This is a genomic window from Mycobacterium sp. ACS4331, from assembly GCF_001667265.1.
In the GTDB taxonomy this organism is placed as follows: Bacteria; Actinomycetota; Actinomycetes; order Mycobacteriales; family Mycobacteriaceae; genus Mycobacterium.
Genome location: NZ_LZHW01000073.1, coordinates 1 through 112315, shown reverse-complemented (window position 1 = coordinate 112315; position 112315 = coordinate 1). Strand labels below are relative to the sequence as shown.

Below are 112315 nucleotides of genomic sequence, written 5' to 3'. Positions count from 1 at the left end.
GGGACAGCATCTGAAACCGATTTGGGGAACATCAGGGTCGGCACGGCCAACGAGGGACGCGCACGTCGCATCGAGCGCAGCTCCATCAGATAGGGGGCCACCGATTCGGACGGCTCGATCAGCCTCGCTGGAATCGTCAGCGGTTTCCGCCCCTCGGACCGGCGCTGGTAACGACAGGACAGGATCCAGCTTCCATCTCGCGGCGCCGCGCTGAGCTGCTTCTCAAGCTTGTCCTCATACCAGCGGTCGTCATCATCGAGCAGCGCGATGAGATCGCCTCTCGCCGAATCGATACCGAGCTGCCTGGCCCGCCCCGGTCCCACCCGGCCCGGGGTCCGCACCACTCTGACCCTGTCGTCATCCGGGAAGTCCGGGTCGCACTCAGCGTCGACGACGACGATGACCTCCATCGGCGGCACCGTCTGTTTCAGGGCTGAGTCGACCGCCGCCCGCAGGCTCGCCCGGCCCACCGTCGGAATGACGACACTGATGGCTGGCTCGCATTCCATCACGGACTCCTTTCAACCAGCGTTGAGCGCCCCGGCAGGTGCCGCGCCGCGAACATGACACCGAGCACCGCAAACGCTGTGAGACAGCCGTACGACCACGGGGAGAACAACAGGTCCCACACCGCCTGAATCGAGACGACAGTCACCAGAGCGGCCCAGCGGCCGTATCGCGGCGCGTTCCAGACCATCGTCAGAGCCGCGACCAGAAGGCCGAGCGGGAGCAGGGCCCCGAAGACGCCTCCCTCAGCCCAGGCGGCGAACAGAATCGAGTGCAGAGACACATCGCCGTTGGCGTAGTACCAACCGCTCTCCAGCGGAGTGGTCGGATCGAAGCCGATCGCGATCGCCAACCTGCGCGCATGGTCGAAAACCTCCGCGCTGATGTTGTTCGCGCTCGCCCAACCGAACCAAGGGCGCTCCATGATCGCCGAGATGGACAGGGGTGATTCAGTGCGCCCGGCGAGAATCAGGGGCACTCCCTCCGACAGCTGGCTCTCCGTCTTCCGCTGGATCGCCCCGCCGAAGATCCCACTGGCGGCCAGTCGCGGTAGGAACATGTAGACCATGGCACCCGCCGCCAGGACGGACGTGACCTGGAGCCACCGCGGAATCCGGCCGGCCGCGGCCCATCCCACGAGGACGATGCTCCCGGCCAGAAAACAGTTCGTCGCCAGCGAGCGATAGTCCTGGCCGAGGCTGAACACAGCGATCGCCATGAGCACAACGGCCTGCAGCGGCAGCGGGGTCTTCACGATGACGGCGACGAAGAGCACGACCGCCACAACCCACTGCCCAAGACCGTATTTCCACATCTCGGCCGTGGATTGGTAGGCCGTCGCGGGGGCACCCCCCGACAACACTCCATAGATCATCGCCCCGACGGCGACACCGCAGTAGATCGCACAGCAGCGGAGAAGATCTCTGCCGGCCAGAATGAGGACGCCGATGTAGTACAACGCGAATGCCGCCCACTGCTGCACCCGTTGATCGACCATGCTCAGATCGTTCATCTGCGCAGACACGCAGAACGCGGCGAACCCGACCAGAGCGAGGGCCACCGGGAGCCACTCGCCCAACGTCGGGCGGGTCAGCAGCCAGGCGGGCGCCACGAGAAGGCAGACGACGGCGAACAGTGTCAGGGTGAAACCCTGGAGCTGCACCGCTGACAGCAGGCCCAGCGCGATCAGCACGGCGACGGTCAATGCCTGCCGCACCGTCGACCGCCTGCTCTCGAAGGTCGACGGGGTGGCCAGCAGATCAGCCTGCGAAGCTGGTTCGAGGACTCGCCGACCGGGTCCCGGCGCCACGTTGAGAGCAGTCCACACCGTCATCTGCACCCCACCCTGTCCGCCCTGGCCGCAACGACCGGATCGTCTCCTCCCGCCGCACGGCAACACGTCCGGGATCGGACACCGGCGGCGCTAGAATGGCCACCACGCCGCAGGATGAGGGTTCCCCGGGGATGTTCTCGCCGGAGACCGGTCCCCGCGTCGCCGATCTGCAGGGGAGGCGGATCTTGACACACCTGACACGGCTGGAACCGCCGGTTGGAACACACCGAAGAGTCGCAGCGATCGTCACGGTGGTGCTGTTGCTTGTGCTGACCGGCTGCCACAATGGCGCACCGGCCCGCTCCCCCGCTCCGGGAGGCGACACGACCACTCCACCGCCGGCGCCGCCATATGCGCTGCAGCCCGACACAATTGGGCTCAACGCGGTGACGCTGATCCTCCCCGCCACGCGGATCCAGCAGTACGACGCCATCAAGGCGGAGGGATTTCCCGCGGTCCGCCTGTACATCGAATGGGATCTGATCGAGCACCATCCCGGTCAATTCGATTGGGAAAACACTGATTCCATGATCAACGAAGCGAATCGCCGGGGGCTGAAGATTCTGGGCCTGCTGACCTACGCGCCGTCGTGGTCGGTTCCCCCGCAGAATCGAACGCTGGTCCATCCGGCGCCCTCCGACGTCGAGGCGTGGGCCCGCTTCGTCGCGCAGGTGGCGCAGCGGTACCGGGGGGTGATTCGGCACTGGGAGGTCTGGAACGAACCGAACATCGATGACAGCTTCGCGCCGGGACCCGATCCGGCGCTGTACACGGCGATGCTCAAGGAGGCGTACACGGCGATCAAGTCGGCCGATCCCGATTCGACCGTGATCACGGGTGGTACGTCCCCGGCCGTCGACAATCCGACCGAGATGTCGCCGGTCACGTTCCTCAGAGCCCTGTACGACCACGGCGCCGGCGACTACTTCGACGCCGTCGCAATGCACCCGTACAGTTCGCCCGAGCTGCTGAGCATCCTGGGCCCAGCCGAGACGTCGAACTCGAACCGCGCGATCAGGGACGTCACAGCCCTGATGAGGAGCCGCGGTCAACGCGACAAGCTGATCTGGTTCACGGAGTTCGGAGCATCCACAGCGACCCCGGGGGCCACGGCTCCGGACCTGTCCGGCCAACAGGTCGGCGTCAGCCCAGCACACCAGGCCGAGATACTGACCGACGGCATCAACTACGTTCGGTCCCTGCCCAATGGCGGCCCGATCTTCCTGTTCGACCATCGCGACATCGAAACAGGCAGCCGCAACGTGGAATTCAACTATGGTCTGCTCCGATCAGATTTCACAGCCAAGCCTTCGCTGGCTGCGGTCCAGTCGCTCCTGCGCGCCCGGTGACCCTGCACGGGTGGCGGAATCCCGACCGCCATCACTCAAGGCACCGTCCCGAGGAAGGTCGATCCTCAATGCGGTTGTCGCGCTCTGCCGCCTCTCGAACCAGGTGTCGCCGTCGGTGAGGTTGGACCTGATGAACTGCGCGGGCGACCCGCCGTAGACACCCGGGGCGGGGTCGAGTTTCAGGCTCCTGGCCAGCATCGAATGCGCGATCAGCAGGGACCGCGGCGGCAGGATCGCACCCTTGAGCACCACGCTGTTGGTCAGGACCACGCTGCGCTCACCGACCGCAACCCGCCCGGCGGATTGGACATTGCGCATGATGTCGATCTCGTGGGTCAGGATTGTCGTGCGCTGACCGGCGACTGCGGCCATATCGCCGATCTCGACCACCCCCGAGCAGTCGATGTTGTGCCGACTGGTGACGATCGCGCCCTCGCCCATGACCATGCTCCCGACGGCCGGATGCAACGCCTGATACGCCGGATGCGCGGAGATCATGTTCAGCGACCCAATGGTGGCGCCCTGGCCCATCTTCAGGAGTCGCAGAGACCGAAATGTGTTCAGAGCGGCGATGGTTGCATCGGGACCGATGTCCGCATGACCGATGTTCAGTGCCAGGACGGGACCGATGCGGGCAGAGGCCGACACTCGGTGACCGAACAGTCCGAGCAGCCGGTTCTTCAGCCGTCCAGCGGGGAACAGCCAGACCAGCGTCTCCATCCTTGACATGTCGGACTCCTCACTCAACCGGCGTCGTCTGGTTTTCGACGTACCACGCGTACATCTTCTTGAGCCCGGCTTCGATCGTGAGGGTGGGACGCCAGCCGAGGTTCCTGAGCCTGCTGTTGTCCATGATCTTGCGGGGTGTACCGTCGGGCCGGCTCGGATCGAACCTCACCGCGCCGTCGAAGCCCACCACGGCCTTCATCGTCCACGCGAGGTCCCGGATCGACACCTCCTGTCCGGAACCGGCATTGATGATTCCTCCCCCGTCGTGGCTGCGCAGCAGGAAGACGCAGGCGTCGGCGAGGTCATCGACGTCGATGAGCTCCCGCAGGGGCGAACCGGTTCCCCAGACCACCACCTCCGAGGCATTCGTGAGCCTGGCTTCGTGGAACCTGCGCATCAGTCCCGCCACCACATGAGAATGTTCGGGGTGGAAGTTGTCACCGATCCCGAAAACGTTGCACGGCATAACGGCAAAGGCGTTGAAGCCGTACTGCTGCGCATAGGCATTGCACATCGTGATGCCGGCGATCTTGGCGACCGCGTACGGCAGATTGGTCTCCTCCAGGGGACCGGACAGCAGCGCCTCCTCCACGATCGGCTGTTCGGCGAACTTGGGGTAGATGCAGCTGGACCCCAGGAACATGAACTTCTTCGTGCCATGGCGGTGGGCTGCGTCGATGACATTCGTCTGAATCTTCAGGTTGTCGCGGATGAACTCTGCCCCGCGCGTCGAATTCGCGATGATGCCACCGACTCTGGCGGCAGCGAGTACGACGTACTCAGGACGTTCGGACGCGAAGAAGTCCTCCACCGCATCGTCCTCGTCCAGTGGCAGTTCCCTGTGAGTGCGCGTCAAGACGTTGTGGAAACCGGCCTCGGAAAGCCTGCGTGTGATGGCGGAGCCCACCATACCCGTATGTCCTGCAACGTAAATGAGTGAATCGGTGTGCATCACTGCCTCCTGGAGATCCGAATGTCCGCCGGTGCCGGCAGCACCGTGGCCGCTGCCGGAACGTCGCGTGCCACAATCGCCGTTGCCCCCACGGTCGCACCGTCTCCGATGGTGACCCCGCGAAGCACTGTTGCGCGAGCGGCGATCCACACCGCGTCGCCCACCTCAATGGGAGCGTTGTCGAACTCGAATGTGGCACTGCGCCTGTCATGACTTCCGGTGCACAGCAGCACACCCTGCGAGATGCAGGTGTTGGAGCCGATCGTCACCTGTTCGAGATTGAGAACCCACGCATCCTCACCGATCCATGAATCTCTTCCCACCGCCAGCTTCCAGGGCCAGTGGATCCTCACCTGGTGCCGGATGACGACACCCGCCCCGATCCTGGCCCCGAACATCTGCAACACCGCGACGCGGACTGAGTTCGGACACCACCATCTCATCAACACACCCCTCGACATCAGCCACAGGACCTGTATCGGAAGGGCGCGGCCTCGCTGGTAGCCGGTGCCCGTGAACCCCGCAAGGGAGAAGCGGTTTCCCGGCGTGAGCTGACATTCGCGCGCCCCGCGGGCTTCCTGATCGTTCATCACACTCATCCGGTGTCCCACCTCCATCACCTGCTCAACACCACCGCGAGGAGATGGGATCGCGCGGCCCTCAACTCACCGATGGCCCTGTCCACCTGCCCTCGACGCGTCCGCTTCCCGTCCACCACCAGCAACTCCGCATCGACCACCGCGCTGAGCACCGTGGCCGCGCTGCTGTCGATCACCGGTGGAGTGATGATGACGACGCGATCGCACTCCTTTCGGAGGTCGTCGAGGAACGCGCTCATCGCACCGGAGGAGAGCAGCGCCTCGAGGTCGGTGGTTCTGCCGGGCGGCACCACAAGCAGGTTCTCGGCGGCAGCGCCGTGGCCAATCTGCTCGAACATCGCCTTTCCCTGCAGCAGTTCGGCCAGCCCCCACTGCTGTTTTCCCCCCGCCCGGGACAGCGGATGGGTGTGATCGACCGAGACGATGGCGGTCGCGCCACCCGTCTCGGCGAACGCCAAAGCCAACCCGACACCCACCGAGGCCGCCGCATCGCCCGCCGACGCGGGTGCGACCATGAGGACCTGCGGTGGAGGATCATGCGCCTCCACCTGAACTCGAAGTCGGCGCAACTGCTCAGCCTCTTCGGGAACCCAGTCGACAAGCCGGTGTCTGCCCACGTCGGTGCCGTGTTCGGGGGTCGTGATCGGCCCCAATGCGGGTCCACCGCTGATCCGGCCCAGTTCGTCGGCGGACGTGATCCGGCCCGACAACGTCCGCATCGCCACCAGCGCCAGCAGGCCCACCGCCAGTCCGCCGATCAGACCGTACGCGACATCCTTGACGACATTCGGCGAACTCGGCAGCAGCGGAGCCTCCGCTGGGCTGACCACCGCGATCATCGAGCGGGGTGTGCTCTGTCCGGTGGGGGTCTCCAGTGGCTGGACATACCCGATGAAGGCGCGCGCAAGGGAGTTGGCGATGTCGGCCGCGCGATCAGCGGACGAGTCTTTCGCGGACACATCGATCAACACCGTGCGCGGAACAATCGCCGCATTCAGCCGCTGCGACAGGGCCTCCGCGGACATCGGCAGTCCGAGGTCGTCGACGACCCGTTGGGCCATCTGCTCGCTCGTGATGATCTGGGCGTAGGACTGCGCGCGCTGTTCCGCGAACTGGCCACCCGAGAACGCCTCCGATGAACTGTTTCCACCGGTGGCGGATATGAAGAGCCGCGTTGTCGCGGTGTACTGGCGGGCCGTGTGGCTGCTCGCGACGACCCCGACGATGACTCCGGCCAGTGCCGCCACCGTCAGGATCCACCATCCCTGGCGAAGCACTGCAACGTATCTACGAAAGTCCACCGCGGTCTCCCCACTGCGTCGATGTGCGCGTTGCCGAACTGATCGGATGGCCAACAGGCTCAGGTTGAGGGCTCGGTGACCGAGGACCGTTGTCGCTGCGTGCTTCCCGATGGCGGACAAGCTTGTCCACGAAGACCACGCCCGCGAGCTGTCCGCCGGCCAGCCTCAGCTGCTCGGACACCGCGCGCAGATCGTCGAACAGCGTGCGACCCGCCCTGACCACCAACACGACCGCGTCCGCATGGCGCGCCAGTCGCGCCGCGTCGCTGAATTCGCTCGCGGCCGGGGTGTCGATGATCACCCAGTCATACGTGCTTCGCAGCGCCTTCAGCAGCGGCCCGACACCCGGATGATCAACCGTTGTCCCGTCATCCTGGCCTCTGCGACCGAACGGAATCACCTTGACACCGCACCAATTGGGTCGGCGGGAGAACGTCATCGGTGACCGGCTGGGACGCTCGTTCGGAGGGCCACCGACGATGCCGGCGACCGTGTCGCCGTCCTCGAGGGCGAGAGTCGCCGCGAGGGCCGAACAGCGGGAGTCGAAGTCCACGAGCGCGACGTCCGATCCGCGGTCCGCGAGCACGCGAGCGGTGCTGAGCGCGACCCCGGTCCGGCCGGCACCCCGTTCCGCCGAAGCCAGCATGATGATCCTCGATCCGACGATGCCGAGCCGGTCCAACGCGGTTCGAAGCTGCCGCCCGGCTTCGCTGTCGGGTGGGCGTCCCAGGACCGCCACCGACTCTCGCGGGGAGTCGAACCGCGCCAAGACCGGTGCGTCCACTGCCTCCGCGGCGTGCTCGGGTCGACGAATCCTCCCGTCCAACAACGCCACAACGACGACTGCCAGGGCACCGGCCACCAGGCCGAGCACACCCGTGGCACCGAGCACCATCCACGTCGGGAACATTCCGGCGTGGTCACGCACCGTCGGTGCCTGAACCGGGACCAGTTCAATCCGCGACACCAGACCACCCGAAACCGATTCAAGCGCCGCGACACTGCGCCGAAGCTCCTCGATGTAGGCGTCACCGACTTCCACCGCCTGCTGTGGCGTGCTCCCGGCCGTGGTGAGCTTGAGCAGCACCGTGCCCAGCACCGACGAGAGCTGTACGCGGCCGACCATCGCCTGCGGATCAGACCCCAGCCCGAGATCATTGTTGACCCGTTCGGCAATCGCGGGGCTTCTGCTGAGCACCAGAATGGTGTCCAGCCGCTTCCTGGAGTAGTCGTCCCCGACGTAGTAGCTCTGTTCGTCATCTCGCGGAGTCGCCACGAAGAGCAGGGACTCGGCACTGAACTCAGCCGGCTTCAGCGCGAAGTGGAGTGCTGTGACCGACACGGCCAGCAACGGGAAGACCAGCAGGACTCGCCACCAGCGTCGGAGCACCAGAAGGTAGTCGTTGAGCGCCTGGGTCATGATGGACTCGCCACCCCCTCCCTGACCAACGCCGCGGTGAGCAGTCCCGCGATCTTCTTCACCCCTGCGGGGTTGGGATGGATGCCGTCGTCGGCGAGGTACGGCTTCGGATCCCCGGCGGCGAACCAACCGAGGGCGGCAGGATCGATCAGCGAAACGCGTCCGAATTCGGGCGACGACCCAATGACGGACCCGAACTCCTCGCCGACGGTGCGACCGCCCAGGGCCTGCGGGCGCAACACCGGCTCGTTGACGAACCACGGCGCGATCACCACGATGCGGCTGTCGGGCCAGGACGCGAGGACCTGCGTCAACGTGTAGGCGAAGGTCTGCATGACCTCGGCCATGTCGAACTCCATGTCATTGCGGCCACCGTCGAGGACGACGACATTCGCCGGGTAGGCGTCGCGCAGCCCGGACAGCCGCTCCACCAGCGCTGTCGAAGGCTCGTCGTATCCCGCGATGTGCAGGCGATGTCCGGGGCCGCCGTTGATGTATCCCGTACCGGGCTGCGCGGAAACATCACAACGCCACCCGAGGGCCGACGCCGACATGCAGCCATAGCTGGAACCCGGGGTCGTCGGGCCGGCAGTGTAGGAGTCCCCGATGAACAGCACTTCGGTGGAGGCCGCGCCGGAACTGCCTGCCGGACTTCCGTCTGCTGGAATCTCCGAGAAGTGCAGCGCGGCAACGGTAACCATCAGCAGCGCAACTGTAGAGACGACGCGCCACCGATGGCAGACCGCGATCATCGGATCCCTCAGCGCCGGTTTCATGACGGGTCCGCCACTCCGCCACTGATCAGCGCCGCGGTCAGCAGGTCCGCAATTCTTTTGGCTCCCTCGAAGTTCGGATGGATGCCGTCATCGGTCAGCCGCGTCACATCGGCGCCGACGAACCAGCCGAGGGCGCCGGGGTCGATCAGGTCGACCTTGGCGAACGTGGGCGAGGAGGCGAGCGCAGCGGCGAACTCCTCCCCGGCGGTCCGGCCGGCGAAGGCCCCCGGCCGCAGCACCGGATCCGCGAGGAACCACGGCACGATCACCACGATTCGGCTGTTGGGCCAGGCGTCGATGACCTGGGTCACTGTGTAGGAGAAGGCCAGCATCACCGCGTTCATGTCGAACTGAAGGTCGTTGCGACCGCCGTCGAGCACCACGAAGTCCGCCCGGTACAACTCGTGCAGGCGCGGTAACCGCTCCACAAACGAGGTCGACGCTCTGCCGTATTCGGCGGCCGGCAGCCGGTTCCCGGGCCCGCCGCTGACGTACCCCGTCGCCGACTGCGCGGCGATGTTGCACTCCCAACCCAGCCTGGTCGCCGCCATACATCCGTAACTGAGGTCGGGTGTGCTCACACCCTGCGTGTACGAGTCGCCGATGAACAGCACCGCCGGGTGAGCCCTGCTCGGTAGACTGGGCGGAACCCCGTCCTGGACCACGGCCTGTGTCGGCTGGTCGACCGCGGGGGTTTGGACCGCCACCGCCGAGACGACCGCAGCGACCAGCCCCCACAGTGCCAGCACGATCGTGGACGGCCGTACCACCGTGAATCCCCTCCAGCGACCTGGTCTCATGGCAGCACCGACCTGCTCGGATTCCTGATCTGCTGCAGCAGAATCGGATTCAAGTACCGGGCCAGAGCGAACTGTCCGCTGTCGGTCGGCGCGGCATCGCCCTGCATCAATCCGTCCTTGGCGAGCCAGTCCATGCCGATCAGTGAGATGTAGGTGACCTGCGTGGTGCGGGCCGCCTCGCCGATCCTGGCGTCGAGCGTGACGAACACGTCCGGCACGGGTTGGGCATGCCATATCGGGCCGAGTACGACCACCTTGCTTCTCGGTGCCCTTCGCACCAACTCGGCGAACAGGTCAGTGGCCGACTGAGTGATCTGCTCATCGGGCAGACCGGCGTCGCCGAGTCCCCCGAACACGACAATCACCGATGGTTTGGACGCGAGGGCCTTGTCAACCTGGTCCTCGAAGCGTCCACTTCGCCCGGCCGTGCCGGCGTAACTCGCATCGCGCGCGGCCACCACGGAGATGCTCAACGGCGAGCCGGCCGCGATCAGAGACGGCCAGACCACCTCGTTGTCCACACCCGCGCTGTAGGAATCCCCGATCACCGCAACGCGCACCAGGCTGTCGGGCGGCGGTGGAGCCTGGCGGGCCCGGCTGGAGACGGCCAATGTCGTCGTAGCGGTCGCCGCGATCAGCAGCAGCGCGAGGATGATCGTGCCAAGTCTCGGAATCCGCGACGCGAGCCACTCCTTCATGCGACCAGCCTCGGTTCGTTTACTGCCGCACGGTAACTGGCCTCCAACCGGCGGCCGACACAATCCATCCCGAGGTCGGCCCTGACCGCTGCCCGGCCTCGCTGACCCATCATTCGTGCGGTGTCCGGTGCGGCGAGCAACGAGTGGACGGCGTCGGCGATGTTGCGGCAGCCGGGCGCGACCACAATGCCGCAGCCGTACTTCCGGACCAGCCCTGCCAGTCCGCACTGATCAGTGACCACCACCGGGAGACCCACCGACATCGCCTCGAGCACCGCCATGGGGAAGGGTTCGGGCCCCAGGGACGGCAGTACGTAGACCGAGGCCCGCGCCATGCGGGTGGGCCCCTGGCCGGCCGCCACCGGCCCCTCCCAGTTGACGTTTCCCGCGGGGGCAGCTGCCGCGCGGACTCGGCTTCCCTCACCCTCGTCCGGGCCGACGAGTGTGTAGTCGGCCGTGACACCACGCCGGTTCAACTCGAGTGCCGCCCCGACGAAATCCAGCGGTCGTTTACGTGATTGGAGGCGGGCCAGATAGAGGACTTCCGGCACCCGCCGGGTGTTGGATGCCTCCTCATACAGCGGCACTCCGTTGGGAAGATGCGTGAGATGGGCCCTGCCCCCTGAGATCGCCTCCAGTCCGTCACGTTCGGCAGCGGTCAGATAGAAGACCTCACGTGCCCGGCACAGCAGCTTCGTCACCACGGCGCGGTCGAGTGTGGGGGCCAGGCGATTGGAGCCCGGAAGAACCATTCCGTGCGGTTGAAGAACGAACGGGATCTGCAGTGCCGCCGCCGTGACCGCGAGCGGAAGCATGACCAGGTCGCGCGCGAAATGCAGGTGCGCGACGTCGAACTGGTCTCGGGCGCGGATCAGCCATCCGACCAGATTCGGCGCACATATGCCCGCGAATCCGGTCCGGGGAACCAGCCGACGTGCTCTGCGCAGGACCAGTGGAGTGCCATCGGCAGATGTCGGCGGGGCCGCAAAGCCCCACTCGGCCGCAGCGAGGGTGACGTTGTGGCCCAGGTTCCGTAGCACCTCCGCCTGGTTCAGTGAGACCCGGACGGGACCTCCGAACGAGCCGTCGGGACTCACCAGGGTCGCCGCGTGCAGGATCCTCATCGTCGGCGACGACGAATGACTTGTCATGGTGCGGGCTCGCTCTGCGACTCCCAGCCCGCCAAGGCGGGCGTGTCCACCCATGGCGTTCCCGCGCACCGCAGGGCCGCGATATCGGCATCCACCATGATCGCCGCGAGGTCGGGGGCGAGCACCTCCGCCTTCCAGTCCAGCAGTCGAGCAGCCTTGGAGGAGTCTCCGATGAGCGCATCGACCTCCGTCGGCCGGACATAGTCGGCGTCGAACTTCACGTAGTCCTGCCAGTCCAACCCGACCCGTTCGAAGGCGACCCGCACGAAGTCCCGCACGGTCTGGCCCTGGCCTGTCGCCAGCACGTAATCGTCGGGCTGCTCGGCCTGCAGCATTCGCCACATGCCTTCGACGAATTCGGGCGCGTACCCCCAGTCACGGACGGCATCGAGATTGCCCAGGAACAGTTCATGCTGCAGCCCGGCCTTGATCCGGGCAACGGCGCGAGTGATCTTGCGTGTCACGAAGGTTTCGCCACGTCGAGGCGATTCGTGATTGAACAGGATCCCGTTCACCGCGAACATTCCATACGCTTCGCGGTAGTTCTTGGTGATCCAGTAGGAGTACACCTTTGCCGCACCGTACGGCGAGCGGGGGTAGAACGGGGTGCACTCGTTCTGCGGCGGTGGGGACGCACCGAACATCTCCGAACTCGATGCCTGGTAGTACCGGCAGGACAGACCGGACTGTCGGACCGCCTCCAGGAGGCGAACCGAACCCACACCGGTGACACTTCCGGTGTGCTCCGGCTCGTCGAAGGAAACCCGCACATGGGACTGCGCCGCAAGGTTGTAGACCTCGTCGGGACGGATCCCGCTGAGCAGCATCGAGAGTCTGGCACCGTCGGACATGTCCCCGTAATGAAGGAACAACTTGGCGTCCGGGAGGTGCGGGTCCTGATAGATGTGCTCGACGCGGACTGTGTTGAAGGTCGAGGCCCGCCGGATCAAGCCGTGGACCTCATAGCCCTTGTTCAGAAGCAGCTCAGCCAGATACGAACCGTCCTGGCCGGTGATTCCGGTTATAAGTGCCACCCTGCTCATCGGTGCTCCCCTCATCGAGCGGCCTGACTGGACATCTGTTGGGCCTCGCCGGTGTCACGCCGCCGCCGCGTTCTCTGAGTCGCCACCAGACTCCTCAACCAGTAGTCGAATCTGTCCAACGAGGTCTTCTCATCGAGCTCATCAGCGGCGTAGTGAATTCCATTGCTGCCCATTTCTTCCCGGAGCTCGACGTCGCCGGCCAGCGACACCGCGGCCGCAACCAGGCACGCGGGGTCGCCGGCGTCGACCACAATCCCGGCCCCTGACCTCCTGATCTCCCGCGCCGTGTTCCCGCGCGCACTGGTGGCCGCCAAAACCGGGGTGCCACTTTGGAAATAAGAGGTCAGCTTGCTGGGAATCGACATCTCGGCGACACCAGGCCGCTCATTCACCAGGAGTACGTCAGCGGCCTCCAGCGCGTCGACGAAGTCCCTCTCGGACAGCGCATCGCGAATCTCCAGGCGAGCTGTCTGACGGCCGAACTCCTCGAGCACGCGCCTCTGGTTGCCGTCACCGATGAGAACGAAACGCAGGTTCAGTTCGTCGCGGTCCGCGATCTGCGCTGCGCGCACGACATTCTCGAGACCCTGTTTGACGCCCATGTTCCCCGCGTGCAGGATCACCGCTTCCTCATCGGCCCACCCCATGCGTGCACGAGTCGTGGAGCGGCGGCCGGCACCACCGGAATGAACATGCGTCCAGTTCTTGATGGTCGTGATCTTGCCTGGATCGACCTGCAGACCCTCAACGAGTTGATCCCGAAATCTGCTGTGCGCGACTACGATGCCGTCCGCCTCACGCATGATCCACTTCTCCAGGCGCCGTACGATCTTCACGGATGCCGATCCCGGGTTCTGTGTCTCAGACAAGCCCACCCCATACAGATCTTGGACCCAGACGCAGAACACCGGCCGGCGCCGAAACATCGCGCGGCGACGCAGGAACTGCACGGCTGTCGAGATCAGCGCAGGTGTCGTGCAGATCACGAGGTCGGGTCGCCGCCAACGCGAGAAGGCGGCACGCGCGCCGAAGGTGGCCTCCATCAGCAGTCTGCGCAGATTCGAGGGTGTGGCCGGCACTGAGTGCCGCACTCGCTTCAGGAGAACGCCGTCCATCGTCTCGATCGACGTCCATCGCCCGCGATAGTCCGGATGCACCCGCCACTCCGGGTAATGGGGCATGCCTGTGACGACGTTCACCCGATGGCCCCTGCTCGCCAGGCCCCGGCAGAGTCCGGTCGTATACGGAGCGATACCAAAGGGTTCCGGCCAGTAGTTGATCCCCAGGACGGTGACGGACAGCTGTTCCACCATGACAGACCTCAGTACGCTCCGGTGCGTCGCAACACGGCGCGCAGTGTCTTGATGATGATCAGTACGTCCTCGATCATCGACCAGTTGTCCACGTAGGACAGATCGAGTCGGACAGCCTTCTCCCACGACAGATCCGACCTCCCGCTCACCTGCCACAGCCCCGTGACACCCGGCTTCACCAGAAGCCGGCGCAGCACGTCGCAGTCGTAGGCCTCCACTTCACGGCGCAGCGGGGGCCGGGGCCCGACGACACTCATCTCGCCTCGAACAACGTTGAGGAACTGCGGCAGTTCGTCGATGCTGAAGCGACGCAGCATCCGGCCGACGCGGGTGATCCGAGGATCCTCACGCACTTTGAACAGCAGCCCGTCGCCTTCGTTGGCGTCGATCAGGCTCGCCAACTGCTTGTCGGCGTCCTTCACCATGGTGCGGAACTTGATCATCGAGAACGGATTTCCGTTCATGCCGATGCGCTCGGAACAGTAGAAGACGGGTCCGCGACTGCTGGCCTTGACCGCGACAGCGGTGGCGATCAGTATCGGCAGCGTCGCGATGAGCGCCGCTGAGGCGAAACAGACATCAAATGCCCTCTTCTGGAACCGTTTTGCGCCGAGATACTGGGGCTTCTCGATGTGCAGGAGTGGCAGTCCGGCGATTGGTCGCATGACCAGTCGAGCCAGCGCCACATCCATCACACCGGTCGAGACGACCAGATCCACACCCAGGGGCTCGAGATCCCAGATCAGCCTTCGGATGCCCCTGACGCCGAAATGCTCAGTGCCGGCGATGGCCACGGTGTCGGCTCCACAGCTCCGGATCGCCGCCAGCATATGGTGTTCCCCGCCGATGATCGGGACCGAGCGTCCGTTGAGGATCATCTGTTCGCCTCGCGGGGGACCGTATCCCGGCACCCCCACCCCGACGACGCGATACCCGTCGATCGGGTTCTGAGTCAGTTCGGTGGCCAGTGTCTGCACCGCGTCGAGTTCTCCGAACGCCAGGACTGCAGTCTGACAATCGCCGCCCACTCGTTTGCGCGCCACCCTTCCACGCCACAGGAGGCGGCTCAGCACAAGACCCAGAATTCCGGCGGGCAGTGCGACCGCGAGGTATCCGCGTACGACATCGATCTTGACGAGAAGGGTGACGATCGCGATCGCTCCGAAGGTCCAGAACGATGCGGCCACTACCCGCCGGTACTCCTCGATGCCCGAACCGATGATCCTCGGCGAGCGTGTGTGGAATCCGGACAGTGCAGACAGCCACACGATGATGAAGACCAGCGAGAATCCCAGGACGAAGTACTTCTGTTCCTTGTCCGCGGCCGCGGCGGTCCCGAATCGGATGTACTGCGCCAAGCCCACTGCCGCACAGATGACCAGGGTGTCGGTGAGCCGGAGTTTGGCCGCGTAGCGCCGTTGCCACGTCGTGCGGGCGAAGACCTGGCTGGGTATGGCGACCGCGGAGCTGCGGTTGGCCCCCTCAGACTCCACCGTGAGCGCGTAGTCGACGGCCGGCCCCCCGCCTGTCGTCTTCGTGTGTTCCTCGGCGGGACGTGACGGTGATTGTGTCTGCTGCATAGTCATGACAACATCCGGATTTCGCCTGCCACAGTGCCGCGCGAACGGCCCACTGGATTGACTTCACGCGTTCTCACCGGACTGAAACCGCTGCGCCACATGGTCGATCACACACCTTTCGCCACCAGGCCTGGCCAGACGGCGACAGGCTGTCGATTGGGTCGTAGTACTGGTGGACCCGGTTCAACGCGTCGACGTCGGTTTCGTCGAGTCCGGTGAAGTAGTTCTTGCTCCAGTGCGAGATGCCCCGGATCCGGTCGTAGTAGGCCACCTGATGAACCCATCTCTTCCCGACGAAGGGCACATCGCAGACGAGCCGGGGGGTCGCGAAACCGGGGAGGTAGCCCATGATCTCCGACTGCAGTTGCTGGGCCTCCCAGAGCGGTATCCGCCAATGTTCGGCGTTGGGGATCATGTCGCACATGTAGAAGTAGTACGGAAGGATGTTCGCTTCGCCCTGCAGTGCGAAGCACAGGTCCAGCAGGTCAGCTGAGGTGGTGTTGACCCCGCGCAACAGCACGCCCTGATTGCGCACGTCCCGAAGTCCCGCGTCCAGGAGCGCCCGAGCCGCCTGCGCGACCAGCGGGGTCACCGACTGTACGTGGTTGATGTGAGTGTGCAGCGCCAGGTTGACACCTCGACTGGATGCGGTGCTCGCCAGACGATGAACACCGTCGACGACCTTGTCCTGCAGCCAATGCTGGGGCAGTGCGGCCAGCGCCTTGGAAGCCAAGCGGATGTCTCGAATGGAGTCGATGTCGAGCAGCTGGCTGACGAAGGACTCCAACCTCGGCCAGGGCACGTTGCCGACATCTCCACCGGAGACCACGACGTCCCGGACCGCCGGAGTGGCTCGCAGGTACTCCAGCATGCGGTCCTGACGATCCGTGGGATGCAGGGTGAGCTTGGCCTTGCTGACCGCCGGTGTCGAGTTCCCGACGAGGTCCATCCTGGTGCAGTGCCCACAGTACTGCGGACAGGTCGAAAGCAGTTCGGCGAGCACCTTTGTGGGATATCGGTGGGTCAACCCCTCGACCACCCACATATCACTTTCGTGCAGTGAGTCCCGCTCGGCGAAGGGGTGCGATCCCCACTGCGGGTCCCGATCGCTGTCCACCGGCAGCATGTAACGCCGGATCGGGTCCGCGTAGAAGGCCTCGGTGAACCCGTGCCGCCTAGGCTCCCACGCCGGAACCATGGTGTTGAGCATCTGGGGCGGCAGCAGCATGGACATCGTCGCCCGCCGGTCCTGGTCGACGGCGAGGTCGGCGTAGAACCGCTCGTCCAGAAGCGGCCCCATCACCGCGCGCAGTTCTGCGATGTTCTTGACGGAGTGGGCACGCTGCCACTGCGGGTCCTGCCATTCGGCCTCTGTGATAGTGGCCCAGCCCGGGTATCGTCGCCAGTCCGGCTCGGACAGTGTCGTGCGCACATAGCTGTACGGCTGATCGGCGGCGGCCGTGAAGCCGGTCTGCGAGCGTTCCATGAATATCGTCATTGCGCCATGGCCTTTCGTGAATCGGACGCGGCTCGGGCGCCACTGATCAGTTCCGCGGCGACACGTCGTCCCGACCTGATCGCCCCCTCCATCAGGCCGAAGAACTCCAGGCTCGTCTCCGTGCCCGCCCAATGAATACGACCGTGGGGCTCGGTCAGGGTCGGCCCCAACGTGAGCCAGTCCCGCGGGCCGAAGAGCGCGGCATAGCATCCCCGGCTGTATCGCGCGGCCAGCCAGTCGGTCACCGTGCACTGTTCCGGTGGCGGCAGCTGCGGAAACAGCTGTGCGACGTGGTTCAACGCAGCCTTCCGCTGTGCGGCCGCCGACATGGCCGAGAAGGTCTTCGCAGCCTCGCCGGTGACGAATCCCGTCAGCACGCCGGCAGATTCGTCCTCGGGCGAGTCATCCACCGTGGACAGCAGCGGTCCGCTGTTGCTCACCGACCACCCGGACAGACCGTGTTCACGCCAGACCGGCGTGGAATAGCCCAGGTGAACCTTGACCGCACAGCCGGGTGCCGTGGCGGACGTCGAGCGATGCGCCCGCAGCCCCGGCCGGAACTCGATCCGCTGGGCCAGCAGCGGGGGGAGGGCGACCACGACGCGATCGGCCCGGTACTCCGACCTGGTGCGGTCGGCGTCCGAGACACACCGCACCACTGCGGTTTCAGTGTCCTGCTCAATCGCGAAGACGGACTGACGGAGCCGTACCCGACTGCCGAGACGATGGGCGAGTGCGGAGGTCAGCAGGTGCGCACCCCCCGCGATCCGCCATTGCTGGGCCCCACCCTCGAAGGCGTTGAGGTAGCGGATGCCGCCGCCGGACCGCAGGTAGAAGGCCATATGCAGCAGCGAGATCGCCGAGGGGTCCGCCGCCATCATCTCGCCGATGAAGAGCGGGAAGAAGGTCTGCACGTCTGGATGCTTGACCACGTCGGCGGCCCATTGCGCCGCGGACACCGTGTCCAGGTGTTCCGCCCCAGCCGACAGCCACGGCGCATCGACCCGTACGGCCTCCACGACATCCTCGAGTCGGTCGAAGAGCGAACCGAGGGCGACAGCGTCCAGTGGCGGCACCCGGCTTGCCGTTGTCGTGTGCCGACCCGACAGCAGGAACGTGCTGTTGCCGGTCATCGTCGTGGCGGCCAGGGCGAGCCCGTGCTCCTTCAGAAGCGCCAGCAGTTCGGTGTGCCGCACGCCCAGGTAGGCAGCACCCCCGTCGGCGACAACTCCTGCGTTGAGCGGGATCCCGTGCATCCGGCCGCCCACGCGATCACGCGCCTCCAGCACCGTCACATCGGCACCCGCGGCAACGAGGTCGATTGCCGCGGTCAATCCGGCCAGGCCGGCACCGACCACGACGACATGCATCGAGTCCCCCGTCATGAGGCTGCGGCCACCTTCGCGAACAGGCCCTCAGCCGAGGGCTTTTCGATGAAGTCCTCCCACGACAGCTCCGGGCCGAAGTCACGTGCGATCGCGCTGAGAACTCGGGTCGCCAGTAGGGAGTCGCCGCCCAGCTCGAAGAAGTCTGAGCCGGCATGAACCTCCGGCGTGCCAAGGACGCGACGAAAGATGTCGATGATGTGATCAGTGCCCATCGGTGCTCCCCTTACCGCAGAACTCTGCCGCGGCACGCCATGTGGCCTGCCTGTCGATCTTTCCGGTGTCCGTATAGGACAGCGCTGCGACCACTTTGACCCTGGCCGGAACGAACTGGCTGGGAAGGCGTTCGCGCAGAAACTGTTTCAGTTCGGCGGCGCTGGTGGTCGCGGTCAATGCGACGCACGCTGTCAACGACATCCGCCCCAACGTGTGCTCACCGACGACGACGGATCCCGCGACAGCGGGATGTGTGTTGAGGTGCGCCTCGACCTCGGCGGGATGCACCCGGACGCCGAGCACCTTGAGCTCCTCGTCAGCACGTCCGAGCGAGTGGAGCAGACCGTGGCTCCCGCGGACGACGAGGTCTCCGGTGTGAAACCAGCGCCTCGGTCCATCCCCGTGATCGGCGATCTCGAAGGCCGCCGCGGTGGCCTCCGGCATGCCCAGATATCCGGTGGCCAACGACGGCCCCGACACCAGCAGCTCACCGCGCTCTGTGACGTGGTCCACGACGTGCGGCAATGAGCTTCCGAGGGGCGGTTGCGCTCCCGCGGCGGCGATGTGGGGATCCGTGCCCGGACCACTCAACTGCGCCGCGTGGGTGATCATCGTCGTCTCGGTGCAGCCGTAGGTGTTCAGCAGACGGACCCGACGGAGGTCACGTTCCCGCCACTGGCGAAGCCGGGTGGGATCGACCCGCTCGCCGCCGATCACCACCACTCTCACCGTGTGGGGCAGTGATGTCTGCGTCTCATCCAGGTAGAGCACCAGTTCGTGCCAGAACGCCGTCGGAATGTCGAGGACGGTGATCTCCCGTTCCGCCAGCATGCGCACAAACCGGGGCATCGACCTGGCATGGGCCTCCTCGTCGAAAACCAGGGCGGCGCCGCTGCTCAGCGTGGGCAGGATCTCCTCCAGGCAGGTGTCCCAGCCGAGGGAGGCGAACTGCAGGACCCGGTCGTGTGGGGTCAGACCGAAGAGACGGCGCAGCGCGCGCACGGTGATCGAGAGGGCCTGCCGGGACACCACCACCGGTTTCGGTGTCCCCGTGGATCCCGATGTGCACAACACATACGCCGAGTCGCTCGGCAGGCTCGCTGCGGGCCGGTGCTGGGCGTCCGCGGATTCGGCCGTGCCCGAATGAATTCCGATGGCGGCGTCTGTCACCGCGTCTGCGGCATACAGCTGCTTGAGTCCGAGCGCTGCGGCCAATGCCCTCTTCCGGGCATCCGGCAGTGTGGCTTCGATGGGGCAGTAGGTGTCTCCCGCATGGAGCACGCTCAGCAATTGCACGACAGCGGACGGGGTGTGCGACACCACCACGCCGATCGGCCTCGACTCCCCGTCCGTGCCTGATCTCCCCAACCGGTGGCATGCCGCAGCATCCGCAACGAGCTGCGCCAGTTCGCGGTAGGTCAGAACGAGCTCGCCGTGCTGAACGGCGACCCGAGCGGGCCAGTCCTGCGCCGCGGCAAGGAAGTCCGCGATCACGTCGTCTGCACTCACGCGGGGCATCTCTATCTGCCCGCTTGAAGATCCGCTGTGCATGCCGGGTTCCTAGGTGCTCGCCACGGTTCGCGGCACGTCACAGCTGTCCCCGGTCAACACCGCGGGCCGCACGGGTTCGGCCGCGACAACCCGGACGCAGTCTGGGTCGGTGATCCGGTACGTCACCCACCGGGCCTCCGGCGAGCCGTGATCGTCAGCGGAGACGCCGATGAGATGAGCGATGACTTCGTCGTCCACGGTGATGCGGTTGGCCGCAATAGTCGCCCGGCGACCGACCTTTCGCAGGGCCTGGCATGCGTGGCCGATCGCCGGGATCCCGGCCACCAGGCTGGCGACCTCTTCGACGGTGACCGTCGCGGCCTGCCCAGCTGTCTCAGGCATGGTCGACTTCATGTTGTTCGCCCCCCATCGCTGGCCCCCGGCGCTCGCCGTGGCGACCGAGTCCACTGGTCCGGTACGCCTGTGTTCCGTAGTGCTGGTCGTATTCCTTGGCCAGGGATTCCCCAGCAACGTAATGGAATTGGTTTCCGGCTGTGTCCTGAAGAAGTGGCGTGGATTGCGCGACTGTCAGCGTCGTGTCCCCGCACAGATGCCGATTCTTAGCTGTCCCCCGAAGCATGTGCCAACTATCGTGCACATTGCGCCGAGCCGTACATAGGCCATGGGAGCGAAATTCGCCCCAGACCGGGACTAGTTCTCCGGGCGGCCCTCGCTGAAACGCACGCTCCGGAATCGCGCCGCCGCTTCGGCCCGCGTGCTCACGCCCAACTTGGTCAGCACGCTGTGGACGTGGTTCTTTACGGTGTGCACAGCGATGCACAGTTCACTGGCGATGTCTCTGTTCGACATACCCAGTTCGAGCATGCGGAGGATCTGGGCCTCCCGGCTCGTGAGAACTAGTTCCTTTGGTGCCATGGGCCTTTGGCTGGCGAGGGTTGACAGACGCCGAAGCAGGATTGCCGACACCTGGGGTGAGCAGAACGTCTCACCGTCTGCCACCCTGCGGATCAGAACCAGGAGCTCGTCCAATGACTCGGACCGCAGGTGATACCCAGCAACGCCGGCCTCCGCACACGCGACGATGCCGGCCTCGTCATCTTCGGACACACCCAGCACGATGACCCTGATGTCAGGACGCACTTCGAGCGCCGCGTGCAACAACATCGCGCTGTCGCGAGTGTCCAGATTGATCAGGACCAGATTCGGTTTTCCGCCCGCGAGCGCCGCGAACAGCGACGGCAGGTCCCACGCCTTGCTCGGCGGCGGTGCGCCATCGACGGCGATGACAGCGGCGAGTGTCTCCCGATACAGCGTGCAGTCATCGACGATCAGCAGCCTCGGGCCATGCAGCGGATGCGCGTCACCGCGGGGTGCGACAGCCGCCACGTTGCGCCGTTCAAGCGGCAACACGTCATACCCCATCGGGGTGACACCGTCTCGTGGGACCGCGGCGGCACCGCCGGGGCGCCCGCGGTCGGCCCGGCGGTAGACACACTCGGTCGGACCGACCTCCGGCTCGTAACCGATCCGACGACCGACCGGAATCGGTCGCCAATGAAGATTGGCATCGTAACTGGACATATTTGCTGGAGCGTCAGATCCCGTAGGTATTCCACTGCTCATCACCACCCCCCATGTTTCCCGCGCACCAGGTGGCCGATGCACATGGACATTGGAGCACCCGAACGGGGAGGTCGCGAGGCCTTGGCCAAATATTACGTCAGCCGTAAGTTTGCCAAAATCGCGAGTCCTTGCGTCGTAAAGCACCTTCTTCACGAAGGACCAGCGCAAAGGGCTGGTCGCAGGACATCACCGGACAGATTGCTGTAACTCGACTTCTTGGGGCGCTCTCAGGTTCTCCGCAGTGCCGGTGCCGAGTCCGGCTAGCCCAGGATCAGGCCCGACGTCGGGACGCCCGTCCCGGCGGTGACGAGAACGTGCTCGACATTCTCGACCTGGTTCACCGAGGTGCCGCGCAGTTGCCGCACGCCTTCGGCGATGCCGTTCATGCCGTGGATGTAGGCCTCGCCAAGCTGGCCGCCGTGGGTGTTGATCGGGAGCCGGCCGCCGATCTCGATGGCCCCGCCCGCGATGAAGTCCTTGGCCTCACCCTTGCCGCAGAAACCCAACTCCTCCAACTGGATCAGCGTGTACGGCGTGAAATGGTCGTAGAGGACCGCGGTTTGGATGTCGGCCGGAGACAGCCCACTCTGCTCCCACAGCTGCCGGCCGACCAGCCCCATCTCGGGCAGGCCCAGCTCGTCGCGGTAGTAGGAGTACATGGTGAACTGGTCGGCGCCCGCCCCCTGGGCGGCGGCCTCGATGATCGCCGGCCGGTGCTTGAGGTCCTTGGCCCGTTCGGGCGTGGTGACGACGATTGCCACACCGCCGTCGGTCTCCTGGCAGCAGTCCAGCAGGCGAAGCGGTTCGGCGATCCACCGCGAATTCTGGTGGTCCTCAATGGTGATCGGCTTGCCGTAGAAGTGCGCCTTCGGATTGTTGGCGGCATGCCTTCGATCCGCCACCGACACAACTCCGAAATCCGCACTCGTGGCGCCGTATTCGTGCATGTACCGCCGGGCGATCATGGCGACAGAGGCGGCCGGCGTGCTGAGCCCGTGCGGGTATGACCAGCTGTACTCCACTCCGCGCGAGTCGGCGTTGACTGTCAGACCGGTCATCACCTGGCCGAAGCGAAACTCCGAACGCTCGTTGAAGGCGCGGTAGGCCACGACCACCTCTGCCACGCCCGTCGCGACCGCGAGTGCCGCCTGCTGCACCGTCGCCGCGGCAGCCCCTCCGCCATAACCGATCTGGCTGAAGAACTTCAGCTCGCCGATGCCGGTGGACCGCGCGACGGCCGTCTCCAGGTTGGAGTCCATTGTGAACGTCACCAGGCCGTCGACGTCCGATGGGGACAGGCCCGCATCATCGAGTGCGTCGAGCACCGATTCGGCGGCCAGCCGCAACTCGCTGCGACCGGAGTTCTTCGAGAAGTCGGTGGCCCCGATACCGGCGATGGCGGCCTTGCCGGAGAGCATCAGTTGTCCCCCAAAGTCAGTGCGGCGGTGGCGATGACATGGTCACCGAGACTGTTCGACCCAGTCACCTTCACCGTCACCAGATCGGCGTCGACGGCGGTGACCTCGCCGCGGAACGTCACGGTGTCGTAGGCGTACCACGGCACTCCGAGCCGCAGGCCTATCGACTTGATGCGCGCCGCCGGGCCCGCCCAGTCGGTCAGGTAGCGCTGCACCAGGCCGGTGTCGGTGAGAATGTTGACGAAGATGTCCTTGGATCCCTTGGCCTGCGCCTTGTCCCGGTCGTGATGCACGTCCTGGTAGTCGCGGGTGGCGATCGCGGTGGAGACGATGAACGTCGGGTCACCGTAGATGGCGAGTTCGGGCAGTGCGGTGCCGACTTCGATCGCGGTCATGCGTTGGGCTCCCATGCGTACAGCGTCCAGGCCGGGCTCACATCACTGTCCGGGAAGTCGATGTAGGTGACGCGCACGGGCATTCCGATCGAGACCTGATCAGCTTCGACATTGCGCAGTTCACCGAGCATCCGTACGCCCTCCTCGAGTTCGACGAGCGCGATGATGAACGGCAGACTGCGGCCCGGCACCTTGGGCGCGTGGTGCACGACGTAGCTGAACACCGTGCCGTTCCCGGAGGCGACAACATAGTCGGACGGCTGCACCGCGTCTTTGTGGTCGCGCCAGACCGCCGGAACCGGGGGGTGCTGCAGCGTGCCGTCAGGGCGGCGCTGGATCCGCAGTTCGTGGGCGTTCACACCGTCCCAGAAGAACTGGGAGTCCCTCGACGAGGCAGGCCGCATGAGCTTGTCGGGGTCGAGATCCTCCGGGACCACCGGGACCTCCGGGACCTCGGGCTCATCGGCCGCGCGAGGCCTGAATTTCATGATGCGCCAGTTCATCTCGGCGACGGTCTCGTCATCAGCCGTCGTCCAGGTGATGAGCTGGTTGATGAAGTAGCTCTCCCCCAGCGCAGTCTGCTTGGGGCCCACGATGTCGGTGATCTCGGCGTGGATCGTGAGCTCTTCGCCGGGCTGCAGATAGCGATGGTAGGTCTGCTCGCAGTTGGTGGCGACCACACCGACATAACCGGCGTCGTCGAAGACCTTCATCGCCTGTGACAGCGGGTCGTCGTCTGAGCGGCCCTGACCGAGCCCGCCCATAGTCCACACCTGGATCATCGCCGGCGGAGCGACGATGCCCGGATGTCCGGCGGCCTTCGCGGCCTCCTGGTCGACGTAGATCGGGTTCTTGTCCCCGATGGCGTCAACCCAGTGGTGAATCATCGGCTGATTCACGGGATCTCGGCCAGCTCGCGGCTCGCTTCTGTTGGCGGCCTTGACCCGTTCGATCCCCGCCTGCAGATCCTCGCTCACCGCGGCACCCTCGGAACCTTGAGGCCGGAAGCGGCGATCATCTCGCGCATGACCTCGTTGACCCCGCCACCGAAGGTGATGACGAGATTGCGTTTGGTCATCTTGTCGAGCCATTCGAGCAGTTCGGCGGTGTGCGGATCCGCCGGGTTGCCGTACCTGCCGACGATCTCCTCGGCGAGTCGCCCGACTTCCTGAATGCGTTCGGTGGAGAAGACTTTCGTCGCCGCGGCATCCGCGACGGCGATGGTCTCCCCCGACGCGGCGACCTGCCAATTGAGCAGCTCGTTGATCCGCCAGATGGACTTGATCTGACCGAGCAGGCGCTGAACGTCCGGTTGGTCCAGCGGTGTGGCACCGTCGGAACCGGGCGTGGCCGCCCACTCGTGCACCTGGTCGTAGATCCCGGCCATCCGGCCGGCCGGGCCCAGACCGACGCGCTCGTGGTTGAGCTGCGTGGTGATGAGCCGCCAGCCGCCGTTCTCCTCACCGACCAGCATGTCGGCGGGCACCCGGACGTCGTTGTAATACGACGCGTTCGTGTGGTGGGCGCCGTCGGAGAGGATGATCGGGGTCCACGAGTAGCCGGGATCCTTGGTGTCCACGATCAGGATCGAGATGCCCTTGTGCTTGGCGGCACTCGGGTCGGTGCGGCAGGCCAGCCAGATGTAGTCCGCGTCGTGCGCGCCGGTGGTCCACATCTTCTGTCCGTTGACCACGTACTCGTCACCGTGCCGGACCGCGGTGGTGCGCAGTGACGCGAGGTCGGTGCCGGCCTCGGGTTCGGAGTATCCGATCGCGAAATGCACGTCTCCGGAGAGGATTCCGGGCAGGAACTTCTTCTTCTGCTCCTCCGTGCCGTGCACCTGCAGCGTGGGACCCACGGTCTGCAGGGTGACCATCGGAAGCGGGATGTCGGCGCGGTTGGCCTCGTTGATGAAGATCTGCTGCTCGATCGGGCCGAAGCCCAGCCCGCCGTACTCCTTGGGCCACCCGACACCGAGCTTGCCGTCGGAACCCATTCTCTTGATGACGGCGCGGTATGCCTCGTTGTGCCGATCCGTCTCCATGGCCTTGGCCTCTTCAGGCGTGATGAGCGTGGAGAAGTATTCCCGCAGTTCGGCTTGCAGCGCGCGCTGCTCCGCAGTGAGGTCGATGAACATCAGGCTCCCACCAGATCGAGACGATGGGCGGGACCGCCCAACAGTCGGGTCAGGTCCTTGATCGAGGAGAAATAGCGGTCCATCGGGTAGGTGATGTCCATACCCATACCGCCGTGCAGGTGGTGGCACAACCGCATCGCGGGCGCGGCCTGCGACGTGAGCCAGTACCCCAGGATGGCCAGATCCTCACTGGCATCGAGTCCTTCGGACAGCCGCCACACCGTCGAGGTCGACAGCAGCGAGATCGTGCGGGAGGCGATGTAGACCTCGGACAGCTGCGCTGCCACGGTCTGGAAGGTCGACAGCGGCCGACCGAACTGCTCACGGGTGGCGACGTAGTCCGCCGTCAGGCGCAACGCGCCGGCCACCAGGCCCGCCGCGAAGGCGCCGACAGCAGCCAGGACCAACTGGTTGACGCGTGTGCAGGAGGCCCCGGTCAGCACGTCCGCATCCGGCACCGCGACATCGCGGAAGGTGAGCACGAACTCGTCGGAGCCGTTGGATGTCGGTGTCTTGGTGATCGACAATCCGTCGGCGTCACCGGCCACGACCACCACGCCGGAGTCGGCGGTGACCAGAATCCAGCGGGCTCTGTCCGCATACGGCACACCGATCTTGGTGCCGTTGAGCTTTCCACCGCTCAGGGTGGTGGCGGGCGCTTCCGGCAGCGGGGCTGCGGGTTCGTTGAGGGCCGCGGTCAGCACCGCACCTTTGGCGACGTCCGCCAGGAGACGGTCCTGCTGCTCGTCGGTGGCCAGGTCCAGCAGCGGAATCAACCCGAGGCCGAGCGTGGCCAGGGCTGGGCTGACGGTTCCGTGCCTGCCGATCTCGGTCAGCGCCGTGGCCAGACCCGGCAGTCCGACGTCATCACCGCCGAGTCGTTCGGGTACCCCGAGGGCGGTCACGCCGCCGTCGACGAGGGCCTCCCACGTGTTGTCGCGTCCCAATACGGACGTGACGACGTCGGCGACTGCCTGCTGCGCCGGGTCTGGAGTGAAATCCACCCGAATCCTCCTTGATTCGCTCGCCGGTGCAGAGACTACTGCGCTGCCGCCGTCTTGCCCGTGTAGTCCATCTGCCAGTGCTTGATTCCGTTGAGCCAGCCGGACTTCAGCCGCTCGGGATCCCCGATGGGCGTGAGATCGGGCATCACGTCGGCGATCGCGTTGAAGATCAGGTTGATGGTCATGCGGGCGAGGTTGGCACCGATGCAGTAGTGCGCGCCGGTGCCGCCGAAACCGACGTGCGGGTTCGGATCGCGCAGGATGTTGAAGGTGTGCGGGTCTTCGAAGACCTCTTCGTCGAAGTTGGCCGACCGGTAGGACAGCACCACACGCTGGCCCTTCTTGATCTGCACGCCGCCGAGTTCGGTGTCCTCGAGGGCGGTGCGCTGGAACGCCGACACCGGGGTGGCCCAGCGGACGATCTCATCGGCGGCGGTGGCAGGCCGCTCCTTCTTGTAGAGCTCCCACTGGTCGGGGTTCTCCATGAAGGCGATCATGCCGTGAGTGGTCGAGTTGCGGGTGGTCTCGTTACCGGCGACCGCCAGCATGATGACGAAGAACCCGAACTCGTCGTCGGAGAGCTTCTCCCCGTCGATGTCGGCCTCGATGAGCTTGGTGACGATGTCCTCGGTCGGGTTCTTGGCCCGCTCTTCGGCCATCTTCATGGCGTAGGTGATGAGCTCGAACGACGACATGGCCGGGTCGATGTCGGCGTACTCCGGGTCCTCGCCGGCGGTCATCTCGTTGGACCAGCGGAACAGCTTGTCGCGGTCCTCCTGCGGCACCCCGAGCAGATCGGCGATGGCCTGCAGCGGCAGTTCACTGGCGACCTGCTCGACGAAGTCACCGGAACCCGCCGCCAGCGCCGTCTCGGCGATCTTGCGGGCGCGGGCCCGCAGTTCGTCCTCGATGCGACCGACGGCGCGCGGAGTGAAGCCGCGCGAGATGATCTTGCGCAGTCGGGTGTGCTGCGGGGCGTCCATGTTCAGCAGCACGGCCTTCTGCAGGTCGATGGCCTCACGCGTCATCTCCTGCGGCCAGACCGGGATGGCGCCGTCGGGTGAACTGCCGAAGACGTCGCTGTTCTTGGACACCTCTTTGACGTCGGCGTGCTTGGTGACGATCCAGTAGCCGTTGTCGCCGAAGCCGCCGGTGCCGCCTGGCACGTCCACCCAGTGGATAGGCTCGGCCCTGCGCAGTTCGGCGAGCTCCTCGACGGGCAGGCGCTCGAGGTTCAGGCTGGCGTCGAGAAAATCGAAGTCGCTGGGGATGTTCGGGCTGGCCATGGGTGCACTCCTCGTGTCCGCGGGTGGCGTGGATGGGCCGTCTCTACGGCAGATGCCACTTGATACGACGTGGTCTAGTTCCGATTGAGACCATTGAAACACGGCTCGACCGCAGATCAAAGGCAGTGCCGCATCATCGCTTGTCAGAGTAATGAAACGTGTTCTAGCCTGGGCTCATGGGTAATCCTGTCATCGTCGAAGCCACCCGCAGCCCGATCGGCAAGCGCAACGGCTGGTTGTCCGGCCTGCACGCCACCGAACTGTTGGGCGCGGTGCAGAGGGCGCTGGTCGAGAAGGCGGGCATCGACCCCGGCGCCGTCGAACAGGTCATCGGCGGGTGCGTCACCCAGTACGGCGAACAGGCCAACAACGTCACCCGGCAGTCCTGGCTGGTGGCCGGGCTGCCCGAGCACGTCGGGGCCACGAGCATCGACTGCCAGTGCGGCAGCGCGCAGCAGGCCAACCATCTGATCGCCGGGCTGATCGCCACCGGCGCCATCGACATCGGCATCGCCTGCGGGATCGAGGCGATGAGCCGGGTCGGTCTCGGAGCCAACGGCGGCGGAGCCCGGGCGGCGTCCTGGGACATCGACATGCCCAACCAGTTCGAGGCCGCCGAGCGGATCGCCCAGCGCCGCGGCATCACCCGCGCGGATGTGGACGCGCTCGGCTTGGCCTCGCAGGCGAAGGCCAAGCAGGCCTGGGCCGAGGGCCGCTTCGACCGTGAGATCTCCCCGATCTCGGCCCCGGTGCTCGACGAGAACAAACAACCGACCGCCGAATTCGCGCCGGTCACTCGCGATCAGGGTCTGCGCGACACCACCGCCGAGGGGCTGGCCGCCCTCAAGCCGGTGATCGACGGCGGGATTCACACCGCCGGCACGTCGTCGCAGATCTCCGACGGCGCCGCCGCCGTGCTGTGGATGGACGAGGAGAAGGCGAAGGCGTTGGGCTTGCGGCCGCGCGCCAGGATCGTCGCGCAGGCCAACGTCGGCGCCGAGACCTACTACCACCTCGACGGCCCAGTGCAGTCGACGGCGAAGGTGCTGGAGAAAGCCGGCATGAAGATGGGCGACATCGACATCGTCGAGATCAACGAGGCCTTCGCGTCGGTGGTGCTGTCGTGGGCCCGCGTGCACGAGGCCGATATGGATCGGGTGAACGTCAACGGCGGTGCCATCGCGCTGGGCCACCCGGTCGGTTCGACGGGCGCACGCCTGATCACCACGGCCCTGCACGAGTTGGAGCGCAGTGACAAGAACACCGCGTTGATCACGATGTGCGCCGGTGGCGCGCTGAGCACGGGCACCATCATCGAACGGATCTGAGGTGCCGGTTTCGGACGCCGACCGCATCGCCGCGGCACGCGCGTACATCGAGGCGTTGGCCAGCCATGAAGCCGACGCGGTCCCGTTCGCGCCGGGCTGCCAGCGGATCGAGTTCGGCGTCAAGACGGGATTCTCGGGCAATCACCTGCGCCGCAGCCTCAACGGGGGTCCGCAGTACCGGGTCATCGAATCGGTGAGCGCGCCGGATTTCACAGTCGCCGGCGACGAGGTGCGCGCGAAGTTCGAATTGAAGACCAAACCATCGCTCGCCGGACGTAAGGTGGGCGCGCGCGTCGACGAAGTGTTTCTGATCCCCGCCTCAGGCGAGACGGCTCAGATCCACCACATCCGCGCGAAAGTCCGCCCGTTCATCACACGTTAGGTTCCGTCATGGCCGATACACCCCGCCCGCTCAGCCCCAAACAGGTCGAGCGCTTGAACGCGAAGTCGACGGGAACGGCCATCAAATGGATGTCACGCATCCAGACCTTCCTGTTCAAGAAGACCGATGGCAGGTTCGGCAACAAGTTCCTGCGCGGCGCCGAGGTCGGAATCCTGACCACCATCGGGCGCAAGTCCGGCGAACCCCGGGACAGTCCCCTGCTGTTCCTGCAGGAGGGCGAGCGCATCGTTCTGGTCGCCTCCCAGGGCGGGCGGGCCACCAACCCGATGTGGTACCTCAACATCCAGGCCAACCCCAACATCACGTTCCAGACCAAGACCGAGAAGCTCACCCTCGTCGCGCGGGACGCCACCGACGAAGAGCGCGACGAGTACTGGCCCAAACTGGATGCGATGTACCCGGACTTCGCCAATTACCGGTCCTACACCGACCGCAGGATCCCGATTCTGATCTGCGAGCCCGCCTGACCCGGCGACTGCGCACTGTAGGCCAGGTCACATCTGCGGGCAGTATGCTGACCTGGTGAAGTATTCACTTACCATGCGGCCTTTCGATGCCTCCTAGGTCAGGACGCGCTCCCCGCGCCGCCTATTCGAACCCGCAGCCGCGCCTGTCGGCGGACGAGCGTCGGGAACAGATCATCGACGCCGCGCGGCGAGTCTTCGAACAGACCGGGTTCGACGGTGCACGCACCCGTGACCTGGCTGCCGCCGCCGGTGTGAATGAGGCACTGCTGTACCGCCATTTCGGTTCGAAGGAGGATCTCTTCGAGGCCGCGGTCGCCTCGCCCCTTGAGGAGGCCGTGAACAAGTTGGTCGAAATGTCCGGTGCCCCACCGGAGGAGTTCGACGCCACCGGCACGGTGATGTACGACCGCACCCATCGGTTCATCTCCGACCTGCTCGGTGTCATGGACGAGATCGGACCACTGATGGGCGTGATGATCTTCGGCCAGGCCGACCGGGCCGGACAGTACTACCGAGACCGCATCGACCCGTCTCTGCAGGAGATCGAACGGGTCGTCGAGGCGAATCTGTCGGCCTGGCAGCACAAGGATTTCGACATCGGACTGATGGTGCAGCTGGCGGTGGGGATGACCTGGTTCCTGTGCACCGCTGACCGACTGTGCGAGCGCACCCGTGATCGCGCGGAAACCGCGGCGGCGATCACCTCGATGCTGATCCACGGCGTCGGAAACAATTCGGCATGACGCTGGGACGTGCGGTGGTGCTGCCGGTGATCGCGGTGTCCGCCCTGGGTTGGCTGACACCGGTTGCGCCGGCGCACGCCGACGACGACAGCTACCTGACGAAACTGCGGCGCAGTGGCGTCGTGATACCGCTTCCGGAGGGCAGCCTGTTGCACAGCGGGCAGATGGTCTGCTCGGTCCTGCACCGCGGCCTCCGCCCCGAACACCAGCAGTCGCGCTACTTTCCGGCGGTGGGCATGCCGGAGATCATCGCGGCCGCCCAGACCGAACTGTGCCCAGACACCCTCGCCTGATCGCCGCCCCTCACCACTCCGGGACGCAGGACCCGTAGGCGTTGCAGACCTGGGACCGACGGTCATTCCACGCCTTGAACCAGGTGCCGGCGGCGGTGATGTGGAACTTGTTGGCCCCGTGCCCACAGAAGGTGTCGCCCTCGGGCGTGACCGCGCAGGTCGTCGACTCATAGGTGACGTAGCTGCGAGGTCCCAGCGTGTGCACGGCCCGTCCGGCGGGGAATTGGATGGCGGCCGTCCAACCGTGATGCACCGCGCGATTCCCGTTGAACCAGGCGATGTGGTGTTCTCCCGGCGGCAGACCCGGGATGGCACCGGTACAGCCGAAACTGCCCCACACCCAGATCCCGCAGGTGAGTCCGGTCGGGGTCAGAAACCAGACCTCGGGACGATCGGGCAGCAGGAACTCGGCGGCGTCGCGCTCGTCGTACCACGCCGTGACGTCGTCGAGATCGGGGAACGGCGTCGGTGCCGGTTCCGCCTGCACGGGGGGCGCGGTGGCGAGGATCAGACCGATCGCGGCGATGATCGCCGCTGACCAGCGTCGGCCCGTCGCCGTAGTCATGACGTGAATCCTGTACTGCCGTAACAGGATGCGTTGCCGATGTCGAGTGTGTTCTGGCAGCGCAGCCTGTCGCCGATGTAGATCCGAACCGTGACCCAGGTGCCCGGCCGCCAGACCGGCCCGGCGATGCTGCTGCGCCAGTCGGCGCGCACCTCCGCACCATCGGTGCCCAGGCTGCGCGGGTTGGCCAGCGGCACCGTCATCCGCCACGGCAGCGGGACATTGGTCAACAGCCGGCGTGCGGTGCCGTCGAAGTACTCGACTCCGCCTGCCACGCTGAGCGAATCCGACACCACTTCGTAGGTCACGATCTCCTCCGCATGCGCCACAGGCACCGAGAAGAACGCGGCGACGATGCCCGCGCAGGCCGCGGTGATCGCTGAGCGACCAGTCATGTGCCTCCCAGGGTCATTGTGGGCCGGGTGTCGGGATCCGCGGTCATGGAGTGGCCAGCACCACGGCCGCCAAGTGGTATCCCGAGTTGGCGTTGAATCGAAGGTCCACACCGAAATCGGTGTACGTGCAGTCGGAGATCTTGTTCAGGGCGTGGCCTTGAAGCAGCAGGGCCTTGATCGCACGCGCCTGATCCGGCTGCGCACCCTGTACGAGGTACGCCTTCGTCCCCCCATAACCGAGGGTCCTCAGCCCGGGTAACGGGTCGGGGATGGATCCGGGGGTGGTGTCCTTGTTCTGCACCCGGGTCGCGTCGTGATTGAGGTAGTCGTCGGTCATCTGGTTGAAGACCCGAGCCGCCTGTTCGACGATCGGGTCGTACCGCAGCGGTTCGCATGACGTGCCGGCGCGCGCGGCGGCGAAGGCCTCCCGCAGTTCGGACGGCGGGTCGGCCGCGACCGGCGGGGCCAGCACCAGGGCCGCGAGCAGGGCTGCGACCAGCGGCACACCGCAGGTCCGTGTGGCGATCGATTCGGTGGCTGTACGGTCTGGGCTAGTCGCACACATGTGACCTGCCGATGCTGCTGCCCCAGCGTTTGACCCGCTGGACCGACGGGCCGGTGAACCAGGCGGGCTGGTGGGCCCTGATTCCGGCTCCCACGTTGGCCAGGTGCTGCCAGAGCAGGTAGAAGCTCTCTCCCTCGTACAACGGAAAGTGAATGTCTCCCACATGGTTTCGGCTCTGGGTCAGCGCCTGCACCCGGGGGGCGAGGAAGGCCACAGACTGGTCGATGTTGGCGGTGACGATATCCACCTGTTGCTGGATGTCGCCGATGCTGTAGTCCCAGTCGCTGCCGGAACCCGAGATCACACCGGGTCCGTTCGGGGTGATCCGATTGAACTGCACCCGGTCTATCTGGTTTCGCAGAGTCTCATACTGCGCCGTGTACCACTGGCACATCTCCCGCTGTGCGTTGATGTCCGCCTCGGTGACCTCGGCGCGCGTCTGGTCGTACGGAAACGGGAACTTCGGCTGCCAATCCGAGGCCGTCGGAACCACCACGGGCAGTGGCCGAATGAGTTCATCGTCGGGGGGCGGGTCGGCGGACGACACCGGCGCGGTCCCGATCATCGCCACGGTCAGCACCGCGACCGACAGGACCGGCGTGAGCCCGGTCATTTCGGTGCCACCACGGACCCGATCCCGCCGACATCGCTGATCTGCCAGTCGTGCCCACTGTCGATGGTCACGCTGTAGGTCGCGGTGGACTGCAATGGGTCGGGGCCCTGCACGGTCTTGGTGAGCACGCTGACGAAGCAGTCGACGACGTAGATCCCGCCATCGTCGGAGCGCACCTTCGCCGCCAGCGGAGTGGCCGTCGAATTCCACTGCAGCGGAACCAGAATCTGTTCCATCTCTTGGCCGGCCATGGTGAGCTTGTCGGTGAGTTCCGGGCTGGTTCCGGCCACCAGCCTGGTCTTCCAGGAGTTCAGGTCGCCTGAGTTGATCTGCGCCGCGTTCACCGCATAGTCCAACGCGATGTTCTCGGCACGAGCGTAGTCCTGGTGGCGGCGGTCCTGGGCGTCCAGAGTGCGCTGCGCATCAAAGTACAGCCAGCCCAGCACAACCAGGCCACAGACCAGCGCGGCGATCACCAGGGAAGTGACCAGACTGCGTACCGAGATCGACACCTGCCGTGGGCTTTTCACCTTATCCGGCGCATCCTCGGCGGCGGGCTCGGGTGTGGCGGCGGGGCCGTCCAGATCCTGGTCGTCGACCTCGGTGTTCTCGGTTGTCGTCATCGCATCTCTCCTGATCTCTAGTTACCCGGCACCTGGACGTGCAGGTTGACCGCGCCGTCGGCCGGGACGCTGGCCAAGACGTTGGCCAGCATCTGGCCGGTGTCGAAGTTCAGCAGCGAACCTGCGATGCCCTTGATGTGTGGAAGAAAGTTGTCACCGATCACCCCGAAGTCGGCACCGTGATCGTCCAGCAGCTTCTGGATCCGGGCCAGGAACGCGTTGAACTTCACCAGCGGTTCTGGGGCACCGACGGCGATGAGCGGCGGAAACGTACTGAACAGTTCCCGCAGGTGCGGGCTGTAGCTGTTGACCTGGAAGCTCAGGCTGGCCATCACCGGACCCAACCAGTCGGCGTTGGCCAGCAGCGTCTGGAAGTTCTCCAGCAGCACGCTGCCGCGGCCGTTCATATCGGCGGCGGTGTTTCGCAGCAGCCTGCTGGTGCGGGACAGATTCGGCAGCACCGAATCGGCCTCCGGCAGCGCCGTGTCGACCTCGGCGACAATGCGTTCCAAGGCACCGGCATCCAGCTGATCCAGGACCCGCACGACGCTGGTCGCCAGTTCCGATATGGACGGCGGCTGTGTCACCTCCTCGGCCCGGATGTGGTGCCCGTCGGTCAGGGCCGGGCCACCGACTGATCGCGGCACCAGGCTGATGTAGGACTCACCGAGCGCCGACAGATTCTCCAGGCGGACATCGCTGTCGACCGGGATCTGGAGGTCATCGTCGATGTAGAACTCGACGGAGGCGCCGTCGAGCGTCGAGGCGATATGGCTGACCCGGCCGACCGGGACGCCGCGCAGCAGCACCTTGGAGTTCACGGCGAGACCGTTGACGTCGGCCACCGTCATCGAAAGGTCTGTGCGCTCCGCGGGAGGCCCGACGCGCACACCGAGCCCACCGATGTAGCTGAGGCCGAACGCGACCATCACCCCGAAGGCGAGGAATGACAGCAGATCTCGTACTCTCATGGGGCGGCCCCGATGATCCGCAGCACGTCCTGGACATTGCCGGACAGTTCACGTCCGTCCGGTCCGACGATCGAGGTGATGTTCATCGCCGGGTACTTGTCCTGCGGCAGGAAATCTTCGTAGAACAGCCTGCGCCACGCCGGCAGCTCCGCTTCGAAGGCCTGCTTGTCCCGTTGCATCGCACCGGTGGCGTCGGCCACCGATTCCAGCAGCGGCAGCAGCCAGTACCCGTTGGCGTAGATGCTGCCCACCGACGGCAACAGTTTGCCGACATAGCCGGCGTTCACCGTGAGCCGGTCGAATCCGGTCATCCCCTTCTCCGAGAACCAGTCCTGGAATGTCGGAATGCGCTGGTGCAGGACGCCGACGGTGCCGGAAACCCCGTTGAGCCACTGGTCCACCGTCTCGATGCCGTTGGACAGGTCCGTGAGGTCGGCCGACACCCGGGTCGCGATCGCGCGGGCCTGTTCACCGGCCGGTGTCACCCGGTTGATCCCGATGATCGTGTTCTGCACCCGCTGGATCGATCCGCTGGTGACGAAGGTGGCCAGGCTGGCGATGGTGTCCTCGACCTGTGGAGGTGAATCCGTCTGCACCAGTGGGATCCTGCCCCCGACGGTGAGCGCCGGTGCGGGCGGGCGGCCGGGTTCAGGCCGGGTGAGGGCGACGTAGATGTCACCGAGGACCGTCGCCTGTTGCAGAGAGGCATGGATGTCGCCCGGCACCTGCACGGTGGGATCGATGCGGGCGGTCACGTCGACCCGGTCACCGCGCAGCGCCACGTCGGTGATGACGCCCACCGTCGTACCGTCCATGACCACCTTGGCCCGGTCCGGCAGATTCAGCACGCTGGCGAATTCGAGGACGACATCGTTGCCGCCGCGGTAGGCCTCTCCCGGCTGCGGCAACCTGTCGACACTGATTGCGGCGCAGCCGGTTACGGTGACTGCGCAAACCACGAACACGGCCGCAAGCCGGAGACGGTTCCTCATCCGCGCGCCGCCTCGGTGAGCACGTACTGCAGCAGCGCCACGTCGACCGCGTACGGTTGACCCTGCACGTTGGCACAGCTGCCGGGCATCGACGCGTTCATGATGTTGCACGTCAGGACGCCGTCGGGCGTACGTACCCGGTACAGCGGCGGGCGGTAGCGCAGACTGGTGATGGGCCGATTGTTGAGATGGTTGGCCAGCGTGTTGATCCACCACGGCACGGGATTCAGCAGATTCGCGGTTCTGGGGGCGTGCTCGCTGAGCTTGCGCACCGCGACCCCGGTCGCATCGAGGGTGAACTGGATCTCCTCCCCAAGATTGACCTCCAGATCCTCCACCAGCGGCGCCACCCAAGTCACCCCTTCGACGATCCGCCGACCACCTTCGGAGGCCTCATCGACATAGGGCATGGTCTGCACCGCGTCGTACATGACCTCCTTCAGCGGTCCACGGATGTCTTTGAGCACCGTGGTCAGCTGCGCGAGGTTGGTGATGATCGATCCGATGTCGTCGATCGCCTGATCCGGATTGTCCAGCACCGCCGACGTGGTGGTCAGCAGCGCGTTCGCCCCGGCTCCGTTGGCGTGTATCGCTGCGTCGATGCCGCGCACCACATCACCGACGTTCGTCGACTCCTTCGGGTTGAGCGTGTTGACGAATGTGGTCGCCGAGCCGATGACTTCGGACAGGCTCTTGGGCGTAGCCGTCCGGCTGCGCGGCACGCACTCGTCCGAACGCAGCTGCGCCCCGGCAGCGTAGTTGCCGACCAGTTCCAGCGATCGGTCAGCCAGAATCGACGTCGACCGGATGATCGCCCTGACGTCCGCAGGCAGTTGCCGTCGCTCGGTGACAGTGAAATCGACTCGGACATCCAGCATCCCGGGAGTGATGGCCTTGACCGTACCGATCGGATAACCCATCTGGGTGACCGGATTGCCGACATAGAGACCGACGCTGTCGGGCAGGATGGCGCAGTACTCGGCGCGTGACCGGCTCCCGTCATCCGGCTGGTTCGCGCATGACCCGCCCAGTGCCGCCACCGACGTGGCCACGATCGCGACGGCCACCGCCCGTCGGGCCCGGTGCAGCATCGTGTCACTCATCAGCACGAACCTCCGGGGATCGGCATGCACACATCGGTGGCCAGAAACTCCGGTGGCGCGGTCTCGGCATCGAGGACCCGTTCGATCTTCCTTCGGATCAGCCGCAGCCCCCGCACGACGGCGCCGTTGCGTTCCACCCAGTAGCGGGCCGTCTCCTGGTAGTGGCGCACCTTCTCCAGGAAGTCGTCGCGGTTGTTCTGATACATCAGGCCGACCGGGGCCAGCGCGTCGAAGACATCGGCGATTCCCTTGAGCGAGCTGGCGAACCGCTCGCCGTAGAGCACCAGGGTCTGCTCGACGATCGCCGCCTTGCGGACCAGTTCCCGCAGCCCGTCGCCGAAGTTGCTCAGCGCCAGGATGTACTCGTCGGACAGGGCCAGGATGGCCGACACCTGACCGCGCTGCTTGTCGACGGTGGCCATGATGCTGTTGCCGGCGTCGATCATGGCCGAGAGCGCGTCGATGTTGTCCCCCTGCAGCGCGTTCTGCAGCTGATCCAGTGACTGGTTGACCGGGTGGGCGTCGACGTTCTCGGTGATCTTGCGCGAGTCGGCCAGTGTCTGCATCAGGTTGTAGGGCATGGTGACCCGCTCCAGGGGTATCGGCCTGTCACCCAGGGGGACGTCGCCGAGGGAGATGAGGTCGACGTAGTAACCCCCGACGACGGTGAGCATGCGGACCTGGATCTGCGACCGATCTCCGACGAACGCGCCGTCGTCGACCCGCGCGCGCACCCGCACCTGATCCTGCTCCAGCGCCAGATCCTTGATTCTGCCGACGGTGATGCCGGCGATGCGGACCTGATCACCGGGGCGGACCGACGCCGAATCCTCGGTGTAGAAGGTGACCAGCTTCTCCCCCGGCGGGCTGATGTGGAGCATCGCCACGACGAGTGCCACCACCGTCGCGAACGCCATGGCGCCGACACCCCACAGTGTCTGGTTCCGCAGCAGCTTCATCGGTTGCACAGGACCACCTTCTGGCCGTTGACCAGGATGTCCATCGGTGCGGGCAGTTCGAATCGCCCGTTCGAACAGGGCAGCGGGGCATCGCCTTCCGGCTCGGGGAGGTTCTCCCACACCACGGGCACCAGCTTGAACGCGTCGATGTAGTTGTCGAGATTGCTGAACGCGCGGTCCAATGCCAGCTCCACCTCACCGGGCTCACCGGTCGCGTCCTTCTCGAGTCGCCACCGCGATGCCGCGTTGAAAACCGGTGGCAGACCCAGATTTGTCATCAGCCTGATCACGGTGTCGGTGAACTCGGGTCCGTACAGTTCAGACTTGCGGAACTCGTCGATCGCGTTCATCGCGCCGTCGAGCGGGCGGTTGATCCATTCCAGGATCTGCACCAGTTCCTTGGAATTGCCACCGATGCCGTCGGCGACGGCCGACAGGTTGTGCATCAGGGTGGCGATCACCTGCTGGCGGTCGGCGACGAACCGGGTCAGCTTGTGGATGCTCTCGAGGATCGGGGCCAGACCGTTGCCGTCACCGGAGAGGTAGGCGACGGCGTTGGTGGTGAAGGTGTTGATCTCCTCCGGGCTCAGCGTCGCGATCACCGGCTGCAGTCCGTTGAACAGCGTGGTGATGTCGAACGACGGCTGGGTCATGTCGGTGGGCACCCGGGTGACCAGATCGCTCTCCGCGTATCCCTCCACGGGGTTGACCACGTCGACGTAGCGCACCCCGGTCAGCGCCTGATACCTGATGGCGAGGGTGCTCGCGCGGACGATTCCATACTGCCTGTCGAGGGTGAAGTCGACGGCCGCGAAGCTGTGGCCGTCCCGGCGCTCGAGGCGGACCGCGCGCACCTTGCCCACCCGGACGCCGCGGACGCGCACGTCGGCGTCGGTGTGCAGGCCGGAGACATCGGTGAACTCGGCGGTGTAGGAGAGCTCGGGTGCTGCGATGGGCTGGCGAATCACGTTGGCGATCAGGATGAACAGCACGACCGCGACGGCGGCACCGATGACCAGCCGCCACAGTGCGCCCAGCGCCGACATCAGGATCCCCCCGGTGTGGCCGGTTGGGGACCGCCAAGCGCACCCAGCGGGGCCGCGACCCCCGGCAGGGCGTCGAGCACCACCCGAACCTGGAGGGCGCGCTGATCCGGGGTGCCCTCGTACAGTCGCTCGAACCGGGTGCGCAGTTCGGTCATCGTCTCGGCGAACCCTTCGGGCCGAATCAACGGCGGCACCACATCGGTCAACGCCTTGACGATGTCGGTCACCGGCCGCAGATCACGGATGTGACTGGATTCCAGCTTGCCGATGTCGGCGAACAGACCGCCGGAGGCCAGTTCCAGGGTCGGAATGAACAACGTCTCCCATTCCTCGTCGGTGTAATCCGCGTGGCTGCGCCCCTCCCAGTTGGCATCGTCGTGCAGAAAGCTGTTGCCCGCGTTGACCATTGACTCGACAGTTGACGGGAACACGACGCTGAGGCCGGTGGCGTTGGCGAGCAGCCTCTCGGTGCTCACCGTCTGCACCTGGGCCACCGAGTTGGCTGCGATCAAGGCCGTCTCGATCAGGGGATTCAGCGCATCGGTGTAACGGGTGGCCCGTTCGACGACATCGACCAGCTGCGGTGTCAGCACGCCGGTGGACACCTCCCCGAGCTGGGACAGCAGCGCCTGGAGCGTGAAGTTTCCGCGGGGGGCGGTGCTGACCCGCATTCCGTCGTGCAACGCCGCGCCACCAGTCCCGGCCAGTAGGTTGACCCCGGTGACGCCGAAGTAGTTGATCGGCCTGAAGTCGACGCCCATGGTGTCGGTCAGGCCGGCGACCGCGCGGGCCTGCAGGTCGGTGGTGAGCCGCACTCCGCCCCCGGCGACACTGGTGACTCTGGTGACCTCGCCGACCGGCACCCCGTGCATGACCACCGCGGTGCCCTGCGCGACGCCCTGTCCGACGTACGGGGAATCGATCGTCACGGTGATGGTGCCCGGCGGCCGGCCGGCGAACGGATTGTTGACCACCAGGAGCAGGGCCGCCGCCGCGCACACCACCGTGGCGAGGCCGGCGAGCTTCAGGGTGCGCCGTTCCCGGTCCGCCGAACCATGTATCAGGGTCATGTGCATCTACCCCGTGAACACGAACTCGGGCCGGATGCCCCACAGCATCACGGTGGTGGCGAAATCCAGGACCATGATGGCGACCAGGCTGGCGCGGACGGCCCGGCCCGAGGCCAGGCCGACACCGACCGGACCACCGCTGGCGAAATATCCGTAGTAGCAGTGGATCACCGTTGCGGCCACGCAGTACACGCAGACCTTGATCACCGAGTAGGCCAGATCCTGCGGGGTGAGGAATTCGACGAAGTAGTGGTTGTAGGTGCCACCGGGCACACCGTGGAAGACCCTGATCACGGTGTCCATCACGAAGAACGTGAGCACCAGAGTGACCAGATAGCCTGGGATGACGCAGATCAGGCCGCCGATCAACCGGGTGCCGACCACGTACGGGATGGGCCGCAGTCCCATCGATTCGACCGCGTCGATCTCATCGGAGATCCGCATCGAGCCGATCTCGGCGGTCATCCGGCACCCGATCTGACAGGCGAACGCGATGCCGCCGATCAATGGCGCGATCACTCGTACCGCACCCACGCCGGCCACAATCCCGGACAGCGCGCCGAATCCGATGATGTTGAGAACCGCGAAGGCCTCCACGGCCAGTGAGGCACCCACCGCGACTCCGAGGATCAGCAGCACGCTGATCACACCACCGTCGACGATGAGCGAACCACGGCCCCAGGCAAGGCTGTTCATCTGCTGCAACGTTTCGCGGCGGTACCGACGCATGGTGATCGGCAGCGTCAGCAGAGTCTGCGCGATGAAGACCACCCACCGACCGGGAAGCAGAAGTGCGTCACCGATGCGCCAGAGATCCGGCCGTGTCCATCGAACGCTGTAGTGCTTGGAAGGTGTTGCGACGCTGCGTGGCATCAGGCCACCTCCATGGGGAAGAACATGGTCTGCACCTGGGTGATCGCGAGGTTGGCGAACACGATGCACACCACGTTGAGCACCACCGAGGAGTTCACGGCATCGGCCACTCCGCGCGGACCACCCTTGGCCTCCATGCCGCGCAACGACGACACGATCGCCACGATCGCGGCGAACACCACGGATTTGCCGATGGCGAACCAGATGTCGGCCACCTTGGCGAACGTCCCGAACGACTGCCAGAAGCTTCCCGGCGACATCCCGCTGGCGGTCACCGCCAGGATGAAGGCGGCGCCGGTGCCGGCCGCGATGATGTACAGGCACAGCATGGGCGAAAGCAGCAGCAGTCCCAGGAATCGGGGAACGACAAGACGCCGGACCGGGTCGACGCCCATCACTCGCATCGCCTCGAGTTCCTCCCGCACCGCCCGGGCTCCGAAGTCGGACGCGATGGCCGCTGCTGCCGCCCCGCCCATGAGCAGTCCCGCGGTGATCGGTGCACCCTGTCGGACGACGCCGACGCCGCTGGCCGCGCCGAGCAGCGACGTCGCCCCGACCTGGTTCACCAGACCTGATGTCACGACCGTGACCATGGCGCCGAACGGAATGGCCATCAGCAGGCCCGGAACTGCGGTGACCTTGAGCAGCGCCCACGCCTGAGTCAGCATCTCGCGAACCGGAAGACGCATCGTGAGGGAATCAATGATGCTGTAACGCACTACATTTACGAACAACTGGACCGCGCGGCCGGTGGTTGCGGCGCTACGCGCCGGGATGGCACCGACATTCGACACGGTCCGGCGCGTTCTGAGCAGCGCACCGGTCATGCAAGCCCGCCACCGATTCGCGGCTCGCGGTGAAGCCCCCCGCACAGTTGAGATGGTCGACACATTCGACCCCAGCTGTGACGCATGCAACAGCACCCTACAGTAACCACTTACTTTCGACCATCCCTCCGAGCGGCGGATTCTCGGCGATTGCCGCGGGAGTCAGCGGCGCGCCACGACCTCGTAGGACGGCGGGTCGAACCTGCGAAGACGGCGGGTCAGCGAGTACATCGTGCCGGGCCACGCCAGCGACACCCGCCGGTTGCCGTCGGCGAGGTAGTAACTGTCGCATCCGCCGAGCGCCAGCGTGGACTTGTCCAGCATCCTGTCCGCCGCGGCGACGAACTCGTCCTGCGCCCGCGCGGTGACCTCCAGTGCGTCGGCTCCGACCCGCTTGGTCTCCATGATGGCGCCGACGAGATACCTGGACTGCGCCTCGGCCATGGTGAACCCCGAGAGGGTGCCGACATTGGGCCCGAACATCATGAACGCGTTCGGAAATCCGTTGATGGTGGTGCCCATGTGCGCGGTCGGGTTGCCCTTCCACACCTGCGCGAGCGTCTCGCCGGTGCGGCCCCGAATACGCTCGGCGACCGGATGGTGTTGCAGGGTGTGGAAACCCGTGCCGAATATGACGGTGTCGGCCTCGATCTCGCGCCCATCGGCAGTGACGACCGAGTGCTCACGGAGCGCGACCGCCGGCGAGGTCACCAACTCGATGTTGGGTTGGGCGAGTGCCCGATAGTAGTCGTTGGAGAACCCGATCCGCTTACATGACGGCAGATAACTGGGCGTCAGCGCCTTGCGCGTCGCGGCGTCCTTGATCCACCGGCGGATGTGAATCCTGCCGAAGAGCCCCATCACCCCGGCGAAGCGCGGCGACCGGATCGCGGCGGCGAGGAAGACGTCCATGAACAACCAGGTGAAGAATCGGATGACGCGCATGAGCACCGGCAGGCGCGCCAGCCATCGCTTCGACCTTTCGGAGATCGACCAATCCGGCTTGGGCATCACCCAGGCCGGGGTCCGCTGCAGCAGCGTGAGTTTGGCGACCTGGGGTTGCACCGCCGGAACGAACTGGATGGCCGACGCGCCGGTGCCGATCGCCACCACCGTCCGCCCGGTCAGGTCGACGTCCGACGGCCAACACGAGGAGTGGAATGCCAGGCCCTGGAAGGAGTCCCGGCCGGGCAGGTCGGGGATCACAGGCTCGTGCAGTGGGCCCGCGGCGATCACGAAGAACCGCGCTCGGTACACGCCGCGATTGGTCTCGATGTGCCAGCGCCGGTCCTCGGCGTCCCACCGGGCGTCGAGCACCTCGGTCTGAAGTCGCACCTTGTCGCGCACTCCGAAGTCGTCGACCACGTCCCCGATATAGCTCTCGAGCTCATGCCGCAGGCCGTACACGCGCGACCAGTCCGGCTTGAGCGCGTACGAGAAGCAGTACACGTGCGAGGGGATGTCGACAGCGCAGCCCGGGTACGTGTTGTGATGCCATGTACCGCCGACGGCATCGGACCGTTCGGCGATCACGACATCGTGGATGCCGGCCCGTCCCAGTTCTATTGCGGCCGCGATCCCGCACAGTCCGCCGCCGAGGATCAGCACCTCGACCCGCTGGCCGTCCACCTCCGCCATTGGTGACCCCTGTCATACCCATTGCCAGTTGTGATCTGGATAACATACGCTAGCAAGCACTTACTTAACAGAGCAAGTGCTTACTTCAGGAGAGTTCAGTGCGGCTTCCACCGAGTCTGCTGCGGATCGGGCTGCGCGCGGTGCGCCCGTTGTTCACCACCGATCTGCTGTCGATGGCCACCAAACGACGCGTGGTCGAGGCGATCGCCGGTGCGTCGAAGGTGCCCCCGGGAGTGGCGATCGAGACCGCGGATCTGGCCGGCATCCCGGTGGTGAAGGCCATACCGGTCGACGCACGCCGCGACACCGCGATCCTCTTCCTGCACGGCGGCGGATACGCCTCGGGCAGCGCACGCGGCTACGCGGGCCTGACCGGAGCGCTGGCGGCGGCCGCCGGCGTCGAGATCGTCGCCGTCGACTACCGACTGGCCCCCGAACACCCGTTCCCCGCCGCACTGGAGGACGCGTTGCAGGCGTATCACGCCCTGAGCGGGCAGGTGGGCACGGTCGCCGTGGCGGGCGACTCGGCCGGGGGCGGGCTGACACTCGCACTGGCTCAACGGATTCGAGACTCATCGCTGCCGACCCCCGTCGCACTCGGGCTGATCTGCCCGTGGCTGGACCTGGCCGTCGACCAGGCCGCCAGGAGGGTGGCAGGAAACGATCCACTGATCATCCCCGCGCTGATGACACAGTGGTGCGCCTTCTACGCGGGCGGCCACGATGCGCACGACCCCGGCATCTCCCCCATCCACGGTGACCTCTCATCGCTGCCGCCGATCGTCATGCACTCTGCGGGCGACGACCCCCTCGCCCAGGATGCGGACGAGCTCGAGCGCTGCATGACCGCGGCACGCGGGCGCCTGCTCCATCACCGATATCCCAACCGGTGGCATGACTTTCATCTTCAAACGGGATTCCTCGCCGACGCCGACGACGCAGTGACCCTGTTCGGCAGGCAGATCGCCGAACTCATCGACACGCACCCCCGCATCGACGACAAGGAGACCAGGTGACACCCAGGAGTGGTCAGGACGTCGTGATCGTCGAAGCGCTGCGATCACCGATCGGCCGGCGCAACGGCAGTCTGTCCACCTTTCATTCGGCGGACCTGCTCGGCGCTGTGCTCAACGGGATCGTCGAACGCTCCGGCATCGATGCCTCCGACGTCGACCAGGTGATCGGCGGGTGCATCGGCCAGGTCGGGCAGCAGGGGTTCAACGTCACGCGTACGGCCTGGCTGACCGCCGGACTGCCCATGAGTGTGCCCGCCACGACGATCGACAGCCAGTGTGGATCCTCCCAGCAGGCGATGACTTTGGCGCACGGCCTGCTGGCGGGCGGTCTGGCCGGTGTGGTGATCGCCTGCGGTGTGGAGGTGATGAGCCGGGTCCCGCTGGGCGCCACCCTGTCCAAGGGCGTCGGCAAGGCGATTCCGCGCTCCTACTTCCCCCGGTACGAGTACACGACGCAGTTCCAGGCCGCGGAACGGATCGCGAAGAAGTGGCGGATCACCCGCGATGATGCCGACCAGCTCGGCCTGCAGTCCCAGCAACGCGCCGCGCAGGCCTGGGCGGAAGGGCGGTTCGACAGCCAGATCGTTCCCGTCGACGCGCCGGTGCTCGATGAGAACGACCGCCCCACCGGCGACGTCATCCATACCGAACGCGACGAGTGCCTGCGTGAATCCACCCTCGAGGGCCTCGCCGGGCTGAAGCTGCTCGACGAGAACGGTGTGCACACCGCGGGCACCAGCTCACAGATCGCCGATGCCGGCTCGGCGGTGCTGATGACCACGCGCGCCCGCGCCGAGGAACTGGGGTTGGCCCCGCGTGCCCGGGTGCTGGACTCCTGCCTGGTCGGCGGTGATCCGACGTTGATGCTCGCCGAACCCATCACCGCCACTCGCACCCTGCTGGAACGCAACGATCTGTCCATCGAGGACATCGATGTCGTCGAGATCAACGAGGCGTTCGCCTCCGTGGTCTTGGCCTGGGAGCGGGAGATCAAACCGGACCGGGACCGGGTCAATCCCAACGGCGGGGCGATCGCCATGGGGCACGCGCTGGGCAGCACCGGCTGCGTGCTCGCCACCAAGGCTGTTCATGAGCTCGAGAGGCGCGGCAGCGGGCGAGCTCTGATCACGATGTGCTGCGGGGGTGGACTGGGCACCGGGACGCTGCTGGAGCGCGAGCAGTGACCGGTCCGCTGTCCGGTGTGCGCATCGTCGACTTCACCGCCAACATGTCGGGCCCGTTCGGGACGATGATCCTCGGGGATCAGGGTGCCGACGTGGTCAAGGTCGAGCCGGTGACCGGTGACATCATCCGCGCCATCGGCATGCGCGAGCACGGGGTGTCGGCGTACTTCGCCAACCTCAACCGATCGAAACGATCGATCGCCCTTGACCTCACCGACGACGACTGCGCGCCCGTGGTCACGGCGCTGCTTGATTGGGCCGATGTGGTGGTGCACAACTTCCGGCCTGGTGTCGAGGCCAAGCTCGGGCTGGATGCACAGACCGTCCGGCGTGACCGTCCGCGTCTGATCTACGTGGCGATCAACGGTTTCGGCGCTACTGGACCCTACGGCGGGCTGCCCGCATATGACCATGTGGTGCAGGCTCTTTCGGGATTCGCCGCCGTTCAGCACCACGACGGAGAACCCGACCTGATCCGGAACGGAATCGTGGACAAGCTCACCGGCCTGTACGCGGCACAGGCCATCACCGCCGCGCTGCTGCAGCGCACGTCGACAGGCCGGGGCACGGAGCTGGAGGTCCAGATGCTGGGCGCCGCAACGGCCTTCCTCTGGCCGGACGGGATGATGGACCACACCATGGCCGTGCCGAAGAACCCGGAACCGCCGGTGGCCCGCACATTCCGGTTGACCAGGACCAGCGACGGCCATCTGGCCTACGTCCTGGTGACCGCCGCGCGTCTCAAGCGTCTTGCCACGGAACTCGGAATCGAGGGCGCCGCAGACCTTCCCGACACCGGCGCGGGCCGGGCGGGGGGACCGATCCTGAAAGCGGCCGCACAACGGTTCTCGACGATGACGACGGCCGACGCCGTCGAGCAGCTGCTGTCCTGGGGCATTCCGGCCGCCCCCGTCGTGTCGCTGGACAAGTTGGCCGAGCACCCGCAGATCCGGGCCGGCGGTCACGTCGGCGGTGCGGATCACCCCGTGCTGGGGCGGATACAGCAGGCGAACCCGGCGGTGCCGTTCAACGGCGAGCGGGTGGCGACGCTGCGGCTGGCCCCGACTATCGGCGAGCACACCGCGGAGGTTCTCCGCGAGCTCGGCTTCTCCGAATCCGATGTCGAGAACCTCTGCCAGACCGGCGCGGTGGCCGCCGCCGACCGGTGACATTGCCGAGCACGCACCTGCGGTCCCGGCCGGTTCGCACTCCCAGTCTCACGTGGTGAATCACGGCGAGGCCGTCCTGCCGGGACACCACAGCGTGGCGCGCATGGAGGTGGCCGAGTCCGTGGCTGAGGACAGTTTCTTCATCTTGTACAGTGATCCAGCGCACACCGCGGGGGCCAGTGTGAACTGGTGCATATCCCGGGGGGGACACAGAGATGGAGATGTGATGCACCACCAACCGACCGCGGGCCGCCGCACAGCCCGGACAACCCTGCTCGCCGCGCTGACAGCCCTGGTCATGGTGGTCCTGGCCGCGATACCGGCCGGCGCCATGACCGTCACCTTCATCAGGCACGGCGAATCGGAGGGCAACGTCTCGGACTACATCAACACCACGGTTCCCGGGCCGGGGTTGACGCCCACCGGCCAGACTCAGGCCCAGAACGTGTCGGCCAAGCTCCAGGGTGAGGGCATCGATCCGTCTGCCTTCGACAATCTCTACACGTCCACCATGATCCGCACTCAACAGACCGCTGCGCCGCTGGCCGACGAGCTGGAGAAGACCCCGATCGTCATCGGCACGTTCGATCCGCTGGATCCCCGATCACCGGCGGGCATCCAGGAGATCTATGCCGGAGTCTTCGAGAACACCTCGCAGGTGAGCGGCATCGGCCGCGTCTTCTATGGGCTCATGCCACTGGGTTGGGCGCTGGGCCTGCGATTCCTGCGCATCCCGGGGGCCGAGGACGGCAACGAGTTCGATGCCCGTGTCGATGCCGCGCTCGAGCAGATGCGCAACGACGGCGACACCAACAACGACGGCCAGATCAACGTCGGGGCCTTCTCGCACGGTTTGACGATCATGGCCTGGACCCTGATGAACGTCGACAACCCCAACCTGGGACTGTTCTTCACGCACTCGCTGAAGAACACCGACATCGTGGTGGTCGAGGAGAACGGCGACGGTGGCTGGACTCTGAAGAGCTGGGCCGGCCAAGAGGTCGGTGAGGCCGACTATCTGACCAAGATGCTGGTCAACGTGCGCGATCTGATCGTCGCCCCGCAGACCGCGCTCTACAACATGCGCCAGCCCGTGTTCGACCTCGACGGTCGGGCCATCGCCGAGACCGCCGCCCAGGGCATCCGCGACGTCGGCGAAGCGACGGTGAAGTTCGTCAAGGATTCGATCACCGACACCGTCGAGGAGATCCGCAGACACTTCCCACAGTCGTCGGTGACCACGCTGACCGCCAAAACGGCTGCGCCCGAAGGCGAACCGCTGACCACGACCGGGCCGGCCAGAGCCACTGCCGTCAAGCAGTTGGATGCCGAGCGGTCGGAGTTCGCGGCCAAGCGCGCCGAGCGCAGGGCCGAGGCCGACGCCAAGCGCACGGCTCGGCGCGACCGGATCCGCGCCACCGTCACTGAGATCCGCGACAACGTCACGCAGTCAGTCACGGACGCACGCGACCGAATCAGCGGGAACCTCGACAGGGCGGTCGACTCCGGCAGCGGCGACACCGCGGCCAGGGATGCCGCCTGACCAACAAGCCACCATGAAGCGCGTCGGCCCCCTCGATCACGAGGGGGCCGATTGCCATTTGCGCGGTGTCTCCGGGAACCTCAGCCCGCGAGAATTCCACCGTCAATCGGGTAGATGCCACCGGTGCAGTAACGGGAGCGCTCGGAGACCAGGTAGAGCAGGAGATCGGTGACCTCCTGCGGCTGCGCGATCCGCGGGATCGGCTGGCTCGCCATCCATTCGTCGAAGTCGAAGTACGGGTTCTCCGCCATGATCACCTTCTCTTCGTCGAGCATCGGCGTGTCGACGGAGGAGGGGGCAATCGCGTTGACCCGGATGTTGTCGGCCGCGTAGGTCAGCGCCGCAGACTTCGTGATTCCGGCGACGCCGGCCTTGCTCGCGACGTATCCGGCGTAACCCCAGGTGCCCTTGACGCCGAACACCGAGGAGATGTTGACGATCGCACCACCGCCGGCGCGGCGCATCGCCGGGATGACCGCCCGCATGCCGCGGAAGACGCCGGCCAGGTTGACCCCGATGACCTCGTCCCAGTCCTCGTCGGTGCACAGATCGACAGGGGCGCACTGCACCACACCTGCATTGTTGATCGAGATGTTCACGGCGCCGAACTGCTTCTCGGCTGCTTCGATCGCAGCGGCCCAGTCCGCGGTCGAACGCACGTCGAGGTGGCGATACGTCGCCTGATGGCCGGCGCTGACGATCTCCTCGGCCACAGCGGCGCCGAGCTCGTCACGGATGTCGGTGATCATGACGTTCACCCCGAGCGCGGCGAGGGCTCGCGCATGGGACGCGCCCTGTCCGCGGGCGCCGCCGGAAATCACGGCGGTCTTACCGGCGAGGTCTTCAAACACGTTGATACTCCGTTTCTGCTGGTGATGTGGTCGCGGGCGGGGTTACACCTCCCACGCAAGTAGGTCACACGACATGGACAGATGACCAACTCGATACCGCATGATCCAACCGGCGATCCCCACCCCTGTCAAGAGGAACAACCCCGCCACGACGGCCACAGCACGCCGCTTGGTGGGCGGCACTCGGGGCCATGTCCACACCGCGGCCGCTGAAAGCACGACGGCCCGCCTGAACACTCAGGCGGGCCGTTGTTTCAAGCCGGGCGAAAGTCAGGCCCCGTACACCGGCACCGCCGGCCGAGCCTTGGCAAGCAGGTCGTTGACCACCGGCCCCAGTTCGGCGGGGTCCCAGCGGGCACCCTTGTCGATCTGCGGCCCGTGCGCCCAGCCTTCGGCCACCCGGATCTTGCCACCCTCGACTTCGAACACCTGGCCGGTGACATCGCGGGATTCGACACTGCCGAGCCACACCACGAGCGGCGAGACATTCTCCGGCGCCATCGCATCGAAATCCTGGCCCTGCGTCGCCATCATGTCGGCGAAGACCGTCTCGGTCATCCGGGTGCGCGCCGAGGGCGCGATGGCGTTGACGCTGACGCCGTAGCGTCCCATCTCGGCCGCGGCCACGAGCGTCAGTGCCGCGATGCCGGCCTTGGCCGCGCTGTAGTTCGCCTGTCCCACACTGCCCTGCAGGCCCGCACCCGAACTGGTGTTGATGATGCGGGCGTCCACCGCGTTGCCGGCCTTGGACTGCGCGCGCCAATACGACGCGGCATGCTTCATCGTGGCGAAGTGCCCCTTGAGGTGCACCGCGGTGACCGCGTCGAACTCCTCCTCGGAGGTGTTGGCGAACATCCGGTCCCGGACGATGCCGGCGTTGTTGACCAGCACGTCGAGCCCACCGAAGGTGTCGACCGCGGTCTGGATCAGCGCCTCGGCCTGACCCCAGTCGGCGACGTTGGAACCGTTGGCCACGGCTTCGCCACCGGCGGCGACGATCTCGTCCACGACACCCTGTGCGGCGCTGCCGCCGCCGGCGGGCGAGCCGTCCAGACCCACGCCGATGTCGTTGACCACGACTCGGGCTCCTTCAGCGGCGAACGCCAGCGCATGTGCGCGGCCGATGCCGCCACCGGCGCCCGTGACAATGACCACCCGGCCGTCGAGAAGTCCCATGTGAGTGTGTCTCCTTACTTGATGTCTGCGGTTGTCGTCGACAGGTAGTGCGGCGGTTCGCCGCCGCCGTGCACCTCGAGTGAGGCGCCGCTGATGTAGGAGGCGGCCGACGACGCCAGGAATGCTGCGGCCCAACCGACGTCGGCGGGCTTGGCCAGCCGGCCGAGCGGCACGTTCTTCGAGATCGCGGCAATCGAGTCGGCGTCGCCGTAGAACAGTTCGGACTGTTCGGTTTCGACCATGCCGACCACGACTGAGTTCACCCGGACCTTGGGGGCCCATTCGACCGCCAGTGTGCTGGTGAGGCTGTCCACCCCCGCCTTGGCGGCACCGTAGGCCGCGGTGCCGGGGGTGGGCCTGCGACCGCTGACGCTGGAGATGTTCACGATCGTCCCGCCGGTGTCCTGTTTCTGCATCACCTCGTTGGCGTGCTGGGCGACCGAGAGCGGACCGAGCAGGTTGAGTTCGACGATCTTCGTGCTGAACTTGGCCGATGCCTCGGACGCCGCCACATAGGGCGATCCGCCGGCGTTGTTCACCACGACATCGAGCCGGCCGTGCTTCGCCACGACGGTGTCGATCAGCGCCGCGACCGAGGAGTCGTCGCGCACATCGCAGGAGTGGAACTCATACGGCAGGCCTTCGACCGGCCGACGTGCGCAGGTCACCACCGTGGCACCCTGACCGGCGAAGACGGCGCTGATACCGGCGCCCACCCCACGCACACCGCCGGTGACCAGAACCACCCGACCGGTCAGCTGCAGATTGATTCCAGGCGCGTCAGTCACTGTGCTAGCGTACCAAGCAAGTGCTTGCTTAGGTAGCGACCCCTCCAGGAAGTGACTCGATGACGATCACCACCACGACAGTCGAACCGGGCATCGTCTCGGTCACCGTCAACTACCCCCCGGTCAACGCCATCCCGTCGGCGGGCTGGTTCGAACTCGCCGACGCCATCACCGCGGCGGGCCGCGACCGCAGCACCCACGTGGTGATCCTGCGGGCCGAGGGCCGCGGCTTCAACGCGGGTGTGGACATCAAGGAGATGCAGAACACCGAGGGCTTCACGGCGCTCATCGACGCCAACCGCGGCTGCTATGCAGCGTTCAAAGCGGTCTACGAATGCGAGGTTCCGGTGGTCGCCGCGGTCAACGGCTTCTGCGTCGGCGGCGGTATCGGCCTCGTCGGCAACGCGGACGTGATCGTCGCGTCCGATGACGCGAAATTCGGCCTGCCCGAGGTGGAACGCGGTGCCCTCGGTGCGGCCACCCACCTGTCGCGTCTGGTGCCACAGCACATGATGCGCCGACTGTTCTTCACCGCCGCGACCGTGAGCGCCGAAACCCTGCACCACTTCGGGTCGGTGCACGAGGTGGTTCCGCGCGCCGAACTCGACGAGTCCGCGCTGCGCGTCGCCCGCGACATCGCGAGCAAGGACACCCGGGTGATCCGCGCCGCCAAGGAGGCGCTGAACTTCATCGACGTCCAGCCCGTCAACGCGAGATACCGCATGGAGCAGGGCTTCACATTCGAACTCAACCTGTCCGGTGTCTCCGACGAGCACCGCGACGCGTTCGCCGGAACCTCGAAGGGCGAGAAGGCATGACAGACAAGCGCACGACGCTCGATGAGGCGGTCGCCTCGGTGGAGAGCGGTATGACGATCGGTATCGGCGGTTGGGGGTCGCGGCGCAAGCCGATGGCGCTGGTGCGGGCACTGCTGCGCACCGATGTCACCGACCTCACCGTGGTCACCTACGGCGGACCGGACCTTGGCCTGCTGTGCTCGGCCGGGAAGGTCAAGCGCGTGTACTACGGCTTCGTCTCGTTGGATTCGCCGCCGTTCTACGACCCCTGGTTCGCCAAGGCCCGCACCTCGGGTGCGATCGAGGCGCGTGAGATGGACGAGGGCATGCTGCGTTGCGGGTTGCAGGCGGCCGCGCAGCGTCTGCCGTTCCTGCCGATCCGCGCGGGGCTGGGCAGCGATGTGCGCCGCTTCTGGGGGGACGAACTCAAGACCGTGCGCTCGCCCTACCCCACGGGCGACGGGTACGAGGAACTGATCGCCATGCCCGCACTGAACCTGGATGTGGCCTTCGCGCATCTGAACATCGGTGACGAAAGAGGAAACGCGGCCTACACCGGTATCGACCCGTACTTCGACGATCTGTTCCTGATGGCCGCGCAGCGGCGCGTGCTGTCGGTCGAGAAGGTGGTCTCCACCGAAGAGTTGGTGAAATCCGTTCCGCCACAGGCGCTGTTGGTCAACCGGATGATGGTCGACACGGTGGTGGAGGCCCCGGGCGGTGCCCACTTCACCACCGCCGAGCCCGATTACCGCCGTGACGAGAGATTCCAGCGGCACTACGCCGAGGCGGCTGGTTCCGATGAGGGCTGGGCCGAGTTCGTCAAGACCTACCTGGCCGGCAGTGAGGCCGACTACCAGGCCGCTGTCCGGGATTTCAAGGCTGCTCAGGAGGCATCGAAGTGATTTCCGCCAGTCGTGCCGAGGTGTGCACCGTCGCATGCGCCGAACTGTTCCGCGATGCGGGAGAGATCATGGTCAGCCCGATGACGACCATCGTCTCGATCGGCGCCAGGTTGGCCCGGTTGACCTTCTCCCCCGACATCGTCCTCACCGACGGTGAGGCCCGACTGATCGCCGACACCCCGGCGATCGGAGCGCCCGCCGCGATCGAGGGCTGGATGCCGTTCGGACGGGTCTTCGAGACCCTGGCATGGGGCCGACGCCACGTTGTCATGGGCGCCAACCAGATCGACCGATTCGGCAACCAGAACCTGTCGGCCTTCGGACCGATTCAGCAGCCGACCCGCCAGATGTTCGGTGTGCGCGGCGCCCCGGGCAACACGATCAACCACGCGACCAGCTACTGGGTGGGCAACCACTCCACGCGCGTGTTCTGCGACTCGGTCGACATCGTGTCCGGAATCGGCTGGGACAAGGTGGATTCGGACAACCCGGCCTACCGGTTCGCCAACATCCACCGCGTTGTCACCAACCTCGGTGTGTTCGATTTCAACGGGCCCGACCACACGATGCGGGCAGTGTCGCTGCATCCCGGCGTCGAGGCGGATCAGGTCGCCGAGAACACCTCGTTCGAGGTGCACGGTCTCGGCGAGGCCGAGGTGACGCGACTGCCCTCCGCGCAGGAGCTGGAACTCATCGCCGAACTCGACCCGAAGGCGTTGCGCGACAAAGAAGTGCGCGCATGACCAAGCTCAAGACCGCGCTGACTGAGCTCGTCGGAATCGAGCACCCGGTCGTGCAGACCGGCATGGGCTGGGTGGCCGGAGCACGGCTGGTGTCGGCGACCTCGAACGCGGGCGGACTCGGCATCCTGGCGTCGGCGACCATGACGCTCGAGGAACTGCAGACCGCCGTGAGCAAGGTCAAGGCGGCCACCGACAAACCGTTCGGCATCAACATCCGCGCCGACGCCGGCGACGCGAACGAGCGCGTCGACCTCCTGATCCGCGAAGGAGTCAAAGTCGCCTCCTTCGCTTTGGCTCCCAAACCGGATCTCATCGCCAAGCTCAAAGAGGCCGGCGTCGTGGTGATCCCGTCTGTGGGTGCGGCCAAACACGCCAAAAAGGTCGCCGGTTGGGGCGCCGACGCCGTCATCGTGCAGGGTGGTGAGGGCGGAGGTCACACCGGGCCGGTCGCCACGACCCTGCTGCTGCCGTCGGTGCTCGACGCCGTCGCCGACACCGGCATGCCGGTCGTGGCCGCGGGCGGGTTCTTCGACGGGCGTGGCTTGGCCGCGGCGTTGTCCTATGGCGCGGCGGGCGTCGCGATGGGCACGCGGTTCCTCCTCACGTCGGACTCCACCGTTCCCGACGACGTGAAACGTCGATACCTCGAGTCCGGCCTGGACGGCACGGTGGTGTCCACCCGCGTCGACGGGATGCCGCACCGGGTGCTTCGTACCGGCCTGGTCGAGAAGCTTGAGAGCGGATCTCGCGTGCGCGGGTTCAGCGCAGCGATCGGCAACGCACAGAAGTTCAAGAAGATGACAGGCATGTCCTGGCGTTCGATGATCAGCGACGGCCTGGCGATGCGGCACGGCAAGGACCTCACCTGGTCTCAGGTCGTGATGGCGGCCAACACTCCGATGCTGCTCAAGGCCGGCCTGGTCGAGGGCAACACCGAGGCCGGCGTGCTGGCGTCGGGCCAGGTCGCGGGCATCCTCGACGACCTGCCGTCGTGCGCCGAGTTGATCGACTCGATCGTCGACGACGCGGTGCGACACCTGCGGTCGGCAGCAGGAGCCATCTCAGACTGAAGTGATCAGCTTCATTTCTTCATAATGAAGCTATAGTCTTCATATGGCTTCAGTGAAGACGGGCACTTCATTGGTTGTGGCGCCGCTGATCGGCGACGTCGTCGGATCACGCAGCCATCCCGACCGGCAGGCACTGCATCGGCGACTCTCGGCAGCCCTGGCACTGACCTCGGTGACCGAGCATGCCGTCGACGCCCCCGCCCTGACGGTCGGCGACGAGTTCCAGGGCAGCTACGACACCGTCGGCCACGCGGTCGACGCCGCACTGTCGATACGCCTGGCTGTCGCCCCCGACATCGACATCCGATTCGGCATCGGCTGGGGTGAGGTCGCCCGACTCGACACGGACTCCGGAATCCAGGACGGTCCCGGATGGTGGGCGGCCCGCGAAGCCATCGAATGGATCGCAGCAGCCCAGCAGCAGTCGGGTCTGGCCCATGTCCGGACGGCCTACCGACTCGCCCCCACCGACGGCCCCGATCCACGTGCCGTCAACGCCGCTCTGATGTGTCGGGACCATCTGCTTGGATCGTTGGACCAGCGCTCCCTGCGAATCCTGACCGGACTGCGGCAGGGGCGATCCAAGAAGGAGTTGGCGGTGACAGAGCAGATCAGCGCGTCGGCGGTGTCACAGCGCGCCGGCCGGGACGGTCTCGATCTGCTGCTGACAACCGCCGAAGAGCTTCGGGGCGTGCGATGAGCGCACTGGCGGTGTTCCTGATCGCCGTCGGCGCTGCGGACATCTGCCGCAGACTCACCGGAGCCCGTTGGCTGCCGTTGGCCACGGGCCCCGTCACGGTCCTGGCGTGCGCCGTGGTCGGCGCGCTGTGGCGTCCCGGCGACATCGTCCTGCTCACCGCGGCGGCGGCGTTGTCGGTGCTCTGGGTCCTGCTGTCGGCTCGCGCCGAACGGACGGGTACGCGCCAGGGTTCGGCCCTGACGACGTTCGGTCTCGGTGTGGGACTGCCGCTCATCCTCGCGGGGTGGACGTCACCCGCTGGCGGCCTGCTCAACCGCTGGCTGGACTGGGTGGGTCTCGGACACCTCGACCCGAACCGCGCATTGATGATCGTCGGCGTGATCCTGCTGCAACTCGTCACGGCGAATCAGTTGGTGCGCTTGATCCTTGGCGCTGTCGGCGCGGTGCGGCCAGTCGGTGAACCCCAGCCCTCGGACCGCCTCAAGGGCGGCAGACTGCTCGGGCCGATGGAGCGCCTGCTCATCGTCGGCCTGGGTCTGGGCGGGCAGCTCGGGGCGGCGTCCGCGGTGGTCGCGGCCAAGGGCATCATCCGGTTCCCGGAGTTGAATGCCCAACGCAAGGAGGAGAACGGGTCGGGCATCGACGCGGTCACCGAGTACTTTCTGGTCGGCAGTTTCGCGAGTTGGCTCATCGCCATGGCGGGCCTGGTCCTGGCCCTGCACTGACGTACGCGAATCGGCGTTGGTCAAATCCGCCTCCGCGGCCGCACGCCCTTCCTACACTCGGGGCGCAGACACATCGCGTCACCCGGAGGTGGGCCCATGAAGACGAATGCTGCGATTCTCTGGGAGTTCGGTGGTGACTGGACCATCGAGGAGATCGATCTCGACCCGCCGAAGGACGGGGAGGTTCTGGTGTCGTGGGAGGCCACCGGACTGTGCCACTCGGACGAGCACGTCCGCACCGGTGACCTGCCCGCGCCGCTGCCGCTGATCGGCGGGCACGAGGGTGCGGGTATTGTTCAGGAGGTCGGCCCGGGTGTGCAGGGCCTCAAGCCCGGAGACCACGTCGTCGCGTCCTTCCTTCCCGCGTGCGGGCGATGCCGGTTCTGCTCCACTGGTCACCAGAACCTCTGCGACTTGGGCGCTTTCATCATGACCGGCACCCAACTGGACGGCAGCTACCGGCGCCACACCAGCAGCGGGCAGGACGTCGGCGTGATCGCGCTGGTGGGGACGTTCTCGCAGTACGGCACCGTGCCGGTGGCCTCGGTGGTCAAGATCGACGACGATCTGCCGCTGTCGCGGGCCTGCCTGCTCGGCTGCGGGATCACCACCGGTTGGGGTTCGGCGGTCAACACCGCCGACGTCAGACCGGGTGACACCGTGGTGGTGATCGGCTGCGGCGGCATCGGCAGCGGCGCGATCCAGGGCGCCCGACTGGCCGGTGCGGAACACATCGTTGTCGTCGACATCGTCGGGTCCAAGCGGGACAAGGCAATTGAGTTCGGGGCGACGCACTTTGTCACCTCGATGCCGGAAGCCACGGCCCTGGTTGCGGACCTGACCCGGGGCGTGATGGCCGATTCCGCGATCCTGACGATGGGCCTGCTCCAAGGAGCCATGCTCGAGGAGGCCGCCAACATCATCCGCAAGGGCGGGGCCGTCGTCATGACCGCGATCGCCGCCGTGGAGGACGTCACCCCAACGCTGTCGATGACGATGTTCACGCTGTTCCAAAAGCGGCTGCTGGGCAGCCTCTACGGCGAAGCCAACCCGCGGGCCGACATCCCACGCCTGCTCAGCCTGTATCGCGAGGGCAAGCTGCTGCTCGACGAGGCGGTCACCCACGAGTACAAGCTCGGCGAGGTCAACCTCGGGTACGAGGACATGCGGGCGGGTCGCAACATCCGCGGCGTGATCCTGCACGAGCACTAGCCCCGGAAAGCCCGACGAGCGGCCGGATTTGTACGCATTTCACCGGAGTGTTGCGTACAGACGCCCCGCGAGCGGGGACCCCAGCCCGCTCGCGGTAGAGAAGCTCGATCGCGGGTAAAGGAAGCTCAGAGTCGCTCGATGATGGTGACGTTGGCGGTGCCGCCGCCCTCGCACATGGTCTGCAGACCGTAGCGACCACCCGTGCGCTCCAGCGTGTTCAGCATGGTGGTGAACAGCTTGGCGCCCGTGGCGCCCAGCGGATGCCCGAGCGCGATGGCGCCGCCACTGGGGTTCACCTTCTCGGGATCGGCCTTGATCTCCTTGAGCCACGAGATGACCACCGGCGCAAAGGCTTCGTTGATCTCGACGGTGTCGATGTCGTCGATCGACAGGCCCGTCTTCTCCAGCGCGTAGCGCGTCGCCGGGATGGGACCGGTCAGCATGAACACCGGGTCGGCGCCGCGGGCGCTGATGTGATGGATCCGGGCGCGCGGCTTGAGGCCGTGGTCCTTGACCGCCTGCTCGGAGGCCAGCAGCACCGCGCTGGCGCCGTCGGAGATCTGGCTGGCCATCGCAGCCGTGATGCGGCCACCCTCGACCAGGGTCTTGAGGCCGGCCATCTTCTCCAGGGACGACTCGCGCGGACCCTCGTCGACGCGGAACGGCCCGTGCTCGGTCTCCACCGTCACGATCTCGTTGTCGAAGTGCCCGGCGCGGATCGCAGCGAAGGCCCTCTCGTGGCTGGTGAGCGCGTACCGCTCCATCTCCTCGCGGGAGATGTTCCACTTCTCCGCGATCAGTTCGGAACCGCGGAACTGGGAGATCTCCTGGTCGCCGTAGCGGTGCAGCCAGGACTTCGACTCGTTGGTGGGCGAGGTGAACCCGAACGGTTCGGCCACCGTCATCGCCGAACTGATCGGGATCTGGCTCATGTTCTGCATGCCACCGGCCACGATCAGGTCAGCGGTGCCGGACATGATCGCCTGTGCGCCAAAGGAGATGGCCTGCTGACTGGAGCCGCACTGCCGATCCACGGTGACGCCGGGAACCTCTTCGGGGAATCCGGCGGCCAGCCAGGACAGTCGGCCGATGTTGCCGGCCTGACCGCCGATGGTGTCCAGGCAGCCGGCGATCACGTCGTCGACCCGGTCGAAGAGTGCGCGCCAGCCGAGCGCCCCGAGATCCACCGGGTGCACTCCGGCCAGCGAACCGTTGCGCTTACCGACCGCGGTGCGCACAGCGTCGATGACGTACGCCTCAGCCATCTCTTTTCTCCTTCGAATTGGGTTGCACTGCAGGACTGTTGGTGATTCCGCCGAGGACGATGGACAGGTACTGCCTTCCGACCTGTTCGGCCGTCAGTCCACGGTCGGGCTGATACCAACGCACGGACACCCACGTGGTGTCACGGATGAATCGGTAGACCAGGTCCACGTCGAGGTCGGGCCGGAAGACCCCCTCGGCGATGCCCTGGTTGAGCACGTCGACCCACATCTTGCGCTGCTCGCGATTGCGGGCGTCGACGTAGGAGAACCGAGGCTGGGAGGACAGTCGCTTGGCCTCGTCCTGGTAGATCACGACCTGCGCGTGACGGTGCTCGATGGCCTCGAATGACGCCATGAACAGTCCCTTGAGCCGCTCCAGGGGATTGGGCTCGCTGTCGATGATCTCCTGATAGCGCGCGAACAGCCAGTCCAGGAAGCTGCGCAGCACCTCGTCGACCATCTCCTCTTTCGAGGAGAAGTGGTGGTACAGGCTTCCGGACAGGATCCCGGCGGCGTCGGCGATGTCCCGCACCGTGGTGGCCTTCAGGCCGCGCTCGGCCATCATCGAGGCAGCCAGCGCGAGCAGTTCGTCGCGTCGGCTGACGGGAGGGCTGGGCGTATCCGGCGCCATCTCGCAATCCTACCAACCAAGCACTTGTTAGGTCACGCGCGGACGGTCAGCGGATCGGTCACATCGCTCAGGCGCGCTGCGACGACACCGAGATGACCTCACCGGTGAGGTAGCTCGCGTAGTCGCTGGCCAGGAACGCCATGGTGGCGGCGACCTCCCAGGGCTCGGCCGCGCGACCGAAGGCCTCATCGGAGGCCAGCCGGTCCAGCAGATCAGCCGAACTGGTCTTCTCCAGGAACTTGTGCCGTGCGATGCTCGGCGACACCGCGTTGATCCGCACGCCGTACTCGACCGCCTCGATCGCGCTGCACCGGGTCAGGGCCATCACACCCGCCTTGGCGGCGGCGTAGTGGGACTGGGAATGCTGTGCACGCCAACCCAATACGCTCGCATTGTTGACGATCACGCCACCGTGACCGGCGTCGCGGAAGTAGCGCAGTGCCGCGCGGGTCGCGCGCATCACCGACGTGAGCGTGACGTTGAGAACCCGGTCCCACTCGTCATCGGTCATGTCGACCACTGCCGTCTGCCCACCGAGACCGGCGTTGTTGATCAGGACGTCGATGCGGCCCATCTTGTCGGCGGCCGACGCGATCAGGGCGTCGACGGCCTCCGATGACGTCACGTCACAGACGACCGAGTCCACCCGGCCCAGGCCAAGAGCGGCGAGTTCGTCCCTGGTCTCACCGAGTCGGCGCTCATGGAAGTCGGAGATCAGGACGTCCGCGCCCTCGGCGAGCGCACGACGGGCCGCCGCCGACCCGATTCCGGTGCCGGCCGCGGCCGTGATCACCACGACCTTGCCCGTGAGCAGGCCGTGTCCGTCGATCTCCTTGGGTGCGATCGAAAGCGTCATCCTTTGACTTCCCTCGGCAGGCCGAGCACGCGCTCGGCGATGATGTTGCGCTGGATCTCGTTCGAGCCGCCGTAGATCGTGTCGGCGCGGGAGAACAGGTAGAGCCGCTGCCATTCGTCGAAGTCGACCGAATCGCCGGCCTCCTTGAGCACCAGGCCTTCCCTGCCCGCGACGTCCATGGCCAACTCACCGAGCCCACGGTGCCAGTTGGCCCACAGCAGCTTGGAGACGTTGTCCTGCCCCGGCCGCTCCACGTCCATGGTCGCCAGCGCGTACGACCGCATCGAGCGCAGTCCCACCCACGCCCGAGTCAGCCGCTCGCGGATCAGCGGGTCGTCGATGGTGCCGTTGCTTCGCGCCAGCGCGACGATGCCGGAAAGCTCACGCGCGTAACGGATCTGCTGACCCAGCGTCGAGACACCCCGCTCGAAGGTCAGCGTGCCCATGGCCACGCGCCAGCCATCGCCCGGCTCGCCGACCACGAGCGACGCGTCCGTGCGGGCGTCGTCGAAGAAGACCTCGTTGAACTCCGAGTCGCCGGTCAGCTGCACGATCGGACGGACCTCAACGCCGGGTTGATCCAGCGGGACAAGGAGGTACGACAGGCCGGAGTGCCGCTTCGACCCCTTCTCGGTGCGGGCCACCACGAAGCACCACTGCGCCCAGTGCGCCAGCGACGTCCACACCTTCTGGCCATTGATGACCCACTGGTCGCCGTCGAGTTCGGCCGTGGTGGACACGTTGGCCAGATCGCTGCCGGCGCCGGGTTCGGAGTAGCCCTGGCACCACAGCTCGGTGACGTCGAGGATGCGCGGCAGAAAGCGCTGCTGCTGCTCCGGTGTCCCGAACGCGATGAGCGTCGGACCGAGCAGTTCCTCACCGAAGTGATTCACCTTGTCGGGGGCGTCGGCGCGGGCATACTCCTCATAGAACGCGACGCGGTGCGCGACCGACAGGCCCCGCCCGCCGTGCTCGACAGGCCAGCCCAGGCAGGTCAGACCGGCCTTGGCCAGGTGCTGATTCCAGGCGCGCCGTTCCTCGAACGCCTCGTGTTCACGACCGGGACCACCGAGGCCTTTGAGCGCGGCGAATTCACCGACCAAGTTGTCGGCGAGCCACTCGCGGACCTCCGCCCGGAACTTCTGGACCTCCTCCATCCCTGTAGGCTAACCTACCAAGCACTTGCTTTGTTAGCCCGGTGACGATCCGCGCCGGAGAGCGCCGGTACGCGCTGAACAAGCAGGCAATACGGGTAAGGAGCCACCGATGACGAGCGTCCCGCAGACCACGCCTGCGGTGCTGGACCGGATCTCCCGAACACTGCCCGACCACGAAGCCGTGATCACCGCTGATCGCGCCCTCACCTACGCCCAGCTCCGCGACGAGGTGCGCCGGGCCGCGGCCGCGCTGGTGCAGCACGGCGTGGCAGCGGGCGACCGCGTGGCGATCTGGTCGCCGAACACGTGGCACTGGGTGGTCGCCTGCCTGGCCACGCACTGGGCGGGGGCCGTCGTGGTGCCTCTGAACACCCGCTACACCGCGGCCGAGGCAGAGGACATCCTCGCCCGCACGCAGACGCCGCTGCTGATCGCGTCGGGGGTGTTCCTCGGCGCCGACCGCGCCGCCGACCTCGATCGCACCCGACTTCCCGAGCTGCGACACATCGTGCGCGTCCCGATCGACACCGACGACGGCACCTGGGACGAGTTCGTCGCCACCGGCGACGACGACGCGGCGCTGGCCACCGCTGACGCACGCGCGCAGGCCGTGGGCCCCGACGACGTCTCGGACATCCTGTTCACCTCCGGCACCACGGGCCGCAGCAAGGGGGTGTTGTGCGCACACCGGCAGTCACTGGCCGGATCGGCGGCGTGGGCGGCCTGCGGCCAGGTCACCAGCAGGGATCGCTACCTGTGCATCAACCCGTTCTTCCACAACTTCGGCTACAAGGCCGGGATCCTGGCGTGCCTTCAGACCGGGGCGACGCTGATCCCGCAGTTGACCTTCGACCCCGAACAGGCCATGCGGGCGGTCGCCGAGCATCACGCCACCGTGCTGCCTGGGCCGCCGACCATCTACCAGACTCTCCTCGACCACCCCAAGCGCGGTGAATTCAACCTGGGCTCACTGCGTTTCGCGGTGACCGGCGCCGCCGTCGTCCCGGTGGTGCTGATCGAGCGCATGCAGTCCGAACTCGACATCGACACCGTCCTGACGGCCTACGGCCTCACCGAGGCCGCCGGATTCGGCACGATGTGCCGCGCCGAGGACGACGCCGTGACGGTGGCCACGACATGTGGACGCCCGATCGCCGACTTCGAACTGCGCATCGACAGTCCACAGCCCGGCGAAGCGGGTGAGGTGCTGCTGCGCGGGCCGAACGTCATGCTGGGCTATCTCGACGATCCCGAGGCCACGGCCGCAGCCATCGATTCCGAGGGATGGCTGCACACCGGTGATGTCGGAACTGTCGACGCTGACGGCAATCTGCGCATCACCGACCGGCTCAAGGACATGTACATCTGCGGCGGGTTCAATGTGTACCCCGCCGAGATCGAACAGGTGTTGGCGCGCCTTCCGGGCGTCGCCGAGGCCGCCGTGATCGGCGTCCCCGACGAACGCCTCGGTGAGGTCGGCAAGGCCTTCGTCGTCCGTCTTCCGGGCGCCGACATCGACGAACAGGCTGTCATCGCGTACACGCGTGAACACCTGGCCAATTTCAAGGTGCCACGTTTCGTGGAGTTCATCGACACCCTGCCCCGCAACCCCGGTGGCAAGGTGGTCAAACCACAGCTAAGGGAAAGGGTCTGATGGACCTCGACTTCGACGAAGAGACCGCGGCGTTCCGCACTGAGGTGCGTGACTTCCTGGAATCCCATCGCGCCGACTTCCCCACCGAGTCCTACGACACCGCGGAGGGTTTCGAACAGCACAGGCGCTGGGACAAGATCCTCTTCGACGCCGGCCTCTCGGTGATCACCTGGCCGAAGGAGTACGGCGGACGCGACGCCACACTGCTGCAGTGGGTGGTCTACGAGGAGGAGTACTTCCACGCCGGCGCACCCGGTCGCGCGAGTGCGAACGGCACCTCGATGCTGGCCCCCACGCTGTTCGCCCACGGCACAGAAGAACAGCTGGCCCGGGTGCTTCCGAAAATGGCCAGCGGTGAGGAGATCTGGGCGCAGGCCTGGTCCGAGCCCGAGTCCGGCAGCGACCTCGCCTCCCTGCGCTCCACCGCCACCAGAACCGACGGCGGCTGGAAACTCAACGGTCAGAAGATCTGGAGCTCACGGGCCCCGTTCGGCGACCGGGCCTTCGGACTGTTCCGCTCCGACCCGACCGCGCAGCGCCACCACGGCCTGACCTACTTCATGTTCGACCTCAAGGCCGAGGGGATCACCGTGCGGCCCATCGCCCAGCTCGGCGGTGACACCGGATTCGGCGAGATCTTCCTCGACGACGTGTTCGTCCCGGACGAGGACGTCATCGGGGTGGTCGGCGAAGGTTGGCGCGCGGCGATGAGCACGTCGAGCAACGAACGCGGCATGTCACTGCGCAGCCCCGCCCGGTTCACCGCCGCGGCGGAACGACTTGTCGGACTGTGGAAGGAGCAGCCGGACAGCGCGGTTCGCGACATCTTCACCGACCGCGTCGCCGACGCCTGGATCAGGGCCCAGGCCTACCGACTGCAGACCTTCGGCACGGTGACCAGGCTGGCCTCCGGCGGCGAGCTGGGTGCGGAGTCCTCGGTGACCAAGGTGTTCTGGTCTGAGCTGGACGTCGACATCCATCAGACCGCGCTGGATCTCCAGGGCGCCGACGGCGAACTCGCCGATTCCTGGAGTGACGCCTACCTTTTCGCGCTCGGCGGACCGATCTATGCGGGCACCAACGAGATTCAGCGCAACATCATCGCCGAGCGACTGCTGGGACTGCCCCGAGAGGCCAAAGCCAAATGAAATTCGACACCGATGAACAGCAGCGGGACTTCGCGGCCAGCATCGACGCCGCTCTCGGTGCCGGGGATCTTCCCGCGGCCGTGCGGGCGTGGGCCGACGGTGACACCGGTCCGGGCCGCAAAGTGTGGTCGACGCTGGCCGATCTGGGCGTGACCGCCCTCAACGTCGCCGAGGAGCACGACGGCATCGGAGCGTCCCCGGTCGATCTCGTGGTGGCCTGCGAGCGGTTGGGCTACTGGTGTGTCCCCGGCCCGGTCACCGAATCCGTTGCGGTCGCGCCGATCCTGCTCTCGGCCGACGAGCGCAGCGCCGCCCTGGCCGCCGGTGAACTGGTCGCCACCGTCAGCGCACCGACCCAGCCGCGCGCGGTCAACGCCGACTTCGCGGGTCTGGTCCTGGTGGCCGAGGCGCAGCAGGTCCGGGAGGGCAGCGCGGGCGAGGCGCACGCTTCGGTCGACCCGAGTCGCACCCTGTTCGACGTGACGGCCGCCGGTGAGGGTTGGGACGCCGACGTCACGCTGGCGAGCGAATTCGGCGCACTGGCGGTCGCCGCACAGCTGGTGGGCGCGGGCCAGGCCCTGCTGGACGCCTCGGTGGAATATGCCAAGCAGCGCACGCAGTTCGGTCGAGTGATCGGCTCGTATCAGGCGATCAAACACAAGCTCGCTGACGTGCACATCGCTCTCGAACTGGCCCGCCCCCTGGTCTACGGTGCGGCGCTGTCGCTGGCGGGGCGGACGCCGGACACCGCGCGCGACGTCAGTGCGGCCAAGGTCGCCGCCGCCGATGCGGGCCTGCTCGCTGCGCGTTCGGCGCTGCAGACCCACGGGGCGATCGGCTTCACCCAGGAACATGATCTGGGACTGCTCCTGCTGCGGGTGCAGGCGCTGCGCTCGGCGTGGGGAACCCCGACCGCACACCGTCGACGGCTGTTGGAGGCACTGTAGATGTCTGACGAACGTAACCTGCTCACGCAGACGGTCCGCGACCTCGTCGCCAAACACGCTGGACCCGAACAGGTTCGCGCGGCGATGGACTCCGAGTTGGGCTACGACGCCAAGCTCTGGGAGATGCTGTGCGAACAGGTCGGCGTGGCCGCCCTGGTGGTTCCGGAGGAGTTCGGCGGTGCCGGCGGCGAGTTGGCCGACGCCGCAGCGGTCTTCACCGAACTGGGCCGCGCGCTGGTCCCCACTCCCCTGCTCGGCACGACGCTCGTCGAGTTGGCGCTGCTGGCCGCCGACGAGCCGGATACCGAGACCCTCGAACAGTTGGCCGCCGGGGCAGCGGTCGGCGCGGTCGCGTTCGACCCCGACTACGTCATCCACGGCGACGCCGCTGATGTGGTGGTGGGTGTCGCCGAGGGCGCCCTGATCCGGTGGACCGAGTTCAGCGGTGTGGCTCACCCGACCATGGATCGCACGCGCCGCCTGGCCAAGCTGACCCCCAGCGCCAGTGAGCCCCTGGGCGCCGATCCCGGCCTGGCCGACACCGCGGCCGTCCTGCTCGCCGCCGAATCCGTGGGCGCGGCCGCACGCTGCCTGGACCTGACCGTCTCCTACGCCAAGGAGCGCGTGCAGTTCGGCCGGCCGATCGGCAGCTTCCAGGCCCTCAAGCACCGGATGGCCGACCTGTACGTCAAGGTGCAGACCGCCGGAGCCGTCGTCGAGGAGGCCGTCGCGGACCTGACCCCGACCACCGCCGCGCTGGCGCACATCACCGCGTCAGAGGCCTTCACCGACGTCGTCGCCGAGGCAGTCCAGATCCACGGCGGCATCGCGATCACGTGGGAGCACGACATCCAGCTGTACTTCAAACGGGCACACGGCACCGCGCAGCTGCTCGGTCAGCCGGCCGAGTTCCTGCGCAGTCTCGAGGCCGAGGCGCTGACGTAGCCTCATAACGTGAAGACCGCGCTGCGGGCGGGCATCCCGCCGTTCTACGTCATGGATGTCTGGTTGGCCGCCGCCGAACGTCAGCGCACCCACGGCGACCTGGTCAATCTGTCGGCAGGGCAACCCAGCGTCGGCGCGACCGAGCCTGTGCGCGCCGCGGCTGCGGCCGCGTTGGAGGCCAACCAACTCGGCTACACGGTCGCGTTGGGGATCCCGGAGCTGCGTGATGCGATCGCGGCGTCCTACGCGGTCAACCACGGCGTGAACGTCGACCGGGACGACGTCGTGATCACCACCGGATCCTCGGGTGGATTCCTGCTCGCGTTCCTGGCGTGCTTCGACGTCGGCGACCGTGTCGTGGTCACCAGCCCGGGCTACCCGTGTTACCGCAACATCCTCTCGGCGCTCGGGTGCGAGGTCGTCGAACTGCCCTGCGGCCCCGACACCCGGTTCCAGCCGACCCAGGCGATGCTGGCCGAGGCGCACGCCGAACACCCGCTCGACGGTGTGATCGTGGCCAGCCCGGCCAACCCGACCGGGACCGTGATCCCGCCGGAGGAGCTGGCCGCGATCGCCACATGGGCGGCGGACTCGGGTGTCCGCCTGATCAGCGATGAGGTCTACCACGGTCTGGTGTATCCCGGTGCGCCGCAGACCAGTTGCGCCTGGAGCACGTCGCGCGATGCGTTCGTGGTCAACAGTTTCTCGAAGTACTTCGCGATGACCGGATGGCGACTCGGCTGGCTGCTGGTGCCCAAGTCCTTACGGCGCACCGTGGACTGCCTGACCGGCAACTTCACCATCTGCCCGCCGTCGCTGTCGCAGGTCGCCGCCGTCGCCGCCTTCACCCCCGAGTCGGTGGCCGAGGCCGAGGGACATCTTGAGCACTACGGCGCCAACCGGACCCGTCTGCTGGACGGTCTGCGGGGCATTGGACTCGACAGGTTGGCGCCCACCGACGGGGCGTTCTACGTGTACGCCGACGTCTCGAAGTACACCGACGACTCGCTGTCCTTCTGCGAGCGCCTGCTGGCCGACACCGGTCTGGCGATCGCCCCCGGGGTCGACTTCGACACCACCCGCGGTGGTTCGTATGTGCGGCTGTCCTTCGCCGGGCCGACTGCCGACATCGACGCCGCGGTCGAACGGATCGGCGCCTGGCTGCGGTGATTCGAGTGGTCTGACGACGAACGGGCCCCCTTCGACACTGTCGAAGGGGGCCCGCTTCATCTGAATCTCAGTGATGCGTCATGCGACTTGTCAGGAGTCGGAACCCGAGCTGCTGGAGTCGCTCGAGCTGCTCGAACCACCCGAGCTGCTGGAGTCGCTCGACGTGCTCGCCTTGGCAGCACCGGCCTTCCTGGACTCGGCGCGCGCCTCGCGAGCTTCGGCAGCCTTCTCCTTGGCTGCCGCGACCTTCTCCTTGACCTCCTGGACCCGAGCCTGACGGGCCTCCTTGGCCTCGCTGATCTTGGCCTTGATCCGGTCCGCCGCGCTGACCTTGCCGTCGGTGGCGTCCGTGGCGTCACCGTCGAGGCTGGCAGCATCGTCGGCGGGAGCAGTGCCCTCGGCCTCGTTCTCGAGCGGGGCGGGGGTCTCGGCCTTCACGAGCTCGGCGACCGGAGCGGACTTCTCGACCTCCGCGGCCGGTGCAGCGGGCTCCTGGCCCTCGGTATCGAGAACCGGGGCGTCGAGAACACCGGCCGGCACCTCGGCGGCCGCGGCCAGCGGGGCCACCTCAGGCTCGGCCGGCCTGATGGCGGCGGCCAGCTGCTTGGGGATGTTCACGAGCAGGGTCTGGAACAGACCCGCGACGGCCCCCGTCTCGCCCGGCTCGGCGAAGGTGAGCAGCGCCGGCCACTCGGCGTAGCCGCCGGTGCCGGTCTCCGGATCCTCATCGGCGTAGTCGAAGCCGTTGAGCACGGCGTTGGCGAGGATCGCCGGGGTGTTGATCACCGCATTGATGGCACCCGCGATGTCGCCCTTGCTGATCGCTTCGACCGTCGCCCCGACGACGCGCGTGAGCTCGAACACCGCGCCGCTGATGGTGCCGAACACGCCCTGGAACAGGCCGGTGACCACGACGGCGCGGGTGAAGGTGGCCGCGACCAGGTTGGTGAAGTTCTGCGCGATCTGCTCTGGGATGCCCGCGATGTACTCGGTGCCGCCACGCGGAACGCCCGACAGGAAGACACCCGGTGCGATGAGCGGCCCGAAGGCCGCGTTGAACGCGTACAGCATGGAGTGGTTGAACCAGCGGTACGCCTCGCCGAAGTCACCGGCCTCCAGCGCGGCACGGGCCTGGTCCAGACGCGCCTTGCCGTTGCTGCCCTCCCACCAGGTCTGCAGGCTGGTGGGGATGGACCCGAATGCCCCGAGAACCGTCTCGATGTGGCCCTTCTGGTTCTCCAGCACCTGACGCAGCAGCGGAGCCGGGTTGTTCACCACCGCGGCACCAAGAAGGCCCAGGTTGTCGAACGTCTCGTTGAAGACGGTCCCGTAGATCTCCAGCGGCGAGGCGGTGGCGTCCAGCGCCGCCGTCAGGTCGTACGCGTGGCTCTGGATCTGCGGAGCGGCGATCGGGGCGTTCGGTGCCACGACGGGCGTCACGGCGATGGCACTGGCGCCCAGCACGGCGACCGTGGCAAGCGCGAGCTTGTCCTTGCGGGTCACCGCCGGCGCAGCGTCGATGGCGGAAAGGCCAGGATGGTGCACGTAAATCTCCCGGGTGTGTGGGGGGTTAACTGAGGAACGGCTGAAAATTACCTGATATTTACCTGAGCCACAATAGGTATGCCTTACCTAGTTTAGGACAGCCTCAGCTTGCTGCTTCAGCGGGGTGTCTAGAGTGCTGTCGACCTGTACGCCTTCGTGGGTCGGCTCGCCGCGGGGCTCGATTCAGGCCAGCGCCCAACCGCTGCCGAGCCGGCGTCATGCGCCGGACGCCTTCCGAGCCGATGCGAGACTGACCGGTCTGTCCATTGGTGCGCTGAATGCTTGCACCGCAGTGCCCGCCATGATGCAGTCGAGGCCATGCCCATCTTCGACACCGACCGGGGTCCGGTCTACTACCGGCACTGGGCCGCACCCGAACCTCGCGCGGCCGTCGTCTTCCTGCACGGTTTCGGCGAGCACACCGGCCTGTACCACCGCTACGGCTTCGCGTTGAATGCCGCGGGCATCGACCTGTGGGCTCCCGACCAGTACGGCCACGGCCTGAGCCCAGGAACGCGAGGCGACTTCGTCTCCGCCGCGGCGAGTTCGGCGCTCGCCGACCTGCTGACCGACCACATCGAAAGGGAACATCCGGGGGTGCCCCTGGTGGCACAGGGGCATTCGTTCGGATCGGTGGTGACCCTGTTTCGGCTGCTCGCCGAACCCACCCGGTACCGCGCGGGTGTGATCTCGGGTGCGCCGCTGGTCCCGCTGCGCGAGATGCTCGACGCCGACACATCTTTCGAGTTGGATCCGTCCTGGCTGGCGCGGGATCCGTTCTATCTCGATTCGCTGCAACATGATCCGCTGGCGTTCGTCGACGCCGACGGGGCCGCACTGGGCCGCGAACTCGACGCGGCCTGGGATCGCATGGGCGCGGAGTTGCCGACGTTGACGACGCCCACGCTGGCGGTCCACGGCAGCGCGGATCCGATCAGTCCGGTGGGCGCGGTCCGCGCCTATTCCGAGCAGATCGAGGCGCTGGAACTGCATGAGTTCAAGTCTCGCCACGACGTGCTCAACGACGTCGAACACCGGGAGGTGGCGGCGGCGATCGTCGAGTTCATCGGCGCGCACCTGTAGTTATCCACAGGAGTTGTCCACAGTGTGAATGAATCACACGCGTGTGATTTGAGCGTCCCGCCGCCCTCGCGGAGGACCACCCACTAGGGTGGCCTCTGTGTTGAGACGAGCTGTGACAGCGACGTTCGCGGCCACCGCCGGCATTGCTGCGGCTGTCGCATTCGCCGGCGCTGCCAGCGCGGATCCCGGCGGTCCGCCGCCGTGCGGACCCCTGGGTTTCGTCTGCAACATGCTGCCGATGATGCCCGATCTGGACCATGACCTGGACCTCACGCAGAATCAGCCGCCCGCGACGATCGACACCGAGAACTCCCTGCCGGCCGACGTCTGCGCCATGGGCTGCGTCTAGCCACTTTCTCTGCGCCGAGATCGACGAAATAGCGCAGACCACTCACACTTTTGCGCCCAAACGTTGTTATGGGCGCCAAAGGGGTCAGAGCCAGGTGTCGGGCGTCGTGGCGGTGATGAACGCCTCGAGATCGTCACGCCACTGCGCCGGGGTGTTCTTGTCCGGCTCGATGCCGGTGTACTCACCCCGATAGAACAGCAGCGGGCGCGGTTTCTTCTTGGGCACCTCCGACAGCGAATGCACCCTCCCGAAGACCACGTGGTGATCTCCGCCGTCGTGCACGGACTCGACCGTGCAGTCGATGTGCGCCAACGTGCCGTCGATCACCGGTGAACCCAGCGGCGACGGAGTCCAGTCGATACCCGCGAACTTGTCCGGTTCCTTGGACCCGAACCGCGCCGAGACGTCCTTCTGCTTCTCATGCAGGATGTTGACGCAGAAGCGCCCGCTGGCCTCGATCGCGGCCCACGACCGCGACGCCTTGGTGGGGCAGAACAGCACCAGGGGCGGGTCGAGCGACAACGCCGCGAACGACTGGCAGGCGAATCCCACCGGCTTGTCCTCGTGCACGGTCGTGATGATCGTGACCCCGGTGCAGAACTGACCCAGGACGGTGCGGAATGTGCGCGGGTCCACCACTGAACCGTCGGCACCGGGTGCTCCGCTCATGGCTCGCCTACTTGAACCCGATGCTGAAGTCGTGACCCCACAGGCTGACGGCGGTGCTCTCCCTGGCGATCCAGTCGTGATCGTCGACTTCGAGTCCCTCGCAGCCGAATTCGACGTCGAACCCGCCGGGGGTCTTCATGTAGAACGACAGCATCTTGTCGTTGACATGGCGACCGAGCGTGGCCGACATCGGGACCTTGCGCCGCAGCGCGCGGTCCAGGCACAGACCCACGTCGTCGCTGTTCTCCACCTCGACCATCAGGTGGACGATGCCGCTGGGCGTCTCGCCCGGCATGAACGCCAGACTGTGATGGCGCGGGTTGACCCCGAAGAACCGCAGCCAGGCCGGCGGACCGTCGGCGGGCCGTCCCACCAATTGGGGAGGCAGTCGCATCGAGTCCCGCAGCTTGAAGCCCAGCACGTCGCGGTAGAAGCGGGTGGACTCGGCGTCATCCTTCGTGGTCAGCACCACGTGGCCCAGGCCCTGCTCCTCCGTGACGAAGCGGTGGCCGTAGGGGCTGACCAGGCGCCGATGCTCCAGCGCGACACCGTGGAAGACCTCAAGGGTGTTGCCCGACGGATCGTCGAACGTGATCATCTCGTCGACGCGGCGGTCCGCCAGTTCGGCCGCGGTGGCCTCCTTGTACGGCGTGCCGTCGGCGTCGAGTCGGTTCCGAATCTCCTGCAGCTCACCGGCGTTGGCGGTCTCCCAACCCGACTGCAGAAGTCGGTCGTGGTCGCCGGGGACGATGACCAGGCGCGCCGGGAACTCGTCCATGCGCAGGTACAGCGCCCCCTCGGTGGTGCCCGAGCCCTCGACCATGCCGAGAACCTTCAGGCCGTACTCGCGCCATGCGGCCATGTCGGTGGCTTCGATGCGCAGGTAACCCAGTGACCGGATGCTCATCGCGGTGCCTTCCTACTGTTCGTTCAGGAAGTCGATGGTGAGCTTGTTGAACTCATCGAACTTCTCCAGCTGTGCCCAGTGTCCACACTGCCCGAAAACGTGCAGCTGTACACGCGGAATCTGTTTGAGCGCGACCAGCGCCCCGTCGAGCGGATTGACCCGGTCCTCGCGGCCCCAGATCAGCAGCACGCGCTGACGCAGCTTGTAGACGTCACGCCACATCATCCCGAGTTCGAAGTCCGCGCCGGCGAAGGAGCGGCCCATCGCCTTGGTCGCGGCCAGCGACTCCGGGGTGCTGGCGATCTGGAAGCGCTCCTCGACGAGCTCGGGCGTGATCAGGCTCTGGTCGTAGACCATGATGCGCAGGAACTTCTCGATGTTCTCGCGCGTGGGTTCGGCGGCGAACCTGCCCAGAAGCTTGACACCCTCGGTCGGGTCCGGCGCGAACAGGTTGACGCTCAACCCGCCGGGGCCCATCAGCACCAGCCGTCCGGCGCGCTTGGGGTTGTCCAGCGCAAACCGCACGGCGGTGCCGCCACCGAGTGAATTGCCCACCAGCGCAGCACGTTCGATACCCAGATGGTCGAACAGGTTCAGCAGCGCGGTGGCGCTGTACCGGTTGTACTGCTCATGCTCGGTGTGCTTGTCCGAGTGCCCGTAGCCGGGCTGGTCGACGGCCAGCACATGGAAGTGCTGGGCCAGCACACCGATGTTGCGGCTGAAATTCGACCAGCTCGAGGCACCAGGGCCGCCACCGTGCAGCAGCACCACCGTCGGAGCCGACGGATCGCCGGCCTCGTGGTAGTGCAGCCGCATGTCGTCGCGCACCTGCGCGAACCGCGACGTCGACTCGAAGGTGACCTCCTGCTGCGCAGCAGCTTCGACGGCGAAGTCCGTCATCAGACCATCGTGTCGGCCGGCGGAAGGCCGAACTCGTTGTTGCCGAAGATCATGTAGGCCCGCTCGGGGTCGTTGGCGGCGTGCACCCGACCCGCGTGCGCGTCCCTCCAGAACCGCTGCACCGGTGCGTCGTTCATGAGCGCGGTGGCACCCGCAGCCTCGAACAACCGGTCGATGGACGCGATCGCGCGACCGGTGGCGCGCACCTGGTCGCGACGCGCGCGGGCCCGCAGCTCGAACGGGATCTCCTTGCCCTCCTTGAGCAGGGCGTACTCGTCGCCGACGTTGCCGATCAGCTGACGCCATGCCGCGTCGATGTCGCTGGCGGCCTCCGCGATGCGGATTTTGGCGAACGGATCATCCTTGGCCTTCTCACCGGCGTAGGCGGCGCGCACGCGCTTGCCCTGATGCTCGACGTGCGCGTCATAGGCGCCATAGGCCATGCCCACGATGGGAGTCGAGATGGTGGTGGGATGGATGGTGCCCCAAGGCATCTTGTAGACCGGTGCGGTGTTGGTCTGGTAGCCGCCCGCGGTGCCGTCGTTCATCGCGCGGTAGGACAGGAAGCGGTGCCGGGGCACGAACACGTCCTTGACCACCACCGTGTTGCTGCCGGTGCCGCGCAGGCCGACCACGTGCCACACGTCATCGATCGTGTAGTCCGTCCGCGGAATCAGGAAGCTGCCGAAGTCGACCGGCTTGCCGTCCTTGATCACCGGGCCGCCGAGGAACGCCCAGGTGGCGTGGTCACAGCCTGAGGACCAGTTCCAGGCGCCGTTGACGATGTAGCCGTCACCGGTCTCGGTCACGACGCCGGCACCCATCGGGGCGTAGGACGACGAGACCCGAACCTCGGTGTCCTCACCCCAGACGTCCTCCTGGGCCTTCTGGTCGAACAGCGCCAGGTGCCAGTTGTGGATGCCGAGAATCCCGGCCACCCACCCGGTGGAACCGCAGGCACTGGCCAACCGGCGGACGGCCTCGTAGAAGACCGTCGGATCGCACTGCAGCCCGCCCCACTGCTCGGGCTGGACCAGTCGGAAGAACCCGACATCCTGGAGATCCTGCACGTTCTCGTCTGGCAGGCGCCGCAGATCCTCGGTGGCCTGAGCCCGCTCGCGCAGCTTCGGCAGTAGTTCGTCGATGCCGGCCAACACCGTCTGCGCATCGAGCTGTTGAATGGACGTCACTGGATTGCCTCCCACGGGCGGGCTGATCGCGTTCATCAGAAATGCTGAAGTCAGACTAGAACACGTTACGATTTGTGTCGAGCAGCGACCTTCTACAGCGGCTGGACCTGCAGAGGTTCGTTTTTGTAACCTGTTCTAGTTGTGTAGTGATCGAGTTCTGAGAAAGGGTGTACGGGTGACCGACGAGCCTCTGGGCAGCCACGTGCTGGAACTGCAGGTGGCGGACGTCATCGCTGAGACCGACGACGCACGGTCGCTGGTCTTCGCGGTGCCGGACGGTGCCGACATCCCCGCCGAACGACTCCGCTACTCCCCAGGGCAGTTCCTGACCCTGCGAATCCCCTCCGATCGCACGGGATCGGTCGCCCGCTGCTACTCGCTGTGCACATCTCCGTTCACCGACGACGCGCTGGCGGTCACCGTCAAGCGCACGGCGGACGGCTATGCGTCGAACTGGCTGTGCGACAACGCCCATCCCGGCATGCGCATCCACGTGCTGGCACCATCGGGAACCTTCGTGCCGAAGAACCTCGACACCGACTTCCTGCTGATCGCGGGCGGCAGCGGCATCACGCCGATGATGGCGATCTGCAAGTCGGCGCTCTCGGAGGGCTCCGGCCAGGTGACGCTGATCTACGCCAACCGGGACGAGGGCTCGGTGATCTTCGCGGCCGCACTGCGCGAACTGACCGCCAAATACCCCGACCGCCTCTCCGTCGTGCACTGGCTGGAGTCCGTGCAGGGACTGCCGAGCGCACCGGCTCTGGCGCGCCTGGCCGCCCCCTTCACCGACCGGCAGGTGTTCATCTGCGGCCCCGGCCCGTTCATGGCCACCGCGCAGGACGCGCTGGGCTCGCTCGCGGTGCCGACCGACCAGGTGCACGTCGAGGTGTTCAAGTCGCTGGACAGCGACCCGTTCGCCAAAGTCGTGCTCGACGACAGCGACGACGACGACCAGGGTCCCGCGACGGCCGTCGTCACGCTCGACGGGACGACCCACGAGATCAATTGGCCGCGCAGGGCCAAGCTGCTCGACGTGCTTCTCGACAAGGGCCTCGACGCGCCGTTCTCGTGCCGCGAGGGCCACTGCGGCGCGTGCGCGGTGCTGATGAAGAATGGCGCGGTCGACATGGAGATCAACGACGTGCTGGAGCCCTCCGATCTCGAGGAGGGCCTGATTCTGGGCTGCCAGGCCACACCGGTGTCCGATTCGGTCGAAGTGACCTACGACGAATGACTGACGGGATACTTTCCATGATCATGCGGCGACTTGCGGTGGCAACCGGTGGACTGGCGGTTATGGCCGCCATGACCCAGCCCGCGGTCGCGGGCGCGGCCTTCGACAGCGGCGACGCGTCGATCCCGGTGGACGGTGTCACGCAACTCGAGGTCCACACCACCGCCGACTGCATTCCCGGTGAGAACCGGTGCCACTTCACCGCCCGGGCCAACCTGATGACGCCCGACGGTCCGGTCACGTTCCCGAATGACCTGTGGGCGCGGCAGACCGTCACCCTGCGGAGCATGGACCGCAACGTCTGGCAGGAGGCCGATTACAGTTCACCGTCCTGGGCGCCACGAGAGACCAAGGGCGGCAACTACGACGGTGTGCTCTCGAAGATGTTCCGCTCGCTGACCAACGTCGAGATCACCAACGTCTACTTCGGCGGCGGACCACTCGAGCGGTTCACCGTGGCCGGCAGTTCGGTGCCCACCGACTGGAACAACGGACGACCGGCCACCGGCGCCGACTTCATCGTGTGCACGAACATCCAGGTGGTCTACTCCGGGGTGAACCTCACCTCACCCAGCGCCTGCAGCCACACCCGGTTCTGAACCGGCTCAGCGGGGCAGGCCCAGCAGGCGCTCACCGGCGAGGTTCAGCAGAATCTGCTCGGAGCCGCCGGCGATGGTCAGGCATCGGGTGTTGAGGAAGTCGTGCACGCGCGGGCCGACGACCGCTCCGGCCCCCTCGGACAGTTCCATCCGGAACTCGGCCAGCCCCTGCCGGTACCGCACCCCGATCAGCTTGCGCGCGCTCGCCTGCGGTCCGGGGTCCCCACCGCCGACCGCGAGTTGGGCGATCCGCTGATCCAGCAGCGATCCCACCTGGGCCGCGACGATCAACTCGGCGAGGCGATCGAGATCGGCCGGGTCGAGTCCCCCGTCGCGGACCGTGCCGAGCAGTTCCTCCATGGGGTTGCCCAGGGCCGTGCCCTGCGCCATCGCGACCCTCTCGTTGGCCAATGTGGTGCGGGCCAGTCGCCAGCCGTCGTCGACCGTGCCGACCACCATCTCGTCGGGCACGAACACGTCGTCGAAGAACACCTCGTTGAACAGTTCGTCGCCGGTGATCTCACGCAGCGGGCGGATGACGATGCCCGGTGAGGTCATGTCGATCAGGAAGTACGTGATGCCCTTGTGCTTGGGGACGTCGGGATTGGTGCGCGCCAGGCACACGCCCCAGTGTGCCTTCTGCGCGGCCGAGGTCCACACCTTCTGCCCGGTCAGACGCCAACCGCCTTCGGCGCGAACAGCTTTCATACGCAGCGCGGCCAGGTCGGAGCCCGCGCCCGGCTCGCTGAACAGCTGGCACCAGATGATGTCACCGCGCAGCGTCGCGGGCACGAACCGCTGCACCTGCTCGGGGCTGCCGTGCTCGAGGATCGTGGGTGCGGCCCACCATCCGATCACCAGATCAGGGCGCTCGACGCCGGCGGACTCGAGCTCCTGATCGATGAGAAGCTGCTCGGCCGGCGAGGAGTCTCGGCCGTACGGGCGCGGCCAGTGCGGCGCCTGCAACCCGGCGTCGGCCAGCGCACGCTGCCGCTCCTCGGCGGGCAGCGCGGCCACCCCGGCCACGGTCTCCGCGATCTCGGGACGCAGCTGCTCGACCGAACTCAGGTCGATGTCGAGGGTGCGCCGCACGCCGTCCGCGGTCAGCTGGGCCACCCGGCGCAGCCAGCGGCGCCGGCCTCCCAGCGCCGTCTCGAGGCCGTAGGCGCGACGCAGATACAGATGCGCTTCGTGCTCCCAGGTGATGCCGATGCCGCCGAGCACCTGGATACAGTCCTTGGCGTTCGCCTTGGCGGCCGCGACGCCCACAGACGCCGCCACAGCGGCGGCGAGGGACAACTGATCGTCGTCGGCTCCGGCGGAGTCCGCGGCGGCACGGGCCGCATCGGCGGCGGCCACCGAGGCCTGCTCGGAGCGCAGCAGCATCTCCGCGCACATGTGCTTGATGGCCTGGAAGCTGCCGATCGGTTTGCCGAACTGCTCTCGGACCTTGGCGTATTCGGCCGCGGTGTGCAGCGCCCAGCGCGCCACGCCGGCCGCCTCGGCGGCCAGCACTGTCGCGGCCAGATCCTCGGCGTGCCGCGCTGACACCGCCAGCACGCTCGCGGGCGCCGAGTCCAGATCGACACGGCCCAGCGGACGGGAGAAGTCGGTGGCCGTCAACGGTGTGACCGTCACGCCCGCCGCGGCGCCGTCGACCAGCACCCACCGTTCCCCCGCGGGGAGCAGCAGCAGCGCACCCGGCACGGCGCCGAGCACGTAGTCGGCCGAACCGGACACCTGATCTCCGTCGAGGCGCACGTCGGCGGCGAGCGCGACCGCAGCGACCCGCTCTCCGGACATCAGCGCTTCCAGGGCCTCGGCGTCGTCGAGCAGCAGCGTCGCCAGCGCGGTGGACGCCACCGGGCCGGGGACCAGGGCGTAGGCGGCCTCGTCGAGCATGGCGCACAGGTCGGTCACCGACGCGCCCGCGCCGCCGGCCTCCTCGTCGACCGCCACACCGAACAGCCCCAGTTCGGCCAGACCCGCGTAGACGGGCCGCCAGGCCTCGGGCTCACCCTGCTCGACATCTCGGGCGGCGGCGATGCCTCCCGAGCCTGCGGCCCAACTGCGAACCAGGTCACGGGCGGCCATCTCCTCAGAGATGCTGGTGTTGGATGTCACGGAAACCACTCAGTCCTCGGTTCGGCGGTATAAGACCGGGTGCGGCCCACTAGAACGTGTTCTAATATTGCCAGTGTTCAGCAGTCAAGTCGAATATGCGCAGACGAGGTGGGTGACCGCCCCAGCAGGCGTGTTCTCTGACACAGGGGATTGGCGGAGGTACGAGATTAGCGGCGACGATGCGTATCGTTCTGCTCGGGTACGCCAAAGTGAGGAGTCGAGGGCGGAATGGCGACGAACGCACGGTCAGAATCAAGCGGGTCACAGCCGCGTGAGGTTATGACCGTGGCTGTCCTGGCCGAGTCCGAGCTCGGGTCCGACGCCCAGCGTGAGCGACGCAAGCGGATCCTCGACGCCACCATGGCCATCGCCTCCAAGGGCGGCTACGAGGCCGTCCAGATGCGCGCCGTCGCTGACCGCGCCGATGTCGCCGTGGGGACGCTGTACCGCTACTTCCCGTCCAAGGTGCACCTGCTGGTGTCGGCGCTGGGCCGGGAGTTCGAGCGGATCGACGCCAAGACCGACCGCACCGCGATCGCCGGCGGCACGCCCTATCAGCGGCTCAACTTCATGGTGAGCAAGCTGAACCGCGCCATGCAGCGCAACCCTCTGTTGACCGAGGCCATGACCCGGGCCTACGTCTTCGCCGACGCGTCAGCGGCCGGCGAGGTCGACCACGTCGAAAAGATCATCGACTCGATGTTCGCCCGCGCCATGGCCGACGGCGAACCGACTGAAGACCAGTTCCACATCGCGCGCGTGATCTCCGACGTGTGGCTGTCGAATCTGCTGGCATGGCTGACTCGGCGGGCGTCTGCCACCGACGTCAGCAAGCGTCTGGACCTCGCTGTGCGTCTGCTGATCGGCGACGGCGGGACGGTCGAATCCGGCGTGAGCAACACCTGACCGGTGCCCCACCTGCCAGCCGATCTGACGTCCGCGCTGCGGGCCGTGGCGGCCCTGCCGCGACTTCTCGTGACCTCCGACTTCGACGGCACGCTGGCGCCGATCGTCAACCATCCGGCCGACGCCCGTCCGCTGCCGCGCGCCGCCGACGCGCTGCGCGCGCTCGCCGATGCGCCCGGGACCACCGTCGCGCTGATCTCGGGCCGCGGCCTCACCGACCTGGCGGCGCTGTCGGGAATGCCCGAGACGGTGCAGTTGGTCGGCAGCCATGGCGCCGAGTTCGCGCACGGCTTCGCCCACGAGATCGACGACGACCTGCTGGCGACGATCACCGCGGAGTTGTCCGCGATCGCCGACCGCCACCCGGGTGTGACGGTCGAGCCCAAACGCGCGAGTGTGGCGCTGCATGTGCGCAACGCCTCCCCCGAGGACGGCGAGGCGGCGCTGGCCGAGGCCGTCGCCGCCGGAGAGTCCTGGAACGCCGAGTCCACCGCGGGTAAGGCCGTCCTGGAGTTCGCGGTGATCACCACCGACAAGGGCGAGGCGATCGACATCCTGCGGTCCGGCGCCGACGCGGACGCGGTGGTGTACTTCGGCGACGACGTCACCGACGAGAAGGCGTTTCGCCGCCTGCGGGACACCGATGTCGCCGTCAAGGTCGGCCCAGGCGAGACGCTGGCCACCTACCGCGTCGACACCCCCGACGATGTCGCGGTGGCCCTCGAGTTCCTGGTGCGGTTGCGCCGCGGTGACTAACCGGGCGGGCCCGCCGTCCGCCCACGGATCAGCTCGGTGGGCAGAACGTCGACGACGGGCAGTCCCGACCGGGGCGGTTGGTGCAGCAGGCTCCCCGCGCGCCTGCCCTTGTCCAGACTGGGCTGCGACACCGTCGTCAGTCCTCGTTTGATGGCCTCGGGAACCCCGTCGAACCCGGTGACGGTGATCTGCCCCGGGACGTAGATGCCGCGCGCCCGCAGATGGTCCATCGCCGCGAGTGCCAGCACATCGGCCGTGCACATCAACGCGGTGATCCGGGGGTTGGCGGCCAGCGCCAATTCGGCTGCGGCGCCGCCGGAGACGGCGTCGTGTTCGAAGCTTTCCACGACGGTCAACGCGTCGTCACCCAGGCCCGCCGCGGACATCGCGTCGCGCACCCCCGCGATGCGTTCTGCCTGCACGTGAAACGGCGTGTCACGCAACCGATCCGGGGACACGAGAGCGGCCTGCGAACGTTCGTCGGCGCCCGCCGTGTCGCGGCTGCCCAAACGCAGTGTCAGCAGGCCGATCTCGCGGTGTCCCAGACCCACCACGTAGTCGGCGAGTTCACGCATCGCGGCGCGGTCCGCGATGCCGACGAACGAGGCACCCGGCACGTCACTGGGCTGGTCCACCACCACGAGCGGCAGGCCGCGCTCCCGCACCAACTGCAGGTATGGGTCCTCATCGGAGGCCGCGTAGACCACGAACCCGTCGACGCCCGCCGACAGCACCGCACTCGAGCCCTCCTCGAGGGTGCGGCTGGGCCCGACCGCCACCAGCAGCAGCCCCTGCCCGGCCTGCTCGCATGTCTCGGCGAGGCCCGCCACAAAGTTCAGTGCCGCCGGGTCGCTGAAGGAGTACGTCAACGGTTCGGTGATGACGAGGCCGACCGCACCCGCCTTGCGCGTGCGCAGTGAGCGCGCGACGGGATCCGGTCCCGCATAGCCCATCCGCTTGGCCGTCGCCAGTATCCGTTCGCGGAGATCGGCGGACAGCTGGTCGGGCCGGTTGTAGGCGTTGGAGATCGTGGTGCGCGAAACCTTCAGTTCGGCGGCCAAGGAAGCCAGCGTGGCCCGCTGCCGGGGCGTGGGACTTCTGGGCATGCTCTGTGAGGCTAGTTCATCCGGGCGCGGCCATCCGTCTTCGGCACCGCACCCGCGCGCTGATTCACCGCCCACACGATCAGCCAGACCGCGCAGACCAGGGTGACGATCGCGAAACTCGGCGGGAGGTTGAGGATTGCGGAGGCGACCAGACCGCCCCAGACCGCCACCAGTGACAGCACGGTTGACGTCACCATCGCCGCGATCGGGCGAGCGGTCAGCATGATCGCGGTCGCCGCGGGTGTCACCACAAGAGCGAACAGCAGAAGTGTGCCGACCGCCTGGACCGCCATCGTGACCGCCAGACCCAGCAGGGCCATGAACACCACCGACAGTGCCCGCACCGGCACGCCTTTCGCCTCCGCGACGTCGGCGTTGACGGAGGAGAACAGCAGCGGGCGGAACAGTGCGGTGATGGAGACCGCGAGCACCAGCACCAGCACCGCGAAGGTGACCAGCTGGGCGTGCGTGACGGCCAGCAGATTGCCGAACAGCACGTTGGTCACGGTGCTGGTGCTCTTGGTGGCCAGTGAACTGAAGAACAGCCCGAGGCCGGTGGCCGCGGCCAGCACGGTGCCGGTGGCGATCTCACGATCGTCGGCCTTCTTGCCGAGCGCACCGATCACGAGCGCACCGCCGATGCAGAACACCGCGAGTCCCAGCGTCACCGGGACGCCCACCAGGACCGCTCCTGTGGCACCCGGAAATCCGATGTGCGCCAGCGCGTGTGCGGCGAACGCGGTGTTGCGCACGACGATGAAGTAGCCGATCAGTCCCGCCGCCAGCGCGACCAGCGTGCCGCCGATCAGGGCGTTGCGCATGAAGCCCGAGGTCAGGATCTGCAACCAGTTGTGTTGGTAGCCCAGCGCGATCAGTTCAGTGGTCATCACACGCTCCGCATGTACAGGTCGCCCTGCGGGGTGTGGACGACCTGGATCGAGGTTCCGTACAGGTGGCTGAGCAGCTCACCGTCGACGACCTCGTTCATCAGCGCGAAGTGCGCATGACCGTCGAGCAGGTAGATGGCACTGTCGAGGACGCCGAGCAGCGGATTGAGGTCGTGCGCCACCACCAGGATCGTCACGCCGAACTCGTCGCGGATGCGGCCGAGCAGGGTGACGATCTCCCGCTGGTGCCGCAGATCCAGGGCCGTCAGGGGCTCGTCGAGGATCAGCAGGCGGGGCCTGCTGACCAGCGCCTCGGCGATCGCCACCCGTTGGCGCTGACCACCGGACAGTTCCGAGAGTCTGCGTCGGGCGAAATCGCCCGCGCCGACGGCGGCCAGCGTCTCCATGACGCGGTGCCGCTCCTCCGGCCTCGGCCACGCGAAGCCCCATCGATTCCCGATCAGGCCGAGCATCACCGCATCGGTCGCCCGGATGGCGTGGCCCGCGGCCGCGGCGTAGTTCTGCGGGACATAGCCGATGAGATCGGTGGCCTGACCCGGCGCCCGGCCCAGGACCCGGACCTCGCCCGAGGCCACCCGCGTCAGGCCCAGCACGACCTTGAGCAGTGTGGTCTTGCCCGATCCGTTGGATCCGATGACGGCCGTGATGCCGCCGGCCGGCACCTCGAAGGTGCCCTCCGACCAGATCAGCCGGCCCCCGCGGACGACGCTGACGTCGTCGAACGCCAACGCCGGAGCGACCTCGGGATCGGCTTCAGACGGAGACACCGAGAGCCTCGGCCAACGCGGTGAGTTGGTTCACCTGCCAAGCCTCGAACGAATCCGACCCGGGCGCCACCGTTTCGGTCACGTTCACCACCGGGATTCCCGCCGCCTCAGCGGCTGCGCGCAGTTTGGCGGGCACCGCGCCCTCGGTCTGGGTGTTGAAGATCAGCACGTCGACCCCCTTGTCCGACAGGAGCGTCAGGAACGCATCGAGGTCGGCGGGCGCGGGATCGGCGTGGTTGGTCGCGGCGGCCTGGTAGCCCGCGGGGGTGCGGTTCTGCAGTCCCAGCGCCTGCGCCATCGGGTCGAACACACCCTCGGTGGCGGCGTATCCGCGCCCCTGCGCTCCGGCCTTGATCGCGGCGATGGCGGCCTCGTACGGCTGCAGGGCCTCGGCGAAGTCGGCCCGGCGAGCGGCGAAGTGGTCGCGTGCGTCGGGTGCGAGTTCGGTGAGCTTGGCGGTGATCGTGTCAGCCGCCTCGACGACGGCGGCGGGATCGTACCAGGCGTGGGGGTTGCGTGCGTGGTCGGCCTCGACGATGTCGACGACCGCAGCGGTCGGTGCGGATGTCTGCGCGAGCTTCTCGGCCCACTCGTCGTAGTGCCCGCCGTTGAGCACGACGAGTTGAGCGTCGCCGAACTTCGCCGCGTCGGCGGGCGAGGGTTCGTAGTCGTGCGGATCCACCGAGGAACTCGCGACGACGGTCGTGACGCGGGCGCAGTCACCGCCGAGTTGGGACACGATGCCGCCCCACTGATCGACGCTCACCACGACGTTGACCGGGGTCGTGGGGCAGGCTGCGGAATCCGCGGTCTCCGTGGCGGGACCCTCGCCAGAGCAGGAGGTCAGCCCGACCGCCAAGGCGGAGGCAGCGGCCAGGAACGTCAGGGGGCGCAGCGCATTCACCCGATAACGATAACCGTTTTCAACAAGCGCGGCCAATCGGCCCCGCCGGGCGCGCGCAATAGGCTTGGACCATGCGCACCGTCGATCTGAACGCCGACCTCGGTGAGGGCTTCGGCGTGTGGCGCCTCGGTGACGACGAGGCCATGCTCGACGTCGTCACGAGCGCGAACATCGCCTGCGGCTTCCATGCCGGCGATCCCGCCGAGTTGGCCCGAACCTGCGCCGCCGCCGCGACCCGGGGCATCCGGATCGGCGCCCAGGTCAGCTACCGCGACCTGGGCGGGTTCGGCCGTCGGTTCATCGACGTCGAACCCACAGAACTCACCGCCGAGGTGATCTACCAGATCGGCGCACTGCAGGCACTGGCCCGCGTCGCGGGCTCGAGTGTCACCTACGTCAAACCCCATGGGGCGCTGTACAACACGATCGTGACTCACCGCGCCCAGGCACGTGCGGTCGCGGAGGCGGTGCATGCGGTGGACCCGGCCCTGCCGGTGCTGGGCCTGCCCGGGTCGGCGTTCTTGGACGAGTGCAGGCGCCTGGGCCTGCGGACCGTGGCCGAAGTGTTCGCCGACCGCGCCTACCGCTCCGACGGGCAACTGGTCTCCCGGCGCGAGCCCGGCGCCGTGCTGCACGATCCATCCGAGATCGCCGAACGGGTCGCCACGATGGTCGCCACCGGCAGAGTGCGGGCCGTTGACGGCACCGACGTCGCGGTCGAAACCGAATCGATCTGCGTGCACGGCGATTCACCGGGCGCCGTGCAGATCGCGCAGGCTGTGCGCGATCGTCTCCTGGCCGACGGCGTCACGTTGCGAGCCTTCGCGTGACCCGGGTGCCCGCGATTATCGTCACCTGATGCGCCTCAAACCCGGCCGGCCAGCCCTGACGCGCTACGCCGACATGTTCACGGTGCCCGCCGCCGTCCCCGGCTCGGCGCTCGCGGTCACCTGGCTGGGCGTGTCGTCCCTGCTCTTCGACGACGGAGACTCGGCCGTGCTGACCGACGGGTTCTTCTCCCGTCCGTCGCTGGCCCGCGTCGGACTGCGCCGGATCGCGCCGTCTACGCCCCGCGTCGACGGATGCCTGGCTCGGCTGTCCACGCCACGCCTGGACGCGGTCCTCCCCGTGCACAGCCACTACGACCACGTGCTGGACTCCGCACTGGTCGCCGAGCGCACGGGTGCGGTGCTCGTCGGCGGCGAGTCGACGGCCAACGTCGGGCGTGGCCACGGCCTGCCGGATGCCCGGATCGTCGTCACGACCCCGGGTGAACCGATGACCTTCGGCGCCTTCGAGGTGACCCTGATCGAATCGCACCACTGCCCACCCGACCGCTACCCGGGCGTCATCTCCTCCCCCGTGCGGCCACCGGTCAAGGTCGGGGCGTACCGCTGCGGGGAGGCCTGGTCCACCCTGATCACGCATGCCCCGTCCGGGCGACGGTGCCTGGTGCAGGGCAGCGCGGGGTTCGTGGCCGGTGCGCTGGAGGGGCACCGGGCCGAGGTGGCTTACCTCGGCCTCGGCCAGCTCGGACTGCAGTCAACCGACTATCTGCGGCGGTACTGGGCGGAGACCGTGCGCGCGGTGGGCGCGAGGACCGTCATCGGCATCCACTGGGACGACTTCTTCCGCCCCCTGTCGGCGCCACTGCGGGCGCTGCCGTATGCCGCCGACGACCTGGACTTCACGCTGCGTGTACTGCGCGACCTCGCGGCCCACGACGGTGTGGCGCTGCACCTTCCGACGGTGTGGCGACGCGAGGATCCGTGGAGTTGACCTTCACGCTGATCCTGTCGCTCGCGCTGCTGGCCCTGGTGCTGATCTTCGCGATCGCCCGTCCCGAGGGCTGGCCGGAAACCGCGATCGCGGTGCCCGCGGCGGCAGTTCTGGTCGCCGTCGGGGCGCTGTCGCTCGACGCCGCGGCGGCCGAGGTTCGGCGACTGTTCCCCGTCGTCGCCTTCCTGGCCGCGGTCCTGCTGCTGGCCAAACTGTGCGACGACGAGGGCCTGTTCCGGGCGTTCGGCGCGATGATGGCGCGTGCGAGCGCGGGCCGGCCGGCCACGCTGCTCGGCCAGGTGTTCGTCCTCGCCTCGGCGACCACGGCCGTGCTGTCGCTGGACGCCACGATCGTGCTGCTGACACCGGTCGTGCTCGTCACCGCCCGCACACTGGACGCGCCGGTTCGCCCGCATGCCTTCGCGACCGCGCATCTGTCGAACACGGCATCTCTGCTGCTTCCGGTGTCCAACCTGACCAATCTGCTGGCCTTCTCCGCCGTCGCCGCCGCCGGGTTGTCGTTCACCGACTTCACGCTGCTGATGGCCGCGCCGTGGCTGGTCGCCATCGCCGCGGAGTACGTCGTGTTCCGGCGCTTCTTCGCGCGTGAGCTCGCACCCGTTCCCGTCGTCGCGCCCGCAGACGTCCCGCAACTGCCCACGTTCGTCCTGGTGGTGCTCGGGCTGACCCTGGCGGGCTTCGCCGCAACGTCGCTGATCGGCGTGGACCCGGTGTGGGCGGCGCTCGCGGGCGCGGCCGTGCTGACCGTGCACAGCCTGGCCCGCAGGCGCAGCACCGTCGCGGGCCTGGTGCGATCGGTGCACATGCCGTTCCTGGTCTTCGTGCTGGCGCTGGGCATCGTGGTCCAGGCAGTGATGGACGCCGGTTTGGCGACGTGGTTGGGCCGGCTGATCCCCGATGGCACGAGCCTGCTCGCCCTGCTCGGGATTGCGGCCGCCGCCGCGGTGTTGGCCAACCTGGTCAACAACCTGCCGGCGGTCCTGGTTCTGCTGCCCCTGGTCGCCGCGAACGGGCCGGCGGCCATCCTGGCGGTGCTCATCGGCGTCAACATCGGCCCGAACCTGACCTATGTCGGATCACTGGCCAACCTGTTGTGGCGACGTGTGCTGCAGAGTAGGGGAATACGAACCAGCGCAACGGAATTCAGTGCGCTGGGCGTGGTCACCGTGCCGGTGACGCTGGTCCTGGCCGTCGTCGCGCTGTGGGCGGGGACGCGCCTGTTCGGCGTGTGAGGAGGATCAGCGGCGGCGACGCTGGCGCGCGATCTCGGCGAGCACCACGCCCGCGGCCACCGACGCGTTCAGGGACTCGGTCTGGCCCGCCATCGGGATCGACACGATCGCGTCGCAGTTCTGCCGGACCAGCCGCGACAGGCCCTTGCCCTCCGAGCCGACCACGACGACCACTGGGCCGAGACCGTCCAGATCGTCGAGGGTGGTGTCCCCCTCGGCGTCGAGACCCACGACCTGCACCCCGGAGTCCGCCCAGTCCTTGAGCGAACGGTTGAGGTTCGTCGCGCGGGCGACCGGAATCCGGGCCGCGGCGCCCGCGCTGGTCCGCCACGCCACCGCGGTCACCGAGGCCGACCGGCGCTGCGGGATGAGCACCCCGTGCCCGCCGAAGGCCGCGACCGACCGCACGATCGCCCCCAGGTTGCGCGGGTCCGAGATGTTGTCCAGCGCCACCACCAGTGCGGGTTCGTGGTCGTCGGCGGCGGCCCGCAGCAGATCGTCGGGATGGGCGTAGTTGTACGGAGGCACCTGCAGGGCGATGCCCTGATGCAGGCCGTTGGTGCTCATCCGGTCGAGGTCGACGCGGGCGACCTCGAGGATTGGGATGCCTGCGTCGGCCGCCCGGGTCACCGCCTCCGTCAGCCGCTCGTCGTTCTCGGTGCCCAAGGCCACGTACAGCGCGGTTGCGGGGACACCCGCGCGCAGGCACTCGACGACGGGGTTGCGGCCCAGCACGATCTCGGTGTCGTCGGTCTTCTTCGGCCGCCCCTGCTGCTGCCGGGCGGCCTTGTTGGCGCGCTTGGCCGCGGGGTGGTTGGGCCGCATGTGGGCCGGTGGTGTCGCACCCCTGCCCTCGACTCCGCGGCGCCGGTTTCCACCGGAGCCCACGGTCGGGCCCTTCTTGGTGCCCGGCTTGCGAACGGCTCCGCGACGCTGTGAGTTTCCAGCCATTACTTGGCATCTCCGTCCAGCAGTGACCACTGTGGACCGTCGGCGGTGTCGGTCACGTCTATCCCGGCCTCTTTGAGGCGGTCGCGGATCTGGTCCGCCTGCGCCCAGTCCCGGTTGGCCCGCGCCTCGGTGCGAGCGTCCAGCGCCCACCGCACCAGATGGTCGACGGCGGCCAGGGCGGCCGAGGTCTCGTCTCGGGACTCCCACCGCTCGTCGAGCGGATCGCAGCCCAGGATGCCCATCATCGCGCGGATCGACGATGCGTGGGCCATGGCCCCGGCATGGTCTCCGGCGTCGAGGGCGCGGTTGCCGTCGGCACGGACGCTGTGCACCTCGGCGAGTGCGATCGGAACCGACAGGTCGTCATCGAGTGCCGCGGCGAACTTCTCGGTGACTTCGCCGGGTACGACCCCGCCGACGCGGGTGCGCACTCGGTGCAGGAAGTCTTCGATGCCGGTGTAGGCCTTCACCGCATCCTGAAGGGCCGTCTCGGAGAACTCCAGCATGGATCGGTAGTGCGCGCTGCCCAGGTAGTACCGCAGTTCTGCAGCCCGAACCCGTTGCAGCACAGCGGGAATCGCCAGCACGTTGCCCAGCGACTTGCTCATCTTCTCGCCACCCATGGTGACCCAGCCGTTGTGCAGCCAGAACTGCGCGAACCCGTCACCCGCGGCTTTGGCCTGGGCTATCTCGTTCTCGTGATGCGGAAAGACGAGATCCATTCCGCCGCAGTGGATGTCGAATGTTCCGCCAAGGTACTCGTGAGCCATCGCGACACATTCGGAGTGCCAGCCCGGCCGACCCCGACCCCACGGTGTGGGCCAGGAGGGTTCGCCCGGCTTGGCGCCCTTCCAGAGGGTGAAGTCACGCTGGTCCCGTTTGCCGGTGGCCACACCCTCACCCTGGTGCACATCGTCGATGCGGTGCCCGGACAGTGCGCCGTACTCCGGATAGCTCAGCACGTCGAAGTAGACGTCGCCGCCGCCGGCGTAGGCGTGTCCGCCCTCGATGAGTCGCTCGATCAACTCGACGATCTGCGTGATGTGCCCGGTCGCGCGGGGCTCCGCCGACGGGGGAAGCACCCCGAGGGCGTCGTAGGCGGCGGTGAAGGCACGCTCATGGGTCGCGGCCCACTCCCACCACGGCCGGCCCGCCGCGGCGGCCTTGTTCAGGATCTTGTCGTCGATATCGGTGACGTTGCGGATGAACGCGACGTCGTAGCCCTTGGCGACCAGCCAGCGACGCAGCACGTCGAAGGCGACGCCGCTGCGGACGTGGCCGATGTGCGGCAGACCCTGCACCGTGGCGCCACAGAGATAGATGGAGGCGTGACCTGCTCGAACCGGGACGAAGTCACGCACGGCACCAGTCATGGTGTCATGCAGTCTCAGGCCTCCGAGATGGCCCACGCGATCGGTCACGACGGGCCAGCTTACCGCCCTGAGCGGCCAGAATCGGCATCGGTGACCACCAAGGCCGTCGCCACGGCCGCCAGGCCCTCGCCGCGGCCGGTCAATCCGAGACCGTCTGTGGTGGTCGCGGACACCGACACCGGGGCGCCCAACAGGCCCGACAGGGTCTCCTGCGCCTCGATTCTTCGCGGCCCCACCTTGGGCCGGTTGCCGATGACCTGCACCGCGGCATTGCCGACCCGGAAGCCGTTCTCCTCGAGCAGTCCGCGGACGTGCGTGAGCATCGCGGCCCCCGTCACTCCGGCCCAGCGCGGATCCCCGACCCCGAACACGCCACCGATGTCTCCGAGCCCAGCGGCCGACAGAAGCGCATCGCACAGGGCATGCACGGCGACATCGCCGTCCGAGTGACCCGCGCATCCGTCGGCGTCGGGGAACAGCAGACCCAGCAGGTGACACGGCCGGCCCGGTTCGATCGGATGCACGTCTGTGCCCAGGCCGACCCTGGGCAGCTCAGTCACCGGCCAGCACTGCCTGTGCGAGCCGCAGATCCAGCGGCGTGGTGATTTTGAATGCCAACGGGTCCCCCTCGACGGTCTGCACCTGGCCGCCGATGTTCTCAACGATTGACGCGTCGTCGGTGAACGCCGCCGCACCCGCCCGTGCGTAGGCCCGGATCAACGTCTCGGTCGCGAAACCCTGCGGGGTCTGGACGGCGCGCAGTCCGTCCCGTTCCGGGGTGCCGAGGACCACGCCGTTGGCGTCGACTGCCTTGACGGTGTCCACCAGCGGAAGCACTGGTACCACCGCACTGTGACCGGCGCGCAGTGTCTCGACGACGCGCGCGATCAGGGCGGGCGGGGTGAGCGGTCTCGCCGCGTCATGGATCAGGACGAAGTCCGCATCCTCGGCGGCGGCCAGCGCATTACGGACCGATTCGGTGCGGTCGTCGCCGCCGGCGACCACAGTCACCGGCAGCTTCGAACCGCCCAGAATCAACTTGGCCTCATCGGTGCGCTCGGCGGGCACCGCGACGACGGCGCCGTCGACGACGCCGGAGGCCGCGAGCCCGTCGAGCGCGAGCTCGACAAGTGGCTTACCCGCCAGCTTGGCGAACGCCTTCGGGATACCGGCCCCGAGCCGTTGACCCGAACCCGCGGCGGGAACGATGGCGATTGTGCGCCCCATCTGCGTGAACGCTAGGAGGCAGCAGCCAGAACCTCGTCCAGGATGGTCTCAGCCTTGGCGTCGTCGGTGTTCTCCGCGAGAGCCAGCTCTCCGACCAGAATCTGCCGCGCCTTGGCCAGCATCCGCTTCTCGCCCGCCGACAGACCACGCTCCTGGTCCCTGCGCCACAGGTCGCGGACGACCTCGGCCACCTTGTTCACGTCCCCAGAAGCGAGCTTCTCGAGATTCGCCTTGTACCGGCGCGACCAGTTCGTCGGCTCCTCGGTGTGCGGTGCACGCAGGACCTGGAACACCTTGTCCAGACCCTCCTGCCCCACGACGTCGCGGACACCGACATACTCAGCGTTCTCAGCGGGAACTCGAACAGTGAGATCGCCCTGGGCAACCTTCAAGACGAGATATTCCTTCTGCTCGCCCTTGATGGTCCGGGTTTCGATCGCCTCGATCAACGCAGCACCGTGGTGTGGATAGACGACGGTGTCTCCGACCTTAAAAATCATCAGTTTCGAGCCCCTTTCACCACCCCAGGGTACCACGGTGCCCGAACCGGCGCGGATCAACGATGCAGGTCAGGGGCAGTGCGGGTGAATGCAGGGGGTTGACACCGCGACGATTCCGTGCAATGTGAGCGGGCGCACACCAGTGCTGGAAGCTGTTCCATCAAGGGTGATTTCGGCTGCGGCTGCGGCCCACCAGGCGTGCGCCAGACCACACCTGGGGCGGTTGCGCAGGGCTCGGACGGACCTCGGCTACCGCGCCGCCGAACCACCTACTACTCTGCATAGTCGAACTTGTGGCGTTCGCGAGCAGGAGGCTTTCCGTGATCTCTTTCGATGCCCGCCGGGCATTCACCGTGCGCAACCGGAAGCGCACCGGAGTCGCCGCCTGTGCGCTGCTCATCGCGTCGGCCGTGGTCGGCTGCGGCGCGGGGCAGGTGTCCCAGGTCGCCACCCAGGAGCCCGCCGTCAACGGCACCCTGGCGACGTTCGACAACATCGCGCTGCGCAACATCCACATCCAGGCCGTCGAGAAGGGTGACGCGCTGGAGCCCGGTCAGGACGTGGACCTGATCTTCACCGCGGCCAACCTGTCCCCCGACCGCGCCGATCGACTCGTCGGGATCACCACCGACATCGGCGAGGTGACCGTGACGGGCGAGAAGGAACTGCCTGCCAACGGCGTCCTGGTCATCGGCACCCCCGACGGTGTGCAGGAGCTGACCAAGATCGAGGAGGCCGACGTCGCGAAGGCCACCGTGGCGCTGAGCAAGCCGATCCGCAACGGGCTGACCTACGACTTCACCTTCGAGTTCGAGAAGGCCGGCGAGCACACCGTCGCAGTGCCGATCTCGGCGGGCAACGCCCCTCGTCAGGAAGCCCCGCTGCACTGACCCGCGAGCCTGACCAGTTCTGTCACACCCGGCCGATACCGTCACCGCGTGGGCAGGTCAGGAACCAAGGCTCGGACGCAGTATCGCTGCACCGAGTGCGAGCACGTCACGGCGAAATGGGTCGGTCGCTGCCCTGAGTGCGGCACCTGGGGAACCGTGGAGCAGGCCGCGGTGCTGTCGTCGATGGGTGGCCGCGCGCACCGCGCCATCGCGCCGTCGTCGGCCGCGGTGTCCATCAGTTCGATCGAGCCCGATCAGACCCGGCACTACGCCACGGGAGTCAGTGAGCTCGACCGCGTCCTCGGCGGCGGCATCGTGCCCGGGTCGGTCACGCTGCTGGCCGGTGAACCCGGCGTAGGGAAGTCCACGCTGCTGCTGGAGGTGGCCCATCGCTGGGCCGAGACGGGCCGCCGCGCCCTCTACGTGTCCGGCGAGGAGTCGGCGGGCCAGATCCGAATGCGTGCCGAGCGCACGGGGTGCACGCACGAGGAGGTGTACCTGGTCGCCGAATCCGATCTCGACGCGGTTCTGGCGCATCTGGAGTCGGTCAAACCCACCCTGGTGATCGTGGACTCGGTGCAGACCCTGTCGAGCGCCGACAGCGACGGCGTCACCGGTGGCGTCACCCAGGTTCGGGCCATCACGACGGCCCTGACCAGCTACGCGAAGTCCGCGAGCAGACCCGCGGTGGCGATGGTCCTGGTCGGGCACGTCACCAAGGACGGCGCGATCGCCGGCCCGCGATCGCTCGAGCACCTCGTGGATGTCGTGCTGCACTTCGAGGGCGACCGAAGCAGCGCGCTGCGGATGGTGCGCGGGGTCAAGAACCGGTTCGGCGCCGCGGACGAGGTCGGCTGCTTCATGCTCGCCGAGAACGGCATCGAATGCGTGGCCGACCCGTCCGGACTGTTCATGGACCAGCGCCCCGAGCCCGTCTCGGGCACCGCGGTCACGGTCACCCTCGACGGCAAGCGTCCGCTGATCGGCGAGATCCAGGCGCTGGTGGGGCTGTCCAATGTCACGTCGCCGCGACGGACGGTCAGCGGCCTGGACCAGTCCCGCGCCGCCATGACCGCGGCCGTCCTGGAGAACCGGGCGGGGGTCCGCCTCGGGGAACGCGACATCTATCTGTCGACCGTGGGCGGCATGCGGCTGACGGACCCGTCGTCCGACCTGGCGGTCGCGCTCGCGATCGCGTCGGCGTTCGCGGACCTGTGCCTGCCGTCGTCGGCCGTGGTGATCGGTGAGGTGGGTCTGGCCGGCGACCTGCGCCGGGTCACGGGCATCGACCGGCGGTTGACCGAGGCCGCTCGGCTTGGGTTCACCACGGCGCTGGTGCCGGCCGGTGTGAAGGCGACGCCGCCCGGCATGCGGGTGATCGAGGTGGCCACCATCGGGGCGGCGCTGCAGGAGCTGCTCAGCATCGCCACCAACCCGCGCCGAAAGCCCGTGGTGGTCGAACCCGCGGCACGGCCTGAACTCAAAGTGGTGGACGGCCGCCCGAAGCGTCCTGGCACGGGGGACAATGGTTAACCGTGACACCCGCCAAGAGGCCAGTCGACACCGCGAGCACGCAGCGTCCCACGCTGCGTGAGACCGTCGCACGTCTGGCGCCCGGCACTCCGCTGCGCGACGGCTTGGAGCGCATCCTGCGCGGCCGCACGGGCGCCCTGATCCTGCTGGGGTATGACGACAGCGTCGAGGCGATCTGCGACGGTGGTTTCTCCCTCGACGTCCGCTACGCCCCGACGAGACTGCGCGAGCTGTCGAAGATGGACGGTGCTGTGGTGCTGTCCACAGAGGGTGATCGCATCGTGCGGGCCAACGTGCAGCTGGTCCCCGACCCGTCCATCCCCACCGACGAGTCCGGCACTCGGCACCGTTCCGCCGAGCGCACCGCGATCCAGACCGGTTACCCGGTGATCTCGGTCAGCCATTCGATGAGCATCGTGACGGTGTACGTCGCGGGCGAACGACACGTCGTGGCCGACTCGGCGACCATCCTGTCGCGGGCCAACCAGGCCATCGCGACGCTGGAGCGCTACAAGGCCCGCCTCGACGAGGTGAGCCGACAGCTGTCGGCCGCCGAGATCGAGGACTTCGTGACGCTGCGCGATGTCATGACGGTGGTCCAGCGGCTCGAGATGGTCCGCCGCATCGGACTCGAGATCGACAGCGACGTCGTGGAACTCGGCACGGACGGCCGCCAGCTGCGTCTGCAGTTGGAGGAGCTGCTCGGTGGCAACGACACCAACCGGGAACTCATCGTGCGCGACTACCACGCCAACCCCGACCCGCCCTCCAAGGCGCAGATCGCCAGCACGCTCGAAGAACTCGACACGTTGTCGGACACCGAACTGCTCGACTTCACGGCCCTGGCCCGCGTGTTCGGGTATCCCCCGACGGTCGAGGCGCAGGACTCGGCGCTCAGTTCGCGCGGTTACCGAGCCATGGCCGAGATCCCACGGCTGCAGTTCGCCCACGTGGACCTTCTGGTCCGCAACTTCGGATCACTGCAGGGCCTGCTGGCGGCCAGCGCCACCGACCTGCAGTCGGTGGAGGGCATCGGCGCGATGTGGGCCCGCCACGTTCGGGAGGGCCTGTCGCAGTTGGCCGAGTCGACGATCGCCGACCGGCTCGCTTAGCCGCCCGGTGCCGGTGGGGGCGCGTCGGCCGGGGCCTCGGCGGGCGGCGGCTCAGCCGACGGCTCCGCGAGGATGAACGGCACTGTGGCCGATCTCAGGTTCCCCAACTGCACGACGAGGTTGTACGTCCCGGGGCCGATCGGCTGACGAGGCAGCGGGCACTCCGGTTCGGAACCCATTCCGGTCCAGGTCACCTCGGTGGTGACCTGCTCACCCGGGTTGAACGTCTTGACCAGGGTCTCGTTCGACGGTGCGCAGTCCAGGTTGGACCACAACCGCTTGTTCTCCAGCGAATACACATAGGCCGACAGCACCGCCGCGCCCACGTCACGCTGGCAGGCGACCAGACCGATGTTGGTGACGACCATGGTGAACTTCGGCTGATCGCCGATGGTGTAGCGGGGCTCGTTGGTGATGCCCTTGACCGCCAGCGTGGAATCCGGGCAGTCGTCACCCTCCTTGAGCACCGGCGGAGGTTCGACAGCGGCGGTCGGGGTCGGTGTCGGCGCGGGGCTGGCGTCGGCGGGCGGCACGACGGGCGTCTTGACCTCCGGTGTCGGCGTCTCCGCCAACGGTCCCTGCGCGGTGTTCGGTTCGGAGTTGCCGGTCGGCTTGGCCTCGGGCGATCCGCCACTGTTGACCACCAGCACGACGATCGCGACGACGACCACTAAGACCAGAGCCGCAACGCCGATCGCCAGAGCTCGGCGGCGCCGGTAGATCTCCGGCGGCAGGGGGCCATGCGGTTCCAGTTCCAACACAGTTACTCACGGTAAGGGCAGGTCAGTGCAACGTGTTCGACCCGCGTCGGCGTGTCGCCGCCCTACCCCGCCCACCACACGGTATTGGCCACCACAACCCACCGGCGGTTGTGAGCGATCAGGCAGATTCGAGGGCCGACTCTCCGATGTCGCCCAGGTTCGCGCGCAGCGCCACCTTCCCGTCGGCCAGGTGGTAGGTGAGCCCGACGATCGCCAGGCTTCCGCCCTCGATGCGGTCCTTGACCAGCGACGACCTGGCCACCAACTGCGTGCCGGTCTCGATGACGTGGCGCGCCTCGAACTCATCGACACGAGCCAGGCCGTCGCGGCGGCCCAGCAGGATCGAGGGGGTCACGCGCTCCACGACGTCGCGCACGTATCCGCCGGGAACCGCGCCCCCGTCGAGCGCCGACAGAGTGGCCTTGACCGCGCCGCAGCTGTCGTGTCCGAGGACGACGATCAGGGGCACTTCCAGCACCGCGACCGCGTACTCGATCGACCCGAGCACCGCTGAGTCGATGACGTGACCCGCCGTGCGCACCACGAACATGTCGCCGAGGCCCTGATCGAAAATGATCTCGGCGGCCACCCGACTGTCGGCGCATCCGAACACGACCGCAGTCGGCTTCTGCTCCGCAGCCAGGCTGGCTCGGTACTCGATACTCTGGCTGGGGTGTTCGGGCTTACCCGCCACGAAGCGCTCGTTACCCTCTCTGAGTGCCTTCCAAGCGGTCACGGGACTGGTGTTCGGCATATCCGCCATTCTGCACCCAACACGTCGGGCGGTCGCGATGAGCATCAATTCTGCCGAATTGGTCGCCTGGTACGAACGCGAACGGCGCGACCTTCCGTGGCGTGATCCGTCGGTGAGTGCGTGGCAGATCCTGGTCAGCGAGTTCATGTTGCAGCAGACTCCCGTGGCCCGGGTTCTCCCCCGTTGGCTGGAGTGGGTGGACCGGTGGCCAACACCGTCGGCGACCGCCGCGGCCAGTCCGGCCGACATTCTGCGGGCGTGGGGCAAGCTCGGCTACCCACGCCGCGCCAAGCGACTGCACGAATGTGCCGCGGTGATCGCCACCGAGTACGGCGACGTCGTCCCCGACGACGTGCCGACGCTGCTGACCCTGCCCGGTGTCGGCAGCTACACCGCGCGCGCGATTGCGTGCTTCGCCTACAAGCAGTGGGTTCCCGTGGTCGACACCAATGTGCGACGGGTGGTGGCCCGCGCGGTGCAGGGTGTGGCCGAGGCCGGCGCCCCGTCCGCGACCAGGGATGAGGCCGCAGTCGCGGCTCTTTTGCCCAATGATGAGAGCACACCGACATTTTCGGCCGCGCTGATGGAACTGGGCGCGGTGGTGTGCACGGCGCGCTCGCCGCGGTGTGGCATCTGTCCGTTGACTTCATGTGCCTGGCGTTCGGCTGGTTTCCCCGCGGGCGAGACCGCACCCCGGAGAACGCAGAAGTACGCGGGGACCGACCGCCAGGTGCGGGGCAGACTGTTGGATGTACTGCGCGACAGCGCAACTCCTGTGCAGCGGAGCGCATTGGATGTCGTGTGGCTGACCGATCCGGCCCAGCGTGATCGCGCGTTGGACTCGCTGCTGGTGGACGGGCTGGTGGAGCAGACGGAGGACGGCCGATTCGCCCTCTGTGGCGAAGGCGAAGCTGGCCCAGACGACGATGCACGCGGAGCCCGCGGAGCGTGAGAAGGAGCCGAGTATGACGCGCTGGCAGGACACCGACGCACCCCGCGGTGACGACTACGACGCGCGCTGGAGGTCACTGGCCGCCTCGGGTCAGAACGTGCACGGCGAAGCCGACCTCGTGGAGTCCCTCCTGCGGGAGTCAGGCGGCCGTCGGGTGTTGGACGCCGGGTGCGGAACCGGCCGCGTGGCAATCGAATTGGCCCGTCGCGGGTTCTCCACCGTGGGCGTGGACGCCGACCCCGGCATGCTGGCGGGAGCTCGCGAGAAGGCGCCCGACCTGCCGTGGGTGGAGGCGGATCTGGCCGAACTCGACGAGCACCTGGACGCGCAGTTCGACCTGGTGCTGCTCGCGGGCAACGTGATGATCTTCGTGGCGCCGGATACCGAGGCGACGGTGTTGAGACAGTTGAGTGCCCGCCTGACGCCCGGCGGCCTGCTGCTGGCAGGGTTTCAGATCAAACCCGACCGCGTCTCGCTGTCCGCGTATGACGAGTACGCGCAGTCGGCGGGGCTGGAGCCGGTGTCGCGCTGGGCGACCTGGGACCGCGCGCCCTACGACGACGGCGCATACGCGGTTTCGCTGCACCGCCGCAAGTGATCAGGCGGTGTCGGCACAGTCGTCCTCGCAGGCGAAGCTGCGCCGGTAGCGCGACGGTGTGACGCCGATGATGCGCCGGAAGTGGTGCCGCAGAAGGGTTGCCGTGCCGAATCCGACGCGATCGGCGATCTGGTCGATGTCCAGGGTGGACTCCTCGAGCAGACGCCGCGCGTAGAGCACCCGCTGGTCGGTCACCCACTGCATCGGCGTGGTGCCCGTCTCCTCGACGAATCGGCGCGCGAAGGTGCGCGCCGACATGTTCGACCTCTGAGCCAGGCTCGCGACCGAATGCGGCAGGTGCAGGTTTTCGAGTATCCAATCCAGGTGTGGCGCAAAGCCGTCCGAGCAGTGCACGGGAATCGGCTGGTCGATGTACTGACGCTGGCCACCGTCTCGCTGCGGGGGCACCACCATCCTGCGGGCGATCACGTTGGTCACGGCGCTTCCCAGCTCGCGCCGCACCAGATGCAGGCAGGCGTCGATTCCAGCGGCAGTGCCCGCACTGGTGATCAGGTTCCCGTCATCGACGAAGAGCACGTTGCGATCCACCCTCGCGGTGGGAAAGCGCCGCGCCAACTCGTCGGCATGCATCCAGTGGGTCGTGCACGGCCGGCCGTCGAGCAGGCCCGCGGCGCCCGCGACGAAGGCGCCCGAACACACCGTGAGGATGATCGATCCGGCGTCGGAGGCGTCTCGCAGGGCCTGCAGCGCCTCCGGCGGGTACTCCTTGGCGGCGATCGCGGGCACAGCCACCAGGTCGGCACCGCGCAACCCGTCCAAGCCACAGTCGGGCGTCAGGGAGGCGCCCACAGTGGTGCGGATGGGTTCGCCCGCCTTCAGACCGCAGACCTTGAAATCAAAGTTCGGCACGCCGTCGTTGGAACGGTCGATGCCGAACACTTCGCAGATGACCCCGAACTCAAAGACTGCGAGACGGTCGAGCGCCAGGGCCGAGACGGTGTGCAGCATGGCAGCATTTTATCGCAATAGGGCAGTGCTGCCACTGTTGGCGGGATTTTACTTTTTGAAGACTTACTGCCATGAGCACCGTATTGACACTGATCCTCCTGTTCGCCGTCCTGCTGGCGCCGTTCGGTCTCGTCGCGACGCTGGCTGCCGTCTCGCACCGTGGCGGCCACCTGCGGATGCACTTCGACCAGTTCCGTTTCGCAGCGCCCCTGGTCGGGCCCCTCTTCGAGGACAACGCGGACGCGCGACGCGTCGGCCACGACCTCGACGCGATCCGCACCCGTTTCGAGCAGTCGCCGACGTGGCCCTCCCCGGGCGTGCGGGGCGAGCGCCGTTGACCGCTACGCCGAGAGTGACTTCAGGAACTCCTGGACCGCCACCCGATAGGCGTCGGGAGCATCATCGTGGACCAGATGCCCCGTCCCGGGCACCCGGACGTAGGTGGTGTTGACCCCGATCTCGTGCATCCGGGCCATCTGCCCCGGCGGCGCGACCGAATCACCGGCCTCGATGAGCAGCGCGGGAACGTCGACCGCACGCCACTGCGCCCAGTAATCGCGGGTGCCCCACTCCGCGGCGATCTCCACCCACTTCTCGGGAAGGCCGTGGAGCCGCCATCCAGTGGGCGTCCGGTCGAAGGCGTCGAGGAAGTACTGGCCGGCCACCGGCCCGAAGGCGTCCAAGACCGCCTGTGCACTGGGGAATTCGACGGGCAGCGCGTGCACCCACGGCTCCCATGGACCCGTGGTGCGGCCCCGGAAGTCCGGTGCCATGTCCTCGACGACCACCGAGGCGACCAGGTCGGGCCGATCGGCGGCCAGGCACCACGAATGCAGGCCACCCATCGAATGACCGATCAGCGGGACGGGACGGGAGAACCGTTCGATCGCCTCGCCCAGGTCGGCCACGAAGCGCTCGGTGCTGATCGGATGCGGATCGAGCACGTCGCGCCCACGATGCCAGGGAGCGTCGTAGGTGTAGACCGCGCCCAACTGTGTCAGCCAGGGCAACTGGCGTGACCACGTGCTGCCACGGCCCATCAATCCGTGCACCAGCACCAGCGGGCAGCCCTGCCCGCCTCGGTACGTCAAAGGATCACTCGACATGGGAACCGGTAGCCTAACTCCATGGCTGTGGTGAAGATCAATGCAATCGAAGTTCCCGCGGACGCAGGTCCGGAACTGGAGAAGCGGTTCGCCCACCGCGCACACGCCGTCGACAACCAGGCCGGATTCCTCGGGTTTCAGCTGCTGCGCCCGGTGAAGGGTGAGACCCGCTACTTCGTCGTGACGCAGTGGGAGTCCGAGGAGGCCTTCCAGGCGTGGGCGACCGGACCCGCCATCGAGGCGCACCGGGGCGAGGCCAAGAATCCGGTGGCCACCGGCGCATCGCTGCTCGAGTTCGAGGTTGTGCTGGACGTTGCCGGGCCCGACGCGAAGAGTTAGAACGGCTGCGGCGCTGGCCCTCGGCGCCGCTCTGGTTGTCCCCGTCGTCGGCAGTTGCGCGCCCGCTGACACGCCGACGGCACATGCCGGCAACCCCGGCGTGCGCATCGCCACCAACACGCCGCAGGGTGTCCGCGCCAAGCAGGTGATGGACATGCTGAACTCCGACTGGCCGATCGGTGCTCCGGGTGTGAAAACTCTCGCCGTGCCGGACGCCGTCGACTACGTCGCGCACGTCATGGACGGCATGTGGTGGGAACGGCCCTACACGCTGACCGGGGTCGACGTCGGAGCGGGCACCGCGACGCTGCACGTCACCACGTCCTACGGCGCCAAACAGCAGATCGAACTGCACACCTCGGACTCGACGCTGGTGGACAAGTTCATCGTCACCACCCAGACTCCACCGATCCGCACCTGGGCCGACGTCGACGCTGCGCTGCAGGCCTCGGGTGCGCGGTACTCCTACCGCGTCTCCAAGGTCGTCGACGGCAAGTGCGAGCAGTTGGCCGGCAGCAACACCGCCGACTCCCTGCCGCTGGCCTCGATCTTCAAGCTTTATGTGCTCTACGCGGTGGCCGAGTCCGTCCGCGCGGGCACAGTGTCCTGGGATGACGAGCTGACCATCACCGAGGAGGGCAAGACCGTCGGCTCCTCGGCGTTCGACACGATGCCCGAAGGCAGCCGGATCTCGGTGCGCACCGCCGCAGGCAAGATGATCGCCAACAGCGACAACATGGCCACCGATCTGCTCATCAACCATGTCGGCACCCGCGCCGTCGAGCAGGCCCTGGTCGATGCGGGCCACCACGATCCGGGCAGCATGACCCCGTTCCCGACCATGCACGAGCTGTTCTCGATCGGCTGGGGCGAACCGGATCTCCGGGACCAATGGAAGAACGGCAGCCCCGCGGTGCGCGCAGAACTGTTGCGCGAGACCAAGGCTCGGCCGTACGAGCCCGACCCGCTGCGCTCACACGAGCCGGCATCGGCCTACGGCGCCGAGTGGTACGGCAGCGCCGAGGACATCTGCCGTGTCCATGCCGCGCTGCAGACCGGTGCCACCGGTGCGGCCGCTCCGGTCAAGGAGATCATGACCGAGATCCCGGGCATCGATCTGGACCGGCGCAAGTGGCCCTACATCGGGGCCAAGGCCGGCAACCTGCCCGGGGAGCTGACCTTCAGCTGGTACGCAGTCGACCACACCGGCCAGCCCTGGGTGCTGAGCCTGCAGACCAACTGGGATCGCTTCCACAGCAACCAGACCGGCGGATACCTGATGTCGATCATCAAGCAGATGTTCGACCTGATCCCTGTGGGCTGACCACTTCCCGTCGGCGAACGTCCACTTCGGCACCCACGAGCGGCCCACTTTGTACGGCTGCATCGGCGTGTCGGTGTACCAACACGCGCGCTCGCGGGAAAGGGACAGGCTAGAGGCGCAGCGTCCACCCCGGGCCGCGGCGATGCAGCACGGTCTGTGACCCGGGGGCAATGTCGATGCGCCAGAACGACTTCGGTGGTGCGTCGAGTGCGATCAGAATCGCCGCCCGGATCACGGCCGGGTGCGTGACGGCCATCAGCTTCGACGGCGTCAGCGCCAGTGAGTCCATCCAATCGCTGACCCGCCGCACGAGCGTGACGATCGACTCACCGCCGTGCGGCGCCGCGGAGGGGTCGGTCAACCAGGCGGCCAGCTCACCGGGGTCGATCTCGTCCAGTCCCGACCCCGCCCAGACACCGACATCGAGATCGGCGAGCCCCGGTTCGGGTGTGGCGGTCAAACCCAGGGCCGCGGCCGTCTGCCGGGTGCGCACCTCGGGCCCGCACAGCGCGGTCTGGGGATCGACACCGACATCGGCGAGCTGGCGGCGGCCGAGTTCACTCAATGGTTCGTCGGCGGGAAACCGTCCGGCTGACATGGCATCGGTCATCGCATGCGACACCAACGTCAGCCGGACGACCTCGCTCACGCAGAGACTGACTCGCGCTTGTTCTCAAGCAGTCGAGTCACCAGCGCCCCGAACACCAGCCCGATCGTCGCCCACAGGATCACCTGCGCGCCCAGCGAATACAGCCGGAACTCGTAGAGGTCATCCGCCGGGAAACCCGGGAACACGATGGTGCCCGAATCGTCGCGCAGGGGCCCGGGCGTCTCGTCGATGGACGGGAGCACGAGGTACACCACGGCCACGGCCACCAGGTATGCGCCGGCCGCGGCCAGGGCCGCATTCCAGGTGCCGAGCTTGGGCGCCAACCGCCTGCCCAGGAACACCGCGGCGACCATCAGGGCGACCGACAGCCCCACCACCAGCACGTAGAGCAGCGTGCGCTGGTTGAGGGTCTCGTCGGCGCTGACGGCAGGCGGATTCGGCGGGTACTTCAACGACGGCACGATCCACAGCGACACCAGCATGCCGCCCGCGGTCAGCGCGGCCAGCGCACGGGCCGACAGGTTGGTGCGGTTGTAGACCACGCAGAACACGACAGCCAGGAGTGCGCCCATCGCGACGCTGAACGCCAGGAGGCCGAAGCCCAGCCCGACGGTCGACTGAACGGTCCGGGTGATCTCGAAACCACCTTCGGCGTGCGAGTGACCGTGTTCGTGCGCATGCTCGAGCGCCTCATGCGCGGCGCCCACACCGTCCTCGAAATCGATCGCCCGATTGATCACGGGTTCGATGAACGCCCACGACCAGATGAATGCGAGCACACCCGCAAGGGCGCCGGCGAGAACGCCGCGCCAGATGACGTGCTTTTCCATATTCGATTGGCTCCTGTCCGCTGCCCGTATCAGTGGCAGGGGAAGCCGAGAAGGTGCCGGGCGTCGTGCACGAACTCATGCACGTAGGTGTTGTTCCCGAACACCGAGGTGGCGCCCTGGTCCATGCCCACGAAGTAGAGCGCCAGCAGCGCCAGCAGGACCGTCGCGGTCAACCACACGGCGGCCTTGGTGGCCGAGAGGTCGATGGCGCCAGCCCGAGTCTTGGACGTCTGTGGAGAGCTCATGATGTTCCTTTCGGGGATCTCGCGTCCCGGATTCAGTGAGGTGACGGACTTCGGGTCTGACTGTGGACAGTGGCGCGACCGTTCTGGACTCTCACCAGATTCCTCGGCCCGTCGGGTACATCAAGCATCTTAAGCACGTAGTCCGCACCGTCGTGCAGCAACCTGCGTATGACGTCACCGCCATGACAGAACGGGCGACCACCCATTGGGTGATCGCCCGTTCGGCGCGTGCTTCTATTCGGCTGCGGTGCCCGCGGCGGGGCCGGAAGCCCCCGCGCCCGCCAGATCCGCCTCGCTGGCCGTCGAGGACTTGGGCGCACCCGCGAAGGTGAACCGGGCGTCCTCGCCCGCGCCTTCGCCGTCCCAGTTCTCGACGTCGACCGTGACGACCTGACCCGGACCGACCTCGTCGAACAGGATCTTCTCGCTCAGCGCATCCTCGATCTCGCGCTGGATGGTCCGACGCAGCGGTCGGGCACCGAGCACCGGGTCGAACCCGCGCTTGGCCAGCAGCGCCTTGGCCTTGTCGGTCAGCACCATCTCCATGTCCTTGGCCTTCAGCTGCTTGGACACCCGGCCGACCATCAGGTCGACCATCTTGATGATCTCGTCCTGCGTCAGCTGGTGGAACACGATGATGTCGTCGATGCGGTTGAGGAACTCCGGACGGAAGTGCTTCTTGAGCTCGTCGTTGACCTTGAGCTTCATCCGCTCGTAGTTGTTCTCACCGCCGCCCGAGGAGAACCCGAGGCCGACGGCCTTGCTGATGTCCGACGTGCCCAGGTTCGACGTGAAGATCAGCACGGTGTTCTTGAAGTCGACCGTGCGACCCTGGCCGTCCGTCAGGCGGCCATCCTCGAGGACCTGCAACAGGGTGTTGTAGATCTCCTGGTGGGCCTTTTCGATCTCGTCGAACAGGACGACCGAGAACGGCTTGCGGCGCACCTTCTCGGTGAGCTGGCCGCCCTCCTCGTAGCCGACGTACCCCGGAGGGGCACCGAACAGCCGCGACGCGGTGAAGCGGTCGTGGAACTCGCCCATGTCGATCTGGATCAGTGCGTCGTCGTCGCCGAACAGGAACTCCGCGAGCGCCTTGGACAGCTCGGTCTTACCCACACCGGACGGGCCGGCGAAGATGAACGAGCCCGAGGGGCGCTTGGGGTCCTTCAGGCCGGCACGGGTGCGGCGGATCGCCTTGCTGACGGCCTTGACGGCGTCCTCCTGGCCGATGATCCGCTTGTGCAGCTCGTCCTCCATGCGCAGCAGCCGAGTGGTCTCCTCCTCGGTGAGCTTGAACACGGGGATGCCGGTCCAGTTGCCCAGCACCTCGGCGATCTGCTCATCGTCGACCTCGGCAACCACGTCGAGATCACCTGAGCGCCACTGCTTCTCCCGCTCGGCCCGCTGTGCGACGAGCTGCTTCTCCCGATCCCGCAGGCTCGCGGCCTTCTCGAAGTCCTGCGCGTCGATCGCGGACTCCTTCTCGCGGCGCGCATCGGCGATCTTCTCGTCGAACTCGCGCAGGTCTGGCGGAGCGGTCATCCGGCGGATCCGCATCCGGGCGCCGGCCTCGTCGATCAGGTCGATCGCCTTGTCCGGCAGGAAGCGGTCGTTGATGTACCGGTCGGCCAGCGTCGCGGCCGCCGCGATGGCTCCGTCGGTGATCGAGACGCGGTGGTGTGCCTCGTACCGGTCCCGCAGACCCTTGAGGATCTCGATGGTGTGCTCGACGGTGGGCTCACCGACCTGAACCGGCTGGAACCGGCGCTCCAGCGCGGCGTCCTTCTCGATGTACTTGCGGTACTCGTCGAGCGTGGTGGCACCGATGGTCTGCAGCTCCCCGCGGGCCAGCTTGGGCTTCAGGATCGACGCCGCGTCGATCGCGCCCTCAGCGGCACCCGCGCCGACGAGCGTGTGCAGCTCATCGATGAACAGGATGATGTCGCCGCGGGTGTTGATCTCCTTGAGCACCTTCTTGAGGCGTTCCTCGAAGTCACCGCGGTAACGGCTGCCCGCGACCAGGGAGCCCAGGTCCAGCGTGTACAGCTGCTTGTCCTTGAGCGTCTCCGGCACGTCGCCGTGCACGATGGCCTGTGCCAGGCCCTCCACGACGGCGGTCTTGCCGACGCCGGGCTCACCGATCAGCACCGGGTTGTTCTTGGTGCGGCGGCTCAGCACCTGCATGACCCGCTCGATCTCCTTCTCGCGGCCGATGACCGGATCGAGCTTGCCCTCGGCCGCGGCGGCCGTCAGGTTGCGGCCGAACTGGTCGAGCACCAGCGACGTCGAGGGGTTGCCGGACTCGCCGCCGCGGCCTCCCGTGCCGGCCTCTGCCGTCTCCTTGCCCTGGTAGCCGCTCAGCAGCTGGATGACCTGCTGGCGCACCCGGGTGAGCTCCGCACCGAGCTTGACCAGAACCTGCGCGGCGACACCCTCACCCTCACGGATCAGGCCGAGCAGGATGTGCTCGGTGCCGATGTAGTTGTGGCCGAGCTGAAGCGCCTCACGCAGGCTCAGTTCGAGCACCTTCTTGGCGCGCGGGGTGAAGGGGATGTGGCCCGAGGGGGCCTGCTGGCCCTGCCCGATGATCTCCTCGACCTGGCTGCGCACGCCTTCCAGCGAGATGCCCAGCGACTCGAGCGACTTGGCCGCTACGCCTTCACCCTCATGAATGAGGCCCAGCAGGATGTGCTCGGTGCCGATGTAGTTGTGGTTCAGCATCCGGGCTTCTTCTTGAGCCAGGACGACGACCCGACGTGCTCGGTCGGTAAATCGTTCGAACATCCGTGGTTACCTGCTCTCCTTGATAGGGCAACCGCACTCTCGCCTGGGCAGAGCACATTGCCTGTCATTCCACTGTAGTGGGCGACGGTCCGAGGTGCTTTACCTTGGTGCCCGGTCCGCCACGGACCGGCACGAGCCGAACTCGCGATAACTGCAGTGCATCAGAGCAACGTCGGGATATCCGAATTCGTTTCCTGTTCAGTTCGCCGCTAGCGAAAGCCGGACCGGGAACACCGACGACGGCTCAGGTGGCCGCGTGGAACGCCTCGATGACGTCGGCGGGGATGCGTCCGCGGGTCGACACGTTGTGACCGTTCTTACGGGCCCACTCGCGGATGGCCGCACTCTGCTCGCGGTCGATGGCGCCACGTCCGCGGCCCGTGCTGGCCCGGCCGCGGCGGCGACCGCCGACCCGGCGGCTGGCCTCGACCCACTTCTTCAGATCGGCACGCAATTTCGCCGCGTTCTTGGTCGAAAGGTCGATCTCATACGTCACGCCGTCAAGCCCGAATTCAACAGTTTCATCAGCGGAACCCTCACCATCGAAATCATCGACCAGGGTGACGGTAACTTTCCTCGCCATGCGTTGAACGACCCTTCTGAAAATGCGAATTTCGGGCTAATTGCGGCATGCAACCGGCCCACCGGTTACCAATGTGCCACACGTTTCCCCCGCGTTCAACAACGCCCAGGTCACGACGGATCTGCCGACTCCCCCGTCGACAATCTGGCGCGCTTGACAATCGGAAACAAAACGGTCTCACGAATTGACAGCCCGGTCAGTGCCATCAACAGGCGGTCCACTCCCATTCCGGTTCCGGTGGTCGGCGGCATCGCATATTCCATGGCGGCCAGGAAATCCTCGTCGAGTTCCATCGCCTCGTCGTCGCCGGCTGCGGCGGCGCGGGCCTGCGCGGCGAACCGTTCGCGCTGCACGACGGGATCGATCAGCTCGGAGTATCCGGTGGCCAACTCGAACCCGCGGACGTAGAGGTCCCACTTCTCCGTCACACCGTCGATGCTGCGGTGCTGACGAGTCAACGGCGTTGTCTCGACCGGGAAGTCCTTGACGAAGGTGGGCGCCCACAACTTGTCGCCGACCAGGTGCTCCCACAGCTCCTCGACGAGCTTGCCGTGCCCGTAGCCGCGATCCTTGGGGATCTCGAGCCCCAGCCGGCCCGCAATGTCCCAGAGCCGAGCCGCGGGGGTGTCCGGGGTGATCTCCTGTCCCAGCGCCTCCGACAAAGACGGATACATTTCCAGCGACTGCCATTCGCCGTCGAGGTCGTAGAGTGACCCATCCGGCAGTGGCACCTGCCGCGTGCCTATCGCCTCATCGGCGACTTCTTGAATAACTTCACGGGTGACCAGCGCGGAATCGTTGTAGTCGCCATACGCCTGATAAGTCTCCAGCATCGAGAATTCCGGAGAATGTGTTGAATCCGCTCCTTCGTTTCTGAAGTTGCGATTCAACTCGAAGACCTTGTCCAACCCGCCGACCACGCAGCGTTTGAGGAACAGTTCGGGGGCGATGCGCAGGTAGAGATCGGTGTCGAGGGCATTCGAATGCGTCACGAAGGGCCGCGCAGCTGCTCCGCCGGCCTGAGTCTGCAGCATCGGGGTCTCGACTTCGAGGAATCCCCGGCGTTCCAACGCCGACCGGAGGGCGCGGACCACAGCGATGCGCTGCCGCGCGACGTCGCGAGCCTGGGGACGCACGATCAGGTCCACGTAGCGCTGCCGGACCCGCGACTCCTCGCTCATCTCCTTGTGCGCGACCGGCAGCGGGCGCAGGGCCTTGGCGGCCATCTGCCACGAGTCCGCGAGCACCGAGAGCTCCCCGCGGCGCGAACTGATCACCTCACCGTGGACGAACACGATGTCACCGAGGTCGACGTCGGCCTTCCAGTCGTCCAGCGACTCCTGCCCGACGCCGGCGAGGCTGATCATCGCCTGAAGTTGCGTGCCGTCGCCGTCCTGCAGCGTCGCGAAGCACAGCTTTCCTGAGTTCCGGGAGAAGACCACGCGTCCGGCCACACCGACGACCTCGCCGGTCTGGGTGTCCGCGGGCAGGTCCGGGTAGGCGTCGCGAACCTGGGCCAGCGTGTGTGTGCGCGGCACCACAACGGGGTAGGGATCGCGGCCTTGAGCCAGCAGGCGGTCTCGCTTTGCCTGCCGGATGCGGAACTGTTCGGGAAGGTCGGCCTCGCTCACGTCGGGCCAGCCTAAATGACGACCCCCGTTTAGATTGAATCAATGGCCGCGACCATCGACGCGGCGGCACTGACCGCACTCGATCACCAGCCCGTGGATTGGCGGTTCAAGGGCCTTCCCGCGGCATGGTCGGGACGCACCCCGGCCGAGATCTGCGCCGACGCACCCGAGCTGTTCGAGGCGGCGCCGCTGGGGACCGTCTGCGTGCTCAGCGCTGACGCACTGAGCCACAACCTTGCGGTCATGGGCCGCTGGTCACAGCAGCACGGCATCGAGTTGGCCCCGCACGGCAAGACGCACATGGCACCGCAGCTGGCCGCGGCCCAGTTCGAGGCCGGCGCGGTGGCCATCACCGTCGCGACCGTCAGCCAGATGCGGGTGTATTCCGCGTTCGGGGTGCGCAACTTCGTGATCGCGAATCAGGTTCTTGAGTCAGGCGGGTTACGTTGGTTGGCAGGGGAATTGGCCGACCCCCAGCTTGAGGTGCGGTGCTGGGTCGACTCGGTGCGCGGCGTTGCGCTCATGTCGGAGGAACTCCACCGTGCGCGTGCGCCGCGTCCCCTGGACGTCTGCGTCGAGGTCGGCGCCACCGGCGGACGCACCGGTGCGCGTGCGGCGCACACGGTCGACGAGGTCGCCGCCGCGGCGGCCGCTTCACCGCAGCTGCGCCTGGTCGGCGTGGCCGGCTACGAAGCCGCATTGGGCCACGACGTGTCTCCGGCGGGACGAAGGGTCATCGTCGACTACCTGACCACGCTGCGGGAGACCACGGCGCGACTGGCCGGCCTCATCGAAACCGACGACATCATCGTCACCGCGGGCGGCAGCACGCACTTCGATCTGGTGGCCGAGGTCCTGACGCCCGACTGGCCGCTGGACCGCCCGGTGCGAGTCGTCGTGCGCAGTGGGTGCCACCTGACCCACGACGACGGTCTGTACCACCGGACATCGCCGCTGACGCGTCCCGACGCCGACGCCGAACAGGCACTGCGGCCCGCGTTGAGCCTGTGGGCACAGGTCAGCTCACGCCCCGAGGACGATCTGGCCCTCCTGTCGATGGGCCGGCGGGACGTCTCCTTCGACCAGGATCTGCCGCAACCACGCAACCTGCCGGGTGCGCGGGTGTTCAAGCTCAACGACCAGCACGCCTACCTGAGGCTGGCCGACGACCCGGTCGAGGTGGGCGACTGGCTGGAGTTCGGGATCTCGCATCCGTGCACGGTGTTCGACAAGTGGCCGATGATCCCGGTCCTGGACGCCCAGCGCCGGGTCGTGCAGTTGGTCCGCACGTTCTTCTGACGGCCTCAGCGGGCCTGCCGCAGCCTGCCCCGGGAGTTGTCCCGGTTCCGCTCGAACACCAGGCGCAGGCCGTCCAACGTCAGGTGGGGGTCGTGACGGGCCGTAATCCGCAACTCCGGCAACAGAAGTGGCGCGGTGTGCCCGGTCGCGACGATGACGACGTCGTCGCCGTCGAACCCGTCGACGTCCTCGCGGATGCGCCGGATCACGCCTTCGACCAGACCCGCGAACCCGAACACCGCTCCCGCCTGCATGCATTCGACGGTGTTCTTGCCGACCACCGACCGCGGCCTGGTCAGTTCGACCTGGCGCAGCGCCGCCGACCTGGCGGCCGCCGCATCAGAGGACACCTGCACTCCGGGTGCGATGGCCCCACCGAGGAACTCCCCCTTCGCCGAGACCACGTCGACACAGATCGACGAGCCGAAATCGACCACGATGGCGGGTTGGCCATACCTGTGGAAAGCCGCCAGTGCGTTGACGATTCGGTCCGCGCCGACCTCCTTCGGATTGTCGACCAGCAGCGGGATCCCGGTGCGCACGCCGGGTTCGATGAGCACGTGCGGCACCGACTCCCAGTACTGCTCGAGCATCACCCGGACCTCGTGCAGCACAGACGGCACGGTGGACAGCGCGGCCGCACCCGTGAGGCGCTCCGAGTCCTCGCCGATGAGCCCGTCGATGGTCAACGCCAGTTCGTCGGCTGTGACCTCGGGTTCGGTGCGGATCCGCCACTGCTGCACCACCCGTGCGTTCTCACCTGTTCCTGAGATCAGTCCGACGACGGTGTGGGTGTTGCGGACGTCGATGGCCAACAGCACTAGCGCAGCCCCCGCGGGGAGAGGAGTTCGCCTGCGTCGTCGGGCACGTAGGCGGGGTCGGTCGCGTGTGCGCCGAGGTCGATCTGTCGGTTGTCGGAGTCGACGAACACGACGCGCGGCCGACATTCCCTGGCTTCGGCGTCTTCCATGGTGCCGTAGGCGATCAGGATGACCAGGTCGCCGGGGTGCACCAGATGCGCTGCGGCCCCGTTGATCCCGATGACGCCGCTGCCTCGTTCTCCGGTGATGGCGTAGGTGACGAGTCGAGCGCCGTTGTCGATGTCGACGATCGTCACCTGCTCGCCTTCGAGGAGGTCGGCCGCGTCCATCAGGTCGGCGTCGATGGTGACCGATCCGACGTAGTGCAGGTCGGCGTGTGTCACGGTCGCCCGATGGATCTTCGACTTGAGCATCGTCCGTAACATCAATTCCTCCAAGGCATCTCTTGGTGTTCGCCCCGACCCGCGTAGGACCCGTCGGTCGCCGCGGTGCCCAGTTCGATGGCGATGTTGTCCAGCAGGCGGGTGGTGCCCAATCGCGCGGCGACGAGCAGTCGGCCCTTCCCGTGGGCGGGTGCGGGCTCGAGCCAGGGGCCCCTGGCCTCGATGTAGTCGACGTCGAAGGCCGGAACCTCGTCGAGCACCGCGCGCACGGCGGCGACCGCGGCCGCGGCCCCGCCCGAGGACGCTGCGTACTTGCCGGCCAACAGCGCCGCCGAGAGCGCGGCGGCCTGTTCACGGTGTTCGGGGCTCAGATAGCGGTTGCGCGAGGACATCGCCAGGCCGTCCTCCTCACGCACGATCGGCACACCCACGATCCGCACGTCGAGGTTGAGGTCGTCGGCCATCTGTCGGATGAGAACCAGCTGCTGGTAGTCCTTTTCGCCGAAGAACGCCCGATCCGGGGAGACGATGTTGAGCAGTTTGAGCACCACGGTCAGCATTCCCGCGAAGTGCGTGGGCCGCGACTGACCCTCGAGGTCCGCACCCAACGCGCCGGGGTGCACCGTCGTGCGGGGTCCCGCTGGGTACATCGCCGAGGCGGTCGGGGTGAAGGCGATGTCGACGCCCTCTTCCCGCAGCAGCGCCAGATCGGAGTCCAGCGTGCGCGGGTAGGCGTCCAGATCCTCACCGGGCCCGAACTGCAGTGGGTTGACGAAGATCGACACGACAACCACCGCACCGGGCACGCGCCTGGCCTCGCGCACCAGGCTCAGGTGTCCTTCGTGCAGCGCGCCCATCGTCGGGACGAGCATCACTCGGCGGCCCGTCCGGCGCAGCGCCCTCGTGACGGCCGCGACGTCGGCCGGCGTCGTGTAGACGTCCAGTTCGCCCTGCGTGTAGGCCGGCTTGCCCAGCGTCATCGGGTCAACACCTTGAACACCTCCGCGGATGCCCGAGCGCGCTGCGCGGTTCGCAGCGACACGGTTCGATAGGCCTCGGCCAGGTCCGGGTCGACCTCGTGCAGGGCCGCCAGGTGTCCCGCGATGGCCGCGGCGTCGTCGCGCGCCACCGGGCCCGTCAGGGCGGCCTGACCGCGCTGCAGCGTGTTCTCCAGCGCCGCGCGCGCCAGCGGCGCCAGGACCCGTTCGGCGACACCGCCCGGTTCGGACACGACCAGTTCCTGTCCCAGAAGCTCCTGCCCGGCCAGCGCCGCGCGCAGGGCTTCGCACGCGTCGGCGATGACGGTCACGAGGTGATTGCTGGCGTGCGCCAGGGCCGCGTGATAGAGCGTGCGGGCGTCTTCGCGCACACGTACGGGTTCGCCGCCGATCTCGAGCACGAGCGACTGGGCGATGGCGTACCCGATCTCGTCGGCGGCGGTGATTCCGAAGCAGGCGTCGGACAGCCGGGTGATGTCCTCGTCAGCTCCGGTGAAGGTCATGGCCGGATGGATCGCCAGCGGCAGGCAGCCCTGTTCGGTGAGCGGCGCCAGAACACCGATGCCGTTCGCCCCCGAGGTGTGGGCGACGATCGTCCCGCGGCGCACCTCGCCGGTGGCGGCGAGCCCCGAAATCAGCGCGGGCAGTTCAGCATCCGGAACCGCCAGCAGCAGAAGCTCCGACGCGGCGGCCACCTCGGGCACCGGGACGACCGGGGTGTCGGGCAGCCTGCGCGCGGCCCGCTGCAGGGATGCGTTCGAGATCGCGCTGCAGGCGACCACGACGTGTTCGGCCCGCTCGAGTGCGACGCCGAGCGCCGTTCCGACCCGGCCGGCCGAGATGATGCCCACCTTCAGCCGAGCGGGCCGCAGCCCCTCGACGTGGCCCTCTGTTCCATCGGGAAACTCCGACTGCAGCATCGCAGACGTTCCTTCGCAAGCTGTCCTGGTTTTCGTTCCAGTCCTGCCGGGCAGGTACCGGACGGTCACCAAGACTCTAGCCGAGGCTCACTGAAAGCCTCCGAACCACCTGTGCGGTCAGTCCTCGCGACGGCGGCGCCGGCCACCGCCGCCGGGCGTGGCCTGGAAGCGGGCCAACAGCTCCGCCGCAGACTGGCCACTCGGCGGTGGGGTGTCCTCGTCGTCGCCCTCGGTGTTGCGGTGCCGGGCCGACGGCATGGGCTCGGGCGCGGGCGGGGGGACGGCGGGTCCTGATCCCGGAGCGGAGTGGCGGCCGCGGCGCTCGGGCTCGGGCTCGGCGAACGTCGGGGACTGCTGGGCCGCACGGTAATGCCGACCGCGGGGTTCGTCGTGGACCTCAGGCGCCGGGGTGGGCCCGACGACGGGCGGTACGGGTGCCTGGGCGGGGCCGATGCCGTGACCGTTGGCGGCCGATGGGGCCGACGGGGCTGACGGGGCTGACGACCCGGGAATCCAGGTGTTGAGCGGCTGCCAGTCTGGATCGATGGGCTGAGGCGGCGGCGAATGCCGGGGGGCCGGCTCGAATCGAGGATCTTCGAATCGAGGATCTTCGAACCGAGGCGCTTCGGGACGGGGTTCGGGCCTCGGCGCGGGTTCGGGGCGCTGTTCGACCTGTCTCTTATACACAA

116 protein-coding genes and 1 pseudogene (1 of these 117 cut by a window edge) are annotated in these 112315 nt (G+C 67.2%); 40 read left to right on the top strand and 77 right to left on the bottom strand.

The annotated features are described in order from the left end of the window. Nucleotides 1-509, bottom strand: partial view of a glycosyltransferase family 2 protein gene (locus A5727_RS17345; RefSeq protein ID WP_068252049.1) — the 5' portion only. It extends 415 nt beyond the left edge of the window; 509 of the gene's 924 nt are visible here — the first part of the coding sequence; the start codon lies at nucleotides 507-509; its stop codon lies beyond the left edge, outside the window. Beyond that, nucleotides 509-1840, bottom strand: coding sequence for a hypothetical protein (locus tag A5727_RS17340; protein WP_157521429.1), 1332 nt, complete (start codon nucleotides 1838-1840; stop codon nucleotides 509-511). The genes A5727_RS17345 and A5727_RS17340 overlap by 1 nt, the downstream gene beginning before the upstream one ends. Nucleotides 1841-2094: 254 nt before the next feature. Here A5727_RS17340 and A5727_RS17335 point away from each other — a divergent pair, with 254 nt between their 5' ends. After that, nucleotides 2095-3189 (top strand): cellulase family glycosylhydrolase, encoded by a 1095-nt coding sequence (locus A5727_RS17335; RefSeq protein ID WP_197507690.1) that lies wholly within the window; start codon nucleotides 2095-2097, stop codon nucleotides 3187-3189. Here the strand turns inward: A5727_RS17335 and A5727_RS17330 are convergent. From A5727_RS17330 to A5727_RS17215, 24 genes are all read right to left on the bottom strand, one after another. Continuing rightward, nucleotides 3130-3918 carry an LbetaH domain-containing protein gene (locus A5727_RS17330; RefSeq protein WP_157521428.1) on the bottom strand — a complete coding sequence of 263 codons (789 nt, stop codon included), beginning with the start codon at nucleotides 3916-3918 and terminating at the stop codon, nucleotides 3130-3132. The two genes, A5727_RS17335 and A5727_RS17330, sit on opposite strands and share 60 nt — an antisense overlap. 10 nt (nucleotides 3919-3928) lie before the next feature. Further along, the gene (locus A5727_RS17325; RefSeq protein WP_068252039.1) at nucleotides 3929-4870 is read right to left on the bottom strand and encodes a GDP-L-fucose synthase family protein; all 942 of its coding nucleotides are present in this window, start codon (nucleotides 4868-4870) and stop codon (nucleotides 3929-3931) included. Next, complete coding sequence (locus A5727_RS17320) at nucleotides 4870-5460, bottom strand: DapH/DapD/GlmU-related protein (protein ID WP_068252261.1); 591 nt, start codon at nucleotides 5458-5460, stop codon at nucleotides 4870-4872. Before A5727_RS17320 ends, A5727_RS17325 begins: the two co-directional genes overlap by 1 nt. 26 nt (nucleotides 5461-5486) lie before the next feature. After that, nucleotides 5487-6770, bottom strand: a complete 1284-nt coding sequence (locus A5727_RS17315) for a Wzz/FepE/Etk N-terminal domain-containing protein (RefSeq protein WP_197507689.1) — start codon at nucleotides 6768-6770, stop codon at nucleotides 5487-5489. Beyond that, nucleotides 6757-8190, bottom strand: coding sequence for a tyrosine-protein kinase domain-containing protein (locus A5727_RS27895; protein WP_068252033.1), 1434 nt, complete (start codon nucleotides 8188-8190; stop codon nucleotides 6757-6759). The genes A5727_RS17315 and A5727_RS27895 overlap by 14 nt, the downstream gene beginning before the upstream one ends. Beyond that, nucleotides 8187-8891, bottom strand: a complete 705-nt coding sequence (locus tag A5727_RS17305; RefSeq protein ID WP_197507688.1) for an SGNH/GDSL hydrolase family protein — start codon at nucleotides 8889-8891, stop codon at nucleotides 8187-8189. Before A5727_RS17305 ends, A5727_RS27895 begins: the two co-directional genes overlap by 4 nt. A 71-nt stretch (nucleotides 8892-8962) precedes the next feature. Then, nucleotides 8963-9736: an SGNH/GDSL hydrolase family protein gene (locus A5727_RS17300; protein ID WP_068252024.1), complete on the bottom strand. Its 774-nt coding sequence runs from the start codon at nucleotides 9734-9736 to the stop codon at nucleotides 8963-8965. Between the two features lie 26 nt (nucleotides 9737-9762). Next, entirely contained in the window at nucleotides 9763-10464 is a 702-nt protein-coding gene (locus tag A5727_RS17295) for an SGNH/GDSL hydrolase family protein (RefSeq protein ID WP_068252022.1), read from the bottom strand. Then, a complete protein-coding gene (locus tag A5727_RS17290) occupies nucleotides 10461-11615 on the bottom strand; it encodes a glycosyltransferase (RefSeq protein ID WP_197507687.1) in 1155 nt (384 codons plus the stop codon). Before A5727_RS17290 ends, A5727_RS17295 begins: the two co-directional genes overlap by 4 nt. Then, nucleotides 11612-12658: a GDP-mannose 4,6-dehydratase gene (gene gmd / locus A5727_RS17285; RefSeq protein WP_068252015.1), complete on the bottom strand. Its 1047-nt coding sequence runs from the start codon at nucleotides 12656-12658 to the stop codon at nucleotides 11612-11614. Before gmd ends, A5727_RS17290 begins: the two co-directional genes overlap by 4 nt. Before the next feature lie 11 nt (nucleotides 12659-12669). After that, entirely contained in the window at nucleotides 12670-13971 is a 1302-nt protein-coding gene (locus A5727_RS17280) for a glycosyltransferase family 4 protein (RefSeq protein WP_068252013.1), read from the bottom strand. A gap of 8 nt (nucleotides 13972-13979) precedes the next feature. Then, nucleotides 13980-15551, bottom strand: a complete 1572-nt coding sequence (locus A5727_RS17275; RefSeq protein ID WP_068252010.1) for a sugar transferase — start codon at nucleotides 15549-15551, stop codon at nucleotides 13980-13982. Between the two features lie 73 nt (nucleotides 15552-15624). Further along, nucleotides 15625-17037 carry a KamA family radical SAM protein gene (locus A5727_RS17270; RefSeq protein ID WP_068252007.1) on the bottom strand — a complete coding sequence of 471 codons (1413 nt, stop codon included), beginning with the start codon at nucleotides 17035-17037 and terminating at the stop codon, nucleotides 15625-15627. An 8-nt stretch (nucleotides 17038-17045) separates the two neighbouring features. Then, a complete protein-coding gene (locus A5727_RS17265; protein WP_231992124.1) occupies nucleotides 17046-18434 on the bottom strand; it encodes a flavin monoamine oxidase family protein in 1389 nt (462 codons plus the stop codon). Next, nucleotides 18431-18649: a phosphopantetheine-binding protein gene (locus A5727_RS17260; RefSeq protein ID WP_068252003.1), complete on the bottom strand. Its 219-nt coding sequence runs from the start codon at nucleotides 18647-18649 to the stop codon at nucleotides 18431-18433. The genes A5727_RS17265 and A5727_RS17260 overlap by 4 nt, the downstream gene beginning before the upstream one ends. Beyond that, complete coding sequence (locus tag A5727_RS17255) at nucleotides 18639-20159, bottom strand: AMP-binding protein (protein WP_231992122.1); 1521 nt, start codon at nucleotides 20157-20159, stop codon at nucleotides 18639-18641. The genes A5727_RS17260 and A5727_RS17255 overlap by 11 nt, the downstream gene beginning before the upstream one ends. 51 nt (nucleotides 20160-20210) lie before the next feature. Then, nucleotides 20211-20543, bottom strand: a complete 333-nt coding sequence (locus tag A5727_RS17250; RefSeq protein WP_157521427.1) for a hypothetical protein — start codon at nucleotides 20541-20543, stop codon at nucleotides 20211-20213. Nucleotides 20544-20852: 309 nt separating this feature from the next. Next, entirely contained in the window at nucleotides 20853-21743 is an 891-nt protein-coding gene (locus A5727_RS17245) for a LuxR C-terminal-related transcriptional regulator (RefSeq protein WP_082949854.1), read from the bottom strand. A gap of 302 nt (nucleotides 21744-22045) precedes the next feature. Continuing rightward, nucleotides 22046-23203 carry a 17-hydroxy-3-oxo-4-pregnene-20-carboxyl-CoA lyase gene (gene ltp2 / locus A5727_RS17240; RefSeq protein WP_068251994.1) on the bottom strand — a complete coding sequence of 386 codons (1158 nt, stop codon included), beginning with the start codon at nucleotides 23201-23203 and terminating at the stop codon, nucleotides 22046-22048. Then, nucleotides 23203-23598 carry a MaoC family dehydratase gene (locus tag A5727_RS17235; RefSeq protein ID WP_197507686.1) on the bottom strand — a complete coding sequence of 132 codons (396 nt, stop codon included), beginning with the start codon at nucleotides 23596-23598 and terminating at the stop codon, nucleotides 23203-23205. Before A5727_RS17235 ends, ltp2 begins: the two co-directional genes overlap by 1 nt. After that, a complete protein-coding gene (locus tag A5727_RS17230) occupies nucleotides 23595-24575 on the bottom strand; it encodes a bifunctional MaoC family dehydratase N-terminal/OB-fold nucleic acid binding domain-containing protein (protein ID WP_068251988.1) in 981 nt (326 codons plus the stop codon). The genes A5727_RS17235 and A5727_RS17230 overlap by 4 nt, the downstream gene beginning before the upstream one ends. Beyond that, nucleotides 24572-25735 (bottom strand): acyl-CoA dehydrogenase FadE29, encoded by a 1164-nt coding sequence (fadE29, locus tag A5727_RS17225; protein ID WP_068251985.1) that lies wholly within the window; start codon nucleotides 25733-25735, stop codon nucleotides 24572-24574. Before fadE29 ends, A5727_RS17230 begins: the two co-directional genes overlap by 4 nt. Next, a complete protein-coding gene (locus A5727_RS17220; RefSeq protein ID WP_068251982.1) occupies nucleotides 25735-26739 on the bottom strand; it encodes an acyl-CoA dehydrogenase family protein in 1005 nt (334 codons plus the stop codon). The genes fadE29 and A5727_RS17220 overlap by 1 nt, the downstream gene beginning before the upstream one ends. Before the next feature lie 35 nt (nucleotides 26740-26774). Further along, nucleotides 26775-28025, bottom strand: a complete 1251-nt coding sequence (locus tag A5727_RS17215) for a cytochrome P450 (protein ID WP_068251980.1) — start codon at nucleotides 28023-28025, stop codon at nucleotides 26775-26777. Nucleotides 28026-28201: 176 nt separating this feature from the next. Between A5727_RS17215 and A5727_RS17210 the strand changes: the two genes are divergently transcribed. The 5 genes from A5727_RS17210 to A5727_RS17190 all read left to right on the top strand — a co-directional run bounded on the left by A5727_RS17210 (nucleotide 28202) and on the right by A5727_RS17190 (nucleotide 31259). Then, nucleotides 28202-29353 (top strand): steroid 3-ketoacyl-CoA thiolase, encoded by a 1152-nt coding sequence (locus A5727_RS17210; RefSeq protein WP_068251975.1) that lies wholly within the window; start codon nucleotides 28202-28204, stop codon nucleotides 29351-29353. A 1-nt stretch (nucleotide 29354) separates the two neighbouring features. Then, nucleotides 29355-29735 (top strand): DUF8021 domain-containing protein, encoded by a 381-nt coding sequence (locus A5727_RS17205; protein ID WP_068251974.1) that lies wholly within the window; start codon nucleotides 29355-29357, stop codon nucleotides 29733-29735. An 8-nt stretch (nucleotides 29736-29743) separates the two neighbouring features. Further along, entirely contained in the window at nucleotides 29744-30223 is a 480-nt protein-coding gene (locus tag A5727_RS17200) for a nitroreductase family deazaflavin-dependent oxidoreductase (protein ID WP_068251973.1), read from the top strand. An 86-nt stretch (nucleotides 30224-30309) separates the two neighbouring features. Next, nucleotides 30310-30966 (top strand): TetR/AcrR family transcriptional regulator, encoded by a 657-nt coding sequence (locus A5727_RS17195; RefSeq protein WP_068251971.1) that lies wholly within the window; start codon nucleotides 30310-30312, stop codon nucleotides 30964-30966. Next, a complete protein-coding gene (locus tag A5727_RS17190; RefSeq protein ID WP_068251968.1) occupies nucleotides 30963-31259 on the top strand; it encodes a DUF732 domain-containing protein in 297 nt (98 codons plus the stop codon). The genes A5727_RS17195 and A5727_RS17190 overlap by 4 nt, the downstream gene beginning before the upstream one ends. Before the next feature lie 10 nt (nucleotides 31260-31269). Here the strand turns inward: A5727_RS17190 and A5727_RS17185 are convergent, their stop codons facing one another. The 14 genes from A5727_RS17185 to A5727_RS17120 all read right to left on the bottom strand — a co-directional run bounded on the left by A5727_RS17185 (nucleotide 31270) and on the right by A5727_RS17120 (nucleotide 43499). Beyond that, nucleotides 31270-31824 carry a hypothetical protein gene (locus tag A5727_RS17185; protein WP_068251965.1) on the bottom strand — a complete coding sequence of 185 codons (555 nt, stop codon included), beginning with the start codon at nucleotides 31822-31824 and terminating at the stop codon, nucleotides 31270-31272. Continuing rightward, on the bottom strand, nucleotides 31821-32219 hold the full coding sequence (locus A5727_RS17180) for a hypothetical protein (protein ID WP_231992119.1): 399 nt from the start codon (nucleotides 32217-32219) through the stop codon (nucleotides 31821-31823). The genes A5727_RS17185 and A5727_RS17180 overlap by 4 nt, the downstream gene beginning before the upstream one ends. A gap of 43 nt (nucleotides 32220-32262) precedes the next feature. Then, a complete protein-coding gene (locus tag A5727_RS17175) occupies nucleotides 32263-32724 on the bottom strand; it encodes a hypothetical protein (protein ID WP_231992118.1) in 462 nt (153 codons plus the stop codon). A gap of 46 nt (nucleotides 32725-32770) precedes the next feature. Beyond that, nucleotides 32771-33397 carry a hypothetical protein gene (locus tag A5727_RS17170; protein ID WP_068251963.1) on the bottom strand — a complete coding sequence of 209 codons (627 nt, stop codon included), beginning with the start codon at nucleotides 33395-33397 and terminating at the stop codon, nucleotides 32771-32773. Continuing rightward, entirely contained in the window at nucleotides 33394-34020 is a 627-nt protein-coding gene (locus A5727_RS17165; RefSeq protein WP_068251961.1) for a hypothetical protein, read from the bottom strand. Before A5727_RS17165 ends, A5727_RS17170 begins: the two co-directional genes overlap by 4 nt. Nucleotides 34021-34037: 17 nt before the next feature. Beyond that, complete coding sequence (locus tag A5727_RS17160) at nucleotides 34038-34991, bottom strand: MlaD family protein (RefSeq protein ID WP_068251960.1); 954 nt, start codon at nucleotides 34989-34991, stop codon at nucleotides 34038-34040. After that, entirely contained in the window at nucleotides 34988-35983 is a 996-nt protein-coding gene (locus A5727_RS17155) for an MlaD family protein (protein ID WP_197507685.1), read from the bottom strand. The genes A5727_RS17160 and A5727_RS17155 overlap by 4 nt, the downstream gene beginning before the upstream one ends. Beyond that, complete coding sequence (locus A5727_RS17150) at nucleotides 35980-37086, bottom strand: MlaD family protein (protein ID WP_082949867.1); 1107 nt, start codon at nucleotides 37084-37086, stop codon at nucleotides 35980-35982. The genes A5727_RS17155 and A5727_RS17150 overlap by 4 nt, the downstream gene beginning before the upstream one ends. Further along, nucleotides 37086-38045, bottom strand: coding sequence for an MlaD family protein (locus tag A5727_RS17145; RefSeq protein ID WP_068251957.1), 960 nt, complete (start codon nucleotides 38043-38045; stop codon nucleotides 37086-37088). The genes A5727_RS17150 and A5727_RS17145 overlap by 1 nt, the downstream gene beginning before the upstream one ends. Next, complete coding sequence (locus tag A5727_RS17140) at nucleotides 38042-39094, bottom strand: MlaD family protein (RefSeq protein ID WP_068251954.1); 1053 nt, start codon at nucleotides 39092-39094, stop codon at nucleotides 38042-38044. Before A5727_RS17140 ends, A5727_RS17145 begins: the two co-directional genes overlap by 4 nt. Further along, complete coding sequence (locus tag A5727_RS17135) at nucleotides 39091-40161, bottom strand: MlaD family protein (protein WP_068252236.1); 1071 nt, start codon at nucleotides 40159-40161, stop codon at nucleotides 39091-39093. The genes A5727_RS17140 and A5727_RS17135 overlap by 4 nt, the downstream gene beginning before the upstream one ends. Nucleotides 40162-40167: 6 nt before the next feature. Continuing rightward, nucleotides 40168-40890, bottom strand: coding sequence for an MlaE family ABC transporter permease (locus tag A5727_RS17130; protein WP_231992133.1), 723 nt, complete (start codon nucleotides 40888-40890; stop codon nucleotides 40168-40170). 143 nt (nucleotides 40891-41033) lie between these two features. Then, nucleotides 41034-41861 (bottom strand): ABC transporter permease, encoded by an 828-nt coding sequence (locus tag A5727_RS17125; protein ID WP_068251951.1) that lies wholly within the window; start codon nucleotides 41859-41861, stop codon nucleotides 41034-41036. A 162-nt stretch (nucleotides 41862-42023) separates the two neighbouring features. Further along, complete coding sequence (locus tag A5727_RS17120) at nucleotides 42024-43499, bottom strand: flavin-containing monooxygenase (RefSeq protein WP_068251946.1); 1476 nt, start codon at nucleotides 43497-43499, stop codon at nucleotides 42024-42026. Nucleotides 43500-43597: 98 nt separating this feature from the next. On the opposite strand from A5727_RS17120, the gene A5727_RS17115 reads away from it, so the two are divergent. From A5727_RS17115 to A5727_RS27540, 4 genes are all read left to right on the top strand, one after another. Continuing rightward, nucleotides 43598-44515: an alpha/beta hydrolase gene (locus tag A5727_RS17115; RefSeq protein WP_068251943.1), complete on the top strand. Its 918-nt coding sequence runs from the start codon at nucleotides 43598-43600 to the stop codon at nucleotides 44513-44515. Continuing rightward, nucleotides 44512-45699: a steroid 3-ketoacyl-CoA thiolase gene (locus A5727_RS17110; protein WP_068251937.1), complete on the top strand. Its 1188-nt coding sequence runs from the start codon at nucleotides 44512-44514 to the stop codon at nucleotides 45697-45699. The genes A5727_RS17115 and A5727_RS17110 overlap by 4 nt, the downstream gene beginning before the upstream one ends. Continuing rightward, the gene (locus A5727_RS17105) at nucleotides 45696-46868 is read left to right on the top strand and encodes a CaiB/BaiF CoA transferase family protein (protein WP_068251934.1); all 1173 of its coding nucleotides are present in this window, start codon (nucleotides 45696-45698) and stop codon (nucleotides 46866-46868) included. Before A5727_RS17110 ends, A5727_RS17105 begins: the two co-directional genes overlap by 4 nt. Before the next feature lie 226 nt (nucleotides 46869-47094). Then, a complete protein-coding gene (locus A5727_RS27540; RefSeq protein WP_157521425.1) occupies nucleotides 47095-48411 on the top strand; it encodes a histidine phosphatase family protein in 1317 nt (438 codons plus the stop codon). Nucleotides 48412-48491: 80 nt separating this feature from the next. Here A5727_RS27540 and A5727_RS17095 read toward each other — a convergent pair whose 3' ends face one another. The 3 genes from A5727_RS17095 to A5727_RS17085 form a co-directional block, all read right to left on the bottom strand. Then, nucleotides 48492-49262 (bottom strand): SDR family NAD(P)-dependent oxidoreductase, encoded by a 771-nt coding sequence (locus A5727_RS17095; protein ID WP_068251930.1) that lies wholly within the window; start codon nucleotides 49260-49262, stop codon nucleotides 48492-48494. A 270-nt stretch (nucleotides 49263-49532) separates the two neighbouring features. Next, nucleotides 49533-50438, bottom strand: coding sequence for an SDR family oxidoreductase (locus tag A5727_RS17090; RefSeq protein ID WP_068251928.1), 906 nt, complete (start codon nucleotides 50436-50438; stop codon nucleotides 49533-49535). Nucleotides 50439-50452: 14 nt separating this feature from the next. Continuing rightward, nucleotides 50453-51226: an SDR family oxidoreductase gene (locus A5727_RS17085; protein ID WP_068251924.1), complete on the bottom strand. Its 774-nt coding sequence runs from the start codon at nucleotides 51224-51226 to the stop codon at nucleotides 50453-50455. Between the two features lie 59 nt (nucleotides 51227-51285). On the opposite strand from A5727_RS17085, the gene echA20 reads away from it, so the two are divergent. From echA20 to A5727_RS17050, 7 genes are all read left to right on the top strand, one after another. Beyond that, a complete protein-coding gene (gene echA20, locus A5727_RS17080) occupies nucleotides 51286-52044 on the top strand; it encodes a (7aS)-7a-methyl-1,5-dioxo-2,3,5,6,7,7a-hexahydro-1H-indene-carboxyl-CoA hydrolase (protein WP_068251918.1) in 759 nt (252 codons plus the stop codon). After that, a complete protein-coding gene (gene ipdA / locus A5727_RS17075; RefSeq protein WP_068251915.1) occupies nucleotides 52041-52928 on the top strand; it encodes a cholesterol ring-cleaving hydrolase subunit IpdA in 888 nt (295 codons plus the stop codon). The genes echA20 and ipdA overlap by 4 nt, the downstream gene beginning before the upstream one ends. Further along, nucleotides 52925-53671 carry a cholesterol ring-cleaving hydrolase subunit IpdB gene (ipdB, locus tag A5727_RS17070; RefSeq protein WP_068251913.1) on the top strand — a complete coding sequence of 249 codons (747 nt, stop codon included), beginning with the start codon at nucleotides 52925-52927 and terminating at the stop codon, nucleotides 53669-53671. Before ipdA ends, ipdB begins: the two co-directional genes overlap by 4 nt. Next, nucleotides 53668-54741 (top strand): (3aS,4S,5R,7aS)-5-hydroxy-7a-methyl-1-oxo-octahydro-1H-indene-4-carboxyl-CoA dehydrogenase, encoded by a 1074-nt coding sequence (ipdC, locus tag A5727_RS17065; protein WP_068251910.1) that lies wholly within the window; start codon nucleotides 53668-53670, stop codon nucleotides 54739-54741. Before ipdB ends, ipdC begins: the two co-directional genes overlap by 4 nt. A gap of 43 nt (nucleotides 54742-54784) precedes the next feature. Next, nucleotides 54785-55441, top strand: coding sequence for a SatD family protein (locus A5727_RS17060; RefSeq protein WP_068251907.1), 657 nt, complete (start codon nucleotides 54785-54787; stop codon nucleotides 55439-55441). Further along, nucleotides 55438-56166, top strand: a complete 729-nt coding sequence (locus A5727_RS17055; RefSeq protein ID WP_068251904.1) for a hypothetical protein — start codon at nucleotides 55438-55440, stop codon at nucleotides 56164-56166. Before A5727_RS17060 ends, A5727_RS17055 begins: the two co-directional genes overlap by 4 nt. A 96-nt stretch (nucleotides 56167-56262) precedes the next feature. Continuing rightward, on the top strand, nucleotides 56263-57378 hold the full coding sequence (locus A5727_RS17050; RefSeq protein WP_068251901.1) for an NDMA-dependent alcohol dehydrogenase: 1116 nt from the start codon (nucleotides 56263-56265) through the stop codon (nucleotides 57376-57378). A gap of 125 nt (nucleotides 57379-57503) precedes the next feature. Here A5727_RS17050 and fadA6 read toward each other — a convergent pair whose 3' ends face one another. From fadA6 to ipdE1, 4 genes are all read right to left on the bottom strand, one after another. After that, a complete protein-coding gene (gene fadA6, locus A5727_RS17045; RefSeq protein WP_068251899.1) occupies nucleotides 57504-58643 on the bottom strand; it encodes a steroid 3-ketoacyl-CoA thiolase FadA6 in 1140 nt (379 codons plus the stop codon). Next, nucleotides 58636-59274 carry a TetR family transcriptional regulator KstR2 gene (gene kstR2 / locus A5727_RS17040; RefSeq protein ID WP_068251897.1) on the bottom strand — a complete coding sequence of 213 codons (639 nt, stop codon included), beginning with the start codon at nucleotides 59272-59274 and terminating at the stop codon, nucleotides 58636-58638. Before kstR2 ends, fadA6 begins: the two co-directional genes overlap by 8 nt. 67 nt (nucleotides 59275-59341) lie before the next feature. Continuing rightward, nucleotides 59342-60130, bottom strand: a complete 789-nt coding sequence (gene ipdF, locus A5727_RS17035; RefSeq protein ID WP_068251893.1) for a (5R,7aS)-5-hydroxy-7a-methyl-1-oxo-2,3,5,6,7,7a-hexahydro-1H-indene-carboxyl-CoA reductase — start codon at nucleotides 60128-60130, stop codon at nucleotides 59342-59344. After that, nucleotides 60127-61287 carry an acyl-CoA dehydrogenase IpdE1 gene (ipdE1, locus tag A5727_RS17030; RefSeq protein ID WP_068251891.1) on the bottom strand — a complete coding sequence of 387 codons (1161 nt, stop codon included), beginning with the start codon at nucleotides 61285-61287 and terminating at the stop codon, nucleotides 60127-60129. Before ipdE1 ends, ipdF begins: the two co-directional genes overlap by 4 nt. A gap of 109 nt (nucleotides 61288-61396) precedes the next feature. On the opposite strand from ipdE1, the gene fadD3 reads away from it, so the two are divergent. The 5 genes from fadD3 to A5727_RS17005 are packed head-to-tail and all read left to right on the top strand — an operon-like array spanning nucleotide 61397 to nucleotide 67151. Then, on the top strand, nucleotides 61397-62941 hold the full coding sequence (gene fadD3, locus A5727_RS17025) for a 3-((3aS,4S,7aS)-7a-methyl-1,5-dioxo-octahydro-1H-inden-4-yl)propanoate--CoA ligase FadD3 (protein WP_068251888.1): 1545 nt from the start codon (nucleotides 61397-61399) through the stop codon (nucleotides 62939-62941). Beyond that, the gene (locus A5727_RS17020) at nucleotides 62941-64089 is read left to right on the top strand and encodes an acyl-CoA dehydrogenase family protein (RefSeq protein WP_068251886.1); all 1149 of its coding nucleotides are present in this window, start codon (nucleotides 62941-62943) and stop codon (nucleotides 64087-64089) included. The genes fadD3 and A5727_RS17020 overlap by 1 nt, the downstream gene beginning before the upstream one ends. After that, a complete protein-coding gene (locus A5727_RS17015; RefSeq protein WP_068251883.1) occupies nucleotides 64086-65036 on the top strand; it encodes an acyl-CoA dehydrogenase family protein in 951 nt (316 codons plus the stop codon). The genes A5727_RS17020 and A5727_RS17015 overlap by 4 nt, the downstream gene beginning before the upstream one ends. Then, nucleotides 65037-65981, top strand: a complete 945-nt coding sequence (gene ipdE2, locus A5727_RS17010; protein WP_068251881.1) for an acyl-CoA dehydrogenase IpdE2 — start codon at nucleotides 65037-65039, stop codon at nucleotides 65979-65981. A gap of 51 nt (nucleotides 65982-66032) precedes the next feature. After that, nucleotides 66033-67151, top strand: coding sequence for a pyridoxal phosphate-dependent aminotransferase (locus tag A5727_RS17005; RefSeq protein ID WP_068252228.1), 1119 nt, complete (start codon nucleotides 66033-66035; stop codon nucleotides 67149-67151). A gap of 90 nt (nucleotides 67152-67241) precedes the next feature. Here the strand turns inward: A5727_RS17005 and A5727_RS17000 are convergent, their stop codons facing one another. Then, nucleotides 67242-68696, bottom strand: a complete 1455-nt coding sequence (locus A5727_RS17000; RefSeq protein WP_157521424.1) for a hypothetical protein — start codon at nucleotides 68694-68696, stop codon at nucleotides 67242-67244. Nucleotides 68697-69014: 318 nt separating this feature from the next. Between A5727_RS17000 and A5727_RS16995 the strand changes: the two genes are divergently transcribed. Next, nucleotides 69015-69779, top strand: coding sequence for an alpha/beta fold hydrolase (locus tag A5727_RS16995; protein WP_068252224.1), 765 nt, complete (start codon nucleotides 69015-69017; stop codon nucleotides 69777-69779). A 112-nt stretch (nucleotides 69780-69891) separates the two neighbouring features. Beyond that, nucleotides 69892-70128 (top strand): fibronectin-binding protein, encoded by a 237-nt coding sequence (locus A5727_RS16990; protein ID WP_157521423.1) that lies wholly within the window; start codon nucleotides 69892-69894, stop codon nucleotides 70126-70128. Between the two features lie 84 nt (nucleotides 70129-70212). On the opposite strand, the gene hsaB is transcribed toward A5727_RS16990, so the two are convergent. From hsaB to hsaA, 4 genes are read right to left on the bottom strand one after another with little or no spacing between them, the layout of a single operon-like run. Beyond that, nucleotides 70213-70797 carry a 3-hydroxy-9,10-secoandrosta-1,3,5(10)-triene-9,17-dione monooxygenase reductase subunit gene (hsaB, locus tag A5727_RS16985; protein WP_068251876.1) on the bottom strand — a complete coding sequence of 195 codons (585 nt, stop codon included), beginning with the start codon at nucleotides 70795-70797 and terminating at the stop codon, nucleotides 70213-70215. Nucleotides 70798-70804: 7 nt separating this feature from the next. Further along, complete coding sequence (hsaC, locus tag A5727_RS16980) at nucleotides 70805-71704, bottom strand: iron-dependent extradiol dioxygenase HsaC (RefSeq protein ID WP_068251873.1); 900 nt, start codon at nucleotides 71702-71704, stop codon at nucleotides 70805-70807. A 12-nt stretch (nucleotides 71705-71716) separates the two neighbouring features. Next, a complete protein-coding gene (hsaD, locus tag A5727_RS16975; RefSeq protein WP_068251869.1) occupies nucleotides 71717-72604 on the bottom strand; it encodes a 4,5:9,10-diseco-3-hydroxy-5,9,17-trioxoandrosta-1(10),2-diene-4-oate hydrolase in 888 nt (295 codons plus the stop codon). Then, on the bottom strand, nucleotides 72604-73794 hold the full coding sequence (gene hsaA / locus A5727_RS16970; RefSeq protein ID WP_068252222.1) for a 3-hydroxy-9,10-secoandrosta-1,3,5(10)-triene-9,17-dione monooxygenase oxygenase subunit: 1191 nt from the start codon (nucleotides 73792-73794) through the stop codon (nucleotides 72604-72606). Before hsaA ends, hsaD begins: the two co-directional genes overlap by 1 nt. 175 nt (nucleotides 73795-73969) lie before the next feature. Here hsaA and A5727_RS16965 point away from each other — a divergent pair, with 175 nt between their 5' ends. Further along, entirely contained in the window at nucleotides 73970-75031 is a 1062-nt protein-coding gene (locus tag A5727_RS16965; RefSeq protein ID WP_068251866.1) for a ferredoxin--NADP reductase, read from the top strand. Nucleotides 75032-75054: 23 nt separating this feature from the next. After that, nucleotides 75055-75630: a hypothetical protein gene (locus A5727_RS16960; protein ID WP_068252219.1), complete on the top strand. Its 576-nt coding sequence runs from the start codon at nucleotides 75055-75057 to the stop codon at nucleotides 75628-75630. Nucleotides 75631-75636: 6 nt separating this feature from the next. Here the strand turns inward: A5727_RS16960 and A5727_RS16955 are convergent, their stop codons facing one another. Continuing rightward, nucleotides 75637-77724: an acyl-CoA dehydrogenase family protein gene (locus A5727_RS16955; RefSeq protein ID WP_068252215.1), complete on the bottom strand. Its 2088-nt coding sequence runs from the start codon at nucleotides 77722-77724 to the stop codon at nucleotides 75637-75639. A 315-nt stretch (nucleotides 77725-78039) separates the two neighbouring features. On the opposite strand from A5727_RS16955, the gene kstR reads away from it, so the two are divergent. Together kstR and otsB are read left to right on the top strand one after the other, a co-directional pair. Continuing rightward, on the top strand, nucleotides 78040-78660 hold the full coding sequence (gene kstR, locus A5727_RS16950) for a cholesterol catabolism transcriptional regulator KstR (protein WP_197507683.1): 621 nt from the start codon (nucleotides 78040-78042) through the stop codon (nucleotides 78658-78660). 3 nt (nucleotides 78661-78663) lie between these two features. After that, a complete protein-coding gene (gene otsB, locus A5727_RS16945) occupies nucleotides 78664-79416 on the top strand; it encodes a trehalose-phosphatase (protein WP_157521422.1) in 753 nt (250 codons plus the stop codon). Here the strand turns inward: otsB and A5727_RS16940 are convergent. From A5727_RS16940 to A5727_RS16925, 4 genes are read right to left on the bottom strand one after another with little or no spacing between them, the layout of a single operon-like run. Then, nucleotides 79413-80522, bottom strand: a complete 1110-nt coding sequence (locus tag A5727_RS16940; RefSeq protein ID WP_068251860.1) for an Rv3575c family transcriptional regulator — start codon at nucleotides 80520-80522, stop codon at nucleotides 79413-79415. The two genes, otsB and A5727_RS16940, sit on opposite strands and share 4 nt — an antisense overlap. 11 nt (nucleotides 80523-80533) lie before the next feature. Then, nucleotides 80534-81409 carry a metal ABC transporter permease gene (locus A5727_RS16935; RefSeq protein ID WP_068251854.1) on the bottom strand — a complete coding sequence of 292 codons (876 nt, stop codon included), beginning with the start codon at nucleotides 81407-81409 and terminating at the stop codon, nucleotides 80534-80536. Then, the gene (locus A5727_RS16930) at nucleotides 81409-82197 is read right to left on the bottom strand and encodes a metal ABC transporter ATP-binding protein (RefSeq protein ID WP_068251849.1); all 789 of its coding nucleotides are present in this window, start codon (nucleotides 82195-82197) and stop codon (nucleotides 81409-81411) included. The genes A5727_RS16935 and A5727_RS16930 overlap by 1 nt, the downstream gene beginning before the upstream one ends. Then, a complete protein-coding gene (locus A5727_RS16925; protein ID WP_502687689.1) occupies nucleotides 82184-83101 on the bottom strand; it encodes a metal ABC transporter solute-binding protein, Zn/Mn family in 918 nt (305 codons plus the stop codon). Before A5727_RS16925 ends, A5727_RS16930 begins: the two co-directional genes overlap by 14 nt. Nucleotides 83102-83172: 71 nt before the next feature. Here A5727_RS16925 and A5727_RS16920 point away from each other — a divergent pair, with 71 nt between their 5' ends. The 3 genes from A5727_RS16920 to A5727_RS16910 are packed head-to-tail and all read left to right on the top strand — an operon-like array spanning nucleotide 83173 to nucleotide 86133. Further along, nucleotides 83173-83931 carry a LamB/YcsF family protein gene (locus A5727_RS16920; protein WP_068251845.1) on the top strand — a complete coding sequence of 253 codons (759 nt, stop codon included), beginning with the start codon at nucleotides 83173-83175 and terminating at the stop codon, nucleotides 83929-83931. 28 nt (nucleotides 83932-83959) lie between these two features. Next, a complete protein-coding gene (locus tag A5727_RS16915) occupies nucleotides 83960-84880 on the top strand; it encodes an MBL fold metallo-hydrolase (RefSeq protein WP_068251837.1) in 921 nt (306 codons plus the stop codon). Between the two features lie 8 nt (nucleotides 84881-84888). Next, on the top strand, nucleotides 84889-86133 hold the full coding sequence (locus tag A5727_RS16910) for an SLC13 family permease (RefSeq protein ID WP_068252206.1): 1245 nt from the start codon (nucleotides 84889-84891) through the stop codon (nucleotides 86131-86133). A gap of 6 nt (nucleotides 86134-86139) precedes the next feature. On the opposite strand, the gene rlmB is transcribed toward A5727_RS16910, so the two are convergent. From rlmB to carD, 5 genes are read right to left on the bottom strand one after another with little or no spacing between them, the layout of a single operon-like run. Next, entirely contained in the window at nucleotides 86140-87084 is a 945-nt protein-coding gene (gene rlmB / locus A5727_RS16905) for a 23S rRNA (guanosine(2251)-2'-O)-methyltransferase RlmB (RefSeq protein WP_068251835.1), read from the bottom strand. Then, nucleotides 87084-88493, bottom strand: coding sequence for a cysteine--tRNA ligase (gene cysS, locus A5727_RS16900; RefSeq protein ID WP_286150163.1), 1410 nt, complete (start codon nucleotides 88491-88493; stop codon nucleotides 87084-87086). Before cysS ends, rlmB begins: the two co-directional genes overlap by 1 nt. Before the next feature lie 23 nt (nucleotides 88494-88516). Then, a complete protein-coding gene (gene ispF / locus A5727_RS16895; RefSeq protein ID WP_068251828.1) occupies nucleotides 88517-89017 on the bottom strand; it encodes a 2-C-methyl-D-erythritol 2,4-cyclodiphosphate synthase in 501 nt (166 codons plus the stop codon). Beyond that, a complete protein-coding gene (ispD, locus tag A5727_RS16890) occupies nucleotides 89010-89684 on the bottom strand; it encodes a 2-C-methyl-D-erythritol 4-phosphate cytidylyltransferase (RefSeq protein WP_068251824.1) in 675 nt (224 codons plus the stop codon). The genes ispF and ispD overlap by 8 nt, the downstream gene beginning before the upstream one ends. Nucleotides 89685-89695: 11 nt before the next feature. Then, nucleotides 89696-90184, bottom strand: a complete 489-nt coding sequence (carD, locus tag A5727_RS16885) for an RNA polymerase-binding transcription factor CarD (protein ID WP_003921720.1) — start codon at nucleotides 90182-90184, stop codon at nucleotides 89696-89698. A gap of 323 nt (nucleotides 90185-90507) precedes the next feature. Between carD and A5727_RS16880 the strand changes: the two genes are divergently transcribed. The 3 genes from A5727_RS16880 to disA are packed head-to-tail and all read left to right on the top strand — an operon-like array spanning nucleotide 90508 to nucleotide 93719. After that, nucleotides 90508-91074, top strand: a complete 567-nt coding sequence (locus tag A5727_RS16880) for a copper chaperone PCu(A)C domain-containing protein (protein ID WP_502687690.1) — start codon at nucleotides 90508-90510, stop codon at nucleotides 91072-91074. A 48-nt stretch (nucleotides 91075-91122) separates the two neighbouring features. Further along, nucleotides 91123-92607: a DNA repair protein RadA gene (gene radA / locus A5727_RS16875; RefSeq protein WP_082949850.1), complete on the top strand. Its 1485-nt coding sequence runs from the start codon at nucleotides 91123-91125 to the stop codon at nucleotides 92605-92607. 2 nt (nucleotides 92608-92609) lie between these two features. Beyond that, complete coding sequence (disA, locus tag A5727_RS16870) at nucleotides 92610-93719, top strand: DNA integrity scanning diadenylate cyclase DisA (protein WP_068251821.1); 1110 nt, start codon at nucleotides 92610-92612, stop codon at nucleotides 93717-93719. Here the strand turns inward: disA and A5727_RS16865 are convergent. Both A5727_RS16865 and A5727_RS16860 read right to left on the bottom strand, forming a co-directional pair. Next, nucleotides 93716-94480, bottom strand: a complete 765-nt coding sequence (locus A5727_RS16865; protein ID WP_082949849.1) for a hypothetical protein — start codon at nucleotides 94478-94480, stop codon at nucleotides 93716-93718. The genes disA and A5727_RS16865 overlap by 4 nt on opposite strands. Nucleotides 94481-94598: 118 nt before the next feature. After that, complete coding sequence (locus A5727_RS16860) at nucleotides 94599-95234, bottom strand: carbonic anhydrase (RefSeq protein ID WP_068251817.1); 636 nt, start codon at nucleotides 95232-95234, stop codon at nucleotides 94599-94601. Nucleotides 95235-95271: 37 nt separating this feature from the next. Here A5727_RS16860 and A5727_RS16855 point away from each other — a divergent pair, with 37 nt between their 5' ends. Next, nucleotides 95272-96186, top strand: a complete 915-nt coding sequence (locus A5727_RS16855; protein ID WP_068251810.1) for an iron-sulfur binding domain-containing protein — start codon at nucleotides 95272-95274, stop codon at nucleotides 96184-96186. Between the two features lie 13 nt (nucleotides 96187-96199). Then, on the top strand, nucleotides 96200-96784 hold the full coding sequence (locus A5727_RS16850; protein WP_068252190.1) for a class I SAM-dependent methyltransferase: 585 nt from the start codon (nucleotides 96200-96202) through the stop codon (nucleotides 96782-96784). Here the strand turns inward: A5727_RS16850 and A5727_RS16845 are convergent, their stop codons facing one another. After that, entirely contained in the window at nucleotides 96785-97753 is a 969-nt protein-coding gene (locus A5727_RS16845) for a helix-turn-helix domain-containing protein (RefSeq protein ID WP_068251807.1), read from the bottom strand. A 71-nt stretch (nucleotides 97754-97824) separates the two neighbouring features. On the opposite strand from A5727_RS16845, the gene A5727_RS16840 reads away from it, so the two are divergent. Further along, on the top strand, nucleotides 97825-98091 hold the full coding sequence (locus tag A5727_RS16840) for a hypothetical protein (RefSeq protein ID WP_231992116.1): 267 nt from the start codon (nucleotides 97825-97827) through the stop codon (nucleotides 98089-98091). 3 nt (nucleotides 98092-98094) lie between these two features. Here A5727_RS16840 and A5727_RS16835 read toward each other — a convergent pair whose 3' ends face one another. Further along, nucleotides 98095-98859, bottom strand: coding sequence for an alpha/beta fold hydrolase (locus A5727_RS16835; RefSeq protein WP_068251802.1), 765 nt, complete (start codon nucleotides 98857-98859; stop codon nucleotides 98095-98097). Between the two features lie 21 nt (nucleotides 98860-98880). Here A5727_RS16835 and mhuD point away from each other — a divergent pair, with 21 nt between their 5' ends. Next, complete coding sequence (gene mhuD / locus A5727_RS16830; protein WP_068251799.1) at nucleotides 98881-99198, top strand: mycobilin-forming heme oxygenase MhuD; 318 nt, start codon at nucleotides 98881-98883, stop codon at nucleotides 99196-99198. Further along, nucleotides 99173-100522 carry a serine hydrolase gene (locus A5727_RS16825; protein ID WP_068251794.1) on the top strand — a complete coding sequence of 450 codons (1350 nt, stop codon included), beginning with the start codon at nucleotides 99173-99175 and terminating at the stop codon, nucleotides 100520-100522. Before mhuD ends, A5727_RS16825 begins: the two co-directional genes overlap by 26 nt. Before the next feature lie 109 nt (nucleotides 100523-100631). Here A5727_RS16825 and A5727_RS16820 read toward each other — a convergent pair whose 3' ends face one another. From A5727_RS16820 to lysS, 6 genes are all read right to left on the bottom strand, one after another. Next, nucleotides 100632-101171 carry a histidine phosphatase family protein gene (locus A5727_RS16820; protein WP_068251791.1) on the bottom strand — a complete coding sequence of 180 codons (540 nt, stop codon included), beginning with the start codon at nucleotides 101169-101171 and terminating at the stop codon, nucleotides 100632-100634. Then, nucleotides 101168-101962, bottom strand: coding sequence for a CbtA family protein (locus A5727_RS16815; RefSeq protein ID WP_068251789.1), 795 nt, complete (start codon nucleotides 101960-101962; stop codon nucleotides 101168-101170). Before A5727_RS16815 ends, A5727_RS16820 begins: the two co-directional genes overlap by 4 nt. 29 nt (nucleotides 101963-101991) lie before the next feature. Beyond that, nucleotides 101992-102207, bottom strand: coding sequence for a CbtB domain-containing protein (locus A5727_RS16810; protein WP_068251786.1), 216 nt, complete (start codon nucleotides 102205-102207; stop codon nucleotides 101992-101994). A 234-nt stretch (nucleotides 102208-102441) separates the two neighbouring features. Next, complete coding sequence (gene clpC1 / locus A5727_RS16805) at nucleotides 102442-104991, bottom strand: ATP-dependent protease ATP-binding subunit ClpC (RefSeq protein ID WP_068251783.1); 2550 nt, start codon at nucleotides 104989-104991, stop codon at nucleotides 102442-102444. A 244-nt stretch (nucleotides 104992-105235) separates the two neighbouring features. Beyond that, the gene (gene lsr2 / locus A5727_RS16800) at nucleotides 105236-105574 is read right to left on the bottom strand and encodes a histone-like nucleoid-structuring protein Lsr2 (protein ID WP_068251776.1); all 339 of its coding nucleotides are present in this window, start codon (nucleotides 105572-105574) and stop codon (nucleotides 105236-105238) included. Between the two features lie 110 nt (nucleotides 105575-105684). Further along, nucleotides 105685-107205 (bottom strand): lysine--tRNA ligase, encoded by a 1521-nt coding sequence (gene lysS, locus A5727_RS16795; RefSeq protein ID WP_068251773.1) that lies wholly within the window; start codon nucleotides 107203-107205, stop codon nucleotides 105685-105687. Nucleotides 107206-107247: 42 nt separating this feature from the next. Here lysS and A5727_RS16790 point away from each other — a divergent pair, with 42 nt between their 5' ends. Beyond that, entirely contained in the window at nucleotides 107248-108504 is a 1257-nt protein-coding gene (locus A5727_RS16790; RefSeq protein ID WP_068251771.1) for an alanine racemase, read from the top strand. A gap of 5 nt (nucleotides 108505-108509) precedes the next feature. Here the strand turns inward: A5727_RS16790 and A5727_RS16785 are convergent, their stop codons facing one another. The 5 genes and pseudogenes from A5727_RS16785 to A5727_RS27890 form a co-directional block, all read right to left on the bottom strand. Then, nucleotides 108510-109325: a type III pantothenate kinase gene (locus A5727_RS16785; protein WP_068251767.1), complete on the bottom strand. Its 816-nt coding sequence runs from the start codon at nucleotides 109323-109325 to the stop codon at nucleotides 108510-108512. Further along, nucleotides 109325-109750, bottom strand: a complete 426-nt coding sequence (panD, locus tag A5727_RS16780; protein WP_068251764.1) for an aspartate 1-decarboxylase — start codon at nucleotides 109748-109750, stop codon at nucleotides 109325-109327. The genes A5727_RS16785 and panD overlap by 1 nt, the downstream gene beginning before the upstream one ends. Continuing rightward, on the bottom strand, nucleotides 109750-110688 hold the full coding sequence (gene panC / locus A5727_RS16775) for a pantoate--beta-alanine ligase (protein WP_068251759.1): 939 nt from the start codon (nucleotides 110686-110688) through the stop codon (nucleotides 109750-109752). The genes panD and panC overlap by 1 nt, the downstream gene beginning before the upstream one ends. Further along, complete coding sequence (locus A5727_RS16770) at nucleotides 110685-111626, bottom strand: Rossmann-like and DUF2520 domain-containing protein (RefSeq protein WP_068251754.1); 942 nt, start codon at nucleotides 111624-111626, stop codon at nucleotides 110685-110687. Before A5727_RS16770 ends, panC begins: the two co-directional genes overlap by 4 nt. Nucleotides 111627-111743: 117 nt before the next feature. Further along, a pseudogene (locus A5727_RS27890) lies at nucleotides 111744-112315 on the bottom strand (hypothetical protein); the annotation flags it as partial.

Excerpts from the sequence above, each read along its gene's own strand:
- A5727_RS17340 (WP_157521429.1), bottom strand. The coding sequence starts at position 1,840 with ATGACGGTGTGGACTGCTCTCAACGTGGCGCCGGGACCCGGTCGGCGA.
- A5727_RS17330 (WP_157521428.1), bottom strand. The coding sequence starts at position 3,918 with ATGTCAAGGATGGAGACGCTGGTCTGGCTGTTCCCCGCTGGACGGCTG.
- A5727_RS17325 (WP_068252039.1), bottom strand. The coding sequence starts at position 4,870 with ATGCACACCGATTCACTCATTTACGTTGCAGGACATACGGGTATGGTG.
- A5727_RS17320 (WP_068252261.1), bottom strand. The coding sequence starts at position 5,460 with ATGAACGATCAGGAAGCCCGCGGGGCGCGCGAATGTCAGCTCACGCCG.
- A5727_RS27895 (WP_068252033.1), bottom strand. The coding sequence starts at position 8,190 with ATGACCCAGGCGCTCAACGACTACCTTCTGGTGCTCCGACGCTGGTGG.
- A5727_RS17305 (WP_197507688.1), bottom strand. The coding sequence starts at position 8,891 with ATGGTTACCGTTGCCGCGCTGCACTTCTCGGAGATTCCAGCAGACGGA.
- A5727_RS17295 (WP_068252022.1), bottom strand. The coding sequence starts at position 10,464 with ATGAAGGAGTGGCTCGCGTCGCGGATTCCGAGACTTGGCACGATCATC.
- A5727_RS17290 (WP_197507687.1), bottom strand. The coding sequence starts at position 11,615 with ATGACAAGTCATTCGTCGTCGCCGACGATGAGGATCCTGCACGCGGCG.
- gmd (WP_068252015.1), bottom strand. The coding sequence starts at position 12,658 with ATGAGCAGGGTGGCACTTATAACCGGAATCACCGGCCAGGACGGTTCG.
- A5727_RS17280 (WP_068252013.1), bottom strand. The coding sequence starts at position 13,971 with ATGGTGGAACAGCTGTCCGTCACCGTCCTGGGGATCAACTACTGGCCG.
- A5727_RS17275 (WP_068252010.1), bottom strand. The coding sequence starts at position 15,551 with ATGCAGCAGACACAATCACCGTCACGTCCCGCCGAGGAACACACGAAG.
- A5727_RS17270 (WP_068252007.1), bottom strand. The coding sequence starts at position 17,037 with ATGGAACGCTCGCAGACCGGCTTCACGGCCGCCGCCGATCAGCCGTAC.
- A5727_RS17265 (WP_231992124.1), bottom strand. The coding sequence starts at position 18,434 with ATGACGGGGGACTCGATGCATGTCGTCGTGGTCGGTGCCGGCCTGGCC.
- A5727_RS17260 (WP_068252003.1), bottom strand. The coding sequence starts at position 18,649 with ATGGGCACTGATCACATCATCGACATCTTTCGTCGCGTCCTTGGCACG.
- A5727_RS17250 (WP_157521427.1), bottom strand. The coding sequence starts at position 20,543 with ATGCCTGAGACAGCTGGGCAGGCCGCGACGGTCACCGTCGAAGAGGTC.
- A5727_RS17245 (WP_082949854.1), bottom strand. The coding sequence starts at position 21,743 with ATGTCCAGTTACGATGCCAATCTTCATTGGCGACCGATTCCGGTCGGT.
- ltp2 (WP_068251994.1), bottom strand. The coding sequence starts at position 23,203 with ATGCTCTCCGGCAAGGCCGCCATCGCCGGTATCGGGGCCACCGACTTC.
- A5727_RS17235 (WP_197507686.1), bottom strand. The coding sequence starts at position 23,598 with ATGACCGCGATCGAAGTCGGCACCGCACTGCCCGAACTCGCCATCTAC.
- fadE29 (WP_068251985.1), bottom strand. The coding sequence starts at position 25,735 with ATGTTCATCGACCTCACTGCGGAGCAGCGCGCGCTGCAAGCCGAACTG.
- A5727_RS17215 (WP_068251980.1), bottom strand. The coding sequence starts at position 28,025 with ATGGCCAGCCCGAACATCCCCAGCGACTTCGATTTTCTCGACGCCAGC.
- A5727_RS17210 (WP_068251975.1), top strand. The coding sequence starts at position 28,202 with ATGGGTAATCCTGTCATCGTCGAAGCCACCCGCAGCCCGATCGGCAAG.
- A5727_RS17200 (WP_068251973.1), top strand. The coding sequence starts at position 29,744 with ATGGCCGATACACCCCGCCCGCTCAGCCCCAAACAGGTCGAGCGCTTG.
- A5727_RS17195 (WP_068251971.1), top strand. The coding sequence starts at position 30,310 with ATGCCTCCTAGGTCAGGACGCGCTCCCCGCGCCGCCTATTCGAACCCG.
- A5727_RS17190 (WP_068251968.1), top strand. The coding sequence starts at position 30,963 with ATGACGCTGGGACGTGCGGTGGTGCTGCCGGTGATCGCGGTGTCCGCC.
- A5727_RS17185 (WP_068251965.1), bottom strand. The coding sequence starts at position 31,824 with ATGACTACGGCGACGGGCCGACGCTGGTCAGCGGCGATCATCGCCGCG.
- A5727_RS17180 (WP_231992119.1), bottom strand. The coding sequence starts at position 32,219 with ATGACTGGTCGCTCAGCGATCACCGCGGCCTGCGCGGGCATCGTCGCC.
- A5727_RS17170 (WP_068251963.1), bottom strand. The coding sequence starts at position 33,397 with ATGACCGGGCTCACGCCGGTCCTGTCGGTCGCGGTGCTGACCGTGGCG.
- A5727_RS17165 (WP_068251961.1), bottom strand. The coding sequence starts at position 34,020 with ATGACGACAACCGAGAACACCGAGGTCGACGACCAGGATCTGGACGGC.
- A5727_RS17160 (WP_068251960.1), bottom strand. The coding sequence starts at position 34,991 with ATGAGAGTACGAGATCTGCTGTCATTCCTCGCCTTCGGGGTGATGGTC.
- A5727_RS17155 (WP_197507685.1), bottom strand. The coding sequence starts at position 35,983 with ATGAGGAACCGTCTCCGGCTTGCGGCCGTGTTCGTGGTTTGCGCAGTC.
- A5727_RS17150 (WP_082949867.1), bottom strand. The coding sequence starts at position 37,086 with ATGAGTGACACGATGCTGCACCGGGCCCGACGGGCGGTGGCCGTCGCG.
- A5727_RS17145 (WP_068251957.1), bottom strand. The coding sequence starts at position 38,045 with ATGAAGCTGCTGCGGAACCAGACACTGTGGGGTGTCGGCGCCATGGCG.
- A5727_RS17135 (WP_068252236.1), bottom strand. The coding sequence starts at position 40,161 with ATGACCCTGATACATGGTTCGGCGGACCGGGAACGGCGCACCCTGAAG.
- A5727_RS17130 (WP_231992133.1), bottom strand. The coding sequence starts at position 40,890 with ATGCGTCGGTACCGCCGCGAAACGTTGCAGCAGATGAACAGCCTTGCC.
- A5727_RS17125 (WP_068251951.1), bottom strand. The coding sequence starts at position 41,861 with ATGACCGGTGCGCTGCTCAGAACGCGCCGGACCGTGTCGAATGTCGGT.
- A5727_RS17120 (WP_068251946.1), bottom strand. The coding sequence starts at position 43,499 with ATGGCGGAGGTGGACGGCCAGCGGGTCGAGGTGCTGATCCTCGGCGGC.
- A5727_RS27540 (WP_157521425.1), top strand. The coding sequence starts at position 47,095 with ATGCACCACCAACCGACCGCGGGCCGCCGCACAGCCCGGACAACCCTG.
- A5727_RS17090 (WP_068251928.1), bottom strand. The coding sequence starts at position 50,438 with ATGGGACTTCTCGACGGCCGGGTGGTCATTGTCACGGGCGCCGGTGGC.
- echA20 (WP_068251918.1), top strand. The coding sequence starts at position 51,286 with ATGACGATCACCACCACGACAGTCGAACCGGGCATCGTCTCGGTCACC.
- ipdA (WP_068251915.1), top strand. The coding sequence starts at position 52,041 with ATGACAGACAAGCGCACGACGCTCGATGAGGCGGTCGCCTCGGTGGAG.
- ipdC (WP_068251910.1), top strand. The coding sequence starts at position 53,668 with ATGACCAAGCTCAAGACCGCGCTGACTGAGCTCGTCGGAATCGAGCAC.
- A5727_RS17060 (WP_068251907.1), top strand. The coding sequence starts at position 54,785 with ATGGCTTCAGTGAAGACGGGCACTTCATTGGTTGTGGCGCCGCTGATC.
- A5727_RS17055 (WP_068251904.1), top strand. The coding sequence starts at position 55,438 with ATGAGCGCACTGGCGGTGTTCCTGATCGCCGTCGGCGCTGCGGACATC.
- A5727_RS17050 (WP_068251901.1), top strand. The coding sequence starts at position 56,263 with ATGAAGACGAATGCTGCGATTCTCTGGGAGTTCGGTGGTGACTGGACC.
- fadA6 (WP_068251899.1), bottom strand. The coding sequence starts at position 58,643 with ATGGCTGAGGCGTACGTCATCGACGCTGTGCGCACCGCGGTCGGTAAG.
- kstR2 (WP_068251897.1), bottom strand. The coding sequence starts at position 59,274 with ATGGCGCCGGATACGCCCAGCCCTCCCGTCAGCCGACGCGACGAACTG.
- ipdF (WP_068251893.1), bottom strand. The coding sequence starts at position 60,130 with ATGACGCTTTCGATCGCACCCAAGGAGATCGACGGACACGGCCTGCTC.
- ipdE1 (WP_068251891.1), bottom strand. The coding sequence starts at position 61,287 with ATGGAGGAGGTCCAGAAGTTCCGGGCGGAGGTCCGCGAGTGGCTCGCC.
- fadD3 (WP_068251888.1), top strand. The coding sequence starts at position 61,397 with ATGACGAGCGTCCCGCAGACCACGCCTGCGGTGCTGGACCGGATCTCC.
- A5727_RS17020 (WP_068251886.1), top strand. The coding sequence starts at position 62,941 with ATGGACCTCGACTTCGACGAAGAGACCGCGGCGTTCCGCACTGAGGTG.
- A5727_RS17015 (WP_068251883.1), top strand. The coding sequence starts at position 64,086 with ATGAAATTCGACACCGATGAACAGCAGCGGGACTTCGCGGCCAGCATC.
- ipdE2 (WP_068251881.1), top strand. The coding sequence starts at position 65,037 with ATGTCTGACGAACGTAACCTGCTCACGCAGACGGTCCGCGACCTCGTC.
- A5727_RS17005 (WP_068252228.1), top strand. The coding sequence starts at position 66,033 with ATGGATGTCTGGTTGGCCGCCGCCGAACGTCAGCGCACCCACGGCGAC.
- A5727_RS16995 (WP_068252224.1), top strand. The coding sequence starts at position 69,015 with ATGCCCATCTTCGACACCGACCGGGGTCCGGTCTACTACCGGCACTGG.
- hsaB (WP_068251876.1), bottom strand. The coding sequence starts at position 70,797 with ATGAGCGGAGCACCCGGTGCCGACGGTTCAGTGGTGGACCCGCGCACA.
- hsaC (WP_068251873.1), bottom strand. The coding sequence starts at position 71,704 with ATGAGCATCCGGTCACTGGGTTACCTGCGCATCGAAGCCACCGACATG.
- hsaD (WP_068251869.1), bottom strand. The coding sequence starts at position 72,604 with ATGACGGACTTCGCCGTCGAAGCTGCTGCGCAGCAGGAGGTCACCTTC.
- A5727_RS16960 (WP_068252219.1), top strand. The coding sequence starts at position 75,055 with ATGCGGCGACTTGCGGTGGCAACCGGTGGACTGGCGGTTATGGCCGCC.
- A5727_RS16955 (WP_068252215.1), bottom strand. The coding sequence starts at position 77,724 with ATGGCCGCCCGTGACCTGGTTCGCAGTTGGGCCGCAGGCTCGGGAGGC.
- A5727_RS16940 (WP_068251860.1), bottom strand. The coding sequence starts at position 80,522 with ATGCCCAGAAGTCCCACGCCCCGGCAGCGGGCCACGCTGGCTTCCTTG.
- A5727_RS16935 (WP_068251854.1), bottom strand. The coding sequence starts at position 81,409 with ATGACCACTGAACTGATCGCGCTGGGCTACCAACACAACTGGTTGCAG.
- A5727_RS16920 (WP_068251845.1), top strand. The coding sequence starts at position 83,173 with ATGCGCACCGTCGATCTGAACGCCGACCTCGGTGAGGGCTTCGGCGTG.
- A5727_RS16915 (WP_068251837.1), top strand. The coding sequence starts at position 83,960 with ATGCGCCTCAAACCCGGCCGGCCAGCCCTGACGCGCTACGCCGACATG.
- rlmB (WP_068251835.1), bottom strand. The coding sequence starts at position 87,084 with ATGGCTGGAAACTCACAGCGTCGCGGAGCCGTTCGCAAGCCGGGCACC.
- ispD (WP_068251824.1), bottom strand. The coding sequence starts at position 89,684 with ATGGGGCGCACAATCGCCATCGTTCCCGCCGCGGGTTCGGGTCAACGG.
- carD (WP_003921720.1), bottom strand. The coding sequence starts at position 90,184 with ATGATTTTTAAGGTCGGAGACACCGTCGTCTATCCACACCACGGTGCT.
- A5727_RS16860 (WP_068251817.1), bottom strand. The coding sequence starts at position 95,234 with ATGCCGAACACCAGTCCCGTGACCGCTTGGAAGGCACTCAGAGAGGGT.
- A5727_RS16855 (WP_068251810.1), top strand. The coding sequence starts at position 95,272 with ATGAGCATCAATTCTGCCGAATTGGTCGCCTGGTACGAACGCGAACGG.
- A5727_RS16850 (WP_068252190.1), top strand. The coding sequence starts at position 96,200 with ATGACGCGCTGGCAGGACACCGACGCACCCCGCGGTGACGACTACGAC.
- A5727_RS16845 (WP_068251807.1), bottom strand. The coding sequence starts at position 97,753 with ATGCTGCACACCGTCTCGGCCCTGGCGCTCGACCGTCTCGCAGTCTTT.
- A5727_RS16840 (WP_231992116.1), top strand. The coding sequence starts at position 97,825 with ATGAGCACCGTATTGACACTGATCCTCCTGTTCGCCGTCCTGCTGGCG.
- A5727_RS16835 (WP_068251802.1), bottom strand. The coding sequence starts at position 98,859 with ATGTCGAGTGATCCTTTGACGTACCGAGGCGGGCAGGGCTGCCCGCTG.
- mhuD (WP_068251799.1), top strand. The coding sequence starts at position 98,881 with ATGGCTGTGGTGAAGATCAATGCAATCGAAGTTCCCGCGGACGCAGGT.
- A5727_RS16815 (WP_068251789.1), bottom strand. The coding sequence starts at position 101,962 with ATGGAAAAGCACGTCATCTGGCGCGGCGTTCTCGCCGGCGCCCTTGCG.
- A5727_RS16810 (WP_068251786.1), bottom strand. The coding sequence starts at position 102,207 with ATGAGCTCTCCACAGACGTCCAAGACTCGGGCTGGCGCCATCGACCTC.
- clpC1 (WP_068251783.1), bottom strand. The coding sequence starts at position 104,991 with ATGTTCGAACGATTTACCGACCGAGCACGTCGGGTCGTCGTCCTGGCT.
- lsr2 (WP_068251776.1), bottom strand. The coding sequence starts at position 105,574 with ATGGCGAGGAAAGTTACCGTCACCCTGGTCGATGATTTCGATGGTGAG.
- A5727_RS16790 (WP_068251771.1), top strand. The coding sequence starts at position 107,248 with ATGGCCGCGACCATCGACGCGGCGGCACTGACCGCACTCGATCACCAG.
- panD (WP_068251764.1), bottom strand. The coding sequence starts at position 109,750 with ATGTTACGGACGATGCTCAAGTCGAAGATCCATCGGGCGACCGTGACA.
- panC (WP_068251759.1), bottom strand. The coding sequence starts at position 110,688 with ATGACGCTGGGCAAGCCGGCCTACACGCAGGGCGAACTGGACGTCTAC.
- A5727_RS16770 (WP_068251754.1), bottom strand. The coding sequence starts at position 111,626 with ATGCTGCAGTCGGAGTTTCCCGATGGAACAGAGGGCCACGTCGAGGGG.